This window comes from Halomonas stenophila (genome assembly GCF_014192275.1).
GTDB classification, from domain to species: domain Bacteria; phylum Pseudomonadota; class Gammaproteobacteria; order Pseudomonadales; family Halomonadaceae; genus Halomonas; species Halomonas stenophila.
Map to the genome: position 1 here is coordinate 456,330 of NZ_JACHXR010000002.1, position 93,354 is coordinate 549,683.

At 68.4% G+C, this 93,354-nt stretch carries 84 protein-coding genes; 58 read left to right on the forward strand and 26 right to left on the reverse strand.

Features of this window, described 5'->3' with window-relative positions:
* Nucleotides 1-94: 94 nt before the first annotated feature.
* Nucleotides 95-994 carry a DMT family transporter gene (locus FHR97_RS06075; protein WP_183382861.1) on the reverse strand — a complete coding sequence of 300 codons (900 nt, stop codon included), beginning with the start codon at nucleotides 992-994 and terminating at the stop codon, nucleotides 95-97.
* Between the two features lie 177 nt (nucleotides 995-1,171).
* On the opposite strand from FHR97_RS06075, the gene FHR97_RS06080 reads away from it, so the two are divergent.
* A complete protein-coding gene (locus FHR97_RS06080; protein WP_183382862.1) occupies nucleotides 1,172-1,576 on the forward strand; it encodes a DUF4168 domain-containing protein in 405 nt (134 codons plus the stop codon).
* 103 nt (nucleotides 1,577-1,679) lie between these two features.
* Here FHR97_RS06080 and FHR97_RS06085 read toward each other — a convergent pair whose 3' ends face one another.
* Both FHR97_RS06085 and FHR97_RS06090 read right to left on the reverse strand, forming a co-directional pair.
* Nucleotides 1,680-2,870, reverse strand: coding sequence for an MFS transporter (locus FHR97_RS06085; protein WP_183382863.1), 1,191 nt, complete (start codon nucleotides 2,868-2,870; stop codon nucleotides 1,680-1,682).
* The gene (locus tag FHR97_RS06090; RefSeq protein ID WP_183382864.1) at nucleotides 2,867-3,433 is read right to left on the reverse strand and encodes a TetR/AcrR family transcriptional regulator; all 567 of its coding nucleotides are present in this window, start codon (nucleotides 3,431-3,433) and stop codon (nucleotides 2,867-2,869) included. Before FHR97_RS06090 ends, FHR97_RS06085 begins: the two co-directional genes overlap by 4 nt.
* 308 nt (nucleotides 3,434-3,741) lie before the next feature.
* Here FHR97_RS06090 and FHR97_RS06095 point away from each other — a divergent pair, with 308 nt between their 5' ends.
* Nucleotides 3,742-5,646, forward strand: coding sequence for a DUF294 nucleotidyltransferase-like domain-containing protein (locus tag FHR97_RS06095; protein WP_183382865.1), 1,905 nt, complete (start codon nucleotides 3,742-3,744; stop codon nucleotides 5,644-5,646).
* 14 nt (nucleotides 5,647-5,660) lie between these two features.
* Nucleotides 5,661-6,380, forward strand: coding sequence for a 3'-5' exonuclease (locus FHR97_RS06100; RefSeq protein WP_183382866.1), 720 nt, complete (start codon nucleotides 5,661-5,663; stop codon nucleotides 6,378-6,380).
* Here the strand turns inward: FHR97_RS06100 and cobO are convergent, their stop codons facing one another.
* Both cobO and FHR97_RS06110 read right to left on the reverse strand, forming a co-directional pair.
* Nucleotides 6,381-6,980, reverse strand: a complete 600-nt coding sequence (gene cobO / locus FHR97_RS06105; protein WP_183382867.1) for a cob(I)yrinic acid a,c-diamide adenosyltransferase — start codon at nucleotides 6,978-6,980, stop codon at nucleotides 6,381-6,383. It abuts the gene before it with no gap.
* A gap of 56 nt (nucleotides 6,981-7,036) precedes the next feature.
* The gene (locus FHR97_RS06110) at nucleotides 7,037-8,536 is read right to left on the reverse strand and encodes a RimK family protein (protein WP_183382868.1); all 1,500 of its coding nucleotides are present in this window, start codon (nucleotides 8,534-8,536) and stop codon (nucleotides 7,037-7,039) included.
* A 160-nt stretch (nucleotides 8,537-8,696) separates the two neighbouring features.
* Here FHR97_RS06110 and FHR97_RS06115 point away from each other — a divergent pair, with 160 nt between their 5' ends.
* From FHR97_RS06115 to pepN, 5 genes are all read left to right on the forward strand, one after another.
* The gene (locus FHR97_RS06115) at nucleotides 8,697-9,158 is read left to right on the forward strand and encodes a GNAT family N-acetyltransferase (RefSeq protein ID WP_183382869.1); all 462 of its coding nucleotides are present in this window, start codon (nucleotides 8,697-8,699) and stop codon (nucleotides 9,156-9,158) included.
* A gap of 73 nt (nucleotides 9,159-9,231) precedes the next feature.
* Nucleotides 9,232-9,717, forward strand: a complete 486-nt coding sequence (locus FHR97_RS06120; protein ID WP_183382870.1) for a YajQ family cyclic di-GMP-binding protein — start codon at nucleotides 9,232-9,234, stop codon at nucleotides 9,715-9,717.
* Nucleotides 9,718-9,850: 133 nt separating this feature from the next.
* Nucleotides 9,851-10,378, forward strand: a complete 528-nt coding sequence (locus FHR97_RS06125; RefSeq protein ID WP_183382871.1) for an Hsp20/alpha crystallin family protein — start codon at nucleotides 9,851-9,853, stop codon at nucleotides 10,376-10,378.
* A 160-nt stretch (nucleotides 10,379-10,538) separates the two neighbouring features.
* Nucleotides 10,539-10,916 carry a YbaN family protein gene (locus FHR97_RS06130; protein ID WP_183382872.1) on the forward strand — a complete coding sequence of 126 codons (378 nt, stop codon included), beginning with the start codon at nucleotides 10,539-10,541 and terminating at the stop codon, nucleotides 10,914-10,916.
* An 82-nt stretch (nucleotides 10,917-10,998) separates the two neighbouring features.
* A complete protein-coding gene (gene pepN, locus FHR97_RS06135) occupies nucleotides 10,999-13,629 on the forward strand; it encodes an aminopeptidase N (RefSeq protein WP_183382873.1) in 2,631 nt (876 codons plus the stop codon).
* 68 nt (nucleotides 13,630-13,697) lie between these two features.
* On the opposite strand, the gene FHR97_RS06140 is transcribed toward pepN, so the two are convergent.
* Together FHR97_RS06140 and FHR97_RS06145 are read right to left on the reverse strand one after the other, a co-directional pair.
* Nucleotides 13,698-13,985: a hypothetical protein gene (locus tag FHR97_RS06140; protein WP_183382874.1), complete on the reverse strand. Its 288-nt coding sequence runs from the start codon at nucleotides 13,983-13,985 to the stop codon at nucleotides 13,698-13,700.
* Nucleotides 13,986-14,092: 107 nt separating this feature from the next.
* Nucleotides 14,093-15,691, reverse strand: coding sequence for a cation:proton antiporter family protein (locus tag FHR97_RS06145; RefSeq protein ID WP_183382875.1), 1,599 nt, complete (start codon nucleotides 15,689-15,691; stop codon nucleotides 14,093-14,095).
* A 139-nt stretch (nucleotides 15,692-15,830) separates the two neighbouring features.
* Here FHR97_RS06145 and yegS point away from each other — a divergent pair, with 139 nt between their 5' ends.
* The 3 genes from yegS (at nucleotide 15,831) to FHR97_RS06160 (ending at nucleotide 17,991) form a co-directional block, all read left to right on the forward strand.
* Nucleotides 15,831-16,763, forward strand: coding sequence for a lipid kinase YegS (gene yegS, locus FHR97_RS06150; RefSeq protein WP_183382876.1), 933 nt, complete (start codon nucleotides 15,831-15,833; stop codon nucleotides 16,761-16,763).
* A gap of 33 nt (nucleotides 16,764-16,796) precedes the next feature.
* Nucleotides 16,797-17,225, forward strand: a complete 429-nt coding sequence (locus FHR97_RS06155; RefSeq protein WP_183382877.1) for a VOC family protein — start codon at nucleotides 16,797-16,799, stop codon at nucleotides 17,223-17,225.
* A gap of 61 nt (nucleotides 17,226-17,286) precedes the next feature.
* On the forward strand, nucleotides 17,287-17,991 hold the full coding sequence (locus FHR97_RS06160; protein ID WP_183382878.1) for a putative sodium/potassium/calcium exchanger: 705 nt from the start codon (nucleotides 17,287-17,289) through the stop codon (nucleotides 17,989-17,991).
* A gap of 92 nt (nucleotides 17,992-18,083) precedes the next feature.
* Here FHR97_RS06160 and FHR97_RS06165 read toward each other — a convergent pair whose 3' ends face one another.
* Nucleotides 18,084-18,290 carry a cold-shock protein gene (locus FHR97_RS06165; RefSeq protein ID WP_126483679.1) on the reverse strand — a complete coding sequence of 69 codons (207 nt, stop codon included), beginning with the start codon at nucleotides 18,288-18,290 and terminating at the stop codon, nucleotides 18,084-18,086.
* A 306-nt stretch (nucleotides 18,291-18,596) separates the two neighbouring features.
* On the opposite strand from FHR97_RS06165, the gene FHR97_RS06170 reads away from it, so the two are divergent.
* Together FHR97_RS06170 and FHR97_RS06175 are read left to right on the forward strand one after the other, a co-directional pair.
* A complete protein-coding gene (locus tag FHR97_RS06170; protein WP_183382879.1) occupies nucleotides 18,597-19,022 on the forward strand; it encodes an NINE protein in 426 nt (141 codons plus the stop codon).
* An 11-nt stretch (nucleotides 19,023-19,033) separates the two neighbouring features.
* Complete coding sequence (locus FHR97_RS06175) at nucleotides 19,034-19,678, forward strand: LysE family translocator (RefSeq protein ID WP_183382880.1); 645 nt, start codon at nucleotides 19,034-19,036, stop codon at nucleotides 19,676-19,678.
* A 70-nt stretch (nucleotides 19,679-19,748) separates the two neighbouring features.
* On the opposite strand, the gene FHR97_RS06180 is transcribed toward FHR97_RS06175, so the two are convergent.
* On the reverse strand, nucleotides 19,749-21,698 hold the full coding sequence (locus FHR97_RS06180; RefSeq protein ID WP_183382881.1) for a transglycosylase SLT domain-containing protein: 1,950 nt from the start codon (nucleotides 21,696-21,698) through the stop codon (nucleotides 19,749-19,751).
* 153 nt (nucleotides 21,699-21,851) lie between these two features.
* Between FHR97_RS06180 and FHR97_RS06185 the strand changes: the two genes are divergently transcribed.
* The 7 genes from FHR97_RS06185 (at nucleotide 21,852) to FHR97_RS06215 (ending at nucleotide 29,575) form a co-directional block, all read left to right on the forward strand.
* Nucleotides 21,852-22,190 (forward strand): YkvA family protein, encoded by a 339-nt coding sequence (locus FHR97_RS06185; protein ID WP_183382882.1) that lies wholly within the window; start codon nucleotides 21,852-21,854, stop codon nucleotides 22,188-22,190.
* Nucleotides 22,191-22,276: 86 nt separating this feature from the next.
* Nucleotides 22,277-24,181 carry a molecular chaperone HtpG gene (htpG, locus tag FHR97_RS06190; protein ID WP_183382883.1) on the forward strand — a complete coding sequence of 635 codons (1,905 nt, stop codon included), beginning with the start codon at nucleotides 22,277-22,279 and terminating at the stop codon, nucleotides 24,179-24,181.
* Nucleotides 24,182-24,564: 383 nt separating this feature from the next.
* Nucleotides 24,565-26,136, forward strand: coding sequence for a Re/Si-specific NAD(P)(+) transhydrogenase subunit alpha (locus FHR97_RS06195; RefSeq protein ID WP_183382884.1), 1,572 nt, complete (start codon nucleotides 24,565-24,567; stop codon nucleotides 26,134-26,136).
* A gap of 17 nt (nucleotides 26,137-26,153) precedes the next feature.
* On the forward strand, nucleotides 26,154-27,596 hold the full coding sequence (locus FHR97_RS06200) for an NAD(P)(+) transhydrogenase (Re/Si-specific) subunit beta (RefSeq protein WP_183382885.1): 1,443 nt from the start codon (nucleotides 26,154-26,156) through the stop codon (nucleotides 27,594-27,596).
* A gap of 104 nt (nucleotides 27,597-27,700) precedes the next feature.
* Complete coding sequence (locus tag FHR97_RS06205; protein WP_183382886.1) at nucleotides 27,701-28,768, forward strand: NAD(P)H-dependent glycerol-3-phosphate dehydrogenase; 1,068 nt, start codon at nucleotides 27,701-27,703, stop codon at nucleotides 28,766-28,768.
* Nucleotides 28,761-29,258 carry a phosphohistidine phosphatase SixA gene (gene sixA / locus FHR97_RS06210; protein ID WP_183382887.1) on the forward strand — a complete coding sequence of 166 codons (498 nt, stop codon included), beginning with the start codon at nucleotides 28,761-28,763 and terminating at the stop codon, nucleotides 29,256-29,258. Before FHR97_RS06205 ends, sixA begins: the two co-directional genes overlap by 8 nt.
* Nucleotides 29,255-29,575 (forward strand): antibiotic biosynthesis monooxygenase, encoded by a 321-nt coding sequence (locus FHR97_RS06215; protein WP_183382888.1) that lies wholly within the window; start codon nucleotides 29,255-29,257, stop codon nucleotides 29,573-29,575. The genes sixA and FHR97_RS06215 overlap by 4 nt, the downstream gene beginning before the upstream one ends.
* A gap of 74 nt (nucleotides 29,576-29,649) precedes the next feature.
* Here FHR97_RS06215 and FHR97_RS06220 read toward each other — a convergent pair whose 3' ends face one another.
* A complete protein-coding gene (locus tag FHR97_RS06220) occupies nucleotides 29,650-30,612 on the reverse strand; it encodes an AEC family transporter (RefSeq protein ID WP_183382889.1) in 963 nt (320 codons plus the stop codon).
* Between the two features lie 226 nt (nucleotides 30,613-30,838).
* Here FHR97_RS06220 and kdgD point away from each other — a divergent pair, with 226 nt between their 5' ends.
* From kdgD to FHR97_RS06285, 13 genes are all read left to right on the forward strand, one after another.
* Entirely contained in the window at nucleotides 30,839-31,756 is a 918-nt protein-coding gene (kdgD, locus tag FHR97_RS06225; RefSeq protein ID WP_183382890.1) for a 5-dehydro-4-deoxyglucarate dehydratase, read from the forward strand.
* A gap of 47 nt (nucleotides 31,757-31,803) precedes the next feature.
* The gene (locus FHR97_RS06230) at nucleotides 31,804-32,853 is read left to right on the forward strand and encodes a type 2 periplasmic-binding domain-containing protein (protein ID WP_183382891.1); all 1,050 of its coding nucleotides are present in this window, start codon (nucleotides 31,804-31,806) and stop codon (nucleotides 32,851-32,853) included.
* Nucleotides 32,854-32,969: 116 nt separating this feature from the next.
* Nucleotides 32,970-33,401: a tripartite tricarboxylate transporter TctB family protein gene (locus FHR97_RS06235; RefSeq protein ID WP_246403796.1), complete on the forward strand. Its 432-nt coding sequence runs from the start codon at nucleotides 32,970-32,972 to the stop codon at nucleotides 33,399-33,401.
* Nucleotides 33,402-33,415: 14 nt separating this feature from the next.
* Nucleotides 33,416-34,927: a tripartite tricarboxylate transporter permease gene (locus FHR97_RS06240; protein ID WP_183382893.1), complete on the forward strand. Its 1,512-nt coding sequence runs from the start codon at nucleotides 33,416-33,418 to the stop codon at nucleotides 34,925-34,927.
* A gap of 34 nt (nucleotides 34,928-34,961) precedes the next feature.
* A complete protein-coding gene (garD, locus tag FHR97_RS06245) occupies nucleotides 34,962-36,530 on the forward strand; it encodes a galactarate dehydratase (protein ID WP_183382894.1) in 1,569 nt (522 codons plus the stop codon).
* A 43-nt stretch (nucleotides 36,531-36,573) separates the two neighbouring features.
* The gene (locus FHR97_RS06250) at nucleotides 36,574-37,899 is read left to right on the forward strand and encodes an enolase C-terminal domain-like protein (protein ID WP_183382895.1); all 1,326 of its coding nucleotides are present in this window, start codon (nucleotides 36,574-36,576) and stop codon (nucleotides 37,897-37,899) included.
* A 71-nt stretch (nucleotides 37,900-37,970) separates the two neighbouring features.
* Nucleotides 37,971-39,548, forward strand: coding sequence for an aldehyde dehydrogenase (NADP(+)) (locus FHR97_RS06255; protein ID WP_183382896.1), 1,578 nt, complete (start codon nucleotides 37,971-37,973; stop codon nucleotides 39,546-39,548).
* 302 nt (nucleotides 39,549-39,850) lie between these two features.
* The gene (locus FHR97_RS06260; protein WP_183382897.1) at nucleotides 39,851-40,987 is read left to right on the forward strand and encodes a mandelate racemase/muconate lactonizing enzyme family protein; all 1,137 of its coding nucleotides are present in this window, start codon (nucleotides 39,851-39,853) and stop codon (nucleotides 40,985-40,987) included.
* A gap of 175 nt (nucleotides 40,988-41,162) precedes the next feature.
* The gene (locus tag FHR97_RS06265) at nucleotides 41,163-41,960 is read left to right on the forward strand and encodes an NAD-dependent epimerase/dehydratase family protein (protein WP_183382898.1); all 798 of its coding nucleotides are present in this window, start codon (nucleotides 41,163-41,165) and stop codon (nucleotides 41,958-41,960) included.
* 137 nt (nucleotides 41,961-42,097) lie between these two features.
* On the forward strand, nucleotides 42,098-42,832 hold the full coding sequence (locus FHR97_RS06270) for a FadR/GntR family transcriptional regulator (RefSeq protein WP_183382899.1): 735 nt from the start codon (nucleotides 42,098-42,100) through the stop codon (nucleotides 42,830-42,832).
* A 242-nt stretch (nucleotides 42,833-43,074) separates the two neighbouring features.
* Nucleotides 43,075-43,887 carry an alpha/beta fold hydrolase gene (locus FHR97_RS06275; RefSeq protein WP_183382900.1) on the forward strand — a complete coding sequence of 271 codons (813 nt, stop codon included), beginning with the start codon at nucleotides 43,075-43,077 and terminating at the stop codon, nucleotides 43,885-43,887.
* On the forward strand, nucleotides 43,884-44,741 hold the full coding sequence (locus FHR97_RS06280; protein ID WP_183382901.1) for an alpha/beta fold hydrolase: 858 nt from the start codon (nucleotides 43,884-43,886) through the stop codon (nucleotides 44,739-44,741). The genes FHR97_RS06275 and FHR97_RS06280 overlap by 4 nt, the downstream gene beginning before the upstream one ends.
* A gap of 13 nt (nucleotides 44,742-44,754) precedes the next feature.
* Nucleotides 44,755-45,849: a patatin-like phospholipase family protein gene (locus FHR97_RS06285; protein WP_183382902.1), complete on the forward strand. Its 1,095-nt coding sequence runs from the start codon at nucleotides 44,755-44,757 to the stop codon at nucleotides 45,847-45,849.
* A 263-nt stretch (nucleotides 45,850-46,112) separates the two neighbouring features.
* On the opposite strand, the gene FHR97_RS06290 is transcribed toward FHR97_RS06285, so the two are convergent.
* Nucleotides 46,113-46,688, reverse strand: coding sequence for a Smr/MutS family protein (locus tag FHR97_RS06290; protein ID WP_183382903.1), 576 nt, complete (start codon nucleotides 46,686-46,688; stop codon nucleotides 46,113-46,115).
* Nucleotides 46,689-46,812: 124 nt separating this feature from the next.
* Between FHR97_RS06290 and prmB the strand changes: the two genes are divergently transcribed.
* From prmB to phaC, 5 genes are all read left to right on the forward strand, one after another.
* Complete coding sequence (gene prmB, locus FHR97_RS06295) at nucleotides 46,813-47,769, forward strand: 50S ribosomal protein L3 N(5)-glutamine methyltransferase (protein WP_343065561.1); 957 nt, start codon at nucleotides 46,813-46,815, stop codon at nucleotides 47,767-47,769.
* Between the two features lie 20 nt (nucleotides 47,770-47,789).
* Nucleotides 47,790-48,875 carry a chorismate synthase gene (gene aroC, locus FHR97_RS06300; RefSeq protein ID WP_183382905.1) on the forward strand — a complete coding sequence of 362 codons (1,086 nt, stop codon included), beginning with the start codon at nucleotides 47,790-47,792 and terminating at the stop codon, nucleotides 48,873-48,875.
* Between the two features lie 61 nt (nucleotides 48,876-48,936).
* Entirely contained in the window at nucleotides 48,937-49,317 is a 381-nt protein-coding gene (locus FHR97_RS06305; protein WP_183382906.1) for a hypothetical protein, read from the forward strand.
* A 121-nt stretch (nucleotides 49,318-49,438) separates the two neighbouring features.
* On the forward strand, nucleotides 49,439-49,927 hold the full coding sequence (locus tag FHR97_RS06310; RefSeq protein ID WP_183382907.1) for a phasin family protein: 489 nt from the start codon (nucleotides 49,439-49,441) through the stop codon (nucleotides 49,925-49,927).
* Nucleotides 49,928-50,014: 87 nt separating this feature from the next.
* Nucleotides 50,015-51,856: a class I poly(R)-hydroxyalkanoic acid synthase gene (gene phaC / locus FHR97_RS06315; RefSeq protein WP_183382908.1), complete on the forward strand. Its 1,842-nt coding sequence runs from the start codon at nucleotides 50,015-50,017 to the stop codon at nucleotides 51,854-51,856.
* Between the two features lie 141 nt (nucleotides 51,857-51,997).
* Here the strand turns inward: phaC and lnt are convergent, their stop codons facing one another.
* The 5 genes from lnt to miaB all read right to left on the reverse strand — a co-directional run bounded on the left by lnt (nucleotide 51,998) and on the right by miaB (nucleotide 57,393).
* Nucleotides 51,998-53,464 (reverse strand): apolipoprotein N-acyltransferase, encoded by a 1,467-nt coding sequence (gene lnt / locus FHR97_RS06320; RefSeq protein ID WP_183382909.1) that lies wholly within the window; start codon nucleotides 53,462-53,464, stop codon nucleotides 51,998-52,000.
* A gap of 25 nt (nucleotides 53,465-53,489) precedes the next feature.
* Nucleotides 53,490-54,359 (reverse strand): CorC family transporter, encoded by an 870-nt coding sequence (locus tag FHR97_RS06325; protein ID WP_183382910.1) that lies wholly within the window; start codon nucleotides 54,357-54,359, stop codon nucleotides 53,490-53,492.
* A complete protein-coding gene (gene ybeY / locus FHR97_RS06330; RefSeq protein ID WP_183382911.1) occupies nucleotides 54,356-54,868 on the reverse strand; it encodes an rRNA maturation RNase YbeY in 513 nt (170 codons plus the stop codon). The genes FHR97_RS06325 and ybeY overlap by 4 nt, the downstream gene beginning before the upstream one ends.
* Entirely contained in the window at nucleotides 54,865-55,968 is a 1,104-nt protein-coding gene (locus FHR97_RS06335; protein WP_183382912.1) for a PhoH family protein, read from the reverse strand. Before FHR97_RS06335 ends, ybeY begins: the two co-directional genes overlap by 4 nt.
* 81 nt (nucleotides 55,969-56,049) lie before the next feature.
* Complete coding sequence (gene miaB / locus FHR97_RS06340; RefSeq protein ID WP_183382913.1) at nucleotides 56,050-57,393, reverse strand: tRNA (N6-isopentenyl adenosine(37)-C2)-methylthiotransferase MiaB; 1,344 nt, start codon at nucleotides 57,391-57,393, stop codon at nucleotides 56,050-56,052.
* Between the two features lie 408 nt (nucleotides 57,394-57,801).
* Between miaB and FHR97_RS06345 the strand changes: the two genes are divergently transcribed.
* Together FHR97_RS06345 and FHR97_RS06350 are read left to right on the forward strand one after the other, a co-directional pair.
* Nucleotides 57,802-58,437, forward strand: a complete 636-nt coding sequence (locus FHR97_RS06345; RefSeq protein ID WP_183382914.1) for a TIGR04211 family SH3 domain-containing protein — start codon at nucleotides 57,802-57,804, stop codon at nucleotides 58,435-58,437.
* A gap of 12 nt (nucleotides 58,438-58,449) precedes the next feature.
* On the forward strand, nucleotides 58,450-59,088 hold the full coding sequence (locus FHR97_RS06350; RefSeq protein ID WP_183382915.1) for a thiopurine S-methyltransferase: 639 nt from the start codon (nucleotides 58,450-58,452) through the stop codon (nucleotides 59,086-59,088).
* Nucleotides 59,089-59,303: 215 nt separating this feature from the next.
* Here the strand turns inward: FHR97_RS06350 and FHR97_RS06355 are convergent, their stop codons facing one another.
* A complete protein-coding gene (locus tag FHR97_RS06355; RefSeq protein WP_183382916.1) occupies nucleotides 59,304-59,891 on the reverse strand; it encodes a YajG family lipoprotein in 588 nt (195 codons plus the stop codon).
* 123 nt (nucleotides 59,892-60,014) lie between these two features.
* Here FHR97_RS06355 and FHR97_RS06360 point away from each other — a divergent pair, with 123 nt between their 5' ends.
* Nucleotides 60,015-60,464, forward strand: coding sequence for a GNAT family N-acetyltransferase (locus FHR97_RS06360; RefSeq protein WP_183382917.1), 450 nt, complete (start codon nucleotides 60,015-60,017; stop codon nucleotides 60,462-60,464).
* A 32-nt stretch (nucleotides 60,465-60,496) separates the two neighbouring features.
* Here the strand turns inward: FHR97_RS06360 and ggt are convergent, their stop codons facing one another.
* On the reverse strand, nucleotides 60,497-62,227 hold the full coding sequence (gene ggt / locus FHR97_RS06365) for a gamma-glutamyltransferase (RefSeq protein WP_425486067.1): 1,731 nt from the start codon (nucleotides 62,225-62,227) through the stop codon (nucleotides 60,497-60,499).
* Between the two features lie 140 nt (nucleotides 62,228-62,367).
* On the opposite strand from ggt, the gene rpe reads away from it, so the two are divergent.
* The 3 genes from rpe to FHR97_RS06380 are packed head-to-tail and all read left to right on the forward strand — an operon-like array spanning nucleotide 62,368 to nucleotide 64,244.
* On the forward strand, nucleotides 62,368-63,066 hold the full coding sequence (gene rpe / locus FHR97_RS06370; protein WP_183382918.1) for a ribulose-phosphate 3-epimerase: 699 nt from the start codon (nucleotides 62,368-62,370) through the stop codon (nucleotides 63,064-63,066).
* 2 nt (nucleotides 63,067-63,068) lie between these two features.
* A complete protein-coding gene (locus FHR97_RS06375; protein WP_183382919.1) occupies nucleotides 63,069-63,344 on the forward strand; it encodes a GIY-YIG nuclease family protein in 276 nt (91 codons plus the stop codon).
* A 45-nt stretch (nucleotides 63,345-63,389) separates the two neighbouring features.
* A complete protein-coding gene (locus tag FHR97_RS06380; RefSeq protein WP_183382920.1) occupies nucleotides 63,390-64,244 on the forward strand; it encodes a mechanosensitive ion channel family protein in 855 nt (284 codons plus the stop codon).
* 71 nt (nucleotides 64,245-64,315) lie between these two features.
* Here FHR97_RS06380 and FHR97_RS06385 read toward each other — a convergent pair whose 3' ends face one another.
* Nucleotides 64,316-65,611, reverse strand: coding sequence for an NAD(P)/FAD-dependent oxidoreductase (locus FHR97_RS06385; RefSeq protein WP_183382921.1), 1,296 nt, complete (start codon nucleotides 65,609-65,611; stop codon nucleotides 64,316-64,318).
* Nucleotides 65,612-65,884: 273 nt separating this feature from the next.
* On the opposite strand from FHR97_RS06385, the gene FHR97_RS06390 reads away from it, so the two are divergent.
* From FHR97_RS06390 to trpC, 5 genes are all read left to right on the forward strand, one after another.
* Nucleotides 65,885-66,550, forward strand: a complete 666-nt coding sequence (locus FHR97_RS06390; RefSeq protein ID WP_183382922.1) for a phosphoglycolate phosphatase — start codon at nucleotides 65,885-65,887, stop codon at nucleotides 66,548-66,550.
* A 247-nt stretch (nucleotides 66,551-66,797) separates the two neighbouring features.
* On the forward strand, nucleotides 66,798-68,291 hold the full coding sequence (gene trpE, locus FHR97_RS06395; RefSeq protein WP_183382960.1) for an anthranilate synthase component I: 1,494 nt from the start codon (nucleotides 66,798-66,800) through the stop codon (nucleotides 68,289-68,291).
* Between the two features lie 254 nt (nucleotides 68,292-68,545).
* On the forward strand, nucleotides 68,546-69,130 hold the full coding sequence (locus FHR97_RS06400; protein WP_183382923.1) for an anthranilate synthase component II: 585 nt from the start codon (nucleotides 68,546-68,548) through the stop codon (nucleotides 69,128-69,130).
* A 30-nt stretch (nucleotides 69,131-69,160) separates the two neighbouring features.
* A complete protein-coding gene (trpD, locus tag FHR97_RS06405) occupies nucleotides 69,161-70,180 on the forward strand; it encodes an anthranilate phosphoribosyltransferase (RefSeq protein WP_183382924.1) in 1,020 nt (339 codons plus the stop codon).
* 21 nt (nucleotides 70,181-70,201) lie between these two features.
* Nucleotides 70,202-71,008 (forward strand): indole-3-glycerol phosphate synthase TrpC, encoded by an 807-nt coding sequence (trpC, locus tag FHR97_RS06410; RefSeq protein WP_183382925.1) that lies wholly within the window; start codon nucleotides 70,202-70,204, stop codon nucleotides 71,006-71,008.
* A gap of 84 nt (nucleotides 71,009-71,092) precedes the next feature.
* Here the strand turns inward: trpC and FHR97_RS06415 are convergent, their stop codons facing one another.
* The 3 genes from FHR97_RS06415 to FHR97_RS06425 form a co-directional block, all read right to left on the reverse strand.
* Entirely contained in the window at nucleotides 71,093-72,910 is a 1,818-nt protein-coding gene (locus tag FHR97_RS06415; protein WP_183382926.1) for a cation:proton antiporter, read from the reverse strand.
* 95 nt (nucleotides 72,911-73,005) lie between these two features.
* The gene (locus tag FHR97_RS06420; RefSeq protein ID WP_183382927.1) at nucleotides 73,006-73,206 is read right to left on the reverse strand and encodes a DUF2905 domain-containing protein; all 201 of its coding nucleotides are present in this window, start codon (nucleotides 73,204-73,206) and stop codon (nucleotides 73,006-73,008) included.
* A 17-nt stretch (nucleotides 73,207-73,223) separates the two neighbouring features.
* Nucleotides 73,224-76,391: an FAD-binding and (Fe-S)-binding domain-containing protein gene (locus FHR97_RS06425; RefSeq protein WP_183382928.1), complete on the reverse strand. Its 3,168-nt coding sequence runs from the start codon at nucleotides 76,389-76,391 to the stop codon at nucleotides 73,224-73,226.
* A 177-nt stretch (nucleotides 76,392-76,568) separates the two neighbouring features.
* On the opposite strand from FHR97_RS06425, the gene serS reads away from it, so the two are divergent.
* On the forward strand, nucleotides 76,569-77,846 hold the full coding sequence (gene serS, locus FHR97_RS06430) for a serine--tRNA ligase (protein ID WP_183382929.1): 1,278 nt from the start codon (nucleotides 76,569-76,571) through the stop codon (nucleotides 77,844-77,846).
* Nucleotides 77,847-77,981: 135 nt separating this feature from the next.
* Here serS and FHR97_RS06435 read toward each other — a convergent pair whose 3' ends face one another.
* Entirely contained in the window at nucleotides 77,982-78,773 is a 792-nt protein-coding gene (locus tag FHR97_RS06435; protein ID WP_183382930.1) for an SIMPL domain-containing protein, read from the reverse strand.
* Nucleotides 78,774-78,964: 191 nt separating this feature from the next.
* Between FHR97_RS06435 and FHR97_RS06440 the strand changes: the two genes are divergently transcribed.
* Nucleotides 78,965-80,059, forward strand: a complete 1,095-nt coding sequence (locus FHR97_RS06440) for an AI-2E family transporter (RefSeq protein ID WP_183382931.1) — start codon at nucleotides 78,965-78,967, stop codon at nucleotides 80,057-80,059.
* A 74-nt stretch (nucleotides 80,060-80,133) separates the two neighbouring features.
* On the opposite strand, the gene trxA is transcribed toward FHR97_RS06440, so the two are convergent.
* Entirely contained in the window at nucleotides 80,134-80,457 is a 324-nt protein-coding gene (gene trxA, locus FHR97_RS06445) for a thioredoxin (RefSeq protein WP_183382932.1), read from the reverse strand.
* Between the two features lie 235 nt (nucleotides 80,458-80,692).
* Here trxA and cysB point away from each other — a divergent pair, with 235 nt between their 5' ends.
* Nucleotides 80,693-81,664 carry an HTH-type transcriptional regulator CysB gene (cysB, locus tag FHR97_RS06450; protein ID WP_183382933.1) on the forward strand — a complete coding sequence of 324 codons (972 nt, stop codon included), beginning with the start codon at nucleotides 80,693-80,695 and terminating at the stop codon, nucleotides 81,662-81,664.
* A 76-nt stretch (nucleotides 81,665-81,740) separates the two neighbouring features.
* Here cysB and FHR97_RS06455 read toward each other — a convergent pair whose 3' ends face one another.
* Nucleotides 81,741-82,361 (reverse strand): phosphoadenosine phosphosulfate reductase domain-containing protein, encoded by a 621-nt coding sequence (locus FHR97_RS06455; RefSeq protein ID WP_183382934.1) that lies wholly within the window; start codon nucleotides 82,359-82,361, stop codon nucleotides 81,741-81,743.
* A gap of 219 nt (nucleotides 82,362-82,580) precedes the next feature.
* Nucleotides 82,581-83,933, reverse strand: a complete 1,353-nt coding sequence (pabB, locus tag FHR97_RS06460; RefSeq protein ID WP_183382935.1) for an aminodeoxychorismate synthase component I — start codon at nucleotides 83,931-83,933, stop codon at nucleotides 82,581-82,583.
* Nucleotides 83,934-84,171: 238 nt separating this feature from the next.
* On the opposite strand from pabB, the gene FHR97_RS06465 reads away from it, so the two are divergent.
* The 6 genes from FHR97_RS06465 to prpD all read left to right on the forward strand — a co-directional run bounded on the left by FHR97_RS06465 (nucleotide 84,172) and on the right by prpD (nucleotide 92,789).
* Nucleotides 84,172-84,885 carry a GntR family transcriptional regulator gene (locus FHR97_RS06465; RefSeq protein ID WP_183382936.1) on the forward strand — a complete coding sequence of 238 codons (714 nt, stop codon included), beginning with the start codon at nucleotides 84,172-84,174 and terminating at the stop codon, nucleotides 84,883-84,885.
* 31 nt (nucleotides 84,886-84,916) lie between these two features.
* Nucleotides 84,917-85,807: a methylisocitrate lyase gene (prpB, locus tag FHR97_RS06470; RefSeq protein ID WP_183382937.1), complete on the forward strand. Its 891-nt coding sequence runs from the start codon at nucleotides 84,917-84,919 to the stop codon at nucleotides 85,805-85,807.
* 38 nt (nucleotides 85,808-85,845) lie between these two features.
* Nucleotides 85,846-86,973 (forward strand): bifunctional 2-methylcitrate synthase/citrate synthase, encoded by a 1,128-nt coding sequence (gene prpC / locus FHR97_RS06475; RefSeq protein ID WP_183382938.1) that lies wholly within the window; start codon nucleotides 85,846-85,848, stop codon nucleotides 86,971-86,973.
* Between the two features lie 331 nt (nucleotides 86,974-87,304).
* Nucleotides 87,305-89,941: a Fe/S-dependent 2-methylisocitrate dehydratase AcnD gene (acnD, locus tag FHR97_RS06480; RefSeq protein WP_183382939.1), complete on the forward strand. Its 2,637-nt coding sequence runs from the start codon at nucleotides 87,305-87,307 to the stop codon at nucleotides 89,939-89,941.
* A 9-nt stretch (nucleotides 89,942-89,950) separates the two neighbouring features.
* Nucleotides 89,951-91,129 carry a 2-methylaconitate cis-trans isomerase PrpF gene (gene prpF / locus FHR97_RS06485; protein WP_183382940.1) on the forward strand — a complete coding sequence of 393 codons (1,179 nt, stop codon included), beginning with the start codon at nucleotides 89,951-89,953 and terminating at the stop codon, nucleotides 91,127-91,129.
* Nucleotides 91,130-91,307: 178 nt separating this feature from the next.
* Nucleotides 91,308-92,789 (forward strand): 2-methylcitrate dehydratase, encoded by a 1,482-nt coding sequence (gene prpD, locus FHR97_RS06490; RefSeq protein WP_183382941.1) that lies wholly within the window; start codon nucleotides 91,308-91,310, stop codon nucleotides 92,787-92,789.
* Nucleotides 92,790-93,354: the final 565 nt, after the last annotated feature.

A 93,354-nucleotide genomic window follows, 5' to 3' on the forward strand; every position in this document is an offset into this window, starting at 1 on the left:
GTCGCGTGCCGCTGGCCCCTGCCGCCCGGGCGGTGGCCTACCACGTGGAGCGGCGGGCCTTCCTGCACAAGCGCCGCACGGTGGTGTTCACCCGCTAGGGGCGGCCCCGCACCGCCATCACCACCCCGGCGATGGCCACGGCCATGCCGACCAGCGAGATCGCCGGGAGCCGCTCATCGAACAGCCACCAGGCCTCCAGGGCGGTGGCCGGCGGCACAAGGTAGAACAGGCTCGCCACCCGGGAGGCTTCGCCGCGCTCGATCAGGGTCATCAGCAGCAGGATGGCGCTGATCGACAGCACCAGCACCAGCCAGCCCAGCGTCAGCAGGAAGGTCGGCGTCCAGTCGATCTCCCGGGTCTCGAAGGCCAGGGCGCCCAGTCCCAGCAGCGCACCGGCGCCCAGGTACTGCGCCACGGTACCGCCCAGCAGGGGCATGCCGGCGCAGAAGCGCTTCTGGTAGAGCGTGCCCAGCGAGATCCCCACCAGGGCCACCAGCACCGCGCCCAGGGCCGCCATGCCGAACCCCTCGAAGAGGGCCGCGCCAGGGTCCCGCTTGCCGCCCAGCACCAGGGCGACCCCGACCAACCCCACCACCAGCCCCAGCCACTGCCGAGGCACCAGCCGCTCGCCCAGCAGCGGGCCCGAGAGGGCCGCCGTCAGCAGGGGCTGCAGCCCCACCAGCAGCGCGGCCAGGCTGGCCGGCATGCCCAGAGCGATGCCGTAGAAGACCCCGCCCAGGTAGGCGCCATGCACCAGCAGGCCGGAGACGGCGGCATGCCCCCAGAGCGCGGGACTGCGCGGCCAGTCGCCGCCCAGCAGGAGCACCAGCGGCACCAGCAGCAACAGGGTCAGGACGAAGCGAACGGACAGGAAGGTGAAGGGTTCGGCATAGGGCAGGCCGAACTTGGCCCCGATGAAGCCGGTGCTCCACAGGACGACGAACAGCAGGGGCATGGCGGCCAGCCAGGCTCGCCGGTGACGTTCCCTCGTCATGAGAGGCTCCTGGCGCGAAGGGCGAGGAGGCATCATCGCGTGAATGGGCGCCGCTGGCCAGTCCACCAAGGGTGCAGGTCTTACAAACCGTAACATCTTCGTGGTGAACCCTCGGAGGGAATGCCCGTCACAGGGAGGCATTCACCGACGCATCCCAACGTATTTTTGGAGGTATTCATGCAACGATTCACCGCCCTGTTCTCCGCGGCCCTGCTCAGTGCCGGCCTGATGGGCTCCATGGCCCACGCCCAGGAGAACACCGCCGGCACCGCCGAGCAGGCGCCGGCCGAGGCCCAGGCGCAGAACTTCTCCGATGCCCAGTTGCAGAAGTTCGCCGATGCCTCCAAGCAGATCGCCGTGATCTCCCAGGACTATACCAAGCAGCTGCAGGAAGCCGAGGGCGACGAGGCACAGCAATCAGTGCGCCAGGAAGCCAACGAGAAGATGGTCGAGGCGGTGGAAAACAGCGGTCTCGAGGTGGATACCTTCAACGCCATCGGCCAGGCGATCCAGCAGGATCCCGAGCTGATGCAGCGCGTGCAGCAGATGGCCCAGGGCAGCGCCGAAGGCCAGGGCTCCTGAGGCGAGTCCCGGGTCACGCCCGGGCCGACGGTAACCATCGAGAAGGCCACCCCACGGGGTGGCCTTCTCGTTGGGCCGGACGACTCGCTGGCGGCGATGGCCCTCAGGCCTGGCCTTGGGTCAGGCGCGGTGACGCTTCCCGATCCTCGCGCAACCACCCCGACAGCAGGGCGACGGCAAGCCCCAGGCCGGCGAAGAGCAGGAAGGTGGTGCCATGGCCCTCTTTCCCGATCAACCCGCCGGCCAGCGGGGAACCGGCGACCTGGCCGACCGAGGTGGCGAGCAGCGGCAACACCGGCCCCAATGAGGGGGCATCGACCATGATCTGGGTACTCCGGACCAGGTAGAAGCCGGTCAGGGTCATGTAGCCGGCGCCGAACAGCGCCGCGGAGGCCAGGGCCAGGGGAAAGTGTCCGGGTGCGACGGCCAGCAGCGCGATCGCGGCGGCCATGACCATCAGGCCGGCGGCATGGCTGAGGGCCGGCCCGAAGCGCGAGATGAGGTCGCCGGCGCCAGCGCCCGTCAGCCCCCCGAGGCCGACCGCCAGCCACATCCAGGCGGTCTGGCGTGGTAGAAGTCCCCCGCCGGTGATCACCGCGTCGGGGGCGAACACCCAGTAGGCGGCGCTGACGCAGCCCATGAGCCCGGCCAGGCCACTCAGCCGGATGACCCCCAGCCATTGCGTCCGGCTCGCCTGTGGGGCCTCAGATCGGGACCACGAGGCCGTGGCGAGGCGGTTGCCCCGAGGCAGAAATAACAGGGCGGCCAGGGCGCCCAGGGCTGCCAGGGCCGCGAACCCGGTATAGGCGCTCCGCCAGGCGTCCGCCCACACCAGTACGGCGGGCATGGCCAGCGCGATCCCCAGGCTGGTGCCCGCATTGATGGTGGCGTTGACCCGGCCGCGCAGCGCGGACGGGATGACCCGGTGCACCGCCTCGGCCATGACCGGCGAGGACAGCCCGGTACTGATCCCGCACGTCAGCACGCCGACGGCGAGCAGCAGCGGCACTGGCGCATAGGCGATGGTCAGCAGTCCGACCGCGGCGAGGCCGGCGGCGCTCACCGCGGTGGCCCGGACCCCGGCACGACGCGTCGACCAGGGGGCGGCCAGGATCGCAACGACGAAGCTCAGGAAGGGCAGGGCGCCAATCACCCCGGCCATGCTCGGCGAGATCACCATCTCCTCGCGAATCGCGGGCAGGAAGAGCCCGAACACGAAGCGGGCCAGCCCGTAGGTGATGGCGATGAGCCCGCTGCCGAGGGTCGCCATGCCAAGCGGCGTCAGGGGCCTCATGGGTGCCGGCTCCGGACCGCGGCGAGCAGGGCGTCGATCACCCCCCGGGTATCGGACAGGGCCGTCTGCGGCCCCAGCAGGGCCACCGTCGTGTTGCTGCCCTCCAGTACCACGAAGAGCCGTCGCGCCAGGCCGTCCTCATGGTCCAGCCCGTCGCGTGCCACGGCGGCCTCGATGCGGGCCAGCAGGTCGGCCTTGGCGGCGGCCGCCAGGGCATGCAGCTCGGCACTGTGCTCGGCGAACTCGCCCATGGCCTTGGCCATGATGCAGCCATGCCGGCTGTGAAGCTCGAGCCAGCGGCCATGGGCATCGACCAGGGCCTCCGTCGCGTGGCCCGGTGGAGCCTTCGCCGTCGCCGCCTCGAGACTGGCGATGAAGCGCGCATGGCGCGCCTGCAGGACGGCGGCCACCAGGGCCTCCTTGGAGGCGAAGTGGTTGTAGAGGGTCATGCGCACCACCCCGGCCGCGGCCACGATGCGGTCGATGCCGGTGGCATGGAATCCCTGCTCATAGAAGAGTCGCTCGGCCGTGGCGAGCAGCTGGTCGCGCTTGGATGCGGGCATCGTCTGACTCCTTATATAGACCGTTCTATCTAAATATGAATCGCGCGGTCGTGTCAATGGCGATCATGAGCCGGACATGGTCAGTGCCGTCGCACGAGGCCAAGCGAACGACGGATCGGCGAGGAGCCGCCGCGCCCTCCTTCCGTGGGTGCTCCTCCGGTCATCCATGGCAAGGCTCCCTTCCTCGCCTCGTGACTGGTGTCCCCGTCAAGGCCAGCGGCCTTGCCCAGGCTTGGGCCACGTCCGGCTTTACAGCGGGGATGGGGCATTACAGACTGGGCACATCCTCAACGTGCGGGAGCAAGGGCATGGACGTGGAACTGCTGGAGATCCGTCAGCACCTGGGGCGCTTCCCGCCCTTCGAGGGGCTCTCCGACGAGCTGCTGGACGAGGTGGCCAGCCAGGTCGAGGTGGCCTATTTCAAGGCGGGCACGGATATCCTCACCCTGGGGCAGGAGCTGCACGAGCTGTGCTTTATCCGCAGCGGCGCCGTGGAGGTCTTCCGGCGTGGCGGCGAGCTCTACAACCGCCGTGGCGAGGGCGACATCTTCGGCCAGTTCAGCCTGCTCCGGAATCATCGGGTTCACTATCCCGTGCGGGCGATGGAAGACACCCTCATCTATTTCATCCCCGAGGCGGTCTTCCATCATCTCTGCAAGGTCGACGAGAACTTCGCCGAATTCGTCGAACTGCTGCGTCCCCGACTCGAGAGTGCGGTGGAGCAACAGAAGAAGAACAACGACATGATGATCACCCGGGTGCGCAAGCTGGTCACGCGCTACCCGGTGATGGTGGAGGCCTCCACCACGGTGCAGGAGGCGGCCCGCCAGATCACCGACTACCAGGCCTCGGCGGTGCTGGTGCTGGATGCCCCTGGCGACAATCCCCGCTTCACCTTCCGTGACAGCGAGGACCGCGCCTGGCAGCTGCGCGGCATCCTCACCGACAGCGACTTCCGTAAACGGGTGGTGGCCGAGGGCCGCTCGCCGGACACGCCGGTCGGCGAGGTGATCGGCGAGCGCGTCATCGCCATCCAGTCCGACGAGTCGGTGCACGAGGCCATGCTGTGCATGCTGCGCCACAACATCCATCACCTGCCGGTCATGTATCGTCGCCGGCCGGTGGGCATCGTGCACCTCTCCGACATCATCCGCTACGAGACCCAGAGCAGCCTCTATCTGGTCAGCAATATCTTCCACCAACCCAGCATGGAGGGGCTGGCCCGGCTGGCGCCTGACGTCAGCGCGACCTTCGTGCGGATGGTCGAGGAGGGGGCCGACTCGCGGATGGTGGGCAGTGCCCTGTCGACCATCGCGCGCAGCTTCACCCGCCGTCTGCTGGAGCTGGCCGAGGACCGCCTGGGCCCCCCTCCGGTGCCCTACTGCTTCATGGCGCTGGGGTCCATGGCGCGCAACGAGCAGTCCATCGTCACCGATCAGGACAATGCCCTGGTGCTGTCCGATGACTTCGTCCCGGAGCAGCACGATGGCTACTTCCGCGAGATGGCGAAGATCGTCAGCGATGGCCTCGACGCCTGTGGCTACCCCTACTGCAAGGGCGACATCATGGCCACCAACGAGCAATGGCGACAGCCGTTGTCGGTGTGGAAGCGCTACTTCAGCGAGTGGATCGAGCAACCCAACCCCGAGCGGCTGCTGCACAGCTCGATCTTCTTCGACCTGGACCCGGTCCATGGCGAGAACGTGCTGGTCGAGCAGCTGCAGGATCTGGTGGCGCAGAAGGCCGCGACCCATCCGCTCTTCCTGGCGGCCATGGCCCGCAATGCCCTCAATCGGACGCCGCCGCTGGGCTTCTTCCGCACCTTCGTGATGGAGAAGGACGGCAAGCACAACAACTCGATCAACCTCAAGCGTCGCGGCACCGCCCCCATGGTCGACCTGATCCGGGTGCATGCGCTGGCCTGTGGCTCCAACGCCCAGAACAGCTTCGACCGTCTCGACGACATCGATCGCACCCAACTGCTCGCCCCCGGGGTCAGCGACCGCCTGCGCTATGCCCTGGAGTTCCTGTCGATGTCGCGCATCCACCACCAGGTCTTCGACATCCAGCACGATCAGACGCCGGACAACAATATCGAGCCGGAGAACGTCACCAGCTCCGAGCGCCACAACCTCAAGGATGCCTTCCAGGTCCTGAGTCATGCCCAGAAGTTCCTCAAGTTCCGCTATCCCATGCCCTCACGGGCCAAGTGAACGAGGCATTGTGGATGCTGATACGCCCCCGCAGGACGCAGATTCCCGACTGGACGAGCTATCTGGCGAGCCGGGCCGGTGTCGCCCGGGACAGGCGCCTGGCGCGTTTCTTCGCCGCCGGCGCACCGGCGCCGGAGACGCCCATCGCCGAGGCGCCGCTGGTGGCACTGGACATGGAAACCACGGGCCTCGACCCCCGGCGCAACTCCATCGTCAGCATCGGGCTGGTGCCCTTCACGCTGGAACGTAGCTTCCTCCGCGAGCGCCGCTACTGGATCGTGCGGCCGAGGCGAACCTTGAACGCCAAGTCCGTGACCTTTCACCACATCACCCACGCCGATATCGCCGGGGCACCGGAGTTCGACGATGTCCTGGAGGACCTGCTCGATGCCCTGGCCGGTCGCATCGTGGTGGTGCATTACCGGCATATCGAGCGCCCCTTCCTGAACGTGGCCGTCAAGGCGCGACTCGGCGAGGGGGTGAGGTTCCCGGTGATCGATACCATGTCCCTGGAGGCGCGTATCCACCGCCAGTCGCTGCTGGCCCGCTTCAAGCGCTGGATCGGACACCCGCCGGCCTCCATCCGCCTCTACGACAGCCGGACCCGCTATGGCCTGCCGCCCTACCAGGGACACCATGCGCTGACCGATGCGCTGGCCACCGCGGAACTGCTGCAGGCCCAGATCGCCCACCATTACAGTCCCGAGACGCCGGTGGGCACGATCTGGAGCTGATCAGTAATCGATGCCGCGGCGCGCCTCGAGGCCGGCATTGAAGCCGTGACGCACCTCCTGCATCTCGGTGACGGTGTCGGCCATGGCCAGCAGGTCCCGGTGGGCGTTGCGCCCGGTGACGATCACCGTCTGCTCGGCCGGCCGCTGCTCCAGCGCGCGCTTGACGGTGGCGATATCCAGGTAGCCGAACTTGAGCATGTAGGTGATCTCGTCGAGCACCACCAGATAGACCTCGGGGTCGGCGAGCAGGCGTTCGGCCTCGGCCCAGACCGCCCGGCAGGCCTGGGTGTCGGCCTCGCGGTTCTGGGTCTCCCAGGTGAAGCCGGTGGCCATGATCGCCACCTCCAGGCGGGGGTCCTCGGCCAGGCGCTCACGCTCGCCGCACTCCCAGACGCCCTTGATGAACTGCACCACCCCCACCCGGTAGCCGTAGCCCAGGGCACGAGTCACGGTGCCCCAGGCGGCGGTGGTCTTGCCCTTGCCGTTGCCGGTGAACACCAGCAGCTGGCCGCGCTGCTCGGTGGCCCGGGCCACCCTGTCGTCGACGTGGGACTTGAGTTTCTGCATGGCCTGGCGGTGGCGGGTCTCGCGGTCGCTCATCTCGACTCCCGGTGCGGTACATGACAGGGGCAGCTTACGCCAGCCGTCCCCCGTCGTCAGCCACCCCGGCGCCGCGCCTCCATGCGTGACAGAAAGACCGCCATGATGCGCTCGTATAGGGTGGGCCCCAGCACCGCATCCTCGATGCCGGCGTCCACGTTGGGGTTGTCGTTGACCTCGATCACCAGCACCCGGTCATCGACCTGCTTGAGGTCGACGCCATAGAAGCCCCGGCCGATCAGCCGCGTGGCGCGAAGCGCCGTCCGGACCACCGCGGCGGGGACCGCCTCGGGGGCATGGGTGGTGAAGCCGCCGCTCCTCACCCCCTTCGCGGAATGATCGTAGATCTGCCAGTGGCCCCGCGCCATGTAGTAGCGGCTGGCGAACAGCACCTGCCCGTCCAGCACGCCGATGCGCCAGTCGAACTCGGTAGGCAGCCATTCCTGGAGCAGCAGCAGCGCCGAGTCGGCGAACAGCCGTGAGGCCTCCTGGACGAGGGCCTCGCCGGAGGCGATCTTGACCACGCCCCGCGAGAAGGAGTCGTCGGGCACCTTGAGCACCTGGGGGAAGCGCAGCGACGCGGCCAATGCCGGCAGGCCGTGGCGGTCGCCGCGCCGCAGCAGGAGGCCCTCCGGGGCGGGCACGCCGCGGGCCCGCAGCAGGGCGTGCAGGTAGACCTTGTTGGTACAGCGCAGGATGTCCTCCGGGGCATCGATGACCACCAGGCCCTCATGCTCGGCCTGGCGGGCCAGGCGCCAGGTGTGGTGGTCCAGGGCCGTTGTCTCGCGGATGAACAGGCCGTCGAACTCGGCCAGCCGACCCGCGTCACGGCGGGTGATCAGGGAGACGTCGATGCCCTGGCGGCGACCGGCCCGGATGAAGGCCTTGAGGGCGCCGCGATTGCTGGGCGGCAGCGCCTCGTCCGGATTGACCAGGATCGCCAGGTCGAAGCGATAGCGGCGCCGTGCCCGCGGCGTGCGCCAGACCTGGCGGGAGTGGCGGTTGAGGGCCCGGGCGAAGAGATCCTGTTCCTCGCCCTCGAGGTCGCGCAGCCGGCATGGCTTGACCCGCGCCACCCGCCAGCTTCCCCGGCGGCGTTCCAGGCGCACCTCGAGCAGCGGACAGGGCAGGCGCTCGAAGAGCCGCCGGGCGAGCCGCTCGAGCGCCGGGCCCCGGCATTCGCCGAACAGCACCCGCAGGGTATGGACATCGCCGGCCAGCGCATCCTGGCGTGACAGCTCGTCCAGCAGGGGGGCCAGGGGCGCCAGCTGCAGGTCGGTCGTGGCCTTGCGTGACAGGGCGTTGAGGGTGTCGACGCCGGGCCGGACCCGCAGCCCCCGAGCCTGGGCCAGCAGCGAGACGTAATAGCCGGTGTCCAGGTAATCGAGCTCGCTGCACAGGTTGATGACATGGCCGCCGCGGTCGCGGAGGGCCTCCCCCGGCAGGCCTGGCCGGGCGTCCAGGGCGAGGAAGGTGTCGGCGGCCATCAGGTCGTCGCTGGGATGGTAGGGCAGCCAGTCGTCGAGGCGGTCGACGACGATACGCAGGGAACGCATGGGGAGGTGACCTGGCAGGGAAACGGCCTCAGCATGCGCCTGAGGCAATTGGCAGGCAATACGCTACATGAGTGAAAATATTTCATGACGAGAGCCGCTGACAGGTGCCCATGGGCTCGCCAGAATCCGGACAGGCCTAGCGAATCGAGTCGACCCCTTGATGATCCTGCGCCCCGCGGAGACCCGTGACCTCGCCGCGCTCTACCGTCTCGAGCAGGTCGCCTTCAGCGGCGACCGCTTCAGCCGACGCCAGCTCTGGCACCTGCTCAATCGTGCCAATGCCCTGACCCTGGTGGCCGAGGCAGCCGACGGCCGGCTGCTGGGTTACGGGACCCTGTTGTTCCGCCACGGCAGTGGCCGGGCGCGGCTGTACTCCTTCTGCGTGCACCCCGAGGCCCGCGGTGGTGGCCTGGGGCGTCGCATGCTGCAGTGGCTCGAGGACGCCGCCGGCCGGCGTGGCCGCGACTGGCTGGTCCTGGAGGTGCGAGCCGACAACACGCCGGCCCTGGCGCTGTACCGCGGCATGGGCTTCGCCCCCTCGGACTGGCTGGGGGACTACTACGAGGATGGCTGTGCCGGCTGGCGCATGGTCAAGCCGCTGGGCCTGGCCCAGGCGGGCTAGTGTCAACCCGGCCGCTAGGCGACGGCGTCCCGGGCCCTTAGAATGGCGATACCTCCACCACCGGGAAGTCCCCATGCCCTCCTTCGACATCGTCTCCGAATTCGACAAGCATGAAGCCAGCAACGCCGTCGACCAGGCCAACCGCGAGTTGCAGGGCCGCTTCGACTTCAAGGGCGTCACCGCGGGTTTCGAGCTCAGCGGCGAGAGCGTTTCCCTGGAGGCCGAGGTGGACTTCCAGCTGCGCCAGATGCTCGACGTGCTGCGCAACAAGCTGATCGCCCGGGGGATCGACCCGCGCTGCATGGATATCCAGGAGCCGGAGCTCTCCGGGGTCCGCGCCCGCCAGACGGTACTGCTCAAGCAGGGCCTGGAGCAGAAGGAGGCCAAGGACATCGTCAAGCGCATCAAGGACACCAAGCTCAAGGTCCAGGCCCAGATCCAGGGCGAGCAGGTGCGGGTCACCGGCAAGAAGCGCGACGACCTGCAGCGCGTCATGGCCCTGCTCAAGGGCGAGGAAGGCCCCGACCTGCCCTTGCAGTTCGACAACTTCCGCGACTGACCCGGGCGGAACCTGACCCCGGTCAAGGCCGCGGCGGGCGGCCTTGAAAACCGCGCCGGCGCCACCAGTTCTGTTAGTGTCGCAAGGCAATCATCGCTTGTGCTCTGCGTCACGTCGAACGAGGAGGTGGCGTATGGACCTGCAGAAATTCTCTCCCTGGAACTGGTTCCGCAGCGAGGGCCATGAGGCTCCGGCCGCGGGCGAGGCCCGTGGCGGTGAGCTGGCACCGCTCACCAACATGCATCAGGAACTCGACCGCTGGATGGACGGCATGATGCGCCAGTTCGGCATGCCCCCCCTGGCCACGCGGTTTGGCGAGATGCCGGAACTGCTGCGCCCGCGACTGGATATCGCCGAGCGCGACCAGGACTACCTGATCACCGTCGAGGTGCCCGGCGTCGAGGAGAAGGACATCACGCTGAGCCTGGCTGACAATCGCCTGGTCATCGAGGGCGAGAAGCGCCAGGAGACCACCAGCCAGGAGGATCGCTACCAGCGGGTGGAGCGCTCCTACGGCAGTTTCCGTCGTCTGCTCGACCTGCCCGCGGATGCCCGGCTCGACGGCATCGAGGCCGCCTTCGACAAGGGCGTGCTCAAGATCACCGTCCCGCGCAGCGGCGAGGCCAGGGCCTCTCGCCGGGAGATCCCCATCAACGGCTGAGGCCCGCGGCGGGCGCCGAGGGGCGCCCGCCGCGCATCGCCCGCCATAGGCCCGACTTGCCGTGGCCATTGACGAAGGTCATTGGCAGGCGCTAGGGCGATGCGCTTCAATGAGGGTGACGCGCCTTCGTCGCCACGTCGCCACAGGGAGTGAGCGCCCGATGTCCCATGCACGCCGTGCCGCTTTCATGACCCTGGCCGGAATCAGCTTCCTGCTGGGCGTGATCGGCGCCTTCCTGCCCCTGCTGCCCACCACCTGCTTCATGCTGCTGGCGGTCTGGTCGGCCTCCAGGGGCTCGCCGCGATTCGCCGGCTGGATCCGTCGCCATCCGCGCTTCGGGCCGGCGGTGACGGCCTGGGAAGGAGAGCGGGCGATTCCCCGCCATGCCAAGTGGCTGGCCGGCGCCATGCTGGTCGTCTCGATGCTGGTGCTGGCCCTCACCGTCGGCCAGCTGTGGCTGAAGCTGGGGCTGATCGCCGGGCTCACGCTGGTGGGCCTGTGGATCGTCACCCGGCCGGAGCCCGTCGTCGAGTCCTGAGGGGTTGCCGCCGTCGCCACTTTGAGGTCCGGGCCGGGAGCGCCGTACAATGGCCGGCAATTCTCGACAGGAGCCATCCTCGATGTCCGAACCGCAACCGACCTACCTGAGCGACTACCGTGCTCCCGCCTACCGGGTCACCCATACCGAGCTGACCTTCGACCTCGATCCCGCCGCCACCCGCGTCAAGGCCCGCCTGCACCTCGAGCGTCACCCCGAGCGGCAGGCCGGCGAGCCGCTGGAGCTCGACGGTGAGCAGCTCGACCTCAAGGCCATCGCCATCGACGGCCAGCCCCTGGGGGCGGACGAGTATGCGCTCACCGAGCGCGGCCTGCGGGTGGACCGGGTGCCGGAGCGCTTCCTGCTGGATACCGAGGTGGAGATCGCCCCCGAGGACAATACGGCGCTCGAGGGGCTCTACCGGTCGAGCGGGATGTTCTGCACCCAGTGCGAGGCCGAGGGCTTTCGCCGCATCACCTTCTATCCCGATCGCCCGGACGTCATGGCCACCTTCTCGACCACGGTGATCGGCGATGCCGCGAGCCTGCCGGTGCTGCTCTCCAACGGCAATCCGGTGGAGCGGGGCAGCCTGCCGGGCGAGCGTCACTTCGTGACCTGGGAGGATCCCCACCCCAAGCCCAGCTACCTGTTCGCCCTGGTGGCCGGCGACCTGAAGAAGGTCGAGGACCGCTTCATCACCCTGAGCGGCCGTGAGGTCAGCCTGCAGATCTGGGTCGAGGAAGAGAACCTGGGCAAGACCGATCACGCCATGGCCTCCCTGAAGCGCGCCATGCGCTGGGACGAGGAGACCTACGGCCGGGAATACGACCTCGACCTGTTCATGATCGTGGCGGTCAACGACTTCAACATGGGCGCCATGGAGAACAAGGGGCTCAACATCTTCAACTCGGCGGCGGTGCTGACCCATCCCCAGACCGCCACCGATGCCGCCTTCCAGCGGGTCGAGGGCATCGTCGCCCACGAGTACTTCCATAACTGGTCGGGCAACCGGGTGACCTGCCGCGACTGGTTCCAGCTGTCGCTCAAGGAAGGCTTCACCGTCTTCCGCGATCAGTGCTTCTCGGCGGACACCAACTCGGCGCCGGTCAAGCGCATCGAGGAGGTCTCCTTCTTCCGCACCGCCCAGTTCGCCGAGGATGCCGGGCCCACCGCCCATCCGGTGCGGCCGGACCATTACATCGAGATCGGCAACTTCTACACCCTGACCATCTACGAGAAGGGCGCCGAGATCGTGCGCATGCTGCGCAACCTGGTGGGCTGGGAGGCCTTCCGCCGCGGCGCCGACCGCTACTTCGCGCGCTTCGACGGCCAGGCGGTGACCATCGAGGACTTCGTGGGCTGCATGGCGGAGGCCTCCGGCCAGGACCTCGACCAGTTCATGCGCTGGTACTCCCAGGCCGGCACCCCGGAGATCGACGCCCACGGCGAGTACGACTACGCCAACGGCGTCTATCGCCTGGTGCTGCGCCAGCGCACCCCGGCCACGCCGGGCCAGCCCGACAAGCAGGCGCTGCACATCCCGATCCGGCTGGGTCTGGTCGGCACCAAGACCGGGCGCGACCTGGCGTTGACCCTGGACGGCGAGGCGCTGGGCCGCGATGCGGTGATCCACCTGCGCGAGGACGAGCAGGAGTTCGTCTTCACCGACGTGGAGGAGGCCCCGGTGCCGTCGCTGCTGCGCGGCTTCTCGGCGCCGGTCAAGCTGCACTACCCCTACTCCCGTGAAGACCTGGCCTTCCTGCTGGCCAACGACAGCGATGGCTTCAATCGTTGGGATGCCGGGCAGCGCCTGGCGCTGCTGGCCCTCGATGATTTGATCGCCGCCCATCGCAACGGCGTGGAGAAGGTCATGGACCCGCGGGTGGTGGAGGCCTTCCGGGCCCTGCTCGATACCGATACCGACGACAAGGCGGTGCTCGCGGAGATGCTGACCCTGCCCTCCGAGGCCTATATCGCCGAGCAGCAGCCGCTGGTCGACGTCGATGCCATCCACGCGGCCCGTCTCTTCGTCAAGCAGTCCCTGGCGCTGGCCCTGCGCGACGACTTCCTGCGGGTCTACGAGGCGAACCGCCTCGACGCGCCCTACGCGCCGGAGCCCGAGCAGATCGGCGCGCGCAGCCTGAAGAACGTCGCCTTGTCCTACCTGATGAGCATCGAGGACGAGGAAGGCATCGAGCTGGCCCGTCGCCAGTTCGAGGCGGATCACAACATGAGCGACGTTCGCCAGGCCCTGACCCTGCTGACCCACAGCAGCCGCGGCGACCTCGCGGACCCGGCGCTGCGGGCCTTCGGCGAGAAGTGGGCCCATGACCCGCTGGTCATGGACCAGTGGTTCAGCATCCAGGTGATGCGCCCGCAGTCGGATGCCCTGGATCGGGTCAAGTTCCTGATGGATCACCCGGCGTTCTCGCTGACCAACCCCAACAAGGTGCGGGCGCTGATCGGTGCCTTCGCCCAGAACCGGGTCAACTTCCACCGCCTCGACGGCGAGGGCTACAAGCTGCTGGCCGATGTGGTCATCGAACTCAATCGCCTGAACCCGGAGATCGCCGCCCGGCTGGTCACGCCGCTGACCCGCTGGCAGCGCTTCGACGAGGCGCGCCAGACCCTGATGAAGGCCGAGCTCGAGCGCATCCGCGGCGAGGCGCTCTCGCCCAATGTCTATGAGGTGATCGAGAAGGCGCTGGCCTGACCCGTCGGCTCACCCCGGACACGACGACGCCGCCCCGCGGGGCGGCGTCGTCGTGTCGGCCCGTCCCACTAGTGGATCAGCCAGCTGAGGACGGTCGCCCCCAGGAAGGCCCAGATCAACGCGACGATGATGGCCTGGCGCATGATCGCGCGCAGGGCCTTCCACAACAGCCAGAGGCCGAAGGCCAGCACCAGCAGGCTGAGCAGCGAGGGGGCGATGCCGAGGGTGTCGGAGGTGCCCTGGATGAAGCCGCTCACGGCCTCGTCGAGGCCGCCGAAGAAGCCGAGCAGGGCGTCGACGAGGTAGCGGATGAACTGGCCGAAGGCCTGGCCGATGAAGTCGAAGGCGTCTTGCATGGAGTCTGGGGTCCTGTGGCAGCAGGGGGCCGGCGGCAGGGTGGCCGCCGGCCCCGGGATCGAGGTTCAAGTATCGCGACAAGGCTTCCCGCAAGGCAAGGCGGGGCTCAGCCCAGCTGGCTGGTCCGCGAGGCGATGCCGGCCTCCTCCGCGGCGCTGTCGGCGAGTGCCCGGCCCGCCTCGTCGTAGACGTGGAAGACGGCGTGGGCGCCGAGCTCGCGGATCGGCTCGATCTCCTCGGGGAACTCCACCACCGCGGTGATCCGCCCCTGGAAGCGGCGCGAGCGCAGCTGCTTGAGGGCGAAGAGGTTGCCGGAATGGTGGGGCATGGCCAGCACCACCATGCGCACGTCCGGCGACATCAGCAGCTTGTCCCAGAAGTCGGAATCCACGGCATCCCCCTCCAGCACGTTGAAGCCGCGGGCGGTGAGCCGCTTGACGCTCTTGGGGTTGCTGTCGATGCCCAGCACCTGCAGGCCGTACTCCTTCTGCAGGCGGCGATAGACGCTGCGCCCGATGCGGCCCATGCCCAGCACCACCGCCTCGGCATCGCCGACCTCGATGGGCCGGTCGCTGGGCGAGAGTTCGCTGATGTCGATGGCCGGCAGGCGCGGTTCCACCCAGCGGTAGATCCGTTCGCTGAAGCCGTTGAGGATCGCCGAGGCGCCGAAGCTCAGGGCCACCGCCAGCGACAGCACCACCAGCCAGTTGGCCGGCAGCCAGCCGTTGCTGGCGGCGATGGCGGCCACGATCAGGCCGAATTCCGAGTAGTTGGTCAGGCTCAGCGTCGACAGCACCGAGGTCCGGTGGCGCATGCGGAAGCGCAGGAAGACCCACTGGTAGAGCAGGCTCTTCAGCGGCAGCAGGAGCACCAGCAGCAGGGCGATGCCGAGCAGTTCCCAACTGGGCATCGCGGTCAGGCCGAGGCTCAGGAAGAAGCCGACCAGCAGCAGCTCCTTGAGGCTGAACATCGAGCGGGCCAGGGTCTGGGCGGCGGGGTGGGGAGCCAGCAGCAGGCCGATGATCAGGGCGCCGAGGTCGCCCTTGACGCCCAGCGCCTCGAACAGCGCATAGCCCAGCACCAGGGCCAGCAGCATGCCGAACAGCATCTGCATCTCGCCGTGTCCCAGGCGGTCGAGCAGGGCGCGCAGGGCCGGCGCCAGGGGGATCAGCAGCACCAGGGCCAGGGCCCAGGGGCTCGGCAGGGAGCCGGTGGAGGCGGTGAGGAAGACCACCGCGAAGATGTCCTGCATGATCAGCACGCCGATGGCCAGGCGGCCATAGGCGGTCTGGGTCTCGCTGCGCTTTTCCAGTACCTTGACCACGAAGACCGTGCTGGAGAAGGACAGCGCGAAGCCGAGCAGGGCCAGGGTCTGCCAGCCGGTATCCGCCAGCAGCGGCAGGCCCAGCCACTTGAGCAGCGAGAACAGGCCCATCATCGACAGCGTCGAGGCGAGCATGTGCAGTGAGGCGCCTCCCCAGACGTCGTTGCGCAGCAGGGTGCGAATGTCCAGCTTGAGGCCGATGCTGAACAGCAGCAGCGTGACCCCCACATCGGCCAGGATGTCGAGGAGTGGCGTGGCATCATATCCCAGGGCATTGAGCACGAAGCCGCCGGCCAGGAACCCCACCAGGGGCGGCAGGCGAAGGCTCATGGCGGTCAGGCCGCCGAGGAAGGCCGCGAGAATGAAGGCCGGATCGATCATGACGTCTCCCTGTGCCGGATGTCCCGGGAAGACGGATAGTGTAAGGAAGTCATAAAGTGAATGGCATTCATCTTTTCACCGTGCCGGTCTCGCGTGAAGCGTGCATGACCGCGGCAGGAAGCAAGGGAGCGGGAATGCGATGGCCACGCTGATCCTCAACGGCAAGTCGGCCCAACTGTCGGCGGTACGCGAGGCGGTGTTCGCCTGTCGCGACGCGGGGCTGGCCCTGGAGGTCTGGGTCACCTGGGAGGCCGGTGATGCCGCCCGCCTGGCCGAGTGGGCCGGTCAGGCGGGCGTCGACCGGGTGATCGCCGCGGGTGGCGACGGCACCGTCAACGAGGTCACCAGCGGGCTGATGCGCCTGCCGCGGCAGCGGCGACCGGCCCTCGGCATCCTGCCGCTGGGCAGCGCCAACGACCTGGCGACCGCGCTGGGGCTGCCGCTGGAGGTCGATGCGGCGCTGCGGGTGGCCCTGCAGGAGGCGGCGCGGCCCATCGACGTGCCGCACCTGGACGGCCGCCACTTCCTCAACATGGCCACCGGCGGCTTCGGCGCCGAGGTCACCTCATCGACCCCCAAGAGCCTCAAGCGCCTGTTGGGCGGCGGTGCCTACTCGCTGATCGGTGCGCTCAAGGCCTGGCAGTATCAACCCTACCCGGGGCGGTTGCGCTGGGCCGGTGGCGAGCGCCAGGCCTCCCTGTTCGTGCTGGCCATGGGCAACGGCACCCGTTCCGGCGGTGGCCAGCGGCTGACTCCCGAGGCGAGGATCGACGACGGCCTGCTGGACGTGCTGGTGCTGCGCGACTTCCGTTCCTTGCACGACATGTGGCGCATGCGCCAGGAACTGCAGGTGCGACCCGCCGAGGGTGCCTTCGTCGAGGCCTTCCGCACCCCCTGGTTGAGCTTCGAGGGCGAGCGGTCGCTGCCGCTGACGCTGGATGGCGAGCCCTGCCAGCGCCAGGGCTTCCGCGTCGAGGTCGACGCCGGTGCCCTCGACCTGGTGGTGCCGGCAGACTGCCCGCTGCTTGCCTCAGGGAGTGCTGGCCAGCCGCGGGCCGCCGCGGCATCATGAAGCCTTCGTCCATCGACATCCGGAGATCGTGTCATGCTGACTCCCTTCCATCTCGCCGTGCCGGTGCGTGACCTGGCCGAGGCCCGCCGCTTCTATGGCGAACTGCTGGGCTGCGACGAGGGGCGCTCGAGCGATACCTGGGTCGACTTCGACCTGTTCGGCCATCAGTTCGTCTGCCACCTCGACCCGGCCCTCGGCGAGGCGCCCCAGGCGGGTCATCGCAACCCCGTCGATGGCCATGGGGTGCCGGTCCCGCACTTCGGTGTGGTGCTGGAAATGCCCGCCTGGGAGGCGCTGGTCGACCGCCTGACCGCGGCGGGCGTGCGCTTCGAGATCGAGCCGTACATCCGCTTTCGCGACGAGCCCGGCGAGCAGGCCACGATGTTCTTCCGTGACCCCAGCGGCAACGCCCTCGAGTTCAAGGCCTTCCGGGATATCCAGGGGCAGCTGTTCGCCCGGTGAACTCGCCTTGCGGTGGCGATGTCGCTCTGGTGGAATAACCCTCCACTCAAGGGAGAGAAGGATGACCATGAAACCCTGGATGCCGGTTGTCCTGGCATTGGCAGTCGGCCTCGCCGCTTGTGGCGATGGCGATGACGAAAGCACTCCCGCCGAGGCGTCGAGTGAGAGCCCGGCTGCCCCCGCGCAGTCTCCCGAGGCCGCCCCGACCGACGGCGAGGCGGCAAGCGCCACGGCGGATGAGAGCGACGGCGAGGCGGCAAGTGCCACGTCGACCGAGGGCGAGACTTCGGACGAGGCCGCCCTGGACGACGCGCCGGCCGCCGACACCTTGAGCGAGGAGGCCGCGCTGCCCGGCGAGGCCAGCAGCGAAGATGTCGACAAGATCCTGGAGGAGACCGATCGTCGCTTCGAGGAGGCTCAGCGCAAGATCGACGAGCAATTCGAGGAGGTCGAGCGCCAGACACCCGAGGCGGCCTCCGAGCCGGCCGAGGGTTCCGAGCTCGACGAGGCGCTGTCGGACGATGCCGAGATGTCGGACTTCGACGAGCTGGAGGGGTCCTCGGATCCCGAGGTACAGAAGATCCTCGAGGAGACCGAGCGACGCTTCCAGGAGGCCAGCAAGAAGATCGACGAGCAGTTCGAGCAGGCCGAGCAGGAAGTGCCCAGCGAGATTCGCGAGTCCACCGACGTCGAGGACTCCGCGACGCAGGACGACGACGGGAGCGCCTCCGACGGGGAGGCCGCGACCGGGGAGTCGACGCCCTGAGCGACCGCCCATGAAAAAGGCCCGCCGATGGCGGGCCTTTCCTGGTGCCGATGCTGGAGATCGGCGCCGGGCGTCAACGCGGTATCACGACCTCAGTCGGTGACCCGGATGTTGGAGGCCTGAAGGCCCTTCTTGCCCTGGGTGACCTCGAAGGTGACCTTCTGACCATCTTGCAGGGACTTGAAACCTTCAGCCTGAATCTCGGAGAAGTGAGCGAACAGGTCATCACCGCCGTCGTCCGGAGAGATGAAGCCATAGCCCTTGGTGTCGTTGAACCACTTGACAGTGCCAGTTGCCATTGTCGATTTCCTTAACTAACTAAATGATGGTGCTGGGCCGGCCCGGTCGAGGGACCGCACCGCGAGCCCGTAGTGCGTGGGCAAGACAAGGAAGAAGTGCGCACCGGGTATATCGAAGGAATCGAAGTACAACTGACGACTTTTCTGCTTGCTGACCAACGCAGCGGATAGTGCATCAGCGCCAGGGTTGCGTCAACCGAGTGCCGCAGGGAGACTGGTGCTTCCGCCCGCAAGGTCACTGTAGATCGAAAGCCCCCGGTCGTCCAGCGACCGGGGAGACCGGAACGGCATAAGACGAGACTCGACATGACCCACACCCGCATCGCTTTCCAGGACACCCACAGCAAGGTGGTCGGCTACCTGCTGTGGCTCTTCGGCTTCCTCGGCGCCCACCGTTTCTACTACGGCAAGCCGGTCACCGGCACTATCTGGTTCTTCACCCTGGGGCTGCTCGGGATCGGCTGGCTGATCGACCTGTTCCTGATCCCCGCCATGGACCGCCAGGCGGATCTGCGCTTCCAGGCCGGGCCGACCAATTACACCCTGGCCTGGCTGCTGCTGACCTTCCTCGGGGTCTTCGGCATCCACCGTTTCTATCTCGGCAAGTGGTTTACCGGCCTCGTCTACCTGTGCACCCTGGGGCTGTTCGGCCTGGGGGTGCTCTATGATTTCTGGACCCTCAACGACCAGATCTCCATGCGCCACACCCGGCGCGGCATCTTCAACGACTGAGGCCCCCGGCCATGCTCCTCGACAGCCAGTTCTGGCCGTTCCTGGTGGCCATCACCCTGCTCAGCATCACGCCGGGCGTGGATACCCTGCTGGTGATCCGCAATACCGCCCGGGGCGGGCCGGGGGACGGCGTGCTGACCAGTCTGGGGATCTGCAGCGGCCTGTTCGTGCATGCCGCCGTCTCGGCGCTGGGCATCTCGCTGATCCTGCTGCAGTCGGCATGGGCCATCGGGATGCTGAAGCTCGCCGGCGCCGGCTACCTGATCTGGCTGGGGGTGGGCGCCCTGCGCGCGGCACGGCGTGGCCAGGGCCTGCCGGTGGCGGGGGTCGTCGGCGAGTCCGCCCGGGTGCCCGCCTGGCGACCGCTGCGCGAGGGGCTGCTGTCCAACGTGCTCAACCCCAAGACGGTGGTCTTCTACATGGCCTTCCTGCCCCAGTTCATCGCCCCGGGGGACCCGGCGCTGGCCAAGTCGCTGTGGCTGGCCGGGATCCACTTCCTGGTCGCCAACCTGTGGCAGGTCGCCGTGGCGGTGCTGGTGGGACGCGCCGGACGCTGGCTGGCGAGCGCGGCCTTCTCTCGCTGGCTCAATGCGGTGACCGGCGGGGTCCTGATGGCCTTCGGGGTCAAGCTGGCCATGACGCGCGCCCCCGGCTGAGGTCGTGCCTGCCCCATACCCTGACGGCCCCGGCATCTGCCGGGGCCGTCGCGTTGAGGGGACGGTGGTCCTAGTGGCGGGCCAGCAGCGAGCCGTCGTAGCGCATGCTCTGCTCCGCCGGGGTCAGCAGGGAGATCCCCTGGGTCGCGCCACCCTGGGCCAGGCTGGCGAAGATCACCCGGTAGGTCAGCACCGCCTGCACGTAGTGGCGCGTCTCACGGAAGGGAATGCTCTCGACGAACAGGTCGAAGGCCTCGGGGGCTTCCTTGAGCCAGCGGTCGACCCGATGCGGGCCGGCGTTGTAGGCGGCGGTGGCGGCCAGGCGATTGCCGCGGTAGCGGGCGAGCATCTCGCCGATATAGGTGCTGCCCAGGCGGATATTCACGGCCGGCTCCAGCACGCCATAGGGCCCCGGGTCGTCGAGGCCCAGCCGGCGGCTGACCTGGGCGGCGGTGGCCGGCATCAGCTGCATCAGGCCCCGGGCGCCGGCCGGAGAGAGCGCCTCGGGGTTGTAGGCGCTCTCGCGGCGGGCGATCCCCATCAGCAGGTAGGGATCGACGCCGGTGACCTCGCCCCAGCGCAGGAAGTGGTCGCGGTAGGCCTCGGGGAAGCGCCACTCCAGGGCATCCCACAGCTTCGCGGCGATGGTGGTCTGCACCAGGCGGGCGTGCCAGCCTTGCCGTTGGGCATAATCGGCCATGGCTCGAGCTTCCTCGAGGGTGGCCCGAGCCGCCGCGGCGTACCATTCGCTGGCGGCCAGTCCCGGCTCGCCGATCCGCAGCAGGGCCTCGGTGCGTCTGACCGGCGGCCAGTCGGCGATGGCCCGACGCCGGGCCGCGTCGAAGTGGTTGCGCTCCAGGTTGAGGGCATACGGCTGGCCGAGCCGGTCGGCGGCGGCGAAACCGTAGAAGTCGCGCTCCCCGGCGGCCCGCCGATAGGCCGCCTGGGCGGTGGCATCGTCGCCGCGCTGTTCGTGGGCGCGGGCCAGCCAGTATTGCCAGCGGGCCTCGCCGCGCGCTGCCTCGGGGAGCCGCGCGATCCAGTCGATCACGCCCGCCCAGTCGCGGTCGGTCAGCGCCACCCGGGTGCGCAGCTCGAACAGCTCGCTGTCGGCCAGCCGCGGCAGGACGCCGTCGACCCAGCCGCGGTTCTGATCGATATCGCGGACCAGGGAGTAGAAGGCCAGGTCATGCTCGATGGCCTCGCGGTGCGTGTCGTCGATGGTCAGGCTCGGCGCCACCTTGCGCCAGGCCTCCAGGGCCGCTTCGGTGTCCGCGCGGGTGAAGCCATGCATGGCGGCGGCGAACAGCGCCCCGCTGCCCCGGCATTCGGGGCCGAGGCAGGCGGGCACCCGGGTGATCGCCGAGAAGTCGCCCTGCAGGCGATCCAGGGCGGTCCGGGCGTCGTCCCAGTCATCGCCGAGCAGGCCCCCGAGGTAGCTCACCATGCCCGTCTCGCCATCCTGCCAGGCCAGGGTCAGGCGCTCCCAGATGTCCTCCGGGCCGATCTCGCCCCTCGCCCGCAGGGTATCGAAGAGGGGGTCGCAGGCATCCGGCTGGGAACGGCCGACCGCCCACAGCCGGCGGCCACCTTCGGCGGCCGCCTGGGGCGCCTCGTCCAGCAGGGCGATATAGTAATGGCACTGGCGTGCGGTGCCCGAGGGCTCGCCGTCGGCCACGGCGAGCAGGCGCCGGTAGCGGCCGGCCTCGCCATAGGCCGAGATGGCCTGTCCGCGCATCCAGCCGGCCAGCGGCGAGTCGGCATGGCGCTCGAGGAAGGCCCCCACCTCGCCGGGCTCGGCGGCGGGCAGGCGCGCCTTGAGGCGATGGTAGTCGACATAGCCGGCCAGGACATGGTCCTCGATGGCGGCCCGGTCGATGGCCGACCAGCGGTGCTGGCGCGCCGCCTGGAGCGAATCGCGCATGGCGCGGTCGCCGGGCTCGGCGTGGACGGCCGCTGGCAGGCAGAGCAGGGCGGCGGTCAGCAGGGACTTCCAGGGAACAAGGGGGTACCTTGGCATCGTGTCGCCTCGTGGGTTGTGCTGGCGTGGTCCGGTGGACGGGGCCACCATGGTCGCCCATGGCGGGAGGCTTGAGTAGTGTCGTCGCTGGCCGACGCCCGGCGACTCTCTTATCGTTTAGCGGCAATCCCCGTTGCCGGCAAGGAGAACGAGATGGCTGGTTTCAATGGTCTGGCGCTGCTCCAGCGCCTCAAGCAGCGCTCCCGGGCGCTGGGGCAGATGCGCCGCGCCCTGCGCCTGTTCGGCCCGATGCTGGCCGACGTGGTCCGCGGCCGCTACCGGCCGGTGCCCTGGTCGGCGCTGCTGTGGATGCTCGCGGCCCTGGCCTACCTGCTCTCGCCGCTGGACCTGATTCCCGATGTCCTGCTGCTGCTGGGCCTGGCGGACGACGTGGTGGTGGTCGGCTGGCTGCTGACCCGCGTCGACCGCAGCCTGGCCGACTATCGCGCCTGGAAGGAGGGCGACGACGACGCGGCGGGGGGCGATGCTTGAAAAAACCGCGGCGGTCCCCATATCGACGGAAGCCAATCACCGGTGGCCTCGCCACCGCCGTTTCGTCGACAAGGGGTCCGAGACACATGACCACTGCCACCCATGAAGAGACCCTCGGCTTCCAGACCGAGGTCAAGCAACTGCTCCACCTGATGATCCATTCCCTGTACTCCAACAGGGAGATCTTCCTGCGCGAGCTGATCTCCAATGCCGCGGATGCCTGCGACAAGCTGCGCTACCAGGCCCTGGACAACGACGCCATCTACGAGGGTGACAGCGAGCTGCGCATCGAGATCGAGCACGACGCCGAGGCCGGCACCGTCACCGTGCGCGACAACGGCATCGGCATGAGCCGCGACGAGGTGATCGAGAACCTCGGCACCATCGCCCGCAGCGGTACCGCCGAGTTCCTCAAGCAGCTCTCCGGTGAGCAGCAGAAGGATGCCCGGCTGATCGGCCAGTTCGGCGTCGGCTTCTATTCCGGCTTCATCGTCGCCGACGACATCACCGTGCGCACCCGCAAGGCGGGCGCCGACCCGGGCGAGGGTGTCGAGTGGCACTCCAGGGGCGAGGGCGAGTTCACCGTGGCCGATCTCGAGCGCGAGGTCCACGGCACCGAGATCGTCCTGCACCTCAAGGAGGATGCCCGCGAGTTCGCCGACGACTTCCGCCTGCAGAGCCTGGTGCGCAAGTACTCCGACCATATCGAGGTGCCGGTGCGCATGCCGAAGGTCGAGAAGGCGCGCGACGAGGAGGGCAACGAGATCGAGGGCAGCGAGACCACGACCTGGGAGACCGTCAACGAGGCCACAGCGCTGTGGGTACGCCCCAAGAGCGAGCTCACCGACGAGGAGTACAAGGCCTTCTACAAGCACGTGGCCCACGACTTCTCGGACCCGCTGACCTGGAGCCACAACAAGGTCGAGGGCAAGCTCGAGTACATCAGCCTGCTCTACGTGCCGGGCCGGGCGCCCTTCGACCTCTATGAGCGCGACGGCGCCCGGGGGGTCAAGCTCTACGTGCAGCGCGTCTTCATCATGGACGACGCCGAGCAGTTCCTGCCGCTCTACCTGCGCTTCATCAAGGGCGTGCTGGACACCCGCGACCTGTCGCTGAACGTCTCCCGCGAGCTGCTGCAGCAGGACCCGCAGGTCGAGAAGATCAAGTCGGCGCTGACCAAGCGCGCCCTGGACATGCTCAAGAAGCTGGCCAAGGACGGCGAGGCCTACCAGACCTTCTGGAACACCTTCGGCAGCGTGCTCAAGGAAGGCCCGGCGGAGGACCACGCCAACCGCGAGAAGATCGCCGGCCTGCTGCGCTTCTCCACCACCCACACCGACAGCGCCACCCAGGACCAGTCGCTGGCCGACTACGTCTCGCGCATGAAGGACGGTCAGGAGAAGATCTACTACATCGTCGCCGACGGCTTCAATGCGGCCAAGTCGAGCCCGCATCTGGAGATCTTCCGCAAGAAGGGCATCGAGGTGCTGCTGCTCCACGACCGCATCGACGAGTGGCTGATGAGTCACCTCACCGAGTTCGAGGGCAAGTCCTTCGTCGACGTGGCCAAGGGCGACCTGGACCTCGGCGAGATCGAGGACGAGGACGAGAAGAAGGCCCAGGAGGAGACCGCCAAGGCCAAGCAGGACCTGGTCAAGCGCGTCAAGGAGGCCCTGGGCGACGAGGTCCAGGAGGTCAAGGTGACCCATCGCCTGACCGATTCCCCGGCCTGCGTGGTGCTGCCCGAGCACGAGATGGGCTACCAGATGCGCCGCATCATGGAGGCTGCCGGCCAGCCGCTGCCCGAGGTCAAGCCGATCCTCGAGCTCAACCCCGAGCATGCCCTGGTGGCGCGCCTGGAGAGCGTCGAGGGCGACGGCTTCGGTGACCTGGCGCGGATCCTGCTCGATCAGGCGATCATCGCCGAGGGCGGCCACCTCGACGACCCCGCCGCCTACGTGCGGCGCCTCAACGCCCTGTTGAGCGCCTGAAGGCCCCGCCCGGGACGCCATCCACCGATGGCGTCCCCTCCTTGCCGCCGGCCGCCCCCAGGGGCGGCCGGCGTGCGTTCAGGGCGCGTTCCCGTCGCCGTGACGCCGGGTCTCGCACGAGCCCCGGTACTCCCGCGCCTCCCCGGCGGTCCCCGGATCGCCTGGATACCTGCCCCAGGGCGGGCCTCGGGGATCGCCGCCGGGCCTCGCAAGACAATGCCCCTTGACGTTCGCGTCAACCTTGGCGTTGGTTTTCAGGACGATAACGACGACGTCTCCGACGCGACCGCCACCGTCATACGGCTTGAGAATCCTTAGCATCTCAGGTATCACTGTCCGGCCTGGTTTATGCAAAATCTAAATACTATAGCGGGAGATCCATCGTGAAGATTGGTGCACCCAAGGAGCGTGCATCCGGGGAGGCGCGTGTCGCGCTGACCCCGGAGAGCGCGCAGCAGATCCAGAAGCTGGGACACGAATGCCTGGTCGAGGCCGGCGCCGGTGAGGCCGCGGGCTTCGACGACGCCGCCTACCGGGACGCCGGCGTCACCGTCATCGACGGTGCCGAGGCCCTCTGGGAGGCGGCCGACGTCGTCATCAAGGTCCGCGAGCCCTCCGAGGAGGAGGCCGGCTATCTGCGCAACGGACAGACCCTGATTTCCTTCTTCTGGCCGGCCCAGAACGAGGCCCTGCTCGAGCAGTGCCGCGACAAGGGCGCCAGCGTCATCGCCATGGACATGGTGCCGCGGATCTCGCGAGCCCAGAAGATGGACGCCCTGTCCTCCACCGCCAATATCGCCGGCTACCGGGCGGTGATCGAGGCCGGTAACCAGTTCGGGCGCTTCTTCACCGGCCAGGTGACCGCCGCGGGCAAGGTGCCGCCGGCCAAGGTGCTGGTGGTCGGCGCCGGCGTGGCCGGCCTGGCCGCCATCGGGACCGCCACCAGCCTCGGCGCCGTGGTACGGGCCTTCGACGTGCGTCCCGAGGTGGCCGAGCAGATCGAGTCCATGGGCGCCGAGTTCCTGTTCCTCGACTTCGAGGACAGCCAGGACGGGTCGGGCACCGGCGGCTATGCGGCGCCCTCGAGCCCCGAGTTCCGCGAGAAGCAGCTGGCGCTGTTCCGCGAGCAGGCCCCGGACATCGACATCGTCATCACCACGGCGCTGATTCCCGGTCGGCCGGCGCCCAAGCTGTGGCTCGAGGACATGGTCAAGGCCATGAAGCCGGGCTCGGTGATCGTCGACCTGGCCGCCGAGAAGGGCGGCAACTGCGACCTGACGGTGCCGGACCAGCGCATCGTCACCGACAACGGCGTGATCGTGGTCGGCTACACCGACTTCCCGTCGCGGATGGCGACCCAGGCCTCGCTGCTGTATGCCACCAACGTCCGTCACATGCTGACCGATCTGACGCCCGACAAGGACGGCCGGATCGACCACAACATGGACGACGACGTCATCCGCGGCGCCACCGTGACCCACGAGGGCGACATCACCTTCCCGCCGCCGCCGCCCAAGGTCCAGGCCATCGCCGCGGCCAAGCCCAAGCCCAAGGAGCCCGAGCCCACGCCGGAGGAGAAGAAGGCCGCCGAGCACACCGCCTTCGTCGCCCAGACCAAGCGCCAGGCCACCCTGCTCGGGGTCGGCGGGGCGCTGATGCTGCTGCTCGGCCAGGTGGCGCCGGCCTCCTTCATGCAGCACTTCATCGTCTTCGCCCTGGCCTGCTTCGTCGGCTTCCAGGTGATCTGGGGCGTCAGTCACTCGCTGCATACCCCGCTGATGGCGGTGACCAACGCCATCTCCAGCATCATCATTCTCGGGGCGATCCTGCAGATCGGTTCGGGCAGCCTCCTGGTGGTGCTGATGTCGGCGATCTCGGTGTTGATCGCTTCCATCAATATCGTGGGGGGCTTCCAGGTGACACGCCGGATGCTCGCCATGTTCCAGAAATCCTGAGCGGCGGAGATTATTAGATGTTGGGACAAGGATTCGTATCTGCCGCCTCGATCGCGGCAAGCGTGCTGTTCATCCTCTCCCTGGGGGGACTGAGCAACCAGGAGAAGGCCAAGCGAGCCGTCTGGTACGGCATCATCGGCATGGCCGTGGGGGTGTTCTTCACCGCCTTCGGGCCGGGCATCGGCGGCTACTGGTGGATGGTGCCGATGATGATCATCGGGGCCGTCATCGGCGCCTACGTGGCCAAGAAGGTCGAGATGACCGAGATGCCGCAGCTGGTGGCGGCGCTGCACAGCTTCGTCGGCCTGGCGGCGGTGTTCGTCGGCTTCAACGCCGATCTCGAGCGTCGCCGCGTGCTGGCCAGCCAGCTCGCCGAGCAGGGCGCCGAGGGCTTCTCGGCCTTCGCCGCCCTGGTGGCGCACAAGACGCCGGCCGAGCTGACCTTCCTGCAGATCGAGGTGGTGCTGGGCGTGTTCATCGGCGCGGTGACCTTCACCGGCTCGGTGATCGCCTTCGGCAAGCTGGCCGGCAAGGTCGACGGCAAGCCACGTCAGCTGCCCGGCGGCCACCTGCTCAATGCCGCCGCGGCCGGCCTGTCGGTGGTGCTGGCGATGCTCTACCTCAACGGCGCCGGCTTCTGGACCCTGCTGCTGCTGGCGGCCCTGGCCTTCTTCATCGGCTGGCACCTGATCATGGGCATCGGCGGCGCCGACATGCCGGTGGTGGTGTCGATGCTCAACAGCTACTCCGGCTGGGCGGCGGCGGCCATCGGCTTCACCCTGTCCAATGACCTGCTGATCGTCGTCGGTGCGCTGGTGGGTTCCTCCGGTGCCATCCTCTCCTACATCATGTGCAAGGCGATGAACCGCAACTTCGTCAACGTGATCCTGGGAGGCTTCGGCGGCAGCAAGGGCCCGGCCGCCGAGATCGAGGGCGAGCAGGTGGCCATCGACACCAACGGGGTGGCCAGCGCCCTGAACGACGCCGACAGCGTGATCATCGTGCCCGGCTACGGCATGGCGGTGGCTCAGGCCCAGAACGCGGTCAGCGAGCTGACCCGCAAGCTGCGCAGCGCCGGCAAGAACGTGCGCTTCGGTATCCACCCGGTGGCGGGGCGCCTGCCGGGGCACATGAACGTGCTGCTGGCCGAGGCCCGGGTGCCCTACGACATCGTCATGGAGATGGACGAGATCAACGACGACTTCGCCGAGACCGACGTGGTGATCGTCATCGGCTCCAACGACATCGTCAACCCGGCCGCCGAGGAGGACCCCAACAGCCCGATCGCCGGCATGCCGGTGCTGAAGGTCTGGGAGGCCAAGCAGGTGTTCGTCTGCAAGCGCGGCCAGGGGACCGGCTACTCGGGTATCGAGAACCCGCTGTTCTTCAAGGAGAACACCCGGATGCTCTACGGCGATGCCCGCAATAGCATCGACTCCCTGGTGCCGATGATCGACTGAACGCGACCGGGCCGGCGCGGCCGGCCCCACCGTTACCTACAAACGCCCCGACTCGGGGCGTTTTTCGTTACACTCCACGAACCAATCCACTTTCCGGGGCGACCATGTCCGATGATCGCAACAGGGTGGCGGTGCTCGGCGGCGGCAGCTTCGGCACCGCGCTGGCCAGCATCGCCGCCGACAATGGCTTCGCGGTACGCCAGTGGCTGCGCGACCCCGCGCTGGCGGCGCAGATCAACCGCGAACACCGTAACGGCCGCTACCTGCCGAACTACGCCATCAACCCCGCCGTCGAGGCCTCCACGGACCTCGGCGAGGTGCTCCCGGGCGCCGGCCTGGTGCTGGTGGCGATCCCCTCCGCGGCGTTCCGCGATGTGGTGCGCCAGGCACGGCCCTGGCTCGACGCCGAGCAGATCCTGGTCAGCACCACCAAGGGCATCCAGGAGGAGGGCTTCAAGCTGATGAGCCAGATCCTCGAGGAGGAGACCGGCTTCGTGCATATCGGCGTGCTGTCCGGGCCCAACCTGGCCTCCGAGGTCGCCGAGCGTCAGCTCACCGCCACCGTGATCGCCAGCCACGATCCGCTGACCCGTACCCGGGTGCAGACCGCGCTGGGCTGCGACTACTTCCGGGTCTATGCCAGCAACGATCGCTATGGCGTCGAACTGGGCGGCGCGCTGAAGAACCTCTATGCCATCGCCGCCGGCATGGCCGCGGCCCTGGGCATGGGCGAGAACACTCGCAGCATGCTGATGACCCGGGCGCTCGCCGAGATGAGCCGTTTCGCCGTCTCCCAGGGGGCCAATCCCATGACCTTCCTCGGCCTGGCGGGAGTGGGAGACCTGATCGTCACCTGTTCCTCACGGCTCTCGCGCAACTATCGGGTCGGCTTCGCGCTGGGCGAGGGGCGTACCCTGGACGAGGCCGTCGAGGCGCTGGGCCAGGTGGCCGAGGGCGTCAACACCGTGCGTCTGGTGCGCGACAAGGCGCGCCAGGAGGGCGTTTACATGCCGCTGGCCGAGGGGCTCTACCAGGTGCTCTTCGAGGGCGTGCCGGCCCGCCAGATGGCGCGCCTGCTGATGCAGGGCGAGCAGAGCAGCGACGTGGAGTTCGTGCTCTCCCGGGAGGACGTCCAGCAGGATCACCGGGAGACGGGAGGCCCCGATGGCTGAGCCGCTGCTGATCATGCGCCACGGGCAGGCCGGAGCCGGCAGCCCCGACCCGGACCGCCGGCTCACCGAGCGAGGCGAGCGCGAGGCGGCCCGCATGGGGGCCTGGCTGGCGGCCCGTCGCGACCTGGACCTGAGCCGGCTGCGCCTGCTGGCGAGTCCCTATCGGCGAGCCCGCCAGACCGCCGATAGGGTGGCCGAGGCCCTGGGCCTCGCGGTGGAGACGCTGCCGCTGATCACCCCGGACGACCCGCCCCAGGCCGTGGTCGACTGGCTGCTCGACCAGGCGGACGACCGGCCGCTGATGCTGGTCAGCCACATGCCGTTGGTGGGGTCGCTCACCGGGCTGCTGGTGGAGGGCCGTGCCGACCGCGGCCTTGGCTTTCCCACCGCCGCCATCGCCGAGCTTGCCGCCGAGGTGCGTGCCGCCGGCTGCGCCCGGCTGACTCGCGTCACCGCGCCTGCGGATATTGCCGGCCAGGAGGGAAGGTGAGCTATATCGTCAATAACCGCGTGTTCGTCAATCCCGGCTATGCCGACGAGTTCGAGGCCCGCTTCCGGGCTCGCGCCGGGGAGATCGACAAGCAGCCCGGGCTCAAAGCCATGCGCGTGCTGCGCCCCCAGGGCAACCAGGCACCCTACATGGTGGAGACGGAGTGGGAAAGCCAGGACGCCTTCCGCGCCTGGGTGGGCAGCGACGACTTCAAGCGTGCCCACGCCGACCCGTTGCCGGTGGAGGCCACCGCCGAGGGCGGCGGCCTCGAGCAGTTCGAGGTGGTCGAAGGGACCGTCGCCGGGGCGTCGCGATAATCGCTCGTCTTCACGCACGCCTCTGCCCGATCATCGACGGCGCCCATGGGGCGCCGTCGGTGTTGTCGGGGCCGCTAGATGAGCCCTGCGGCACGCAGCGCAAAGACCCCCAGGGTCACGGTGAGGCTGGCCATCAGCGTGGTCAGGGCGATGATATTGGCGGTGAGGATCTCGTCGCCGTCCATGGCCTTGGCCATGACGAAGGCCGCCGCCGCCGTGGGACTGGCGAAGAACAGGAACATCACGCCCAGCACCGGCCCGCTGAAGCCCGCCGCCAGGGCCAGCAGCGTCGCTAGCGCGGGCACGACCACCATCTTGGCCAGGCTGGCGCTCAGGGCGGTGCGATAGCCCTTCCTGAGGGCGCGTGTGGAGAGGGTGGCGCCGATGCAGATCAGCGCCAGGGGCAGGGTGAGCGAGGCGAAGTAATCGCCGGTGGTGGTGAGCCAGGGCGGCAGTGACACTTCATGCACGGCGAAGGGCGTGGCCACGACCACCGCCAGGATCAGCGGGTTGGTCAGGATGTGGCGGAAGATGCTGCGCCAGTCGATGCCCCTCGGCGCCCCTTCCTCGCGGGGCTGGTAGGCCGCCAGCACGATCACCGAGAGCACGTTGTAGCTCAGGATCACCACGCCGAGCAGCAGGCCGCCCAGCGACAGCCCCGCGTCGCCATACATGCCGGCGGCCAGGGCCAGGCCCACGATGCCGCAATTGCCGCGAAAGGCGCCCTGGACATAGACGCCGCGCAGTGGGCGTCGCACGCGCAGCATGGCCCAGCCCCAGACCGCGGCGAAGCTCGCCAGGGTGGCCAGGGCGAAGAAGCTCAGCATCCAGGGGTCGAGGGTCGCTGCCAGGTCGGCATCGGCCAGGGCGAAGAACAGCAGCGTCGGCAGGGTGGCGCGAAAGACCAGTCGGGAGGCGGTGTTGACGAAGGCCTGGTCGATCCAGCGCAGGCGCTTCAGGCCGATGCCGATGAAGACCATGGCGAACACCGGCAGGGTGATGTTCAGCGTCGAGAGAAAGATGTCGATCAATGACATTTGTGCGTCCTGAGGGGCCGTGGGCATCGCCGTGACGCCGGCAGGCCGAACGGCATTCGGCGGGTCCGGTGAAGGCATTGCCTCGGGGCAGTGCAACTTTAGTCTGAATCTACCATGGCGGCTCTTGTCAGTCTGGTGATGGGCGGCTAAGTTGTCATTTGTATGATGTATGACATGAGGGGCCGGAGTCCCTCGCGTTGCCCTAGACGAGCAAGAGGACGATCAGGTGAGCTTTACACGCGAAGATGTCAAGAAGGCGATCGGTGACGGGCTGCTGTCCTTCCCGGTCACCGATTTCGACGCTCAGGGGCGCTTCGATGCCGAGAGCTATCGCCGGCGGCTGGAGTGGTTCATCAGCCACGAGATCTCGGCGGTGTTCGTCGCCGGGGGGACCGGGGAGTTCTTCAACCTGTCCCAGGACGAGTTTCGCGAGATCGTGCGGCTGGCGGTCAAGACCGTCGACGGCAAGCTGCCGGTGATCGCCAGTGCGGGCCTCAGCGTGGCCGCCGGCAGTGCCTTCGCGCGTATCGCCGAGGAGGAGGGGGCCGATGGCATCCTGCTGATGCCGCCCTATCTGACCGAGTGTCCCCAGGACGGCCTGGTGGAGTATGCGCGCCGGATCTGCGATTCCACTTCCATCAGCGTCATCTACTACAATCGCGGCAACGGCATCATGCAGCCGGCGGCGGTGCAGCGCCTGGCCGATGCCTGCCCCAACCTGATCGGTCTCAAGGACGGCAAGGGCGACATGCAGGCCCTGAACCGGATCATCAAGACCGTCGGTGACCGCCTGGCCTACGTGGGCGGCGTGCCCACCGCCGAGATCATCGCCGAGGCCTATCTCGCGATGGGGGTGAACACCTACTCCAGCGCGGTGTTCAACTTCGTGCCGGACATGGCGGTGACCTTCTACAAGGCGCTGCGGGCCGGCGATACCGACACCGTGCGCCGCATCACCCGCGAGTTCTTCCTGCCCTTCGTCGAGCTGCGCGACCACAAGGCCGGCTATGCGGTCAGCCTGATCAAGGCCGGCGCCGAGATCATCGGGCGTCCCGCCGGCAGCGTTCGCGCGCCGCTCGAGATGCCCAGTGCCGAGGAGCGGGCTCGACTGGAAGCCCTGGTCGAAATCGCCAAAGGCATCTAAGCCTGTCCTTCACCCACCCTCAACAACGACAGCGAAGAGGTGAACCCATGAGCATGCCCAACGTTCCCAAGACCCTTGGAGCCTCCGTCCTGATGGTCGGCATGGCCTTCGGCAGCGCTGCCGCCTTGGCCGCCGATGGCCCCCTGCGCGGCAACGTCCGCGTGGTGATCGGCTCGACCTCGACCGGAGGCGACACCTACCAGAACTCCAGCATCGTCGTCGATGCCCTGGCCGAAAAGCTCGATCTCAACATGAAGGTGGATGCCGTCGGTGCCAGCTCGGCGTTCCGTTTCCTGGATCGCGATCCGCGCGGTAATACCCTGATGATCTTCCACGATCAGTCCTACCTCGGGTACCTGTACGGCGTCGAGGGGTATGACAATATCTTCGAGAAATACACCATCGGCCCGACTGTCGCCATCAACCCCGGCAACGCCTATCTGGTGCCCAAGGACTCTCCCTACGAGAACCTCGACCAGATCATCGCGGCGGTGGGCGACGGTGAAGAGGTGCGCGTGGCGATCCAGCCGGGCGGTGTCTCCGAGATCGGCTTCAGTGCCCTGAAGAATGCCATCGCCATCGAACACCCGGGAAGTGAAGACAACCTGGTGGCCGTCAATACCGGCTCCCAGGCGGACAAGAACCAGCAGCTCTTCGATGACCAGGCGGACCTGATCAACGGCACCGTGCAGGCCAACGAGCAGTATACTCGCCTGCCCGAGGACGATCAGAAGGCCATGCGCTTCGTGTGGCTGACCGCCCGCCAGAGCACCATCGAGGAGGCGCCGGAAGAGGGCCTGGGCCAGACCAGCCGCGAGCAGCTGCTGGAGTACGTCGAGCCCAACGTGACCGTCACCATGGGCGACGAGAACTTCACCTTCGATAAGGAATTCTTCTTCCTCTACAACAAGGACATGGATCCGGCGATCGTCGAGCAGATCGACGAGGCACTGACCGAGATCTATGCCGAGGGCGAGATCCAGCAAGTGCAGAAGAACTCCTTCTTCATCCCCAACTTCAAGCCGTCCGACGAAGCGGCGGAGTACCTGGAGAACAAGATGTCCGCCTACGAGGGCATCATCGAGAATATCCAGTAAGAGGTGGTCGCCGGCGGGAAACTCTCGCCGGCATGATCCGCCGTTGTTCAACCCCCGATAACGTCGAAAGGCTCGCTTGAACGAAAGCCTTTATCGGAGCCGCTATGGAATCAGGATTGACATCCCTGCTCAGTGTTTCGATCGATTTCGAGACCTCTCACTTGTTTTTTCCGCGCATTATCCATTGGCTGATGGGAGGGCTCTTCGCACTGGTTCTGGTGCTTAGGGTGTTGCCCTTCTTCGCCGCCGTCAGGCGAGGGGAAAGGACGCTGCCGATCCTGGGCGAGTCCATGGACAAGTTCCGTTTCTTCGGCTCCCTGGCGTTGATCGCCGGCTATTTCTACCTGATGGCGGTGGTCGGCAACCTCTTTCCCTACACGGGCTACGGCTTTCTGTTCGTCTCGATCGTCTTCGTTTTCCTGATGTCGCTGATGTACATGCACACCAGGACCACGCGTAAGGTCGTGACGGCCGCCATCAACGCCATCGTGGCGCCGAGCCTGGCGTGGTTCATCCTCGCCAAGCTGTTCCAGATCACCCTGCCGTAGCGGAGTCGTTCCCGATGCTGGACATACTGTCGTTACTCGATATCAGCTTCTTCCTGCTGGCGGCCCTGGGTGCCCTGATCGGCATCATCTTCGGGGCGATCCCCGGGATGACCGCCACCATGGCCGTGGCGGTGTGTCTGCCGCTCACCTACGCCCTGGGACTCCACCATGGCCTGGCGCTCCTGCTGGGGCTCTACGTGGGAGGGATCTCCGGTGGCATGGTGCCGGCCGTGCTGCTCAACATTCCCGGCACGCCATCCTCGATCACCACCACCTTCGACGGCTACCCCATGGCCCAGCGGGGCGAGGGCGAGCGCGCCCTGCGCGTCAGCGTGGTGGCCTCCGTAGTCGGAGGGCTGGTCAGTGCCGCCATTCTCTTTCTCTTTGCGCCGCTGCTGGCCGAGTTCTCGATCAAGTTCTCCTATGTGGAGAAGTTCCTGATCATCCTGCTGGCGCTGACCGTCATCGCCTCCATGTCGCGTAACATGCTGGTGGGTATCTTCAGCGGCGTGATCGGCATCTGGCTGAGCCTGATCGGCACCTACAGCATCTCGGACGGCGGCAACGGCAAGACGCGACTGATGTTCGACTTCCTCGAGCCGTACCTGTTCGAGGGCTTCTCCCTGCTGCCGGTGCTGATCGGCATCTTCGGCATCGCCACCATCCTGCTGGAGGCCGAAGACGGCGTGAAGAGCGGCCTGTCCGGCAAGGAGATCAAGATCGGCAAGGGCGGCGGCTTCTCCTTCGGCATCTTCAAGGGGCGGCTGACCAACCTGGTGCGTTCCTCCTTCATCGGCACCTTCGTCGGCATGTTGCCGGGGGTCGGGGGGAGTGCGGCCTCGGTGCTGGCCTACACCCAGGAGAAGAACCTGTCTCGGGACTCCAGCGAGATGGGCAAGGGGGCGCCCCAAGGACTGATCGCCTCGGAATCCGCCAACAATGCGCTGACCGGTGGCGCGCTGATCCCGCTGCTGTCGCTCGGCATCCCGGGGGACTCCACCACCGCGGTGCTGATCGGTGCCTTCACGCTGCAGGGCATCCAGGTCGGTCCCCTGTTCATCCCGGAGAATGCCGACACCTGGTACGTGATGATGACCGCCCTGGTGTTTGCCAATGTCGTGATGTTCTTCCTGATGTTCTATGCCATCAAGCACATCGCCAAGGTGGTACTGGTGCCCCAGTACATCCTCTATCCGATCATCGTGATGATGTGCGTGGTCGGCGCCTATGCCATCAACTACGGCATCATGTTCGACGTCTGGACCCTGCTGATCTTCGGCGTGCTGGGTTATCTGATCCAGAAGGTCGGTCTCGAGGTGGCGCCGCTGATCATCGGCTTCATCCTCGGTGGCCAGGCGGAGGTCTACTTCGTCAAGAGCCTGGAGTCCTTCGGCACCTACTCGATCTTCTTCACCAAGAGCCCCATCGCCGTGGTGCTCTGGCTGTTGATCGCCGCCTCGGTGGCCTTCTCCGTGGCGATGGGGCTGAAGAGCCATGTCAAGCGTCGCCTGGAGACTTCCCAATGAGTTCCGCCTACCTGAACGTACGCGAGGTGCACGCATGACACAGCCGAAGCCGACTCCTCGGCTGATCCGGATCCACCCCCGGGACAACGTCGCCGTCGTCGTCGGCCAGGGAGGCCTGGCCGCCGGTGAGCGCCTCGACGACGGGATCGAGCTCCAGGCGACCATTCCCCAGGGGCACAAGGTCGCGCTGGTGGCGCTGGCGGAAGGCGATGAGGTGATCCGCTACGGCGAGGTCATCGGCACGGCCGCCACGCCCATCCCCCGGGGCGGCCATGTGAACGAGACCAATCTGCACATGCCGACCCCGCCGGCCCTGGAGGATCTGCCGCTGGCGACGCGTCCGGCGCCGCCGGCGGAGCCGCTGGAAGGGTACACCTTCGAGGGCTTCCGCAATGCCGACGGCAGCGTCGGCACCAAGAACGTGCTCGGCATCACCACCAGCGTGCAGTGCGTGGCGGGCACCGTCGATCATGTGGTCCAGCGCATCAAGCGCGAGCTGCTGCCGGGCTTCCCCAACGTCGACGACGTGGTGGGGCTCAACCACAGCTATGGCTGCGGCGTGGCGATCAATGCCCCGGCCGCGGTGGTGCCCATTCGCACCCTCAAGAACCTGGCCCTGAACCCCAACTTCGGCAACGAGGTGATGGTCATCGGGCTCGGCTGCGAGAAACTGCAGCCCTCGACGCTGGTCGAGGATCGTCCGGTGAGGGTCTACGAGAATACCGAGGCCGCCGATCCCGAGGCCAACGTGCTGAGCCTGCAGGACGAGTCCTTCGTGGGTTTCGGCGAGATGATCGAGGGCATCATGGCCATGGCCGAGCGCCATCTCGAACGCCTCGATCGGCGGCGTCGCGAGACCTGCCCGGTGTCCGACCTGGTGGTGGGCATGCAGTGCGGCGGTAGCGATGCCTTCTCCGGGCTGACCGCCAACCCGGCGGTGGGCTTCGCCACCGACCTGATCGTGCGCGCCGGGGGCAGCGTGATGTTCTCCGAGGTCACCGAGGTGCGCGATGCCATCCACCTGCTGACGCCCCGGGCCGTGGACCCTGAGGTCGGCCAGGCGCTGGTCGACCAGATGGCCTGGTACGACGACTACCTGTCCCAGGGCCAGGCGGATCGCAGCGCGAACACCTCGCCCGGCAACAAGAAGGGGGGGCTCTCCAACATCGTCGAGAAGGCGCTGGGCTCGGTGATCAAGTCCGGCAACTCGCCGATCGTCGATGTCATCGGCCCGGGCGAGCGGCTGCGCAAGCGTGGCCTGACCTTCGCCGCCACCCCGGCCAGCGACTTCATCTGCGGCACCCTCCAGGCCGCCGCGGGCATGAACCTGCAGGTCTTCACCACCGGGCGCGGCACGCCCTACAACCTGCCGATGACCCCGGTGATCAAGGTCTCGAGCAACTCCGCCCTGGGACAACGCTGGCACGACCTGATCGACCTCGACGCCGGGCGCATCGCCACCGGCGAGGCGTCCATCGAGGATCTGGGCTGGGAGCTGTTCCAGCTGATTCTCGAAGTGGCCAGTGGCCGTCGCCGAGTCGCCGCCGACCGGCTGGGCCTTTCCAACGATCTGGTGCTGTTCAATCCCGCGCCGGTGACCTGAACCCCTTTCGATTGTTCTTTCGACCGTTACAAGAGGCAATGCCATGTTTCCCAAGATCACCAGGATGAACATCGTGCCGGTCGCCGGCGAGGACGGTTTCCTGCTCAACCTGAGCGGCGGCCATGCGCCCTGGTTCATCCGCTGCGTGCTGGTGCTGGAAGACGAGTCCGGCAACCGCGGGGTCGGCGAGATTCCCTCCAGCGAAGGCATCCTGACGGGGCTCGAGAAGTGCCGGGGGCTGGTGGAGGGCGCCCGGGTCAACGAGGTCAAGCAGGTGCTTAGCCGGGCCCGGGACCTGCTGGCCCAGGGAGGACCGGAGGAGCGAGGGCGCCAGACCTTCGACCTGCGGGTGGCGGTCCACGTCATCACCGCCATCGAGTCGGCATTGTTCGACCTCTTCGGCCAGGCGCTGGGCATGCCGGTGGCCGACCTGCTGGGCCAGTACGGTCGCCAGCGCGACGAGGTCGAGGCCCTGGGCTACCTGTTCCTGCTCGGCGACCCGGACAAGACCGACCTGCCGTATCCCAGGGTGACCGACCCGGTCGATGCCTGGGACGAGGTGCGCTACCGCGAAGCCATGACGCCCGAGGCCGTCGCCAACCTGGCCAAGGCCGCCTTTGATCGCTACGGCTTCAAGGACTTCAAGCTCAAGGGCGGCGTGCTGCGCGGCGAGGAAGAGGCCGACTGCATCCGCGCGCTGCACGAGGCCTTCCCCGAGGCGCGCCTGACCCTCGACCCCAACGGCGCCTGGAAGCTGGACGAGGCCGTGCGGGTGCTGGAGCCGATCAAGCACCTGCTCAGCTACGCCGAGGATCCCTGTGGTCAGGAGGGCGGTTTCTCCGGCCGCGAGACCATGGCGGAATTCAAGAAGCGCACCGGCCTGCCCACCGCCACCAACATGATCGCCACCGACTACAAGCAGCTGCAGCTGGCCGTACAGCTCAACGCGGTGGATATCCCGCTGGCCGACTGCCACTTCTGGACCATGCAGGGCGCCGTGGCCGTGGGCGAGCTGTGCCACGAGTGGGGCATGACCTGGGGCTCGCACAGCAACAACCACTTCGACATCTCGCTGGCGATGATGACCCACGTGGCCGCGGCCTGCCCGGGCGAGATCACCGCCATCGACACCCACTGGATCTGGCAGGACGGCCAGCGCATCACCAGGGAGCCGTTCAAGATCCAGGGCGGCAAGCTGAAGGTGCCGACCACACCGGGGCTCGGCGTCGAACTCGACGACGACAAGCTCATGGAGGCGCACCAGAAGTACCAGCGCCTCGACGTGACCCAGCGCGACGACGCCGTGGCCATGCAGTACCTGATCCAGGGCTGGGAGTTCGATCCCAAGCGTCCCGCCCTGGTTCGTTGAGGCTTCTCGGCCGCCACATTCTAACCCCAAGCGACGCCGACACTGGTGTCGCGCCAATGAGGAGACGCCCGATGATTTTGGAAGGCAAGCAATTGATCGGTGCCCAGGCCGTTACGGCCCAGGGCAGCCCCATCCACGCGGTTAACCCGGCCACCGACGAGCGTCTGGAGCCGGCCTATGCCGCGGGCGGCAAGCCCGAGGTCGAGAAAGCCTGCGAGCTGGCCTGGGCGGCCTTCGCGACCTACCGGGAGAGCGGTCTCGAGGAACGCGCCCGTTTCCTGGAGACCGTGGCCGAGGAGATCGAGGCCATCGGCGATGCGCTGATCGAGCGCGGCATGGCCGAGTCCGGCCTGCCCCGGGCGCGGCTGGAGGGCGAGCGCGGCCGTACCTGCGGCCAGCTGCGCCTGTTCGCCAATGTCGTGCGCGCCGGCGAATGGCTGGACGTGCGCCTCGACCCGGCGCTGCCCGAGCGGGCGCCGATGCCGCGGGTCGACCTGCGCCAGCGCCATATCGCCCTGGGCCCGGTGGCGGTGTTCGGCGCCTCCAACTTCCCGCTGGCCTTCTCGGTGGCCGGCGGCGACACCGCCTCGGCGCTGGCCGCCGGCTGCCCGGTGGTGGTCAAGGCGCACGCCGCCCACCCCGGCACCTCCGAGCTGGTGGGCCGCGCCGTGCAGCGCGCCGTGGCCAGGTGCGAGCTGCCCGAGGGCGTGTTCTCGCTGCTCTACAGCGCCGGCCGCGAGCTGGGCCAGGCGCTGGTGCGCGATGCGCGCATCAAGGCTGTGGGCTTCACCGGCTCGCGCGGCGGCGGCACGGCGCTGCTGAAGGCGGCCCAGGCGCGCCCCGAGCCGATCCCGGTCTACGCCGAGATGAGCTCGATCAACCCGGTATTTCTGCTGCCCGAGGCGCTGGCCGCCCGCGGCCAGGCACTCGGCGAGGCCTTCGTTGGCTCGCTGACCCTGGGCGCCGGCCAGTTCTGCACCAACCCGGGCCTGGTGATCGGCGTCAAGGGCGAGGGCCTGGATGCCTTCGTGGCCGCCGCCGGCGAGGCGGTGAAGGGCGCCGCGGCCCAGACCATGCTGACCCCGGGCATCCATGACGCCTACACCCAGGGCGTCGATGGCCTGGTGGCCAGCAACAAGGCCCGCGAGGTGGCCCGCGGCCCGGCCGGCGAGGGCCCCCACGCCTGCCAGGCCGGGCTGTTCGTGGCCTCGGCCGAGGACTTCCTGCGTGAGGAGGCGCTGCAGGCCGAGGTCTTCGGCGCCACCTCCCTGGTGGTCGAGTGTGCCGACCAGGAGGAGGTGAAGCGCGTGGCCGAGCACCTGGAAGGCCAACTGACCGCCACCCTGCAGATGGACGACGGCGACCTGGAGACCGCCCGCGGCCTGCTGCCGATCCTCGAGCGCCGCGCCGGCCGGGTGATGGCCAACGGCTGGCCCACCGGCGTCGAGGTGTGCCACGCCATGGTCCACGGCGGCCCTTATCCTGCCACCTCGGACAGCCGCACCACCTCGGTGGGCAGCGCGGCGATCCACCGCTTCCTGCGCCCGGTGTGCTACCAGAACCTGCCCCAGGGCCTGCTGCCCGAGGCACTGCGTGACGGCAACCCGGCCGGCGTCAGCCGCCTGGTCGACGGCAAGCGCGAGGCCTGAGGCAAGACGTTCAGATTGGCAAGCAGTAAGCATTTGGCGGCCTTCGGCCGCCTTTTTTATGGTGCCTCGCAAGGCCCGCTCCCGACCGAGGTGCCCGTCGCGCAAGGTCGTCAGAGGGGGAAAGCCGGTAGCCAGCGTCCCCCGCAGGAAGCCAGTAGTGGTCGCCGGGATCAGCTGCAGCGAGAACTCGAGCTGTGCCCCAGGCGCATGTAGCCAAGCGGCAGCTCTGGAACCGCGTCACTGCTGTGGCCAGCTATCTTCCAGTAAGGCTCCCACGCACATCGGTCAGGCAGGACCCAACGATGAAGATCGAACACGTGCTTACGCACCTTCTGGACTACCAGCTCGACGAGGCCTTCGAGAGCGCCTCGATGCGCTTCGAGCGGCGCCGGCACTGCCTGGTCGAGATCGTCTGCGACGACGGCACCGTGGGCTGGGGGGAGTGCCTGGGCCCGGCCAAGGCCAACGCCACGATCGTGGGGCTCTATGCCGGTGCCCTGATCGGGGCCAATCCGCTGGAGACCGAGAAGCTCTGGCTGGAGCTCTACAACCGGTTGCGCGATCAGGGGCAACGGGGCCTGACCATGACCGCCCTGAGCGGCATCGACATCGCGCTCTGGGACATCAAGGGCAAGTGCTACGGCGCCCCGGTCAGCGAACTGCTCGGCGGGCGCTTCCGCGAGGAGGTGCGGGCCTATGCCACCGGCTCGTTCCGCCGCGACAGGGGGGACCGGGTCCAGGACGTCGCCGAGGAAGTGGCCGGCTATGCCCGGGAGGGCTTCCATGGCGTCAAGATCAAGATCGGCTTCGACGTCGAGGAGGACCTGCGCGCCATCGCCGCCGTCCGCGAGGCCATCGGCCCCGAACGGCGGTTGATGATCGATGCCAACCATGGCTACGACCTGCTCGAGGCGATCGAGGTCGGCAAGCGGGCCGCGCCCTTCGGGATCGACTGGTTCGAGGAGCCGGTACTGCCCGAGCAGATCGACACCTATCGTGCCGTGCGCCAGGGGCAGCCGATCCCCGTCGCCGGCGGCGAGAACTGGCACGGGCGCTACGCGATGCTCGAGCCGCTGTCGACGCGGGCGGTGGACATCGTCCAGCCCGACGTCTGCGGTGTGGGCGGCTTCAGCGAGATCCGCCGCGTCGCCGACATGGCGGCGATGTGCGGGGTGCGCCTGGTCCCGCATGTCTGGGGCACGGCGGTGTGCATCGCCGCCAGCCTGCAGTTCATGGCGGCTCTGCCGCCCGATCCGCCGCGCCGGCGTCCGATCGAGCCGATCCTGGAGTTCGACCGCACCAAGAACCCCTTCCGCCAGGCCGTGGTCGAGACGCCGATCGCGCACCGGAAGGGTGTCATTCGCATCCCCGATGGGCCGGGGCTGGGCATCACCATCGACCGTGATGCCCTGCAAAAGTATGCGCTGAAGGAGGCGTGATGGTGTCCGAGGTTCCCGCCAACATCCGCCCCCTGCAGGGGGCATCGTCGGCGCGTCAGCCACCCCTGGAGGGCGACCGACGGGCATATCCAGGTCGAACCTGGCGGGCCCATCATTCCCCAATGCCCTGAGGCGCTTGGACGCAGGGGCCCTCGATATCGAAGGAGATAACGTGATGCTGAATCGGATTCTGGTCACCGGCGCCGCCGGTGGCGTGGGCAAGGCCATCCGTCCCCATCTCGCGTGTCTCGCCCATCGGGTGAGGCTGTCGGACGTTGCCGACCTGGGCGAGGCGGCCGAGCACGAGGAGATCGTGCCTTGCGACCTGGCCGATGCCCGGGCGGTCAACGCCCTGGTGGCGGATTGCCGCGGCGTCGTCCACCTGGGCGGCGTATCGGTGGAGAAGCCTTGGGAGGGAATCCTCCAGTCGAACATCATCGGGGTCTACAACCTCTATGAGGCGGCGCGCCACCTGGGCAAGCCGCGCATCGTGTTCGCCAGCTCGAACCACACCATCGGCTTCTATCCGCGCACCACCCGGATCGACACTCGGGTGCCGCACCGTCCCGACTCCCTCTACGGGGTCTCGAAGTGCTTCGGCGAGGACCTGGCCAGCCTCTATCACGACAAGTTCGGCGTCGAGACGCTGAGCGTGCGCATCGGCTCGTGCTTTCCCAAGCCGGCGGATACCCGCATGCTGGCAACCTGGCTGAGCGTCGAGGACTTCGTCGCCCTGCTCGAGCGCGCCTTCGTGGCCCCCAAGCTGGACCACACCGTGGTCTACGGGGCCTCGGCCAATGCCGAGAGCTGGTGGGACAACAGCCCAGCGGCGTTTCTCGGCTGGGTGCCCCGCGACAGCTCCGAACCGTGGCGGGCCGAGGTCGAGGCCGAGGCGGGCCCCATCGACCCGGACGACCCCGCGGTCGTGTATCAGGGGGGCAAGTTCGTGGCTCTCGGGCATCCCGATGACTGAACGTCGACGCCTGCCCCGGAGGCCGGGCAGGTTCATGTGAAGACTTGTAGTGTGATGTATTATTAATAGCCGACGGTGTGCCTGTCTGCCGTCGGTGCATGGCAGTATTGATGGAATGGATGGCAAAGGGGGCTGATATGGCGATATCGAGTTCGTGGGAGGTCCAGCGCGTCAACCGTGCGGGCAGCCTGTCCCAGGCGGTCGTGGAGCAGCTCGAGCGCCGTATTGCGTCCGGGGAGGTGCCGGTGGGCAGCAAGTTGCCCACCGAGAGTGAGCTGTGCGAGGTCTTCGGGGTCAGTCGCACGGTGGTGCGCGAGGCCATCACCCACCTCAAGTCGCTGGGGCTGGTCGAGACCCGGCGCGGCGTCGGCACGACGGTGCTGCGCAACGACACGGCCGAGCCGCGACCTGCCGTGCACATCAGTCCCCGGACCGTGGAGGATATCCTGGAGGTCCTGGAGCTGCGCCTGACCCTGGAGCCCCCGGCGGCCGAGCTGGCCGCCCTGCGGCACGACGACGAGGACCGCAAGCGCCTGGAGGCCCGGCATGCCGAGTTCGTCCAGGCCCAGGCGGAGAAGTCACAGGCGCGCCGCGAGGATTTCGCCTTCCATCATGCGATCATCAAGGCCACCCACAACGCCTGCTTCGATCGTCTCTACGAACCCTTGAGCGACAGCATCATCCCCCGTGCCAAGCTGCTCAGTATCGATATCGATCCTCGCTCCACGGCGCGTTACCTCGAGCTGGTGCATGAGGAGCACACCCGGATCCTGGAGGCCATCCTCGAGCGGGATGGCCCGGCGGCCCGGGCGGCGATGCAGCAGCATCTCGAGCGCTCCCGCGATATGTACGCCCGCTATCGGGATGCCTGAGCACCGCGACGGGCGCGACGCCTCTCGATGGCCCTCAGCGGGCGACCCACAGGCCGACGGCGACGGCGGCGATCACGGTGAGAAAGAAGATGCGGTTGCGGGCGCGGGTATCGCGGGGCGGCTTGTGGGAGGACACGCGAGACTCCGTTGAGCGGGTGGCGGAAAGACGACTTGGCGGCCCATGGTATCCCCGTTAGCCTGCTACCACCACTCGCGGCCTTCTGCCTCAACCGGATGATGCCATGCGCCGAACCGACACCCCCGTCCCCCTCCCACTGGTCTTCGCCCATGCCAACGGCTTCCCGGGCCAGAGCTACCGCAATTTCCTGTCGCCGCTGGCCGTGCGGTTCGATCTCCAGCCGCTGGACCGTCTCGGTCATCATCCCGACTTTCCGGTGGGCCATAACTGGCTGGCGCTGCGTGACGAACTGCTCGAGCACCTGGCTCGCTTCGACACTCCGGTGATCGGTGTCGGCCACTCCATGGGCGGGGTGCTGATGGCCATGGCCGCGGAGCGGATACCGGCGCGTTTCCACTGCGTGGTGATGCTCGACCCGCCGCTCATGCTGGGGTTCGATGCCCTGGCGATGAAGGCCGCCAAGCGGCTGGGCTTCGTCGACCAGCTCACCCCGGCGGGGCGCACCCTGGGGCGGCGCGACAACTGGCCGGATCGCCAGGCCATGCGCAACTACCTGCGACGCCGGGGGCTGTTCCGGCGCTTCACCGACCAGGCCCTCGACGACTACGTGGATGGCGGTAGCCGTGAGCTCGACGATGGCCGGGTGGTGCTGCTCTACGACCCCGACATCGAGGTGGCGGTCTTCCGCCACTTGCCCGACCACCTGGACGACCTGCCCAACCGGGTGCATGTCCCCCTGGGGGTACTCGCGGGCAGCGAGTCCGACGTGCTCACCGCGCGTCGCCGGCGCCGGCTGCGGCGACGCGGGGTACGCCTCGCCAAGGTCCCCGGGGGGCACATGTTTCCCATGGAGCAGCCCGAGGCGACCCGCCAGGCGCTGCTCTTGATGCTCGACACGCTGCTGGAGGTGCCGTGACCACTCCCCGCCCGCTGGACCTCGCCGAGGGGCGTCTGGCCGGCTTGGCCTGGGGCGAGGCGGGCGCCCCCATCTGGCTGGCGTTGCATGGCTGGCTCGACAATGCCGCCAGCTTCTCGCGACTGGCGCCACGCCTGGTTGAGGCACTGGGCATCCGGATCGTGGCGCTGGACTTCGCCGGCCACGGCCAGTCTCGGCATCTCGCCGGCGACTATGCGCTCTGGGACTATTGCCACGATGTCCTCGACGCCCTGGACGCTCTTGGCCTCGAGCGCGCGCCGCTGCTGGCGCATTCGATGGGCGCCGGCGTGGCCTGCCTGCTCGCCGCCGCGCTGCCCGAGCGGGTCGCCTCACTGACGCTGATCGATGGCCTGGGGGCGCTGACCACCGAGGCGGCCGCCGCCCCCGGGCAATTGCGCAAGGGGCTGCGTGCCCATCGTCGCGCCCTCTCGACGCCACCGCGCTATCCTGATGAGAAGAGCGCCGTGGCGTCCCGGGTGGCCGGCGGGGCCACGCCCATCGACGGCGAGACGGCGCGCCCGCTGGTGCGGCGCAGCCTCGTCGGGGAGCCGGATGGCCACTGCCGCCTGAGATCGGATCCGCGCTTGCTGAGGCCCTCGCCGGTGCGTTTCACGCCGGAGCAGGCGATGGCGATGCTGGAGGCGATTCGCTGCCCGGTGCTGCTGGTGGAGGGCGAGGGCGGCATCCTCGCCGGCCGTCCGGGGGCCGCGTCCGCCCGGCGGGCCATCGCCGGGCTGCGACGCCGGGTCCTGCCGGGTGGGCACCATCTTCACCTGGAGCCGGGCGCGGTGGGGGCGGTGGCCGAGGCGATCGTGGCCTGGTTCCGCGACTGACAGGGGAGGCGACATGCGCAAGTCCAACCGCAAGGGCAGGCGGGTCTCGCTGGTGCTGGGCAGTGGCGGTGCTCGAGGCTATGCCCATATCGGGGTGATCGAGGAGCTGGAGGCCCGGGGCTACGAGATCGTGGCCATGTCCGGGTGCTCCATGGGCGCCCTGGTCGCCGGCGTGCATGCGGCGGGACAGCTCGACCGCTATCGCGACTGGGTGTGCCAGCTGGACTACTTCGACGTCCTGCGCCTGGTGGATGTGACCTGGAGTCCCATGGGGGCCATGAAGGCCAGCAAGGTGATGAACAAGCTCGACGAGCTGGTCGGGGACATCCGCATCGAGGATCTGCCGATCCCGGTCACCACCGTGGCGACCGACCTGGTGCGGCAGCGTGAGGTGTGGTTCCAGAGCGGGTCCCTGCTCGAGGCGATCCGCGCCTCCATCGCCGTGCCGGGGGTGATCACGCCGGTCCACCAGGGCGAGCAGGTGCTGGTGGACGGTGGGCTGCTCAACCCCTTGCCCATCACGCCGACGGTGTCGACCCGGGCGGACTTCGTCATGGCGGTCAACGTGACCGCCCACAGCCCCGAGCCGGTGAGCCTGGAGTCGCTGCTGTCCCCGGACGAGGCCGCCAAGGAGCAGGCCAGGGAGGAGGCCCGCGACCGGGGCGGCGCGGTGGACTTCGGCGGCTGGATGGATGGGGTGAAAGGCGCGACCCGGCGGCTCTTCGAGGGCTTCGGCGGCGGCGCCGAGGGCGACGAGGACGACAGCCTGGCCCGGGGGCGCCGCGCCTGGGGGCGGCTGGACATGATGCTGGCCTCCTTCGACATCACCCAGGCGGCGCTGGCCAAGTACAAGCTGGCGGGCTATCCCCCGGATGTGCTGATCGAGGTGCCCAAGACGGTCTGCGGCGCCTACGAGTTCCATCGTGCCGAGGCGCTGATCCTGCTGGGGCGCCACCTGGCCAAGGAGGCGCTGGATCGACGCGAGGAGGGGGTAGGCCTCGCCGGCAGCAGCCTGGTGGTGGAGCCGAGGGCCGATGCCGCGGACGACGAGCCGCTGCGGATCGAGGAGACAGGCACCGAGACGGTGGCGCCGGACGACCGGGCCTAGGGCGCGTTAACAATCGCACGCACGTTGCGCCGGAGCCGGTGGTTGTGCAGATCGCGGCGTGAACGACGTGGCTTGGTGCTGCCAAGTGAGTCGTGAACAACAAAGAGCTGCGCAGCCACCGGCCCGGCCCTTCGGGTTGCGCCTCACCAGGCGTCATGCGGCGTTGACGGCCTGGTCAAGGGAACCACCCTTGACGGCGGCCGTCGCCTGGCCTGACGCCTGGTGAGACAGCAACGCCATCGGCGGACGATTGTTAACGCGCCCTAGCCCTCGCCACGGCGACGCCGCAGCAGCACATAGACCGCACCGGTACCGCCGTCGACCTCGCTGGCCGAGCAGAAGGCCAGCACGCTGGGCCACTCGCGCAGCCAGGCATTCACGTGGCTCTTGATCACCGGGTAGTCGGCGGTGCTGCCCCAGGCCTTGCCGTGGACCACCAGCACGCAGCGTGCCTGGGCCGCCAGGGCGTCGGCCAGGAAGGCCTCGAGTTCGCTGCGTGCCTCCTCCAGGGTGTGGCCGTGCAGGTCGAGGCCGGCCGCCCAGGGAATCTGGCCGCGCTTGAGCTGGCTGCGGGTGCGGTAGGGTAGGTCGGGCAGGGCGAAGTCGAGATACTCGGACGGCCGTACCGCCTCGACGCGGCCATCGGAGGTGCGACCGCCGGCGACGCCCTCGCGGGCGGCGGTGGCCGCGGCACGGCGCTCCCGGGCCGCCTCGTCGGCGCGCCGGGGGCGTCCCGGATCGGCCCGGTTGCTGTGGATCGGGCGCACGCCGGCCTCGCTCAGGGCCTGACGAAAGGCACTGATCTCGTCGGCGTCCGGGCGTTGGCGGCGTTGGCTCATGGCTCTCTCGTGGGTCGGCGGGGAGGGGTCAGTATACCGACCCTGGCGTGGCTGTGAACCGCCGCCGAGGGTACAATCGGTGGCCGCACGCCGCTCCTCGCAACCGTCAACCACAGGATGTCCCGTGGCCGAATCTCCCGCTTCACCGTCTTCCTCCTCCCTGGCGCTCACCGATGACGCCCTCGTCGAGGGCCTGGTCACCCTGAGGGATTGCCTGCGCTGGACCGCCAGCGAGTTCCACCTGGCCGGCCTGCACTACGGTCATGGCACCGACTCCGCCTGGGACGAGGCCGTGGCGCTGACCCTCGGCGCCCTCCACCTGCCCTGGGATGTCGATCCGGGGGTGCAGGACGCGCGGCTGCTGCCCATGGAGCGGGCGCGGATCGTCGGCCTGGTGCGCGAGCGCATCGCCACGCGACGGCCGCTGCCCTACCTGCTCGGTGAGGCCTTCTTCGCCGGGGTGCCGTTCCGCGTGGACGAGCGGGTGCTGATTCCGCGCTCGCCCATTGCCGAGCTCATCGAGCATGGCTTCGGCGCCTGGTTCCCGGTCGAGCCCCCGGCGCGGGTCCTCGATCTGTGTACCGGCTCGGGCTGTATCGGCATCGCCACGGCCCTGCATCTGCCCACCTGCCAGGTCGACCTGGCCGACATCAGCCCCGAGGCGCTGGAGGTGGCACGCATCAACATCACCCGCCACGACGTCGGCGACCGGGTCCGGGCCGTCGAGTCGGACGTCTTCGACGGCCTGGCCGGCCGGCGCTACGACCTGATCGTCTCCAACCCGCCCTACGTGGATGCCCGGGACCTCACCACCATGCCGGCCGAGTTCCGCCACGAGCCGGGCCTGGCCCTGGGCGCCGGCCGTGACGGCCTGGATATCGTGCGGCGCATCCTGCGCGAGGCCCGGGCGCACCTCAGCGACGACGGCGTGCTGATCGTCGAGGTGGGCAACTCCGACCACCATCTGGAGGCCGCCTTCCCCGAGGTGCCCTTCCTGTGGCTGGAATTCGAGCGCGGCGGCCAGGGCGTGTTCGCCCTCACCGCCGCGGAACTCGACGCCCATGCGGCGTCCTTCAGCTGAGCAGTCATAGGAGAACGCCCATGTCCGGCAATACCTTCGGCAAGTTGTTCACCGTCACCACCTTCGGCGAAAGTCATGGCCCCGCGCTCGGCGCCATCGTCGACGGCTGCCCGCCGGGCCTGCCGCTCTGCGAGGAGGACCTGCAGCACGACCTGGATCGTCGCCGTCCGGGCTCGTCGCGCCATACCACCCAGCGCCAGGAAGCGGACCGGGTGCGCATCCTCTCCGGGGTCTTCGAGGGCGTGACGACCGGCACCGCCATCGGCCTGGTGATCGAGAACACCGACCAGCGCTCCAAGGACTACTCGAAGATCAAGGACCGTTTCCGGCCGGCCCATGCCGACTACACCTACCATCACAAGTATGGCATCCGCGACTACCGCGGCGGGGGGCGCTCCAGCGCCCGGGAGACCGCCATGCGCGTGGCCGCCGGGGCCATCGCCAAGAAGTACCTGGCCACCCGGGGCATCCGGGTCCGCGGCTATATGAGCCAGCTCGGGCCCATCGCCATCGAGTTTCGCGACTGGGACGCCGTGACGGCCAATCCCTTCTTCTGCCCCGACCCCGAACGGGTGCCGGAACTCGAGGCCTACATGGATCAGCTGCGTCGCGATCAGGACTCCGTCGGGGCCAGGATCTCGGTGGTGGCCGAGGGCGTGCCGCCGGGACTGGGCGAGCCGGTCTTCGACCGGCTGGATGCCGAGCTGGCCCATGGCCTGATGAGCATCAATGCGGTCAAGGGCGTGGAGATCGGCGACGGCTTCGCCTCGGTGGCCCAGCGCGGCAGCGAGCACCGCGACGAGATGACGCCCGAGGGCTTTCTCTCCAACCACGCCGGCGGCGTGCTGGGCGGTATCTCCAGCGGCCAGGCGATCATCGCCCACCTGGCGCTCAAGCCGACCTCCAGCATCACCACCCCCGGGCGCTCCATCGACGTCAAGGGCCAGCCGGTGGAGGTCGTCACCAAGGGGCGCCACGATCCCTGCGTGGGCATCCGCGCCACGCCCATCGCCGAGGCGATGATGGCGTTGACCCTGATGGATCACCTGCTGCGCCACCGCGGCCAGAACCAGGACGTCACCGTGACGACCCCGCGGCTGCCGTGAGCGCCAGGGCTGCTACACTGACCGGCATCCTCTCATTTCTCTTCGACAAGGCGGTCCTCCCATGAAGATCAACGTCGAATTCGACCTGACCCCCGACGAGTTCCGCCAGGCGCTGGGCCTGCCGAACGTGGAGGCCTTCCAGCAGGACCTGCTGGGCCGGATCCAGAAGCAGATGGAGTCCGGCGTCGAGGGCTATGATCCCATGAGCCTGATGCAGCCCTTCCTGCAGCAGCCCATGCTGCAGCAGGGGTTGTCCCAGGGCCTGTCCAGCTTCGGCAACTACCAGCAGATGATGCTGGACATGCTCACCCGTGCCGCCTCCTCCGCCGGCACCCAGGCGGGCGATTCCTCGGCCTCGGCCGAAGAGGGCAACGCGGGCAAGTCGGGCGCCGCCAAGGCGGGCTCGGCGAGTGCCCGCTCACGCCGGAAGGGGGACGGCTGAGGCTGGCATGCGACCTTTGGCTTAGCCCCTCGTCACTTTCTTGCAACAAGCGTCGTGCGAGACTACGATTTGTGCAGCGCAGCACGATTGTTGTCACCTGTCCCTATGAGAGGATTTGGCCATGCAAGACAAGATGATCGAGAACTTCAACGAACAGACCCGCCAGTTCTTCGAGCCGATGCGCAAGCTCAACTCGTTGATGCTGGACAGTATGGAGCGCATGACCGAGTATCAGATGGAGTCCATGAAGCGTTACAGCCAGATGGGCACCGAGCGCATGCGCGACGCCACCGAGGTCAAGGACGCCGAGGACCTGCGTGACTTCGGCACCCGCCAGGCCGAGATGATGAACGAGCTGTCCAAGCAGATGCTGGAGGATGCCCGCGCCCTCGGCGAGATGAGCATGCAGTTCAAGGCCGAGCTGGAGAAGCTCTACGCCGAGTCAGGCCAGCAACTGGCCGAGCAGGCCCAGCAGGCCCAGCAGGCCCAGCAGGCCACCGAGAGCGCCACCGGCACCGCCCAGGAGGAGCCCAAGCCCCAGGCCGCGACCAAGTCACCGGGCGCGGCCAAGGCGACCAGCACCAGCCAGGCGGCGCGCAAGCGTACCTGATCACCCGGATTCTCATCTGACCACCGCCGTCTCGTCATGCGAGACGGCGGTGGTCGCGTGTCGATGGCAGCGTTACAGGAGGGGTCAATGCAGCCAGGGTTTCAAGCACCGTCTCAGGCCGAGCTCGAGGTCTGGAACGAGCAGTTCAAGGCGATCGGCGAGGAGTACCAGGCCCTGATGGAGGACTTGCTCCCCCGCATGGTGCCGGATGATGCCGCGGAAACCATCTACGCGGACATGCGCGAGGCCTTCCGGGCCGGGGCCGAGTCGCTGATGCAGGATCCATCCCTGCTGTGGCAGACCCAGGCGCGCCTGCTCGAGGACCAGTACCAGCTCTGGCAGAACGGCCTCAAGGCCATGGCCGGCGAGTCGGTGGCACCCCTGGTGACGCCCGCCAAGGGCGATCGGCGCTTCAGGGACGAGGCCTGGACCAACGATCCCTACTACCTGGCGATCATGCAGCAGTACCTGCTGTTCTCGCGGCTGGTCGAGGACCTGATCGACCGCCTGCAGGGCCTCACCGCCGACCAGAAGCGCAACCTGGCCTTCTACGCCCGCCAGTTGGTCAACGCCATGTCGCCGACCAACTTCGTGACCACCAATCCGGAGGTCATGCGACGCACCATCGAGACCAAGGGCGAGAACCTGGTGGAGGGCCTGGCCCGGCTGCGCCGGGACCTGGCCAATTCCGCCGAGGGGCTCAATGTCACCATGACCGACCGCAGCGCCTTCGCGGTCGGCGAGAACATCGCCGTCACGCCGGGCTCGGTGGTCTTCGAGAACGAGCTGATGCAGCTGATCCAGTATGCCCCCAGCACCGAGCAGGTCTACAAGACCCCGCTGCTGGTCGTTCCCCCCTGGATCAACAAGTACTACATCCTCGATCTGCGCGAGGACAACTCCCAGGTCAAGTGGCTGGTGGACCAGGGACACAGCGTCTTCCTCATCTCCTGGCGCAACCCGGGCCCCGAGCAGCGCGACCTGACCTGGGCCGACTACATGCAGCTCGGTCCCATCGCCGCCATGGAGGCCATCGAGCAGGCCACCGGCGAGAAGTCCGTCAACCTGCTGAGCTATTGCATCGGCGGCACCCTGGCCGGGTCCACGCTGGCCTACCTCACCAGTACCCGCCGCGGCCGCAAGGTCAAGTCGGCGACCTTCATGACCAGCCTGCTCGACTTCCGCGACCCCGGCGAGCTCGGCGTCTTCCTGAGCGAGCCGGTGCTCAAGGGCATCGAGGCCAAGCTGGAGCAGGACGGCTACCTGGATGGGCGGGTCATGGCCTACTCCTTCAACCTGCTGCGGGAGAACGACCTCTTCTGGTCGTTCTACATCAACAACTACCTCAAGGGCGAGCTCCCGGCGCCCTTCGACCTGCTCTACTGGAACACCGACGGCACCAACCTGCCGGCCGGGACCCATGGCTGGTACCTGCGTCACATGTACCTGGAGAATCGCCTGGTCGAGCCCGGCGGCATCGAGCTGGACGGCGTGAAGATCGACCTGCGCAAGATCTCGACGCCCAGCTACTTCATCTCCACCCGCGACGACCATATCGCCAAGTGGAACAGCACCTACTACGGTGCGCTGCTGCCCAAGGGGCCGGTCAAGTTCGTGCTGGGGGGCTCCGGTCATATCGCCGGCATCGTCAATCCCCCCCACAAGAACAAGTACGGCTTCTGGACCAACGACGAGCTGCCGGCGACCCCGGAGCAATGGCTGGAAGGCGCCGAGGGCCACGAAGGCTCCTGGTGGCCCCACTGGCAGGCCTGGATGACCGACAACGGCTACGCCGACGCCGAGAAGATGGTGCCGGCCCGCCAGCCGGGCGACGGGGAGCTGGATATCCTCGAGCCGGCCCCGGGGCGCTATGTCCGCATGACCATCCCCGAGGTGCTGGGCGAGACCCCGACGTCGTCGGGAGCCTGAAGCCCGCCCGGCGCAGCCGGGATCTCGAAGCTGGAAGAGAAAACCCCCGTCGCCTGGCGACGGGGGTTTTCTGCATCGGTGGAGACGAGGATATCTGGCTTCGAGCTTCGAGCTTCGAGCTTCGAGCTTCGAGCTTCGAGCTTACGGCTTGCGGCGAAGTTGCAGGCCGGGCAGCACCAGCAGCGCGGCCAGGGCCCACACCGGCCAGCTGCCGGTGCGCGTGAAGGGCGTGAGCCCCTCCCGGGGCGTGATCTCGCCGGTGAGGGTCGCCTTCTCGAACTGGGGCGCCCGCTGGAGGATGCGGCCCTGGGCGTCGATCAGCGCGGTCACGCCGTTGCTGGTGGCGCGGATCACCGGCCGACCGTTCTCCAGCGCCCTCAGCCGGGCCATCTGCAGGTGCTGCAGCGGGCCGATGGAGGCGCCGAACCAGGTATCGTTGGAGACCGTCAGGATCACCCCCGAGTGCCTGGCCTGTTCGGCCACCAGGTCGGCGTAGATGATCTCGTAGCAGATGGCGTTGCCGATGCGGGTGCCGGCCACCTCCAGCGGCGCCTGGTCGTCGAGGCCCGGGGTCATGGCCGGCATCGGCAGATCGAAGAAGGCGATGGCGCCCCGCAGCAGGCTCTCCAGCGGCAGGTACTCGCCGAAGGGCACCAGGTGGCGCTTGCGGTACTCGCCCGACGATGGGGCCGCCACGATCACGCTGTTGTAGTAGTGCCCCTGGCCATCGCGCTGCAGGATGCCGGTGACCAGGGTGCTGGTGCCCGGCAGCAGCCGGCGGGCCTGCTCGAGCACCGGCGCGGCCTGGTCCGCGAACATCGGCAGCGCCGCCTCGGGCCAGATCACCAGGTCCACGTCCGTCTCCAGCGCGGCGGTCATCGTCAGGTAGGTGTCGATGGCGGTGCGCTGACCCTCGGGGGTCCACTTGATCAGCTGGGGCAGGTTGCCCTGCAGCAGGGCGACCTGCACGGGCTCGCCGGCGGGTCGCGTCCACTGGCCCGGCAGGGCCAGCGGCAGCAGCCACAGGGCGGCCAGCGGCAGGGCGGCCCACCAGCGGCGCTGCAGGAAGGCCACGCCCAGGGCGCCGGAGAGGGCGACGACCAGCGACAGCAGGTAGACGCCGCCGACCGGCGCCCAGGGCGCCAGGGGGGCATCGATCTGGCCGCTGCCCAGCAGCAGCCAGGGAAAGCCGGTGAACAGCCAGGTGCGCAGGGCCTCGCCGAGCACCCAGGCCCCGGCGAAGCTCAGCACGGACAGGCGTGGCCCGCAGAGGCGCCGGTAGAGGCCCAGGGTGACGGCGAAGAACAGCGCCAGGGCGGCGACGAACAGGGTCGTCAGGGCCAGGGCCAGCGGCACGCCGGTGTAGCCGTAGTCGTGGATCGACACATAGACCCAGGAGGCCCCCGACCCGAACAGCCCCAGCCCGTAGCACCAGCCCCGCCAGGCGGCCTGGCGGGCGGTCAGGGACGGCAGGCCCGCATAGACCAGGCCGGCGGCCACGGGGGCCAGCCACCAGAGCTGGAAGGGAGCGGCGGACAGGGTGGTCAGGACCCCGGCCGCCACGGCGGCCAGGTTGCCCAGGGCCCGGCGAGGGCGAGAGATCGTCATGCGGCCTTCCATGGTCGGGAGAGCGTCAGTCCTCGAGGCTCTCGGTGTCGGGCTCGACTTCCAGCAGGCGGATGCGGCGGTTGTCGGCATTGAGCACCGTGAAGCGCCAGCCGCCTAGCTCGGTATGCTCGCCGCGGCCGGGCAGGTGGCCGAAGCGCTGCATCACCAGGCCGCCCAGGGTGTCGAACTCCTCGTCGGAGAAGCGGGTGCCGAAGCGCTCGTTGAAGTCCTCGATGGGCGTCAGGGCACGGATCGCGTAGCGCGCGTCGCCCAGTTCACGGATATCCTCTTCCTCGTCGGTGTCGTGCTCGTCCTCGATGTCGCCGACGATCTCCTCGAGGATATCCTCGATGGTCACGATGCCCGCGGTGCCGCCGTACTCGTCCACCACCACCGCCATGTGGTTGTGGGTATCGCGGAACTCCTTGAGCAGGCTGTTGAGGCGCTTGGACTCGGGCACGAACATCGCCGGGCGCAGCACCTCCTCGAGCTGGAAGGGCAGGCCGTTGTCCTTGCCGTTGCGCAGCAGGGGAAGCAGGTCCTTGACCAGCAGGATGCCCTTCACCTCGTCGAGGTTCTCGCCGATCACCGGATAACGGGAATGGCCGGTTTCCAGGATCACCGGCAGGTACTCCTCGAGGGGCTGGTCGAGGGCGATGGCGTTGACCTGGGAACGCGGGATGAGCACCTCGCGGACCTGCTGGTCGCTGATGTTCAGGGCGCCTTCGATGATCATCATGGCGTCCTGCTCGAGCTTGAGCCGGGTCGCCGCCTGGCGCAGGAATTCCAGTAGCTCGTCCCGGGAGCTGGGCTCGTCGCTGTCGCTGGACAGGGCGCTGAACAACTTATCGAGCCAGGACTTGTTGGCCTGGCCGTTCGATCGGTCTTCGCTCATGCGTCGGCTCTCTCGTCCTCGGTATCGGAATCGCGGTGCGGAGGGCTGGGGGTGAGATACGGGTCGGCGATGCCCAGGCCCGCCAGGATGTCACGCTCGAGGGCTTCCATGGCCTCGGCCGCGTCGTCCTCGATATGGTCATGGCCCAGCAGGTGCAGGGTGCCGTGGACCACCATATGAGCGTAGTGAGCCGCGAGGCTCTTGTCCTGATCCCGGGCCTCGGCCAGCACCACGGGATGGCAGATCACCAGATCGCCCAGCAGCGGCAGCGTCACCCCGGGAGGGCACTCGAAGGGAAAGGACAGCACATTGGTGGGCCGGTCGCGGTCACGGTAGTCCCGGTTCAGGGTTCGGCTCTCCCCGGCATCGACGAAGCGCACCGTCAGCTCGCGGCGCGACTCCCCGGGGTGGCGCGCCAGCACGGCCGCCACCCAGGCCTCGAGTTCGGCCTGCCCGGGCAGGCCCTCGGCCTCCAGGGCCGCCTGGCGATCGACGCAGATCTCGCTCATGAACGCTCCTCGCCACCGTTCGGGCGGTCGCGGCGTTCCTGGCCCAACTGTCTTTCCTGGCGCAGGGCCTCGCGCTCCTGCTCCCGGGCCTCGCGCCGGGCGCGTTCCTCGGCCTCCTGCTCGGCCTCGAAGAGGTCGTAGGCCTCGATGATGCGCTGGACCAGCGGGTGGCGGACCACGTCCTTGGCGGCGAAGTGGGTGACGCCGATCCCCGGGGTGTCCTTGAGCACTTCGAGCACCTGGATCAGGCCGGAGGTCTGGCCTCGCGGCAGGTCCACCTGGGTGATGTCGCCGGTGATCACCGCCGTCGAGCCGAAGCCGATGCGGGTCAGGAACATCTTCATCTGCTCGCGGGTGGTGTTCTGGCTCTCGTCGAGGATGATGAAGGCGTTGTTGAGGGTACGCCCGCGCATGTAGGCCAGGGGGGCGATCTCGATCACCTGGCGCTCGATCAGCTTGGCCACCTGCTCGAAGCCGATCATCTCGTAGAGCGCATCATAGAGCGGGCGCAGGTAGGGATCGATCTTCTGGGCCAGGTCGCCGGGCAGGAAGCCGAGCTTCTCGCCGGCCTCCACCGCGGGGCGCACCAGCAGGATGCGGCGCACCTCCTGCTGGTTGAGCGCCTCCACCGCGGCGGCCACGGCCAGGTAGGTCTTGCCGGTGCCGGCGGGACCGATACCGAAGTTGATGTCGTGGGCGCGGATGCTCGAGACGTAGCTCTGCTGGTTGAGCCCGCGCGGCTTGATCAGCATCTTGGGGGTGCGCAGCAGGACCTCGTCGTCGTCGCCCGAGCCCTCGTCCTCCTCCAGCGCCTGGAGGCCGGATTCCTGGAGGAACAGATGCACGGTGTCCGGCGTCAGGTCGCTGGCCTCGGCCTCGCGGTACAGGTGCTCGACGACGTTGGCGGCGGCCTTGACCCGGTGGCCGGGGCCGGCCAGCTGGAAGGCGTTGCCGCGGTTGCGCAGGGTGATGCCGAGTCGGGCCTCGATCAGCTTGAGGTGTTCGTCGCGCTGGCCGCACAGGTTGGCCAGGCGGCGCGGGTCATTGGGCTCGAGGTTCAGCGTGATGATGCGGTTGGCCGGAGTGGATGGCTGGCTCAAGACAGGCGGGTCCGTGCGTTGATGAGTGTCGGGGTCAGCTTACTGCCCCGGCAGCCGCCGGGGCAATGCAAGATGCAGCGGTCAGAAGCGTTGCGGGGCGGCCAGCTCGCCGCGCAGCGAGTTGGGCAGCGCCTCGGTGATCTCCACGTCGACGAAACAACCGATCAGCTCGGTGGGGTTGGCGGCGCGGAAGTTGACCACCCGGTTGTTCTCGGTGCGCCCGGACAGCTGGCCGGGATCCTTGGGCGAGAAGCCGGTGACCAGGATGCGCTGGGTGCTGCCCACCATGCGCCGGCTGATCTGCATGGCCTGCTGGTTGATGCGCTCCTGGAGGATCGCCAGGCGTTGCTTCTTGACCGACTCCGGGGTCTCGTCCGGCAGGGCCGCCGCCGGGGTGCCGGGGCGCGCCGAGTAGACGAAGCTGAACGAGACGTCGAAGCCGATGCGGCCGATCAGCGCCATGGTCGCCGCGAAGTCTTCCTCGGTCTCGCCGGGAAAGCCGACGATGAAGTCCGAGGAGAAGCTGATATCGGGGCGCAGCTCGCGGATGCGTTCCAGCTTCTCGACGTATTCCTCGACGGTGTGGCCGCGCTTCATGGCGGCGAGGACACGGTCGGAGCCGGCCTGCACCGGCAGGTGCAGGTGGCTGACCAGCTCCGGGACCTCGTCGTAGGCCTCGATCAGGCTGTCGGAGAACTCCACCGGATGGGAGGTGGTGAAGCGAATCCGGTCGATGCCCTCCACGGCGGCCACGCAAGCGATCAGCTCGGCCAGGTCGATCTCGTCGCCGAGCTGGTTCTCGCCGCGGTAGGCGTTGACGTTCTGGCCCAGCAGGTTGATCTCGCGAACCCCCTGGTCGGCCAGGTGGATGACCTCGTCCATCACCGCCTCGAAGGGCCGCGAGATCTCCTCGCCGCGGGTATAGGGCACCACGCAGAAGGTGCAGTACTTCGAGCAGCCCTCCATGATGGAGACGAAGGCGGTGGCGCCGTCCGAACTCGGCTGCGGCAGGTGATCGAACTTCTCGACCTCGGGAAAGGTGACGTCGACCACCGAGATCTGGTCGTCCCGGCGCGCGTCGAGCATCGACGGCACCCGGTGCAGGGTCTGGGGACCGAATACCATGTCCACGTGGGGCGCACGCTTGCGCAGCGCCTCGCCCTCCTGGCTGGCCACGCAGCCGCCGACCCCGATCACCAACTCGGGGTTGGCTTCCTTGAGCTTCTTCCAGCGGCCCAGCTGGTGGAAGACCTTTTCCTGGGCCTTCTCGCGGATCGAGCAGGTATTGAGCAGGATGACGTCGGCTTCGCGCTCGTCGTCGGTGAGCTCCAGCTGATGGGATTCGCCGAGCAGATCCGCCATGCGCGCGGAATCGTACTCGTTCATCTGGCAGCCGTGCGTCTTGATGAAGAGTTTCTTCGCCATAAGAATAGGTCGTGGCGTCTTGGCCCGACGGATGCACCGGTGGATGGACGTTCGCAGGCAGGAGGCCGACAGGCCTTCCGATGAGGGCATCGATTATACGCACCCCCGGCGGGAGGGGCCAGGGCCGACCGCCGCCGGTGGCGGCCGACTGTGGTACCCTTGGCGCCGCCGGGGGCGCGGCACGGGCCGTCGACTGGTCAGCGAGTGACCGAAGTGTCGCGGCGGCGATAGCCATGCCCCCTGGCCGACGGTTTCCAGCGGTTTTCCCGACACTTGTCCACAGAAGCTGTGGACGACGGGCGGGAGGGCCGCCTTCATCGCGGCCGTTGCTGGAACGGGAGGGCCGACCAACCGCCGCCATTGGCGAAGAGCAGCGCAAACAGAGCCTTGGACAGCCAGGAAGATGGCATGACGATGCAACGATGCAAGACACTGACAGTGGGCGTGTTACTCGGGGCCCTGGCCCTGCCGTTGCAGGCCCAGGAGAACGAGGCCGCGGACGCCACCCGCTGGGTCTCCGATGAACTCACCACCTATGTGCGCAGCGGTCCCACCGACGGCTACCGGATCGTCGGCACCCTGACCGCCGGTGCGCCGGTGGAGGTCCTCGAGACCAGCGGCGACTATACCCGGGTGCGCAGCGAGAGCGGCGACGTGGTCTGGGTGCCGAGCAGCGAGCTGCAGGACAGCCCCAGTGCCCAGGTCCGCCTGCCGGAGCTCGAGGCGCGGGTCCAGGCGCTGTCCGAGGAGCTGTCCGGCATCAACGAGACCTGGGAGAGCCGCATGGCCTCGATGTCCGAGACCCTGGACGTGCGGGAGCAGCGCATCGCCCAGCTCGAGGCGCGCAACCACGAGCTCGAGGCGGAAACCGAACACTCCCGTGGCACCCTTCGCGAGCTCCAGGCCCGCCTGGATACCCAGGAGGAAGACCTGCTGATGCGCTACTTCATGTATGGCGGCGGAGTGGCCGGTGCCGGCCTGCTGGTGGGCCTGATCGTGCCGCACCTGCCGCGGCGGCGTCGCAAGCGCGACCGCTGGTTCTGAGGGGCCCGGCCCATGGACAACGAATGGCTGCAGCGCTGGCGGCAAGGGCGCCTCGGCTTCCACCGGGATGCCGTGCATCCCGCGCTGAAGCGGCACTGGCCCGGCCTCGGCATCCAGGCCGACACCAAGGTGCTGGTGCCGCTGTGCGGCAAGAGCCTCGACATGCGCTGGCTGGCCAGCCACGACCATCCGGTGCTCGGCATCGAGCTCGCCGAGCCGGCCATTGAGCAGTTCCTGGCCGAGGGCGTGGGCGAGGTATCCCGGTATCATCACGACAGCTTCGCGGTGTGCCGCCAGGGCAGCGTGGAGCTGTGGTGCGGGGACTTCTTCCACTTCCATATCCAGCAGGCGGCGGAGGTCGGGGCCTTCTATGATCGGGCGGCGCTGATCGCCCTGCCCGAGGCGACCCGCCAGCGCTACGCCTTCCACCTGGCCCAGCTGCTCCCCCCGGGGGCCCGGGGGCTGTTGATCAGCCTGACCCGGGCGCCGGGCGACGAGGGGGGGCCGCCCTACAGCGTCCATGCCGACGAGCTGGACGCACTCTTCTCGCCGAACTTCGAGCTTCGTCACCTCGAGGATGGGGCGCCCGAGCCCGGCAGCGGCTTCCGGGAGAGCGTCTGGGCACTGACCCGCCGCGGCCCCAAGGTCTAAGCAATGTCTGACAAGTGTCTGCGCTCGGCAATACGGCGTTAAACATTAGCTCAAAAGTGCTCATTTACTAACTGTAAACTCCGCATTTTCACTAATGATGGTTGCCTTGTCTTGCCTTCGCTCGTCGACTTTTCAGGCATGGCTAGGGGCGCAGTATCGTCGGGAACCATCGCCGAGGGCGCCCCATGGGGCGCCCTCGGCGTCTGCGCGGGGGCTCAGCGGGCCAGTAGTCGGCCGAGCTCAGGGTCCTTGAAGGCTCGGTCGAGGCCGTCGGAGAGCAGTCCCTGGATCATCTCGAGGTTGGCCTCCTGGTTCGGGCGTACCGCGTATTGCTGGGTGCGTCGCGAGGTGTAGGTGCCGGTGTAGGTGGTGCCGTCGTTGTGGGCCTCGGCCACCAGTACGGCCTCCAGCCGGGCGCTGCCGACCAGCGGCGGGCTGTCGCCGCGCTCGTAGCCCAGGTGAGCCAGGGTCAGGGTCAGGCTGGGGCGGTCCGGTGCGGCCTCCCGGGTGGGGGAGAAGCCCATTTCCCGCACGGCCCGCTCGGCCTCGGCCTGCAGGCGGGGCTCCAGGGTCGCCGGATCGACGATGATCACCGCGGTGGACATGGCGCTGCCGCTGCGGGTGCCGATCACCGCCTCGTCACGGCTGTCCACGGCGGTCACCGTCACGGCCTGGCCCTGGCCGGTGACCGGCACGGCGACGGTGCGCTCGGGCGCGGGCTGGAGATAGTGGGGGCCGGCGCAGCCGGCGAGCCAGCCGGTCGCCAGCAGGATCATCGAGGCGCGCAGGAAGCGGCGTGGCATGGGCGATTCTCCCGAAACAAGTGAGCCTCGAGTATATCGTCCCCGTGCCGCGGCCTGCAGCATTGGGTAGGCCGAGCGGGGCAGGACGGCATACACTGCAAGCATCAGCACAGGAAAGTCGTCATGATCCGACCCGCCATACCGGAGGATATGCCGGCCATCGTCGATATCTGGCGGCGTGCCTCCCGCCTGGCCCATCCCTTCCTGGACGAGGACGCCTGGGCCGCCCGTGCCGAGGAGATGACTCGGCAGTGCCTGCCCGACTGCCGGATCCAGGTGCTGGACGCCGGCGGTCGGGTGGTCGGCTTCGCGGCCATGCGCGGCGAGCACCTCGAGGCGTTGTTCGTGGATCCCAAGGCTCAGGGCTATGGGCATGGCTCGGAACTGATGGCCCACGTCATGGCGCTCAGCGAGCGCATCACCCTGCGGGTCTTGTCGCGTAACGTGCGCGCCGTCTCCTTCTACCGGCGGCTGGGGTTCCATGCCTACCTGGAAACCGAGGATTCGGCCAGCGGCGAGCCCGAGACCCTGATGATCTGGACCCGCCGCCGCAGCGGTCGCGGCCGCGCTTGAGGCGCGCCGGCTGGTGGCCCGGGCGGGGCCGGCTAGAGCCCCATGGCCGAGGAGGTGGAGCGGCGCGGGTCCGCCCCGCCGTAGAAGCGGCCGTCCTCGATCACGATCGACTGGGCGGCGCCCATCGCCGACTCCTGGCTGACGGTATGGCCCTTGCCCTCCAGCAGCGCGCGGGTGTCGGGGCTGAAGCCGGCCTCGATGCGCAGCTCGTCGGGCAGCCACTGGTGGTGGATCCGCGGGGCGCTGACCGCCGACTGGATGTTCATGTCGTGGTCGATGACGTTCATCAGCACCTGCAGGGTGGTGGTGATGATCCGCGAGCCGCCGGGACTGCCGGTGATCAGGAAGTTCTTCCCGTCGCGCTTGACGATGGTGGGCGTCATCGACGACAGCATGCGCTTGCCCGGCGCGATCTTGTTGGCCTCGCCGCCGATCAGGCCATAGGCGTTGGGGACGCCGGGCTTGGCGGAGAAGTCGTCCATCTCGTTGTTGAGCAGGAAGCCGGCGCCGTCGACGGCGATGCCCGAGCCATAGCTGAAGTTGATGGTGTAGGTGTTGGAAACCGCCAGGCCGTCGTCGTCGGCGATGGAGAAGTGGGTGGTCTCGTTGGATTCAAAGGGCAACGGGTTGCCCGGCGCGATCCCGTCGCTCGGGGTGGCCCGGTCCATGGCGATCTGGGCGCGCAGCTCGTCGGCATAGCCCTCGGAGGTGATGCCCTCGAGGGGGACCTCGACGAAGTCGGTGTCGCCCAGGTACTCCGAGCGGTCGGCATAGGCGCGCTTCATCGCCTCGGCCATCACGTGCATGGTATTGGCCGCGCCGAAGCCCATCTGGCCGATGTCATAGGCCTCGAGGATGTTGAGCATCTGCACGATATGGGCCCCGCCGGAGGAGGGCGGGCTCATGGCGTAGACGTCGTAGCCGCGGTAGTTGCCGTGACTCGGCTCGCGGATCACCGGCTGGTAGCCGGCCAGGTCCTCGAGGGTGATCAGGCCGTCGTGGCGTTCCATCTCGGCGGCGATCAGCTCGGCGGTCTCGCCCTCGTAGAACTCCCGGGGGCCCTGTTCGGCGATGCGCCTGAGGGTCGCCGCGAGGTCCGGCTGGCGGAAGGTGTCCCCCACGTCGTAGGGGCTGCCGTCCTCCTTGAAGAACATCGCCCGGGTCGAGTCCCACTTGGTCAGTCGCTCGCTGGCCTCGCTCACGCCATCGACGAAGCGCTGCGGGACCGCGAAGCCTTCCTCGGCGAGGCGGATCGCCGGGGCCAGCGCCTCGGCCAGGCTCAGGGTGCCGTACTGCTCCAGGGCCAGCGACAGGCCGGCCACGGTGCCGGGCACCCCGGCCGCCCGGTGGGTGAAGCGCGACCACTCGGAGACGGCGTTGCCGTCCTCGTCCTGGAACATGGTCTCGGTGGCGGCGGCCGGGGCGGTCTCCCGGTAGTCGATGGCGATGACCTCGCCGCTGTCCTCGTCGGAGATCAGCATGAAGCCGCCGCCGCCGATGTTGCCCGAGCGGGGCTGGGTCACCGCCAGGGCGAAGCCGGCGGTCACGGCGGCATCCACGGCGTTGCCGCCCGCGGCGAGGACCTCGCGGGCGACCTGGGACGCCAGGAAGTGGCTGGTGGCCACCATGCCCCGGGACCCTTCCTCGGGGTGGAAGCGCTCCCCCTCGAGGATCGCCGGCTGGGCGAGCAGCGGCGGAGCGCAGAGCAGGGTGCCGGTGAGCAGGGCGGCGCCCAGGGGGCGGGAAAATCGCTGGGGCATCATGACGTCTCCTTGTCGCGGATGGGCACGAGCCCTCACTATCGGCCGGGAGCGGCGATCCCGCAAGGCACACGAGGGGCCCCCGGATGCTGTTAGAATGCCGCCCATCGTGCCCATCGACTCTCACAGGACCGATCGTCGCCATGACCGACTCCCGACCCGATTTCCAGATCGCCCCCTCCATCCTTTCCGCCGACTTCGCCCGCCTCGGCGAGGAGGTCGACGACGTGCTCGCCTCCGGCGCGGACATCGTCCACTTCGACGTGATGGACAACCACTATGTCCCCAACCTGACCATCGGCCCCATGGTCTGCGAGGCCCTGCGCAAGCATGGCGTGACCGCGCCCATCGACGCCCACCTGATGGTCAGGCCGGTGGACCGGCTGATCGGCGACTTCATCCAGGCCGGGGCCACCTACATCACCTTTCACCCCGAGGCCTCCGAGCACATCGACCGCTCCCTGCAATTGATCCGCGACGGCGGCTGCAAGGCGGGGCTGGTGTTCAACCCGGCCACGCCGCTGTCCTTCCTCGACCACGTGATGGACAAGGTCGACATGGTGCTGCTGATGAGCGTCAACCCCGGCTTCGGGGGGCAGTCGTTCATTCCCGGGACCCTGGACAAGCTGCGCGAGGCGCGCCGCCGCATCGATGCCTCGGGCCGGGATATCCGCCTGGAGATCGATGGTGGCGTCAAGCTGGACAACATCGCCGAGATCGCCCGGGCCGGGGCGGACACCTTCGTGGCCGGCTCGGCGGTGTTCAAGGCGCGCAATACCGCCGACCCGCACCGCTACGACAGCGTCATCCGCGACTTCCGTCGGGCCCTGGCCGAGGTCTGAGGATGGCCGGGACGGCGCCAGCGGACTGGCACCTCTACGTGATCGAGACGGCCAGCGGCGCGCTCTATACCGGCATCACCACCGACGTCACCCGACGCCTGGCCGAGCATCGCACCGGGCGCGGGGCCAAGGCCCTGCGTGGCAAGGGGCCGCTGGTTCTGCTATATCACGAACGCGTCGGCGAGCGCGGCGAGGCGCTGCGACGGGAGGCCGCCGTCAAGCGTCTCTCCGCCGCGGCGAAGCGGCAGTGGCTGGCCCGTCGCCGGGCCGGCGAATGACCACAACGGAGGCGGGGCCCGGCCTCGCCGGCACAGGGAGCACCCATGGATAGCCAATGGATCACCGATGTCGTCCAGATGCAGGGCACGAACTTCGTCATCAACCTGGTGGCGGCCGCCGCCATCTTCGTGGTCGGGCGCTGGGCGGTGAAGCTCGTGCACCGGCTCTCGCTCAAGGCCATGCAGCGCGGCAAGCTCGACCCGCTGCTGGTGACGTTCCTCGGCAACATCCTCTATGCCCTGCTGATGATCTTCGTCGTGCTGGCGGCGATCAGCCAGGTGGGCATCCAGACCACCTCGCTGATCGCGGTGATCGGTGCCGCCGGCCTGGCCGTCGGCCTCGCCCTGCAGGGGTCGCTTGCCAACTTCGCCGCCGGGGTGCTGGTGATCATCTTCCGCCCCTACAAGATCGGTGACTACGTCGAGGCCGGCGGCGTGGCCGGGGTGATCGATGACGTCCAGATCTTCACCACCGAGCTCAAGACCGCCGACAACCGCAAGGTCATCGTGCCCAACGGCCAGATGATGAGCGGCGCCATCACCAACTACTCCAGCCATGCCACCCGGCGGCTGGACCTGGTGGTGGGCGTCGGCTACGACGACGACATCGATACCGTGCGCCGGGTGCTGCAGGGCGTGGTGGCCGACGATCCCCGGGTGCTGGAGGATCCGGCGCCGAACATCCGCATGAGCGCCATGGGCGACTCCAGCGTGAGCTGGATCGTGCGGCCCTGGGTCAAGGCGGAGGACTACTGGGACGTCCACTGGGAGATGACCGAGGAGATCAAGCGTCGCTTCGACGCCGAGGGCATCAGCATTCCCTTTCCCCAGCGCGACGTGCATGTCTACCACCATCCCGAGGCGGGGGAGGCGCGCGGCGCGGCGCTCCTCGAGCGCTGAGCCGTCCCGCCTGCGCGAAACGGGGCCGCCGGATGGCCGGCGGCCCCGTCTCGTGCAGGGTCGAGCGGGGCTCAGTGCAGCTTGAGGCGCGGCTTGATGAAGCGGTTGAGGCCGTCGACCACCACCATCAGGCCGGTCTTGAGGGCGCCGTGGATGGCGCGCTGGTGCATGCGATAGAGCGAGGCATAGAAGAGCTTGGCGAGATGCCCCTCGACGAACAGGCTGCGCGCCGAGGCTCCCCGCATCAGGCTGCCGATGGCGTCGAAGTGGGCCAGCGAGATCAGCGAGCCGCGATCGCGGAAGACGAACGGCTTGAGCGACCGGCCCTCGAGCCGGGCCGCCAGGTTGCGGTAGAGCCGGGTCGCCTGCTGGTGGGCGGCCTGGGCCCGCGGCGGGACGGTCGAGCCGTCCCGCTGGGGGCAGCTGGCGCAGTCGCCGAAGGCGAAGATGTGCTCGTCGTCGACGCTCTGCAGGGTCTCCGTCACCTTGAGGCGATGGTTGGGTTCGGTGGACAGGCCCAGCGTCGAGAGGAAGGCGGGCGCCTTGATGCCGGCGGCCCAGACGCTGAGGTCGGTCTCGATGCGCTCGCCGTCGGCGGTGACGATGGCGTGGGGCTCGACCTCGGTGACCCGGGTGCCCACATGGACGCCGACGCCCAGCCGCTCCAGCTCGGCGTGTACCGCCTGACTGATGCGGTCGGGCAGGACCGGCAGGACCTTGGGGGCCGCCTCGATCAGGTGCACCTCGAGGTGCTCGCTGTCCAGGGTGGTGAAGCCGTAGTTGTTGAGCATCTGGGAGGCGCCGTGGAGCTCGGCGGCGAGCTCCACGCCGGTGGCACCGGCCCCGACGATGCCGACCACCATGCGCGAGGGCGACTCCCGGGGGGCGTTGTAGCGCAGGAAGGCATTGAGCATGGCCTTGCGGAACGCTTCGGCCTGCTGGGGGCTGTCGAGGAAGTGGCAGTGCTCGCTCACCCCGGGGGTGCCGAAGTCGTTGCTGACGCTGCCGACGGCCATCACCAGCTCGTCGTAGGCCAGGGTGCGTGAGGGCAGCACCTCCTCGCCGTCGTCGTCGAGCACCGGGGCCAGGGTCAGGGTGCGGGCCTCGCGGTCCAGGTCGCACAGGGTGCCGAGCTGGAAGCGGTAGCCATTGACCCGGGCGTGGCCCTGGTAGGAGATCTCGTCGAGGCCGGAGTCCAGGGCGCCGGTGGCGACCTCGTGCAGCAGCGGTTTCCAGATGTGGGTGGAATTGCGGTCGACGAGCACGATCTCGGCACGCTTACGCTTGCCGAACTTGCGGCCGAGCCGGGTCACCAGCTCGAGTCCGCCCGCGCCACCGCCGACCACCACGATACGTGGTAGGGTCATGGGAGACTCCTGAAAAGAGGATGGGAAAAGGGCTAAATGGGTCGCCTGGGTCAGGCCGGGGGTCTCGTTCGCTGTCATGGCCTGCGAGGCAGCCATGGCATCGTGAGGGCTCCGGCCGGTTAGCGGCGACGGCTGACCCTAGGATATGCCTCTTGCACGCCCCTGCCTATGCCCTCATTAGGGTAGGGTGGATATTTTTTTCGTAATATTACATGCATGGGGCGACGTCACCGCCGCCCTCCACCCGTTACTCGCTGTCCCGAGGAAACCGCTATGCACCCACTCCTGGCCGATATCCGGCTGGTCGCCTTCGACCTCGACGGGACCCTGGTGGATTCCGTGCCCGACCTGGCCGCCGCGGTGGACGCCGCCCTGGGTGACGAGGGGCTGGCCGCGCCGGGCGAGGCCCGGGTGCGCGATTGGGTCGGCAACGGCTCCCGGGTGCTGATGGAGCGGGCCCTGCACGACGCCCTCGGCCAGCCGCCCTCGGCGGCGCGGCTCGAGGCGGTCCACGCCGGCTTCCTGGCCCACTATGGCCGCGCGCCCTGCGAGCGCACCCGGCTCTATCCCGGCGTGCGGACGGCACTCGACGGCCTGCGCGAGGCAGGGCTTTCGCTGGTGCTGGTGACCAACAAGCCCGCGGCCTTCATCGCGCCGATCCTCGAGCGCTTCGGCCTGGCCACGCACTTCGCCCTCTGCCTGGGCGGCGACAGCCTGCCACGCCGCAAGCCCGACCCCCTGCCGCTGACCCACGCCGCCAGCCGGTTGGCGGTGTCGCCGCGTCACGGCCTGATGGTCGGCGATTCCCGTCACGACATCGCCGCCGGCAAGGCGGCAGGCTTTCGCACCCTGGCGGTCCCCTACGGCTACAACCACGGGGAGCCGGTGAGCCTGAGCCGGCCGGATGGCACAGTTGAATCGCTCGCGGAACTCGTTTAGGGTGATTTGGATTGCGCTATAATAAGGCGTGATGTCAATAGTTTTTCGTTATAACGGATCTCGCGATCTCCGTCGATGGACACTCGCATGACGCTGGATGCCTTTTCCCGCCGCACCGCCACCCGTTCTCCCGCATGCCCTGGCCTGACCGGCGGCTGGCGATGGTGACGCTCGCCTGACCGGACGCTCCCCAGGAGTGTCGCTCGACTGACCATCGTCTTTCCCATTGCGAGGACCCGGGCCCATGATGACTCCCGAACGTTTCCGCGAGCTGGCCGAGGCCGGCTACAATCGCATCCCGGTCACCCGCGAGGTGCTGGCCGATCTCGACACGCCGCTGTCCACCTACCTCAAGCTCGCCGACGCCCCCTGGACCTTCCTGCTGGAGTCCGTGCAGGGCGGCGAGAAGTGGGGGCGCTACTCGATCATCGGGCTGCCCAGCCACGAGCGCATCGAGGTGCGGGGATTCACCGTCAACCATATCGTCGACGGCCATGAGCAGGGGGCCGTTGAGGTCGCCGACCCGCTGGCCTGGATCGAGGACTTCCAGGCGCGCTTCAAGGTGCCCCGCCTCGACGACCAGCCGCGCTTCGATGGCGGCCTGGTCGGCTATTTCGGCTACGACACCATCCGCTATATCGAGCCGCGCCTGCGCGGCGTGGAGAAGCCGGATCCGCTGGGCGTGCCGGACATCCTGCTGCTGGTGTGCAACGACCTGGTGGTGTTCGACAACCTCTCCGGCCGCCTGACCCTGTGGACCCATGCCGATCCCGCCGAGCCGGAGGCCTACCGCCAGGCGGTGACCCGGCTGGGGCGGCTCGAGGCGTCGCTGCGCGAGACGACCATCCAGGCCGGCAGCCCCGGCACCGGCCGGGCCGCGGTGGAGGAAGGGCACTTCACCTCGGGCTTCACGGAGGAGGGCTTCAAGGCCGCGGTGGAGACCATCAAGGAGTACGTGCTGGCCGGCGACATCATGCAGTGCGTGCCCTCCCAGCGCATGTCGATCCCCTACCAGGCGCCCCCACTGGACCTCTACCGGGCGCTGCGCAGCCTGAATCCCTCGCCCTACATGTTCTACTTCAACCTGGGCGACCACCAGGTAGTGGGCTCCTCACCGGAGATCCTCACCCGCCTGGAGGATGGCGAGGTCACCGTGCGGCCGATCGCCGGCACCCGGGTGCGCGGCCGCAACGAGGAGGAGGATCGCGCCCTGGAGGCCGATCTGCTGGCCGATCCCAAGGAAGTCGCCGAGCACCTGATGCTGATCGACCTGGGCCGCAACGACGTCGGCCGCATCAGCGAGACCGGCTCGGTGAAGGTCTCCGACCAGATGGTGGTGGAGCGCTATTCCCACGTGATGCACATCGTCTCCAACGTCACCGGCCGTCTCAAGCCGGGGCTCACTGCCATGGATGCCCTGCGTGCCACCTTCCCGGCGGGGACCCTCTCCGGGGCGCCGAAGATCCGCGCCATGGAGATCATCGACGAGCTGGAGCCGGTCAAGCGCGGGGTCTACTCGGGGGCCGTGGGCTATCTCTCCTGGCACGGCAACATGGATACCGCCATCGCCATCCGTACCGCGGTGATCAAGGACGGCGAGCTGCACGTCCAGGCCGGCGCCGGGGTGGTCGCCGACTCGGTGCCCGAGCTCGAGTGGCAGGAGACCCTCAACAAGGGGCGGGCGCTGTTCCGCGCCGTGGCCATGGCCGAGCACGGCCTGGACAACCTGGAGTCGCCTTGACAGGGATCGCCGTCGGACAGCACTATTGCCTCATGAACGCATCGCGATACACAGTCGGTCCGAACCCGTGGTGGCGCTCCTGAGCGAGGGGCGGCACGCTTGCGACCGAAGGAAATGCCGCCGTCAGGGCGGCATTTTTGTGTCTGCGCATCCCTGCACGGCTGGCGCATGCCCTTAGACCGATCCGGGTAGGCCCCTGGGTAACGCCAGGCAAGATGCCAAAGTCAACGCAGTAAGAACAGGACGCTATTGCCATGTCCGTGCTGATGATCGACAACTACGACAGTTTCACCTTCAACGTGGTGCAGTACCTCGGCGAGCTGGGGGCCGAGGTGGCCACCTACCGCAACGATGCCATCACCCTGGAGCAGATCGAGGCCCTGGCCCCGAGCCACCTGGTGATCTCGCCGGGCCCTTGCACGCCCAACGAGGCGGGGATCTCCATGGCGGCGATCCGCCACTTCGCCGGCCGCCTGCCGATCCTCGGCATCTGCCTGGGCCACCAGGCCATCGGCCAGGTCTACGGCGGCAAGGTGCTGCGCGCCCCCCAGGTGATGCATGGCAAGACCTCGCGGATCCGCCACCTCGGGGTGGGGGTCTTCGCCGGCCTCGAGGATCCCCTGGAGGTCACCCGCTACCACTCGCTGGTGGTGGAACGCGAGAGCCTGCCGGACTGCCTGGAGGTCACCGCCTGGACCGACGCCGATGACGTCACCCCCGGGTTGGTGATGGGCATGCGCCACCGCGAGCTGGACATCGAGGGCGTCCAGTTCCACCCCGAATCGATCCTCACGCGCCAGGGCCACGAGCTGCTGGCCAACTTTCTTGAGCGTCGTTGATACGTGCCATTGCCAAAGGAGAAGACGGCCATGCAGATGCGCGAAGCCCTCGGCGCGGTGATGCGCCGCGAGGACCTTAGCTTCGACCAGACCCACCGGGTGATGATGACCATCATGACCGGGGAGGCCACCGACGCCCAGGTCGCCGCCTTCCTGATGGGCATGGCGATGAAGGGCGAATCCGCCGAGGAGATCAGCGCCGCCGCCCAGGTGATGCGCGAGCTGATGACGCCGGTGACGCTGAACGCCGAGAACGTGGTGGACATCGTCGGCACCGGCGGTGACGGCGCCAACCTGTTCAATGTCTCGACCGCGGCGAGTTTCGTTGCCGCCGCCGGCGGGGCCCATGTGGCCAAGCACGGCAACCGCGGGGTGTCCTCGTCCTCGGGCAGCGCCGACCTGTTCGCCGTGGCTGGCATCGACCTGGACCTGGACCCGGGACAGGTCGAGCGCTGCATCGAGGAGGTCGGCGTCGGCTTCATGTTCGCGCCCAATCACCATCCGGCCATGCGCCATGCCATCACGGCGCGCCGCGAGATGGGCGTGCGGACCCTGTTCAACATCCTCGGGCCGCTGACCAACCCGGCCGGTGCCCCCAACCAGCTGCTGGGCGTCTACTCGGCCTCGCTGTTGCCGCTGATGGCCGAGGTGCTGCGTCGCCTGGGCAGCGAGCACGTGCTGGTGGTCTGTGCCGAGGACGGCCTGGACGAGATCTCGCTGGCGGCGCCGACCCGGGTGGCGGAGCTCAAGGACGGCGAGATCCGCGAGTACACCATCGCCCCCGAGGACTTCGGCATCGCCCGCCACGACCTCGACGCCCTGCGGGTGCAGACCGCCGAGGACAGCCTGCGCCTGGTGCAGCAGGCCCTGGTGGGCGAGGGGCCGGCGGCGGACATCGTGGCGCTCAATGCCGGGGCGGCCCTCTATGCCGCCGGGGTCGCCGACACCCTCAAGGAGGGCGTCGCCATGGCCCAGGATGCCCAGGATGCCAAGCTGGCCCTGGAGAAGCTCAAGGAACTGACCAACTTCACCCGCGTCTTCGCCCAGTAGGCCGCCACTCAGGACACCGACATGACCGCATCTTCCGAGACCCCGACCATCCTGACCCGCATCCTGGCGCGCAAGGACGAGGAAGTCGCCGAGCGCCAAAGGGCCGTGCCGGAGGCCGAGCTGTTGCGTCTGGCCGCCGAGCAATCCGCTCCGCGGGGCTTCGTCGCGGCCCTGGATGCGTGCATCCGCGACGGCGATCCCGGCGTCATCGCCGAGATCAAGAAGGCCTCGCCCTCCAAGGGGGTGATCCGCGAGGACTTCCGCCCCGGCGAGATCGCCGAGCGCTATGCCGCCGGCGGGGCGGCCTGCCTGTCGGTGCTCACCGACGCCGACTTCTTCCAGGGCCACGAGGACTTCCTGATCGAGGCCCGGGAAGCCTGCGCGCTGCCGGTGATCCGCAAGGACTTCATCACCCACGGCTACCAGGTCAGCGAGGCCCGGGCGATCGGCGCCGACTGCATCCTGCTGATCGTCGCCGCCCTGGACGACGAGCGCCTGGCGGCGCTCCACCGCCAGGCGACCGAGCTCGGAATGGACGTGCTGGTCGAGGTCCACGATGCCCGGGAGCTGGAGCGGGCCCTGGCGCTGGACCTGCGCCTGGTGGGCATCAACAACCGCGACCTGCACACCTTCGACACCCGGCTCGAGACCACCCTGGAGCTGCTCGAGCGCATTCCCCCCGAGGTGACCGTGATCACCGAATCCGGCATCCACACCCGTGGCGACGTGCTGCGCATGCGCGAGCACGATGTCCACGGCTTCCTGGTGGGCGAGGCCTTCATGCGGCGCGAGGACCCCGGCGAGGCCCTGCGCGAGCTGTTCTTCTAGTCAGTCGGCGGTTCTCTCCCGCCCTCCACCGATCGCCCCGGCTGGCACCGGCCGGGGCGATCCCGTTCCAGGCCGGGGAGAGGCTCAGCTCGCCGCCCTGGCCCGACGCGCGGGGGAGTCCGCGAAGATCAGGCTGACCAGGGTATCTCCCCGCCTCGGGGTCAGGCCGCCCTCGGCGGTGGCCAGGCGCAACCGCCCCGAGGGTCCGATGCACAGCATGGGCAGCCAATGGCCGTTGTGGGCCTGGCGCAGGGGTTCCATGCGAAACTTCTCGCCGCAGCGCTCGCGGCGTACCTCGCCGCCTTCCTCCACCAGCCGCGACAGCCTGGCGAAGGTCACCTCGCGACCGAACAGCAGCGGCAGGTGGTCCAGGGCCTGGGCATGGGGACGGTTGGCGCGGTGCCCCTCATCGACCGCCAGCCGGAACACCCGGTCGCGGCCCAGCAGGTGCTCGAAGTGCAGCGCCGCCAGGGCGTTGAGCTCGCGATAGGGGGAGAGCGGCAGCAGGTAGCCGATGCCGCTGAGCTCCAGGTGCTGGGCGGCGTGTTCCGAGAGCGGGTCGCCGTAGTAGGTAGTCAGGCCCGCCCGCTGGGCGAGCTGGATGGCGTCCCAGCTGCTGTCGGCCAGCACCACGCTGACCCCGGCCGCCTGCAGCTGGCTGCCCACCGCGCGCGCTACCTGGTTGGCGCCGATGATCAGCACGCCGTCGGGGGAGGGCCGCTGGACCCCCAGCCAGCGGGCCAGGGGCCGCGACAGCAGGCTCTGGCTCACCACGGTGCTGATGATCACCAGGAAGGTGACCGGAACCAGCATCTCGGCACCGGGCACGCCGATCTCCTCCAGGCGCAGGGCGAACAGCGAGGCCGTGGCCGCCGCGACGATGCCTCGCGGCGAGATGAAGGCCAGCAGCGCCTTCTCGCGCAGCTCCAGCCGGCTGCCCAGGGTGCACAGCCATACCGCCAGCGGGCGGGCGACTCCCACCAGCACGGCGAGGAAGGCCCAGGCCGGCCAGCCCAGCAGCGCCAGTTGCTCCACCGTCAGCCGCGCGGCGAGCAGGATGAACAGGCCCGAGATCAGCAGTACCGACAGGGTTTCCTTGAACTCGATGATCGGCCGGGTCGGCACGCCCCGCATGTTGGCCAGCCAGGCGCCCATCACCGTCACGGTCAGCAGCCCCGACTCGTGGAACAGCAGGTTGGACAGCGAGAACAGGGCCAGCATCATCATCAGGGTGCCGAAGCTGTGCAGCTGGCGGGGCAGCCAGTGGCGGCGCAACACCTGGCCCCACAGGTGGCCGCCGGCGATGCCCAGCCCGAAGCCGATCAACGCGGTCTTGCCGAACAGCAGCAGGGTCTGGGTGGCGGCCTCGCTGCCCGAGCCCAGGGCCACGAACTCGTAGACCAGCACCGCCCCGATGGCGCCCACCGGGTCGATCAGGATGCCCTCCCAACGCAGGATCTGGGTGAGGTGTTCCCGGGCGCGCAGGGTCTGCAGCATCGGCAGGATCACCGTGGGACCGGTGACCACCAGCAGGGCCCCCAGCACGCTGGCCATCTCCCAGGACAGCGCCAGCAGGAAGTGTGCCGAGACGGTGGCGATCACCCCGGTGATCAGGGCGCCCCAGGTCACCAGGCGGCGCACCGTGCGGCCGTGGCCGCCGAGCTCGCGGAAGTTCAGCGTCAGGCTGCCCTCGAAGAGGATCACCGCCACCGCCAGGGAGACCAGCGGGAACAGCAGGTCGCCGAACAGCGCATCGGGGTCGAGCAGCCCGGTCACCGGCCCCGCGGCGATGCCGGCCACCAGCAACATCAGGATCGCCGGCAGCTTCAGCTGCCAGGCGAGCCATTGGCAGATCAGCGCCAGCAGGCCGATCGCCGCCAGGTCGAGGCCGGCATGCTCCATCGTCGTCGCGCTCCATCGGGTGGAAGGGCGCGAAGCCTAGCGTCACCGGCCGTCACATGCAATCCATTGGCTCGATGAGCGATGTCGATGTCGGTTCAGCGGTGCCACCACCACAGGATCAGCGAGAGCGCGGCACTGATCAGCAGCATGGTGGTGAGGGGGAAGTAGAGGGTGGTGTTGCCCCGGCGGATCAGGATATCGCCCGGCAGGTGCCCGAGGGGCAGCCTGCCGAGCCAGGGCCAGAGGAGTCCGGCGGCGACCAGCAGCAGGCCGATAAGGATCAGCGTCTTCGACATCTCGCCTCCTTCGGGCCTTAGCCGGCGCGGCGCAGCACCTCGAGCAGGCCCTGCAGTGGATGCGGCAGGGCGGCGTCCGAGAGCCGCCTGGCCTGGCTGCGGCAGGAATAGCCGCTGGCCAGCAGGCGGCCGGCGTTGACCGGATCCTCCACCCTGAGCCGCCAGGACTGGGCGTAGATGGTCGCCGAGGTCTCGCGGTTGCGTGCCTCGTGGCCGTAGGTGCCGGACATCCCGCAGCAGCCCGTGGCCAGCACCTCGAGCTCGAGGCCGAAGGCGGCGAACAGCCGCTGCCAGGCCTTGGGCGTGCCCGGGGCGTTGGTCGTCTCGGTGCAGTGGGCGAGCAGCCGATAGCCCGGATCGTCGAGGTCGAGGCCCGCGGGCGCCAGCTCCGGCGCCCGCTCGGCCAGCCACTCCGGCAGCAGCCGCACCTCGGGCACGGCGTCCGCGCCCAGCGCCGTCACGTACTCCTGGCGGTAGGTCAGGGTCATGGCCGGGTCGATGCCGACCAGCGGCACGCCGAAGGCGGCCAGACTCTCGAGCCGCTTGGCCTGCCTGGCCGCGGTGCGTGCGAAGGCGCCGAGGAAGCCCTGCACGTGCAGCGGCTTGCCGTTGGGCGCGTAGGGTGCCACGAACACCCGCACGTCGAGGCGCTCGAGTAGCTCGACGACGTCCCTCACCAGCTTGGCCTCGAAGTAGCTGGTGAAGGCGTCCTGCACCAGCACCACGCTGCGCGCCTTCTGGGCCGCGGTGAGCCGGCCCAGCGTCGTCGGCGTGGCCGGGGCCACGCCCCAGGCGGCGAGCTGCTTGTCGAGGCGCGCCCGGGACAGCCGGGGGCTGTCGACCATGCCGATGGGGCCGGCCAGCAGGCGGTTCACCCAGCGGTTGTCCAGGGCGGCGTTGTAGAGCGGCGCCACGGGAGCCAGATACGGCACCAGGAACTCCAGCCCGCCGATCAGGTAGTCGCGCGGCGGGCGCAGGTAGCGGCCGTGGTAGACCTCGAGGAACTGCGAGCGGAAGGTCGGCACGTTGACCTTGACCGGGCACTGGCCGGCGCAGGACTTGCAGGCCAGGCAGCCGGCCATGGCGTCATAGACCTGGTGGGAGAAGTCGGCCTCGCCGCGGCGCCGGGCCAGGGTGTTCCTGAGCTTTCCGGGGAAGGCCTTGACGGCGCCCCAGGCACCCTCGGCCCGCTGCCGGCGTGCCGCCTCGACCACGTCGACGCCGGCGTGGCCCTGCAGCCGCAGCCATTCGCGCATCAGGCTGGCGCGGCCCTTGGGCGAGTGGACGCGCTCGCGGGTGGCCTTCCAGGACGGGCACATGGCGTCATTCGGGTCGTAGTTGTAGCAGGCGCCGTTGCCGTTGCAGTAGACGGCGTCGCCGTGGGCCTGCCAGACCCGCTCGTCGATCTGGCGGTCGTACTGGCCGCGGGTCGGCACGCCGTCGATGGTCAAGAGTCCCGGGTCGACCCATTTCACGGCCTGCTCGTCATCGTCCCGTGTTCCCTGCTCGGAGTCGGGATCCTGGGCTTTACCCGCGTCTTCGGGCGGGTTGGAAAGCGGTGTGGCGATCTTGCCCGGATTGAGCTGGTTATGCGGGTCGAAGGCGCCCTTGAGGCGACGCAGGCTGGGGTAGAGTGGACCGAAGAAGGCCGGGGCGTACTCGGAGCGCACGCCCTTGCCGTGCTCGCCCCACAGCAGGCCGCCGTACTTCCGGGTCAGCGCGACGACCGCGTCGGAGATCTCGCGGATCATCCGCTCGTCGGCCGGGTCCTTCATGTCCAGCGCCGGGCGCACGTGGAGCACCCCGGCATCGACGTGGCCGAACATGCCGTAGGCCAGCCCGCGGGCGTCGAGCAGGGCGCGGAACTCGGCGATGTAGTCGGCCAGGTGCTCCGGGGGCACCGCGGTGTCCTCGACGAAGGGCAGCGGGCGCTTCTCGCCCTGGACGTTGCCGAGCAGGCCCACGGCGCGCTTGCGCATGCCGTAGACCCGGGCGATCGCCTCGCGGCCCTCCGCCCGGGTCTCGCCCAGGCGGGTGACGCTGGTGTCGTCCTCCAGGTGACGGCAGAAGGCGGCGACGCGCTCGGCCAGGCGCTCGGGGTCGTCGTCGTTGAATTCGACCAGGTTGATGCCGTGGGTCGGGGTATCGCCAGCCGGGAAGAACTCGGCGACGCCGTCCCAGACGACGTCCTGCCGGGCCAGGCCCAGCACCGTGTCGTCCACCGTCTCGATGGAGGTCGGGGCGGCACGGCTGGCCATCAGCGCCTTGGCATCGCGCAGGGCATCCATGAAGCCGGCGTAGCGCACGTTGACCAGGGTCGAGTGGGCCGGGATCGGCAGCACCTTGAGCACCGCCTCGCTGGTGAAGGCCAGCGAGCCCTCGGCGCCGCACAGCACGCTGTTGAGGTCGAACTTTCCTTCCGCCGTTCTCAAATGCGCCAGGTCGTAGCCGGTCAGGCAGCGGTTGAGCGGCGGGAAGGTCTCGCGGATGCGCTCGCGCTCGCTGTCGAGGATCTCGCGAGCCACCCGATGCACCCGGCCCACGGCGTCGTCGCGGGCGCACAGGGCGTCGAGCTCGGCCTCATCGACCGGCCGGGTGACGAGGCGCTCGCCGCCGAGCAGCACGCTGTCGAGCTCGAGCACGTGATCGCGGGTCTTGCCGTACTCGCAGCTGCCCTGGCCGCTGGCGTCGGTGGCGATCATGCCGCCGATCGTCGCCCGGTTGGAGGTGGAGAGCTCGGGGGCGAAGAACAGCCCGTGGGGCGCGAGCGCGGCGTTGAGCTGGTCCTTGACCACCCCGGCCTGGACGCGCACCCGACGCGCCGCCACGTCGATGTCGAGGATGGCGGTCATGTGCCGGGAGACGTCGACCACCAGGCCGTCGGTGAGCGACTGGCCGTTGGTGCCGGTGCCGCCGCCGCGGGGCGCCAGCACCACCCGGCGGAAGGCCTCGCGGCCGGCCAGGCGGGCGATGCGCTCCAGGTCGGCCACGCCCCGGGGATAGAGCACCGCCTGGGGCAGGCGCTGGTAGAGGGAGTTGTCGGTGGCGAGCACCGTGCGGTTGGCGTAGTCCGGGGCGATCTCGCCCTCGAAGCCGGCGTCCGCCAGGGCCTCGAGGAAGTGCCGGTAGGGCGTGTCGGCGTGGCCGTGGGTGCTCGCGTGAGCGGTGTCCAGTCGTGCGATCATGATATCGGGTTCGGTCGCTGTCGCTGCCGCGGGGCGGGCAGCTGGAGAAGGAGGCCCCTACTGTACCCCGGGACGGCCACGAGGCGCATCCCGACGGCGCCGGCATGCATAGCACCGGGGCGGGCTTTTGCCTACAATGAGCGCCCTGCTTTCACCGATACCGACGGACAGGATTCCATGCTCGATCCCAAACTGCTGCGCAGCGACCTCGACGGGGTCGCCCAACGACTGGCCAAGCGGGGCTTCGTGCTCGATAGCGAGCGTCTGGCCGCCCTGGAGTCCCGGCGCCGGGAGCTGCAGGCCGAGACCGAACGCCTGCAGAACGAGCGCAACACCCGCTCCAGGGCCATCGGCAAGGCCAAGGCCGCCGGCGAGGACATCCAGCCGCTGCTCGACGAGGTCAGCGACCTGGGCGAGCGCCTGGATGCCGCCAAGGCGCGCCTCGCCGAGGTGCAGGCGGAGTGGGACGAGCAGGTCAGCGGCCTGCCCAACCTGCCCCACGAGAGCGTCCCCCAGGGCGACAGCGAGGACGATAACGTCGAGCTGCATCGCTGGGGCACGCCGCGCGGCTTCGACTTCGCGGTCCGCGATCACGTCGACCTGGGCGCGCTCACCGGCCAGCTCGACTTCGACCTGGCCGCCAAGCTGACCGGGGCCCGCTTCGCGGTGATGCGCGGCAGCGTTGCTCGGCTGCACCGGGCGCTGACCCAGTTCATGCTCGACAAGCAGACCCTCGAGCATGGCTACGAGGAGTGCTACGTCCCCTACATGGTGAACGACGACTCGCTGTACGGCACCGGCCAGCTGCCCAAGTTCGGCGAGGACCTGTTCCGCCTGGAGGACGAGCGCGGCTATCGGCTGATCCCCACCGCCGAGGTGCCGCTGACCAACTTCGCCCGCGACGAGATCCTCGAGCACAAGCAATTGCCGGTGCGACTCACCGCCCATACGCCGTGCTTCCGCAGCGAGGCCGGCTCCCATGGTCGGGATACCCGCGGCATGATCCGCCAGCACCAGTTCGACAAGGTCGAGATGGTCCAGCTGGTCGACCCGGCGACCAGCTACGACAGCCTGGAGGAGATGCGCGGCCACGCCGAGGCGATCCTGCAGGCCCTGGAGCTGCCGTACCGGGTGGTGACGCTGTGTACCGGTGACATGGGCTTCGGGGCGGCCAAGACCTACGACCTGGAGGTCTGGCTGCCGAGCCAGGAGACCTACCGGGAGATCTCCTCGGTCTCCAACTGCGAGGACTTCCAGGCCCGGCGCATGCAGGCGCGCTTCCGCCAACCGGAGCAGAAGAAGCCCCGGCTGCTGCACACCCTGAACGGGTCCGGCCTGGCGGTGGGCCGCTGCCTGATCGCGGTGATGGAGAACCACCAGAACGCCGACGGCTCGATCGGCGTGCCCGAGGCGCTGCGGCCCTATATGGGCGGGGTCGAGAAGATCAACGTCTGACCGGGCGGCGCCCGGAAGAACGCGACTGCGTCGCTCGAAGAGCAAAGAGCGGCGCTTCGCGCCTGGAAGATGGAAGAAACGACACAACCCCACCGATGGTGGGGTTGTGTCGTTGAGGGCCGGTGAAATGCCGGCTCACTCTTCACTCCTCTCGCCTTCGATCTCCCAGCTGACATTGACCGCGGCATCGATGGTCAGGGTGCCGGGTCGATACTCGGTGGCGCCACCGCTCTCCCGGGCATCGGCACTCATGGCCATCATGCGCGGCTGGAACACCGGCGCCTGCTGCTCGCTCACCGCGTGCACCGGCCCCAGGGCGATGCCCAGGGTCTCGGCCATCAGCTCGGCCTTGTGGCGGGCACGGACGAGCGCCTGGGTCAGGGCCTCGTCGGTGGCCGCCTCGCGGTCGGCGAGGTCATAGGTCACGCCATCCAGGGCGTTGACGCCGGCCTCGGTGAGGGCGTCGAGGATCGTCGGCAGGCGTTCGAGATCCTTGATCTCGACCTCGAAGGGGCGCTCGAGGCGGGTTCGGGCCAGCGGCGTCGGTTCGCCCTCCTTGCCGGTCCGGTCATGCAGGACCTCGGGCTGGACCCGCAGCGAGCCGGCCTGGATGGTCTCGCGCTCGAGCCCGGCCGTCTCGAGGGTGCGGATCAGGGTGGCGGCCCGCTCCTCGAGCCGACGGCGCGCCTCGGCCAGGGCCTCGGGGTCGGTGCGGGTATCGTCGCGCTGGGCGATGGCCGGGGTGCGTTCCCACAGCCGTGCGCTCAGGGTCGCCTGGTCCGGCACCACCTGGAGCTCGGCCCGGGCCTGGACGTCCAGGCGAGGCGCGGGCGGGGCATCGGCGGCGCTCGCCATCGGCGGGGCGGTGAGGAGCAGGGCGGCGAGCAGGCTGGCGGGCAGGCGGGGTCGGAGGCATGACAGGGACATGGCGCTTTCCTTTTCGCGATGGAGGTGTCGGCTTGGAGCGACGCGGCCCGGCAGGGTTCCCCGGCCGGCGACGGCGAGCGACGCTTGTGCAATGGTTGCACGATCCCTCCCGGTGCCGAGGGACGTCGCGTTGTACCCTGAGTCATCAGGCGGCATCATGACGACACCCTGAAACGGCGGAGCAGGCGGGCATGGCGAGACCCGAAGACGATACCCAGAGCAGCATCCCCTTGAACCTGACCCTGGCACTGGCTGCTCTGGTGATCATCATCGCGGGGATGCGGGCCGGCTCCAGCCTGCTGGTGCCCTTGCTGCTGTCGCTGTTCATCGCGGTGGTCTGCACCGCCCCGGTCCACTGGCTGCATCGCCTGGGTGTGGGCCTGCGCCTGTCGGTGTGGCTGACCCTGATCGTGATCGGCGGCCTGCTGTCGCTGCTCGGGCTGCTGCTGGTCAACAGCTTCGGCACCTTCATCGATGCCCTGCCGGGCATCGAGCAGAAGCTCTACGAGTACTACCTCGGCGTGCTCGACAGCCTGGCCGGCCTGGGGCTGGCCATCGATACCGATCGGCTGGGCGAGCTGCTGCAGTCCGAGCAGTTCAGCAACTGGATTCCTGCCCTGATCGGCCAGCTCGGCAACCTGATGATGCAGAGCGTGGTGGTGGCCCTGCTGGTCATGTTCCTGCTGTTCGAGACGCTCAACTTCCGCGACAAGGTCTCCCGGGCGCTGGCCAATCCCGCCCCCAGCCTGCGCCGCTTCAGCGAGTTCAGCCTGACGCTGAAGCGCTACCTGGCGGTGAAGACACTGATCAGCCTGGCCACCGGGGCCCTGATCTGGCTGTCCTGCAAGCTGGTCGGGGTGGAGTTCCCGCTGCTCTGGGCGGTGTTGGCCTTCGCCCTGAACTATATCCCCAACATCGGTTCGGCCATCGCCGCGATTCCCCCGGTGCTGCTGCTGCTGGTCTCGCCGGATGGCGGCCTGTTCAAGGCGCTGGTGCTCTCCGGGGCCTACCTGGGGGTCAACTTCGTGCTGGGCAACCTGCTCGAGCCGCGGGTGATGGGACGGGCCCTGGGCCTGTCCACCTTCGTGGCGTTTCTCTCGCTGGTGGTCTGGGGCTGGATCTTCGGCGCGGTGGGGATGCTGCTCTCGGTGGTATTGACCATGACGCTCAAGATCGCCCTGGACAGCCATCCCCAGACACGCTGGATCGCCCACCTGCTGGGGCCGGGCACCGCCCCCCTGGAAAAGGCCGACAGACCGCCCCTGGAACGCAAGAACGAGGAGTGAGCCGGTCCACAACGACGACGCCCCGGCCAATGCCATTGGCCGGGGCGTCACGGGCGTGACCGGGCTCGGTCGACTCAGGCGTTCTGGTCGATGAACTGGGTCAGTTGGGACTTGGACTGGGCGCCGACCAGGGAGGCGACCTTGGCGCCGGACTTGAACAGCATCACGGTGGGCACGCCGCGCACTCCCTGCTCAGCGGCGATTTCCGGGGCGTCATCCACGTTGATGCTGACGATCTTGAGGTTGCCTTCGCGTTCATCGGCGACCTCGTCGACCACCGGTGCCATGACCTTGCAGGGACCGCACCAGGGGGCCCAGAACTTCAGCAGGACCGGGGTATCGGCATTGAGGACTTCCTGCTCGAAGTTGGCATTGGTGACATCGACGTTATTGGCCATGGGATTCTCCAGTTACTACGTTGCGCTGCATCGCGCGGATGGTCAGGCATGAATGCATGCTTGGTCGCCCGATGTTAGCGGGCGACCCACTTGCTGGCAAATCCCCGTGCGACCTCGACGGCCTGCCCGGGAGGTATGTGGGCGCGCCCATGATATGCTATAAAGTAATCATGAAACATATCCTTATTGCCCAATGGTCTTTTAATCCCGCCACAGGAAGGGGGAGGGAGCGGTCATGAAGCTCCAGCAGCTGAGGTACATCTGGGAAGTCTCGCGTCACAATCTCAACGTCTCGGCCACCGCCCAGAGCCTCTATACTTCTCAGCCCGGCATCTCCAAGCAGATTCGTCTGCTGGAGGACGAGCTGGGGGTCGAGATCTTCGCACGCAGCGGCAAGCACCTGACCCGGGTCACGCCGGCGGGGCAAGCGATCATCGATCTCGCCGGGCAGGTGCTGCGGCTCACCGAGAACATCAAGCATGTCGCCCAGGAGCACAGCGACGAGCGGCGCGGCAGCCTGTCCATCGCCACCACCCATACCCAGGCGCGCTATGCGCTGCCGCCGGTGATTCGCGAGTTCACCCGCAAGTACCCCGACGTGGCGCTGCACATGCAGCAGGGCACGCCGCGGCAGATCGCCCAGATGGTCAGCGAGGGGCAGGCCGACTTTGCCATCGCCACCGAGTCCCTGGAGTTGTTCACCGACCTGGTGCTGCTGCCCTGCTATCGCTGGAATCGCTGCGTGCTGGTCCCCAAGGGACATCCCCTGGCCGAGATGCCGACCCTCACCCTGGAGGCCCTGGCCGGGTATCCGCTGGTGACCTATGTCTTCGGCTTCACCGGTCGCTCCCAGCTCGACGATGCCTTCCGGGCCCACGGTTTCAGCCCCAATGTGGTGCTGACGGCGGCGGATGCCGATGTCATCAAGACCTATGTGCGCCTCGGCATGGGGGTGGGGATCGTCGCCCACATGGCCGTGGACCCCGAGCTGGACACCGACCTGGTGGCCCTGGACGCCAGCCATCTCTTCGAGAGCTCCACCACCAAGATCGGCATCCGTCGCGGGACCTTCATGCGCGGCTACATGTACGACTTCCTGCAGGGCTTCGCCGATCACCTGGAGCGGGATCTGGTGGATGCCGCCCTGGTGGCCGGCCCCCGCCACGAACAGGGGCTCTTCCAGGGTATCGAACTGCCCGTTCGCTGAAGCGCCCCCGACCTCGGTCTCGACGAAAAACGCCATCGCCCGTCCTCTCGGACGGGCGATGGCGTGCCTGGGTGCCTCAGTGCTGGAGATGCAGCCCGCATTCCCGCTTCGCTTCCACCTTGGTGGGATCGAAGTAGTCGAACTCGTTGGGCAGGTCGTGAGCCTGCAGGTACTGGTAGAGGTCGCGTGCGCTCCAGTGCAGCAGCGGCGCGACCTTGAGCAGGCCGTCGGCGTTGCGGGAGACGGCGTCCATGCGGGCCCGTTCGGGGGTGTCTTCGGCGCGCAGGGCGGTGAACCAGACGTCCGGTGCCATTTCGCGCAGCGCCCGGCCGAAGGGCTCGAGCTTCACCTCCTCGGTGAAGGCCGCGTGGCGCGGGTCGTCGATGTCCGGCATGGGACCGTCGACCGCCTCGCGATGGGCCCGGGTGCGGCGCGGGATGTAGCTGATCAGGTTGAGGTCGAGCTGCTTCACCACGGCGTCGGCGAAGCGATAGGTGGCCTCGGTGTTGTAGCCGTGGTCCATCCACACGATGGGAATGTCCGGCCGTTGCCGCGTCACCATGTGCAGGATGACCGCCTCGAAGGGGCGGAAGTTGGTGGTGCAGATCGGCCGGCTGCCCTGTTCCAGGGCCCAGCGAATCAGGGCCTCGGGATCCTGGCCCAGGTCACGGTTGATGGCGTCGAGTTGCGGCTCCATGAGCGCCTCCCAGAAAGGTGTCTCGGTGGCGCTACCCTAGCAGAGCCCGAGTGAGCGGCCCCAATACCGATTGATTGGATGTTTATGCCGCTAAGTATTAACAGATTGCTTTCGTTATTCCATGGCGGCTTATCACCCGGCCAGCGGTCATGCCGGATCCATCGCGGCACAGGGGGCGTGCCGTGTGGGCGACGATCTCCTCGCCCGTGGGGTCGATCGTCAGGCGGGGTCGCTGAGTGCCGCCATCAGATGCCGGATCTTGTCCAGGGTCTCGGCATACTCGTCCTCGCCCCGGGAGTCGGCGACCAGGCCGCCGCCGCCCCACAGGTGCAGCCGGCCCCGGTCGGCCACGGCGGTGCGAATGGCGATGGAGGTGTCCATGTGACCCCTCACGTCCACATAGCCGAGGCTGCCGCAGTAGGCGCTGCGGGCCGAGGGCTCGAGCTCGTCGATGATCTGCATGGCGCGCACCTTGGGCGCGCCGGTGATCGAGCCGCCGGGAAAGGCGGCGGCCAGCAGGTCCAGGGGGGAGTGGCGCTCGTCCAACTCGCCGGTCACCACGCTGACCAGGTGATGCACGTTGGCGTAGCTCTCCAGGCCGCACAGCTGCGGGACCCGCACGCTGCCGGGGCGGCACACCCGGCCCAGGTCGTTGCGCAGCAGGTCGACGATCATCACGTTCTCGGCGCGATCCTTGACGCTGGCGGCGAGCGCCTCGGCGAGCCGGCGATCCTCCGCCGGGGTCCGGCCACGGGGGCGGGTGCCCTTGATCGGCCGGGTCTCGACCCGCCCCCGGGCGCAATGCAGGAAGCGCTCGGGGGACAGCGACAGGATGGCGTGATCGTCCCAGGCGATGAAGCCCGAGAAGGGCGTCGGGGTGGCCCGGCGCAGGCGACGGTAGGCCGACCAGAGGTCACCCTCATAGGGGGCGCTGAAGCGCTGGGCGAGATTGATCTGATAGCAGTCGCCCTCGCGGATGTAGCGCTGGACGGCGTCGAAGCGCGCCAGGTAGTCCTCCCGGGCCAGCTCGGGGAGGAAGTCGCCGGTCAGGCGGAAGTCCCCGCTCGCCGGGGGCGGCACCGCCAGCCAGCCGAGCACCTGGTCGCGGCGCTCGGCGGTCGCCACCAGCCAGGCCTCGCGGCGCTGGTGATCCAGGATCATCGCCCAGTCGTAGAGGCCGACGCGGCTGGCCGGGAGGTCGGCGACCGGTGTCGCCCGGCCGGGCACCGGCTCCAGGCAGCGGCCGAGATCGTAGCTCCAGAACCCGATCAGGCCGCCGAGGAAGGGCAGGTGACTGTCCGGCACCGCATCGTCCAGGCGGTCGAGCAGCGCCTGCTGGGCGGCGAAGGGCGTGAGGCCGTCCGGCAGGGCGGCATCCCCGTGGACCCGGCCCCGGGCATCGATGTCCAGCACGCTCAAGGGGTCGCTGGAGAGGATGTCGTAGCGGCCGCCGGGGGCGACCGGCCGGCCGCTGTCGAGCAGCACGGCCGCCGGGCGATGGCGCAGGGCCGCGAACAGGTCCAGGGGGTCTTCCCGATAGCTCAGGGGGGTGATCTCGAGTGGTGATGTCATCAATGGTGCCTTCCCTCAACAGGCGCCACATTCTAGGCGCCGCGACGGGGTTTGTCGCCAGCGGCAGGGCAGCGGCCGCGACGCCGGGTCAACGCAGCCCGACTATTGTCGACATCCTGCCTAGCAAATGCTTGGTTGTTTACAACCAAAGGGGGAGAGAGTCGGCCAGGCTGGCATATTGACCCGAAGGAAGGCACTGTCTACAGTTTCCCTCAAGCCCTGATTGTCGACAATTGCCATGACGAACGCACTGACCGAATCGGCCACACCCCCCGAGGTCCGCACCCTGGCGGAACGGGTCTTCCAGCAGCTCCAGGATGCCATCGTCCGGGGCGAGCTGGCACCGGGCAGCAAGATCACCGAGCCGGGACTGTCCCGGAGCTACGGCATCTCACGCGGGCCGCTTCGCGAGGCCATGCGCCGCCTGGAGGCGCACCGGCTGATCGAGCGCGTGCCCCATGTGGGGGCCCGGGTGGTCAAGCTGTCGATGAAGGAACTGCTCGAGCTGTTCGACGTGCGCGAGGCGCTGGAGAGCATGGCCGCGCGGCTGGCCGCCGAGCACATGAGTGCCGAGGAGATCGACGGCCTGCGGGAGGTGCTGGCGGTCCACGAGCGTCAGGCCGACCTGCGCCGTGGCGAGGCCTACTACCAGCGTGAGGGGGACCTGGACTTCCACTACCGCATCGTCCAGGGCAGCCACAACAAGATGCTGATGGGTCTGCTGTGTGACGACCTCTACTACCTGGTGAGGCTGTATCGCACCCAATTCAGCGCAAGTGGCACCCGTCCCCAGCGGGCCTTCGTCGAGCACCACCGCATCGTCGATGCCATCGAGGCCGGGGACGCCGAACTCGCCGAACTGCTGATGCGTCGCCATGTCAGCGCCTCCCGGGAGAATGTCGTCGAACGCTACGCCGCCTCCCTCGAACAGGAACAGGAGGCGTCCACCTGAGGATGCCCCGCCGACCCACTGGAGAGACCCCATGACCCGACTCACGCCCGGCGCCCGTTTCCGTGCCGCCCTCGAGGCCAACCGCCCGCTGCCCATCGTCGGCACCATCAACGCCTACACGGCCATGATGGCCGGGCGGGTCGGCCACCAGGCCATCTACCTGTCCGGTGGCGGCGTGGCCAATGCCTCCTTCGGCCTGCCCGACCTGGGCATGACCACCATGAACGACGTGGTCGAGGACGCTCACCGCATCTGCGGGGCCACCGAGGTGCCGCTGCTGGTGGACATCGACACCGGCTGGGGCGGCGCCTTCAACATCGCGCGAACCGTCAAGGAGATGCAGCGGGCCGGCGTGGCGGCGGTGCACCTGGAGGACCAGGTGGCCCAGAAGCGCTGCGGGCACCGCCCCAACAAGGCGATCGTCTCCCAGGGTGAGATGGTGGACCGCATCAAGGCCGCCGCCGATGCGCGCCTCGACCCCGACTTCACCCTGATCGCCCGCACCGATGCCTTCCAGAAGGAAGGGCTGGAGGCCGCCATCGAGCGCGCCAACGCCTGCCTCGAGGCCGGCGCCGACGCCATCTTCGCCGAGGCCGTCCACACCCTGGATGACTACCGGGCCTTCTGTGAGCGCCTCGATGCGCCGATCCTGGCCAACATCACCGAGTTCGGCGCCACGCCGCTGTTCAGCCAGGACGAGCTCGCCGAGGCGGGCTGCCGCATGGTGCTCTACCCGCTGTCCGCCTTCCGCGCCATGAACGCCGCGGCACTCAAGGTCTACCAGAGCATCCATGACAAGGGGCACCAGCGCGACGTGGTGGAGTCGATGCAGACCCGCGAGGAACTCTACGACTTCCTCAACTACCACGACTTCGAACGCAAGCTCGACGCCCTCTTCGCCGAGCAGGGCGACGACACCTGAACAAGACCCATAACAAGCACACGACAGGAGACACGACCATGGCAGACAATCCCGTCAGTAGCACCGGCCTGCGCGGCCAGAGCGCCGGTTCCACGGCCCTGTGCACCGTCGGCAAGAGCGGCGCCGGGCTGACCTATCGCGGCTACGACATCAAGGAACTGGCCGACAAGGCGCGCTTCGAGGAAGTGGCCTACCTGCTGCTCAAGGGCAAGCTGCCCAACCGGGCCGAGCTCGATGACTACGTCACCAGGCTCAAGGGGCTGCGGGGCCTGCCCCCGGCGCTCAAGACCGTGCTGGAGCAGATCCCGGCCGACGCCCATCCCATGGACGTGATGCGCACCGGCGCCTCCATGCTGGGCAACCTCGAGACCGAGCAGAGCTTCGAGGAGCAGCAGGACGTCTCCGACCGTCTCCTGGCGGCCCTGCCCTCCATCATCTGCTACTGGTACCGCTACACCCACGACGGGGTGCGCATCGACACCGAGACCGACGACGATTCGGTGGGCGGCCACTTCCTGCACCTGCTGCGCGATGCGCCGGCCTCCGAACTGCATGCCCGGGTGATGAACGTCTCGCTGATCCTCTACGCCGAGCACGAGTTCAACGCCTCGACCTTCACCGCCCGCGTCTGCGCCTCGACCCTCTCCGACATGCACTCCTGCGTGACCGGCGCCATCGGCTCGCTGCGTGGGCCGCTGCATGGCGGCGCCAACGAGGCGGCCATGGCGATGATCGAGAACTGGCAGTCGCCCGAGGAAGCCGAGCGCGAGATTCTCGGCATGCTCGAGCGCAAGGAGAAGATCATGGGCTTCGGGCACGCCATCTATCGCGAGTCCGATCCGCGCAATGCCATCATCAAGCAGTGGTCGAAGCGGCTCGCCGAGGACGTGGGTGACAGCGTGCTGTATCCGGTCTCCGAGCGGGTCGAGGCGGTGATGTGGCGCGAGAAGAAGCTGTTCAGCAATGCCGACTTCTTCCATGCCGGCGCCTACCACTTCATGGACATCCCCACCAAGCTGTTCACGCCGATCTTCGTCTGCTCGCGGGTCACCGGCTGGTGTGCCCATGTCTTCGAGCAGCGCGAGAACAACCGCATCATCCGTCCCAGCGCCGACTACGTCGGTCCGGAGCACAGCGAATGGGTGCCGCTCGAGCAGCGCGCCTGACGTTCCTGCCTGATCACCCGTCATGACGGGTGCCGGGACAAGGTGAAGCGAGGGTCCTACGCCATGGGTGAGGCGGAAAACGAAGAACATCCAGTGGATGTTCTTCCCGCCGAAGGGGTTGGCCATGGATGGCCAACCCAGGACCTGCAAGCGGCGCAGGATGCGAAAGCGCCGCAGGGCGTCGGTAGCGCCCAGGGATGGGTTCACAGCGCCCTCGCGAAGGGCCGGCTCCCCGGGGCTTGTCGCCGGCAAGTCCTGCGGGAGAGCCGCCGGCCAGGTAGCCTCTGCTGCCGCCTCTTTCTTCTGTCCACGACCCGATGGTGGCCACGCCATGAATACCGATTACCGCAAGCCCCTGCCCGGCACCGGGCTGGACTACTTCGATACCCGCGAGGCGGTCGAGGCGCTCCGCCCCGGCACCTATGACACCCTGACCTACACCGCCCGGGTGCTGGCCGAACAGCTGGTGCGCCGCTGCGAGCCGGGCCTGCGCGACGCCGCCCTCGCGCAGATCATCGACGGCAAGCGCGACCTGGACTTCCCCTGGTACCCGGCCCGGGTGGTCTGCCACGACATCCTCGGCCAGACCGCCCTGGTCGACCTGGCCGGCCTGCGTGACGCCATCGCCGAGCGCGGCGGCGACCCGGCCAAGGTCAACCCGGTGGTGCCGACCCAGTTGATCGTCGACCACTCCCTGGCGGTCGAGCACGCCGGCTTCGAGAAGGACGCCTTCGACAAGAACCGGGCGGTGGAGGATCGCCGCAACGAGGATCGCTTCCACTTCATCGAGTGGACGAAGACGGCGTTCGAGAATGTCGATGTCATCCCCGCCGGCAACGGCATCATGCACCAGATCAACCTGGAGAAGATGTCGCCGGTGGTGCAGGCCCGCCCCGATGAGAATGGAAAGCGCGTGGCCTTCCCGGATACCTGCGTGGGCACCGACAGCCACACCCCGCATATCGACTGCCTGGGGGTGATCGCCATCGGCGTGGGCGGCCTCGAGGCCGAGACCGTGATGCTGGGGCGCCCCTCCATGATGCGCCTGCCCGATATCGTCGGCGTCAAGCTGACCGGCAAGCGCCAGCCCGGCATCACCGCCACCGATATCGTGCTGGCGATCACCGAGTTCCTGCGCCGCGAGCGGGTGGTGGGGGCCTATCTGGAGTTCTTCGGCGAGGGAGCCGCCAGCCTGACCATCGGCGACCGGGCCACCATCTCCAACATGACCCCGGAGTACGGGGCGACGGCGGCGATGTTCTACATCGATGACCAGACCCTCGACTACCTGAAGATCACCGGCCGCGAGCCGGAGCAGGTGGCGCTGGTCGAGGCCTACGCCAAGCAGGCCGGCCTGTGGGCCGACGACCTGGCCGGCGCCCGGTACGAGCGAGTGCTGGAGTTCGACCTCTCCACCGTGGAGCGTAACCTCGCGGGTCCCTCCAATCCGCACCGTCGCCTGCCCACCTCGGCGCTTGTCGAACGCGGCATCGCCGTACGCTCAGCCAAGGACAGCGCCAAGGCCCAGGCGGAAGAGGCGGCGGGCAAGCTGCCCGACGGCGCGGTGATCATCGCCGCCATCACCAGCTGTACCAACACCTCCAATCCGCGCAACGTGGTGGCCGCGGGCCTCCTGGCCAAGAAGGCCAACGAGCTGGGGCTGGTGCGCAAGCCCTGGGTGAAGTCCTCCTTCGCGCCGGGGTCCAGGGTGGCACGCCTCTACCTGGAAGAGGCCGGCTTGCTGCCCGAACTGGAGGCGCTCGGCTTCGGCATCGTGGCCTACGCCTGCACCACCTGCAACGGCATGTCCGGTGCCCTGGATCCGACGATCCAGCAGGAGATCATCGACCGCGACCTCTATTCCACCGCGGTGCTCTCCGGCAACCGCAACTTCGACGGCCGCATTCACCCCTACGCCAAGCAGGCCTTCCTGGCCTCGCCGCCGCTGGTGGTCGCCTACGCCATCGCCGGTACCGTGCGCTTCGACATCGAGAAGGACGCGCTGGGCCACGCCCCGGACGGCAAGCCGATCACCCTCGAGGACCTCTGGCCCTGCGATGAGGAGATCGACGCCATCGTCGCCGAGCACGTCAAGCCGGAGCAGTTCCAGCGGGTCTATATCCCGATGTTCGACCTGGAGGCGGCGGAACGCGCCGAGAGCCCGCTCTATGACTGGCGTCCGCTGAGCACCTATATCCGTCGTCCGCCCTACTGGGAAGGCAACATGGCGGCCGAGCGCGCGCTCAAGGGCATGCGGCCGCTGGCGATCCTGCCGGACAACATCACCACCGACCACCTGTCACCGTCCAACGCCATCATGGCCGACAGCGCCGCGGGCGAGTACCTGGCGAAGATGGGCCTGCCGGAAGAGGATTTCAACTCCTACGCGACCCACCGCGGCGACCATCTCACTGCCCTGCGGGCCACCCTGGCCAACCCCAAGCTGTTCAACGAGATGGTGCGGGACGAGGCCGGCGAGGTGATCCAAGGCTCGCTGGCGCGCCTTGAGCCGGAAGGCCGCGTCACCCGCATGTGGGAGGCCATCGAGACCTACATGGCGCGTGGCCAGCCCTTGATCGTCATCGCCGGTGCCGACTACGGCCAGGGCTCGTCGCGGGACTGGGCGGCCAAGGGCGTGGCGCTGGCGGGCGTGGAGGCCATCGTCGCCGAGGGCTTCGAGCGCATCCACCGCACCAACCTGATCGGCATGGGCGTGATGCCCATTCAGTTCCGGGAGGGCACCACCCGTCACACCCTGCAGCTCGATGGTACCGAGAGCTATGACGTGGAGGGCGCCCCCGACCCCGGCGCCACGCTGACCCTGGTGATCCACCGCCAGAGCGGTGACACCGAGCGCGTGCCGGTGATCTGTCGCCTGGATACCGCCGAGGAGGTCTCCATCTACTCCGCCGGCGGCGTGCTGCAGCGCTTCGCCCAGGACTTTCTCGAATCCAGCGAGGTCGCCTGAGGAGGCCATATGACCCATCGACCCCAGATCCGGGTGCCCGCCACCTACATGCGTGGCGGGACCAGCAAGGGCGTGTTCTTTCGCCTGGAGGACCTGCCCGAGGCCGCCCGCGCGCCGGGACCGGCTCGCGATGCCCTGCTGCTGCGGGTGATCGGCAGCCCCGATCCCTATCAGAAGCAGATCGACGGCATGGGCGGGGCCACCTCGAGCACCAGCAAGACGGTGATCCTGTCGAAAAGCGACAGCCCCGACCACGATGTCGACTACCTGTTTGGCCAGGTGGCCATCGACGCGCCCGTCGTCGACTGGAGCGGCAACTGCGGCAACCTCTCGGCGGCCGTGGGGCCCTTCGCCATCAGCAACGGCCTGGTCGATGACGCGCGCCTCCCGCGCAACGGCGTCGCCGAGGTGCGTATCTGGCAGGCCAATATCGGCAAGACCATCATCGCCCGGGTGCCCATCACCGACGGCGCCGTCCAGGAGGCCGGGGACTTCGAGCTCGATGGCGTGACCTTCCCCGCGGCGGAGGTGCCGGTCGAATTCATGGACCCGGCCGACGGCGAGGGGGCGATGTTCCCCACCGGCCGCGTCGTCGACGAACTCGAGGTGCCGGGCGTGGGGACCCTGCCGGCGACCCTGATCAACGCCGGCATCCCGACCATCTTCGTCAACGCCGCGGACATCGGCTATACGGGCACCGAACTGCAGGAGGCCATCAACGGCGACGCCGCGGCCCTGGCCCGCTTCGAGGCGATCCGCGCCCACGGTGCGGTGCGCATGGGGCTGATCGGCCATGCCGATGAGGCCACCAGTCGCCAGCACACCCCGAAGGTCGCCTTCGTGGCACCGCCGGCCGACTACCCGGCCTCCAGCGGCAGGACGATCGAGGCCGGTGAGGTGGACCTGCTGGTGCGGGCCCTGTCCATGGGCAAGCTGCACCATGCCATGATGGGCACGGCGGCCGTCGCCATCAGTGTGGCCGCGGCGGTGCCGGGGACCCTGGTCAACCTGGCCGCCGGCGGCGGCGAGCGCACGGCCGTGCGCTTCGGCCATCCCTCCGGCACGCTGCGGGTCGGTGCCGAGGCCCGCCAGGTCGATGGCCAATGGACCGCCACCAAGGCGATCATGAGCCGCAGCGCCCGGGTCTTGATGGAAGGCTGGGTGCGCGTGCCCGACGGCACCGTCTGAGCGGAAACCGCCGGATGCAAAAGCGCCTCGTGTCTCCGGACCGGGGCGTTTCCTATAGTGAAGGACACGCCAGGGGATTCCCGGAGCGAGAGGCGCCGGAGCCCCTCGCCGGATCGATCCCGGGCCCAGCTGCAAGCGTTCACCAGGCACTCACCCGAGATGGTGACAGGAGGGAAGCATGAGCACCGTGGAAGCCAATGTACGACCGGACTACGACAGCGAGTTGCAGAAGATCGCCGACTATGTGCTAGGTTTCACCCCCGACAGTGGCGAGGCCCTGGACACCGCCCGCCACTGCCTGATGGACACCCTGGGTTGTGGCCTGCTGGCACTGCGCTTCCCCGAGTGCACCAAGCACCTGGGGCCCCTCGTGGAGGGCACCGTCGTCCCCCATGGGGCACGGGTGCCGGGCACCTCCTTTCGCCTGGACCCGGTCAAGGCGGCCTGGGACATCGGCGCCATCGTCCGTTGGCTCGACTACAACGACACCTGGCTGGCGGCCGAGTGGGGGCATCCCTCCGACAACCTCGGCGCCATCCTCGCGGTGGCCGATCATCTCTCCCAGGCTCGGGTCGCCCGGGGCGAGGCGCCGCTGACCATGCGCGAGGTCCTCGAGGCCATGATCATGGCTCACGAGATCCAGGGCGTGCTGGCGCTCGAGAATTCCTTCAACCGGGTCGGTCTCGATCACGTGGTGCTGGTCAAGGTGGCTTCCACCGCCGTGGCCGCCAGGCTGATGGGCGCCGACCGCGAGCAGTTGCTCTCCGCCCTGTCCCATGCCTGGGTCGATGGCCAGAGCCTGCGCACCTATCGCCACGCGCCCAATGCCGGTTCCCGCAAGAGCTGGGCGGCGGGGGACGCGACGTCTCGCGGCGTGAGGCTGGCCGACATCGCCCTGCGCGGCGAGATGGGCATCCCCGGCGCGCTCTCCGCGCCCCAGTGGGGCTTCTACGACGTGCTCTTCAGCCACACCAACAAGGACCTGGCCACCAAGCCGGAGGACGAGCGCCGGTTCACCTTCCAGCGGGAGTTCGGCAGCTATGTGATGGAGAACGTGCTGTTCAAGCTCTCCTTCCCCGCCGAATTCCATGCCCAGACCGCCTGCGAGGCCGCCGTGGCCCTGCATCCACAGGTCAGGGATCGCCTCGACGAGATCGATCGCATCGTGCTGACCACCCACGAGTCCGCGATCCGCATCATCTCCAAGGAGGGAGACCTGGCCAATCCGGCCGACCGTGACCATTGCCTGCAGTACATGACCGCGGTGCCACTGATCTTCGGCAGCCTGACCGCCGAGCATTACGAGGATGCCTTCCATGCGGCCCATCCGCGGATCGACGCCTTGCGCAGCAAGATGGAGGTCGTCGAGGACGAGGGCTATTCTCGTGACTACCATGACCCCGACAAGCGCTCGATCGCCAATGCCATCCAGGTGTTCTTCCAGGACGGCAGCGCCACCGAGCGGGTGGTGGTCGAATACCCGATCGGCCATCGCCGTCGGCGGGACGAGGGGATCCCGGTGCTCGAGGAGAAGTTCCGCCGCAACCTGGCCACCCGCTTCCCGCGTGCTCGTTGCGAGACGATCTTCACGCTGTGCAAGGACCAGGCACGCCTGGAGGGAACCGCGGTGAACCGGTTCGTCGACCTCTTCGTGATCTGAAACCACGACGGCTCACCGTGTCCGGGCGCTCGATGGCGAGCGGCCTATGTCCAAAGCGTTTCGACACTGCTCATCTCATAACCAACGGGTCTTGGTGGGGCGCGAGAGCGTGGTCTATATTTTTTCGATGGGAGGGGCTTGCGTTGCCCGCGGAGAATCCGTAAAGTACGCATCCGCTGCCGGCGACGGGCAACGTTGCAGGCGGTGATGAGTGGCAGAAGTGCTTGTTTCTTCGAGAGTTTTTGAAAAGGCTCGGTTGACAGGCTCGCCGGAAACGGTAGAATGCTCGCCACTCGCTACGGAGGCCCGCTGAGGGCTCCATCGGCAGTCATCGCGACACGGGATGACGGCTCGGTCAGCCGGATCGCTTCCTCGGAAGCCGTCGACAAGGGGCTTGACGCGACGCGCCGATCACGTAGAATACGCCTTCCTTGCAGGGCGCCGGGCCGGACGGCACGGCAACGCAAGATGCTCTTTAACAATCGATCAGGTAATTCATGTGGGCGCTTGTCGAGATGTCGGTGACCAGTCACTGAATATCAAGGCAAGCGACTCGTCAAACGAG

What these genes read in the sequence shown, in the direction of transcription:
- FHR97_RS06425 (WP_183382928.1), bottom strand. Translation starts at nt 76,391, where the DNA reads ATGATCGCACGACTGGACACCGCTCACGCGAGCACCCACGGCCACGCC.
- FHR97_RS06275 (WP_183382900.1), top strand. Translation starts at nt 43,075, where the DNA reads ATGCGCCGAACCGACACCCCCGTCCCCCTCCCACTGGTCTTCGCCCAT.
- FHR97_RS06305 (WP_183382906.1), top strand. Translation starts at nt 48,937, where the DNA reads ATGAAGATCAACGTCGAATTCGACCTGACCCCCGACGAGTTCCGCCAG.
- trpE (WP_183382960.1), top strand. Translation starts at nt 66,798, where the DNA reads ATGACTCCCGAACGTTTCCGCGAGCTGGCCGAGGCCGGCTACAATCGC.
- FHR97_RS06165 (WP_126483679.1), bottom strand. Translation starts at nt 18,290, where the DNA reads ATGGCAACTGGCACTGTCAAGTGGTTCAACGACACCAAGGGCTATGGC.
- trxA (WP_183382932.1), bottom strand. Translation starts at nt 80,457, where the DNA reads ATGGCCAATAACGTCGATGTCACCAATGCCAACTTCGAGCAGGAAGTC.
- FHR97_RS06080 (WP_183382862.1), top strand. Translation starts at nt 1,172, where the DNA reads ATGCAACGATTCACCGCCCTGTTCTCCGCGGCCCTGCTCAGTGCCGGC.
- FHR97_RS06170 (WP_183382879.1), top strand. Translation starts at nt 18,597, where the DNA reads ATGACCCACACCCGCATCGCTTTCCAGGACACCCACAGCAAGGTGGTC.
- trpC (WP_183382925.1), top strand. Translation starts at nt 70,202, where the DNA reads ATGACCGCATCTTCCGAGACCCCGACCATCCTGACCCGCATCCTGGCG.
- pepN (WP_183382873.1), top strand. Translation starts at nt 10,999, where the DNA reads ATGTCCGAACCGCAACCGACCTACCTGAGCGACTACCGTGCTCCCGCC.
- FHR97_RS06310 (WP_183382907.1), top strand. Translation starts at nt 49,439, where the DNA reads ATGCAAGACAAGATGATCGAGAACTTCAACGAACAGACCCGCCAGTTC.
- phaC (WP_183382908.1), top strand. Translation starts at nt 50,015, where the DNA reads ATGCAGCCAGGGTTTCAAGCACCGTCTCAGGCCGAGCTCGAGGTCTGG.
- prpC (WP_183382938.1), top strand. Translation starts at nt 85,846, where the DNA reads ATGGCAGACAATCCCGTCAGTAGCACCGGCCTGCGCGGCCAGAGCGCC.
- ggt (WP_425486067.1), bottom strand. Translation starts at nt 62,227, where the DNA reads ATGATGCCCCAGCGATTTTCCCGCCCCCTGGGCGCCGCCCTGCTCACC.
- FHR97_RS06400 (WP_183382923.1), top strand. Translation starts at nt 68,546, where the DNA reads ATGTCCGTGCTGATGATCGACAACTACGACAGTTTCACCTTCAACGTG.
- FHR97_RS06465 (WP_183382936.1), top strand. Translation starts at nt 84,172, where the DNA reads ATGACGAACGCACTGACCGAATCGGCCACACCCCCCGAGGTCCGCACC.
- prpF (WP_183382940.1), top strand. Translation starts at nt 89,951, where the DNA reads ATGACCCATCGACCCCAGATCCGGGTGCCCGCCACCTACATGCGTGGC.
- FHR97_RS06085 (WP_183382863.1), bottom strand. Translation starts at nt 2,870, where the DNA reads ATGAGGCCCCTGACGCCGCTTGGCATGGCGACCCTCGGCAGCGGGCTC.
- FHR97_RS06090 (WP_183382864.1), bottom strand. Translation starts at nt 3,433, where the DNA reads ATGCCCGCATCCAAGCGCGACCAGCTGCTCGCCACGGCCGAGCGACTC.
- FHR97_RS06240 (WP_183382893.1), top strand. Translation starts at nt 33,416, where the DNA reads ATGCTGGACATACTGTCGTTACTCGATATCAGCTTCTTCCTGCTGGCG.
- FHR97_RS06350 (WP_183382915.1), top strand. Translation starts at nt 58,450, where the DNA reads ATGGACAACGAATGGCTGCAGCGCTGGCGGCAAGGGCGCCTCGGCTTC.
- FHR97_RS06285 (WP_183382902.1), top strand. Translation starts at nt 44,755, where the DNA reads ATGCGCAAGTCCAACCGCAAGGGCAGGCGGGTCTCGCTGGTGCTGGGC.
- FHR97_RS06385 (WP_183382921.1), bottom strand. Translation starts at nt 65,611, where the DNA reads ATGACCCTACCACGTATCGTGGTGGTCGGCGGTGGCGCGGGCGGACTC.
- trpD (WP_183382924.1), top strand. Translation starts at nt 69,161, where the DNA reads ATGCAGATGCGCGAAGCCCTCGGCGCGGTGATGCGCCGCGAGGACCTT.
- FHR97_RS06145 (WP_183382875.1), bottom strand. Translation starts at nt 15,691, where the DNA reads ATGATCGATCCGGCCTTCATTCTCGCGGCCTTCCTCGGCGGCCTGACC.
- FHR97_RS06155 (WP_183382877.1), top strand. Translation starts at nt 16,797, where the DNA reads ATGCTGACTCCCTTCCATCTCGCCGTGCCGGTGCGTGACCTGGCCGAG.
- FHR97_RS06390 (WP_183382922.1), top strand. Translation starts at nt 65,885, where the DNA reads ATGCACCCACTCCTGGCCGATATCCGGCTGGTCGCCTTCGACCTCGAC.
- sixA (WP_183382887.1), top strand. Translation starts at nt 28,761, where the DNA reads ATGGCTGAGCCGCTGCTGATCATGCGCCACGGGCAGGCCGGAGCCGGC.
- FHR97_RS06160 (WP_183382878.1), top strand. Translation starts at nt 17,287, where the DNA reads ATGACCATGAAACCCTGGATGCCGGTTGTCCTGGCATTGGCAGTCGGC.
- acnD (WP_183382939.1), top strand. Translation starts at nt 87,305, where the DNA reads ATGAATACCGATTACCGCAAGCCCCTGCCCGGCACCGGGCTGGACTAC.
- FHR97_RS06260 (WP_183382897.1), top strand. Translation starts at nt 39,851, where the DNA reads ATGAAGATCGAACACGTGCTTACGCACCTTCTGGACTACCAGCTCGAC.
- FHR97_RS06230 (WP_183382891.1), top strand. Translation starts at nt 31,804, where the DNA reads ATGAGCATGCCCAACGTTCCCAAGACCCTTGGAGCCTCCGTCCTGATG.
- FHR97_RS06375 (WP_183382919.1), top strand. Translation starts at nt 63,069, where the DNA reads ATGGCCGGGACGGCGCCAGCGGACTGGCACCTCTACGTGATCGAGACG.
- FHR97_RS06265 (WP_183382898.1), top strand. Translation starts at nt 41,163, where the DNA reads ATGCTGAATCGGATTCTGGTCACCGGCGCCGCCGGTGGCGTGGGCAAG.
- FHR97_RS06360 (WP_183382917.1), top strand. Translation starts at nt 60,015, where the DNA reads ATGATCCGACCCGCCATACCGGAGGATATGCCGGCCATCGTCGATATC.
- yegS (WP_183382876.1), top strand. Translation starts at nt 15,831, where the DNA reads ATGGCCACGCTGATCCTCAACGGCAAGTCGGCCCAACTGTCGGCGGTA.
- FHR97_RS06325 (WP_183382910.1), bottom strand. Translation starts at nt 54,359, where the DNA reads ATGAGCGAAGACCGATCGAACGGCCAGGCCAACAAGTCCTGGCTCGAT.
- FHR97_RS06255 (WP_183382896.1), top strand. Translation starts at nt 37,971, where the DNA reads ATGATTTTGGAAGGCAAGCAATTGATCGGTGCCCAGGCCGTTACGGCC.
- miaB (WP_183382913.1), bottom strand. Translation starts at nt 57,393, where the DNA reads ATGGCGAAGAAACTCTTCATCAAGACGCACGGCTGCCAGATGAACGAG.
- cysB (WP_183382933.1), top strand. Translation starts at nt 80,693, where the DNA reads ATGAAGCTCCAGCAGCTGAGGTACATCTGGGAAGTCTCGCGTCACAAT.
- ybeY (WP_183382911.1), bottom strand. Translation starts at nt 54,868, where the DNA reads ATGAGCGAGATCTGCGTCGATCGCCAGGCGGCCCTGGAGGCCGAGGGC.
- FHR97_RS06185 (WP_183382882.1), top strand. Translation starts at nt 21,852, where the DNA reads ATGGCTGGTTTCAATGGTCTGGCGCTGCTCCAGCGCCTCAAGCAGCGC.
- htpG (WP_183382883.1), top strand. Translation starts at nt 22,277, where the DNA reads ATGACCACTGCCACCCATGAAGAGACCCTCGGCTTCCAGACCGAGGTC.
- FHR97_RS06440 (WP_183382931.1), top strand. Translation starts at nt 78,965, where the DNA reads ATGGCGAGACCCGAAGACGATACCCAGAGCAGCATCCCCTTGAACCTG.
- FHR97_RS06345 (WP_183382914.1), top strand. Translation starts at nt 57,802, where the DNA reads ATGACGATGCAACGATGCAAGACACTGACAGTGGGCGTGTTACTCGGG.
- FHR97_RS06250 (WP_183382895.1), top strand. Translation starts at nt 36,574, where the DNA reads ATGTTTCCCAAGATCACCAGGATGAACATCGTGCCGGTCGCCGGCGAG.
- prpD (WP_183382941.1), top strand. Translation starts at nt 91,308, where the DNA reads ATGAGCACCGTGGAAGCCAATGTACGACCGGACTACGACAGCGAGTTG.
- FHR97_RS06075 (WP_183382861.1), bottom strand. Translation starts at nt 994, where the DNA reads ATGACGAGGGAACGTCACCGGCGAGCCTGGCTGGCCGCCATGCCCCTG.
- FHR97_RS06220 (WP_183382889.1), bottom strand. Translation starts at nt 30,612, where the DNA reads ATGTCATTGATCGACATCTTTCTCTCGACGCTGAACATCACCCTGCCG.
- FHR97_RS06175 (WP_183382880.1), top strand. Translation starts at nt 19,034, where the DNA reads ATGCTCCTCGACAGCCAGTTCTGGCCGTTCCTGGTGGCCATCACCCTG.
- garD (WP_183382894.1), top strand. Translation starts at nt 34,962, where the DNA reads ATGACACAGCCGAAGCCGACTCCTCGGCTGATCCGGATCCACCCCCGG.
- FHR97_RS06110 (WP_183382868.1), bottom strand. Translation starts at nt 8,536, where the DNA reads ATGCGTTCCCTGCGTATCGTCGTCGACCGCCTCGACGACTGGCTGCCC.
- lnt (WP_183382909.1), bottom strand. Translation starts at nt 53,464, where the DNA reads ATGACGATCTCTCGCCCTCGCCGGGCCCTGGGCAACCTGGCCGCCGTG.
- rpe (WP_183382918.1), top strand. Translation starts at nt 62,368, where the DNA reads ATGACCGACTCCCGACCCGATTTCCAGATCGCCCCCTCCATCCTTTCC.
- pabB (WP_183382935.1), bottom strand. Translation starts at nt 83,933, where the DNA reads ATGACATCACCACTCGAGATCACCCCCCTGAGCTATCGGGAAGACCCC.
- FHR97_RS06205 (WP_183382886.1), top strand. Translation starts at nt 27,701, where the DNA reads ATGTCCGATGATCGCAACAGGGTGGCGGTGCTCGGCGGCGGCAGCTTC.
- serS (WP_183382929.1), top strand. Translation starts at nt 76,569, where the DNA reads ATGCTCGATCCCAAACTGCTGCGCAGCGACCTCGACGGGGTCGCCCAA.
- FHR97_RS06200 (WP_183382885.1), top strand. Translation starts at nt 26,154, where the DNA reads ATGTTGGGACAAGGATTCGTATCTGCCGCCTCGATCGCGGCAAGCGTG.
- FHR97_RS06120 (WP_183382870.1), top strand. Translation starts at nt 9,232, where the DNA reads ATGCCCTCCTTCGACATCGTCTCCGAATTCGACAAGCATGAAGCCAGC.
- FHR97_RS06115 (WP_183382869.1), top strand. Translation starts at nt 8,697, where the DNA reads ATGATCCTGCGCCCCGCGGAGACCCGTGACCTCGCCGCGCTCTACCGT.
- FHR97_RS06140 (WP_183382874.1), bottom strand. Translation starts at nt 13,985, where the DNA reads ATGCAAGACGCCTTCGACTTCATCGGCCAGGCCTTCGGCCAGTTCATC.
- aroC (WP_183382905.1), top strand. Translation starts at nt 47,790, where the DNA reads ATGTCCGGCAATACCTTCGGCAAGTTGTTCACCGTCACCACCTTCGGC.
- FHR97_RS06270 (WP_183382899.1), top strand. Translation starts at nt 42,098, where the DNA reads ATGGCGATATCGAGTTCGTGGGAGGTCCAGCGCGTCAACCGTGCGGGC.
- FHR97_RS06380 (WP_183382920.1), top strand. Translation starts at nt 63,390, where the DNA reads ATGGATAGCCAATGGATCACCGATGTCGTCCAGATGCAGGGCACGAAC.
- FHR97_RS06435 (WP_183382930.1), bottom strand. Translation starts at nt 78,773, where the DNA reads ATGTCCCTGTCATGCCTCCGACCCCGCCTGCCCGCCAGCCTGCTCGCC.
- prpB (WP_183382937.1), top strand. Translation starts at nt 84,917, where the DNA reads ATGACCCGACTCACGCCCGGCGCCCGTTTCCGTGCCGCCCTCGAGGCC.
- FHR97_RS06290 (WP_183382903.1), bottom strand. Translation starts at nt 46,688, where the DNA reads ATGAGCCAACGCCGCCAACGCCCGGACGCCGACGAGATCAGTGCCTTT.
- FHR97_RS06100 (WP_183382866.1), top strand. Translation starts at nt 5,661, where the DNA reads ATGCTGATACGCCCCCGCAGGACGCAGATTCCCGACTGGACGAGCTAT.
- FHR97_RS06095 (WP_183382865.1), top strand. Translation starts at nt 3,742, where the DNA reads ATGGACGTGGAACTGCTGGAGATCCGTCAGCACCTGGGGCGCTTCCCG.
- FHR97_RS06130 (WP_183382872.1), top strand. Translation starts at nt 10,539, where the DNA reads ATGTCCCATGCACGCCGTGCCGCTTTCATGACCCTGGCCGGAATCAGC.
- FHR97_RS06180 (WP_183382881.1), bottom strand. Translation starts at nt 21,698, where the DNA reads ATGCCAAGGTACCCCCTTGTTCCCTGGAAGTCCCTGCTGACCGCCGCC.
- cobO (WP_183382867.1), bottom strand. Translation starts at nt 6,980, where the DNA reads ATGAGCGACCGCGAGACCCGCCACCGCCAGGCCATGCAGAAACTCAAG.
- FHR97_RS06355 (WP_183382916.1), bottom strand. Translation starts at nt 59,891, where the DNA reads ATGCCACGCCGCTTCCTGCGCGCCTCGATGATCCTGCTGGCGACCGGC.
- FHR97_RS06125 (WP_183382871.1), top strand. Translation starts at nt 9,851, where the DNA reads ATGGACCTGCAGAAATTCTCTCCCTGGAACTGGTTCCGCAGCGAGGGC.
- FHR97_RS06415 (WP_183382926.1), bottom strand. Translation starts at nt 72,910, where the DNA reads ATGGAGCATGCCGGCCTCGACCTGGCGGCGATCGGCCTGCTGGCGCTG.
- FHR97_RS06420 (WP_183382927.1), bottom strand. Translation starts at nt 73,206, where the DNA reads ATGTCGAAGACGCTGATCCTTATCGGCCTGCTGCTGGTCGCCGCCGGA.
- FHR97_RS06455 (WP_183382934.1), bottom strand. Translation starts at nt 82,361, where the DNA reads ATGGAGCCGCAACTCGACGCCATCAACCGTGACCTGGGCCAGGATCCC.